We start from the raw sequence: 115,343 nt of genomic DNA, 5'->3' as shown, positions 1-115,343 counted from the left end.
TTAAAACAACAAGAATCAACATTATCTGGAACAGTACGGGTTATATTTCAACCAGCTGAAGAAATAGGGAAGGGTGCAGAAGACATTTTGGCAAGCGGAGTCCTATCAGGTGTTGATGCAATTTTTGGATTGCATAGCTCACCAGATTTAGAAGTAGGCAGTTTAGGAACAAATGTGGGAGCTTTGACTGCAGCAGTTGATCGTTTTGAAGTCGAAATTGCAGGCACTGGAACACATGCGTCATCACCGGAAAAGGGAACAGATCCGATTATTGTTGCAGCTCATATGATTACAGCATTACAAACAATTGTTAGTCGTAATGTTAGTGCATTTGATCAAGTACTCATTAGTGTTACTCACTTGGAAAGTGGTAATACATGGAACGTAATTCCCACTACAGCTTATTTTGAAGGAACTGTGAGGACGCTTAAGGCTGAAACACGTGAGTTCGTCCCTAAAAAAATGCTGCAAATAGTTAAAGGAATGGCTGACTCATTTGGTGCAACTGCCGAGCTAAAATGGTATTGCGGACCGCCAGCAACAAATAACACAGCGAAGTGGACGTCTGTTGCATTAGAAGTAGCAAAAGAACAGGGATATGTTATTAAGGAACTTCCTCAAACCCTAATTGGAGAAGACTTTGCTTATTATCAAGAGCAAATAGAGGGTGCATTTGTTAGTATAGGTACAGGTGTGTCATATTCACTTCATCATCCTAAATTTACAGTAGATGATGCGGCAATTCTACCAAGTGCAAATTATTTTGCGAAACTCGGTAGGCGCGCATTGCTTATTTTAACAGAAAAGTAAAGTCGATTTATGAAACAAGATTAAAATGGTAATGTGCTAATAACCATATATGTGCTATAATATACCTTTATACAATCAAATATTATCTGTTGAAAAGTCTTATTTTCAATTGTATTTTATAATGAATGCAAATAAATTATAGTAATGGAGAGATGAAAGTTGAAATACAAAAAAAAATTTACTCTGATTGTTTTATTTCTAGTATTTTCTATGAACTTAAATGTTTTCGCAGTTAGTAGTAATGACACTACTAGTTTACCAACAATATATGGGAAAGCAGCCATCACTGTAGATGTTGCAACTGGCGAAATAATTTACGCGAAAAATGTTGACAAGCTAACGTACCCAGCAAGTACAACAAAGTTAATGACCGCGCTATTACTCGCTGAGAACAGGGAAAAAACTGATGAAATAAAATATACGCAAAGTGCAAAAATCCAGCCTGCGGATTCATTAAATGTTAATTTTCATCCAATTGGACTTGATGAAACTATGTCAGGTGCTGACGTAATGGATGGACTGTCACTGTTTTCAGCGAATGATCTGGCCTGTATGATTGCAGACGACGTCTCAGGAAATGGTACAAACTTTGAGAAAACGATGAATGATAAGGCAGCCCAATTGAACATGACAGGAACTCATTTTGTAACTCCTAATGGGCTTTCGCGTCCCAATCATTATACTACGCCTTATGATATGAGTATATTGGCTAGAGCTGCATTTTTAAACCCATGGGTAAAAGAATCAATGACTAAAAAGAAAAGTACCATATCAACATCAAAAGGTACAACATTTAAAATTGAAAATAGCAACAAGCTTCTTGGCGTAGATGGTTGTATTGGTGGGAAAACAGGATATACTTCACAAGCCGGAAGATGTCTTGTAGCCTTTTATGAAAGAAATGGTAGAGAAATTATGGGGGTTGTTATGGGATCAGTTATGGATGCCAAAGACACTTATGTTTTCAATGATATGGAAAACATAATTAACTATAGCTATAATTTACAGAAAGAAGTATTACATGCAAATAATTCTGTTATAAGAACTGAAACATTAAAATACAAACCGCTTGGATTCTTTGGTCCAGAGAAAACTATTAGTGTACCATTGGTAGCTAAAGAGGATGTTAGCTATTACAACAACGAAGCAAACAAAAAAGATTTGAAGGAAAATATAAACTTAACCAGTATGTCTGTTTCTAGTCTTAAAGGAAATAAGAGCGTTGGAACTTTGACATTAACTGAAAAAGGGAAGGTCAAAACTTACAAGCTGTATTCAACAGTTTCGAAAGGGTCTTTATTAAAAAACAACATACATATATATATTATGGCTACTGGGATATTTATTTTATTTTTAATTGGAATAGCGGTTATAATAAGAATGATTAATTTAAATAAGAGAAAAAGAAGGAATAATAGATTTAAAAAGAATTTTTAAAATGAAGTGAAGAAAGGGTTGTATTATGGATATTAAATCCATGATAGGGCCTTTTTTTACGTGGATGGCTGATGTATCTGTATTTCAGTAACAGCAAGGCGAAGTGTTCACTCTAAGAATTCAATTAGTAGTAGGAAAAAATAAAAATCCTTATAGAATCCTTATAATTACTTAGTATTATAAAACTATAGTAAACGAAAGGGTGATGAATATGAATAATTACATTTTACAAACAAAAAATCTTTGCAAGACTTTTAAAAAACAGCGTGCAGTAAACAACATTTCGCTGTCCATTGAGAAAAATTCTGTCTATGGATTGCTAGGCCCGAATGGTGCCGGAAAATCAACTCTATTAAAAATGGTTACGGGAATGCTTCATCCAACATCAGGAGAAATAATTTTTGAGGATCATCAGTGGAGCAGGAAGGATCTTTCTAATATAGGAGTTTTGATTGAATCTCCACCTCTTTATGAAAATCTTACGGCCGTTGAAAACCTGAAAGTACGAACTATTCTTTTAGGACTTCCAGATTCCCGTATTAAAGAAGTACTGGAAATTGTGGATTTAACGAATACAGGAAAAAAGCAGGCAGGACAGTTTTCTATGGGAATGAAGCAAAGGCTTGGAATTGCAATTGCACTACTAAATAAACCCAAATTGCTAATTTTGGATGAGCCTACAAATGGCTTGGATCCTCTTGGAATACAAGATTTACGTGAGTTAATACGTTCTTTCCCGTCGCAGGGAATGACAGTGATCCTCTCCAGTCATATATTGTCTGAGGTTGAATTGATTGCAGACCACATCGGCATCATAAGCAATGGGGTACTCGGGTATAACGGCAAAATTAATCCTGGTGAAGATTTGGAGGTGCTTTTCACAGAGGTTGTGAAAAAGAACAGGAAGGAGGATTTATAATGCTTAAATATTTACAGGCTGAAAATTTAAAGTGTAAGAGAACATTTATAAAAAAACTGATTTTTATTGCACCTATGGTTACTTTGCTATTTGCATTTATGTCCGGAAACGGGTTTCAATTCAATAGCTTTAATTGGTGGTACATGATGATTTTGCCGGGATATATTTCAATAATGGCAGTAATGACTAACGAAAAGGAGCAAAAAAAGTTACGCTATAGGGCTGTATTTGGTCTGCCGATTTCTTTAAAAAAGGTGTGGATTTCAAAAGTTTTGGCAAATGGGATTTATATGACTTTCTCATGTATGGTTTTGCTAGTTGGAATTCTTTTAGGAGGTTATCTAATTTCCAATACCGTACCGATTTTTCGCGCATTTGCCGGAGCTGGTTTGATTGCAGTTACATCTTTATGGCAGATTCCACTTTGTATGTTTTTAGCGAAGAAACTGGGAATGCTAGGGACAGTTTTGATAAACGCTGGAGTTGGAGCTGTATTAAATGTTATGGCTGTAAGTACATCAATGTGGTGGATTTGTCCTTATAGTTGGACGTCACGTATTATGTGTTCGGTTGTTGGGAGTTTGCCAAATGGAATGCTAGCGGAAATAGGAGATCCGCTACGAAATCCAGTCGTGATTCCAATTGGAATTATGCTGTCCATTATTCTGTTTGCTTTGCTAATGATTGTTACCGCTAATTGGTTTGAAAAACAGGAGGTTAATTAATATGATTGCTTTAATTAGGTGTATAAAATCGGATTTTTATAAATTAAGACATACTTCTATTCTGTGGATTCATCTACTTATTCCGCTAGCGGGAGCATTCATGTTTTTGGCATATTATAGTTCATCTTCATGGAGCGCATTAAAAAAAATAAGTGGGTATTTGGAGGTCCTAGCAATTGCATTTCCTTTGCTCATAGGAATAATCAGTGGGATAGTAATTGAGCAGGAAGAGCAAGCTGGAAATTTTCAAACACTACTGTGCAGTACAAAATCAAAATGCACCACGTATTTGAGTAAGCTAATTGTGTTACTTTTATTGGGAAGTTTTTCTATTATACTTGCTGTAGGAACATTTGCACTTGGATTCCAAACAATGCCCAATATATTTTACTTGAAAGCCGCAGGAGCATTAGTAATAGGAAATATGTTTCTTTATATCTTGCACGTGTTCATAAGTCTTCAATTTGGAAAAGGAGCTTCCACAGGGCTTGGAGTTTTCGAAAGTCTGGTTTCTGCTCTGATGCTTACTGGTCTTGGAGATAGAGTGTGGCATTTTATTCCATGCGCATGGAGTGTAAGATTTTGCGATAACCTCGTTGTAGAGTGGGGCAAGTATTCTACAAGCGCTTTTGCAGTAGTTGATACGAAGCAAGGAGTATTTATCATGTTATTTACCGTATGTATAGCTTCTGTTGCAAGTTTATTTTGGTTCAAAAGGTGGGAAGGAAGAAAGTCATATGAATAAGGAGGAATTATTATGAAGATAAAAAAAATATTGAGGCCTTTGCTTGCAGTTTTGTTTTGTACATTAGTAATAGGGTATTTTGCAAAAGATACTATAATTAAAAAAGTAAGGACATATGCACTTAAAGATAAAATTGTTTGCAAGGTCAATGCTAAAAATGCTACGCAAATCAGTTATAAGGAAATAACTTATCAAATTTCAAATGTTTCATTGGACCGGTCTAAACTTGGGGGATGGAACGGAATTATTGACAAAGTGGCAGTTCTTGATAAAAATAATTGTATAATTTCGCAAAAGGAAATTGATTTGTCTGCCCAATTAACAATAGAGGATGTAAAAAAGGATCTTCCCCAAAATGCAAAGTTTATTGTATCTTTTCAAAGTGTTTGTTCAATAAAAGGTATAGATAGTAAAGAAGCCATCGCCGTCCAAGTTGATAACAACTTTTACAAAGCGATGCCTGTAGGAAGCGCGTCTACTGATAAAACAGCCATCAAATTATCTCCTGCGGAGTAAAAATAAAAGTGCTTATAATAAGCTTCGCTATGATTTGGAATTTGTGGATAATATAAGTTGATTTGATAATATTTTGACGTTATACTAGTTATAGACAACATACGAGGAGTGAGGAATATGGCAAAAATTCTGGTTATCGATGATGAACCTGATATTCTGGCTTTAATTAAAAATATTCTTCAGAAAGATAATCATTTGGTAACTACGGTTGTGAATCCTGAAAAAATTTTAACTAGTGAATTTTCAAACTTTGATTTGATTTTACTTGATGTCATGATGCCGGGTATGGATGGATTTACTTTTTGTAAGGAGATTCGTGGTATTGTAGACTGTCCTATTATTTTTCTTACAGCAAAAACTATGGAAATAGATATTATGTACGGGTTAGGGCTTGGCGCGGATGATTACATTACAAAACCATTTGGAGTGGGGGAACTAAGAGCCAGAGTAAATGCTTATCTTAGGCGGGAAAACCGTGAAAGGCGAATTACTCTTTGTGTATCCGGGGTGAAGTTTGATTTAGCTGGTAAGGACATTTTAGTGGATGATAAAAAAATTCCTTTTACCAAAAGTGAATATAACATATGCGAATTTCTTGCCAGAAATCAAGGCCAGGTTTTTTCAAAGGACAAAATATACGAAGGTGTTTATGGGTATGATGGAGAAAGTGACAGCTCAGCTATTACGGAGCACGTTAAAAACATACGGGCAAAGATAGCTGTGTTTGAACTGTCACCAATTGAGACGGTATGGGGGATAGGGTACAAATGGAAGTAAAGAAAAAAGCTTTTACGTTAAAGGCGGTCTTTTTTAAGTATCTATTAATTTTAGGAGTTACATTTATTGTTTTCGCAGGAGTATATATGGGAATTTTTAATCTAGGCGTAAGAAATGGTGTGATTCTTATACCGAGTTACTGCGAGGATTTGGCTAGGAGCGCTAAACCATTACTTGCATCTACACCGAAAATCACAGAAAACATGATACCCTATGGATGTAAATTTGCTGTTTTCGATAAAGAATATCAGGTTGTAAAAACAAATTTAGAGGGTCAGGACTTACTTACCGCAACAGAATATGCTAAGGGTACTTACCTTAAAAGTGTAAGCAAAAAGAACTACTATTTCATTGAAAGGGAAGATGGGTTTTGTGTTTTAGAGTACTATGTTCAAATGAGCTACCAATCTGAGTTTTTAAATAAGCATTTACCGGATCCCGAAAAAATCATGATTATAACTTTTGCCGCTTTATATTTTTTCATTATTTTAATCATTACTACTATTTATGCGAAAAACCTAAATAAGCATCTAAGGCCCCTCCTGCAAGCTACTGAAAAAATCAAGGAGCAGGATTTGGACTTTGACATAAAATGTTCAGGAATTAAAGAATTCAATGATGTACTTTTATCAATATCAGACATGAAAACAGAATTAAAAAAATCATTAGAACAGCAATGGAATATAGAACAAGCAAAGAAGGAGCAGATTTCCGCTCTTGCCCATGATCTTAAAACTCCACTAACAATTATCAAAGGAAATGCTGAATTGCTGTCTGATTCAACATTAGATAAGGAGCAACAGGAATATATTGATTATATTTCAACAAATACAAGGCAGATTGATCAGTATATCAAAACACTGATTGATATTTCAAATTCAGAAAAAACTCTTTTTCTACAACTGGAAAGAATAGATTTTGAAAATTTTATTGGCACAATTCAAGAGCAGCTTGAAGCCATTGCAAATACCAAGGGACTTAAAGTTGAGTTTACTAAAACTTATATTCCTAGGTCGATTATGATTGATAAGTTGCTACTTCAACGTGCCATTATGAATGTTATTTCAAATGCGGTGGATTACTCCCCAAGTAACGGAAAAATTTATTTTGAGGTAAAATCCATGGATAATAAAATAAGATTCATTACAACAGACGGTGGAAAGGGTTTTTCAAGCGAGGATATCAAATCAGCCACAAAACAATTTTATATGGGTGATTGTAGCCGCGCATCGAAAAGTCATTATGGGATAGGGATGTACATTACCCAATCATTTGTAAATCTCCATGGGGGGACCCTCCATATGGATAATTCACTTGTAACTGGTGGCGCACAGGTAACAATAGAGATTCCAATTTGTGAATAGGGGATTGGTGATTTTTTTGACAGCAAGTTCAGAATATAATAATTAAAGCTACAGGTCTTTCTAAAGGGAAGGTCATACAGATAAAGAAAGTCCTCAAGCGATTGAAAACCAATCATTTGAGGGCTTTTTTAAATAAGCATAGAATTTTTTTTGTTTCTATTTTACTATAAAGTAGAAAGGGTCTACAAAATTGAACGATATTACAGAGTATTTTAGTTCTCTTTGGTAAGTTGTATACTCTAATCTTAAGAAATCTTAAGGTTTAATTACAATTTTCTTAAACTCCTTCTTGTAATATAAGAAAGCAAGGAATATGCATTTTACTTTGTTGAAAAATTTTAAACGGTTTATCTGCCAACATGATGGAGCAAAAACCATTACAATTTAATATTATATTTATCTTGAAATTTTCGGATATTTTATATTGCAATATACAATTTTATTTATTTTTTTACTTTTATGTATACATTTGTACCCAATATGCCTTATAATTACATGGGAAGTTTTACATAGAGTAGCGTTATACCATAAATTGTAAGAGCGAATATAAATGGAGGCAAGGGAAAGTGGATAATTAAGCAAAACGAATGTATGTGTGTAAACAAAAACATTGAATTATGTTAAATAGAATGTTTAGAGTTATTAATATATTTAGATTATATAATGTACATAATTATTGCTTAGCGAATAGGAAATAAAAGAAAACATAGATTTTTGAAATATAGAGAGGAGGCACATTTATGGACTTTATTGATAAAATCGAAAGTTACAGTACTGGCGATAAAGTAGCTCATATGTATAGGAATAGTAACTTAACCTATAGGGAATTAAAAACAAAATCTGATTCACTTGCTGTAAATATTATAGATTTATTTGGAAAAGATAAAACTCCAATAATAGTTTTTGGACATAAAGATCATTTAATGCTTATCTGTTTTTTAGCTTGTGTAAAAAGTGGACATGCATATATTCCAGTGGATAGCTCAACACCAACTACAAGGCTTAAAGATATTGTATTTATTTCTGGTGCTAAACTAATTATAAACACATCAGATGATTTAATTGATATTCCAGCAGAAACAATATTGAATAAGAGTGAAATAGAAGAACATTTATTACAACATGGGAATAAAATACCAAATATAGGTTATAGAATTAAGGATGAAGAAGTTTATTATATTATATATACTTCAGGAAGTACTGGTAATCCAAAGGGAGTTCAGATAACTAAAAATTGTATTCAAAGCTTCATTGATTGGAGTATGGATTTAACTGATAAAAAAGATAAAATATTTATGAATCAAGCACCTTTTTCTTTTGATTTATCTGTTATGGATACTTATTTATCATTGGTTTCTGGTTCAATACTATATAGTATTGATAAAGAGATGATAGCTAATTTACCTGAGCTTTTTATTGATTTTAAGTCTTCGGGAATTACAACTTGGGTTTCCACTCCGTCCTTCGCAGAAATGTGTTTACAAAGTGAGCAATTTAATGAAAAGTTATTACCCAAATTGAGGCAGTTGTTATTCTGTGGAGAAACACTTTCTAAGGAATGCGTAAGAAAATTATTCGAAAGATTCCCTAAAATTAAAATAATAAATTTCTATGGGCCAACAGAGGCAACAGTAGCAGTAACTGCAATTGAAATAAAGAAAGAAATGCTTTTAAGTAAAGAAAAGCTTCCAGTTGGGTACGTAAAAAAAGACTGTGAAATAATCATAGAAGAAAATACAAATGAAATATTAATAGTAGGTGATAGTGTAAGTATAGGGTACTTTGCTGAGCCTATTTTAACAGAAAAAAATTTTTTTGAAAAAGAAATTTTAGATGTTAAAAAGAGGGGATACAGGACCGGAGATACGGGTTATATAGTTAATGGTCTATTATATTATGAGGGACGAATAGATAATCAAATTAAACTTCATGGTTATAGAGTGGAAATTGAAGATATTGAAAACAATATAAGAATACTTCCTTTCATTAAAAATGCAGTTGTAGTACCTATTAAAGAAAGAGGTAAAATTAAATATTTAGCAACAGCTGTAGTGCTAAATGATAAATATGAAGGAAACATAATTATCTTAGTTAAAAATTCCTTGAAGGATTTACTGCCTTCATATATGATACCTCGCAAAGTAAAGGTAGTAGAAGTTCTACCGATAAATGGAAATGGAAAAATCGACAGAAAAAAGATAATGGAGGAATTTTAAATGCTTCCTTATGGAGATTTTTTGTATTTCTATATAATGATTTTAGTGCTAATTCCAGCAATTGTTGTTGGTTTGCTTGGCAAAAGGATAAAATGGTATGGACTACCGGCTAGCTTATTTATGATGTATTTAATTTTTGGTAAATCAAAACAGCAAATTAAATATTTAATTATATTTTTTATAATGGAATTTTTGTTAATTATTATTTACAGCTTTATAGTGAAAAAGTTTAAACAAAGATGGTTACTTTGGATAATGATATTTATAGGCCTGTCACCTTTAATCTACTCAAAGTTTAGCAATATACTTATACACAGAGAGCTTGGATTTCTAGGGATTTCTTATTTAACTTTCAAAGTTATTCAGATGTTAATACAAATTTTTGATGGGTATATTACCAAAATAAATATTTTTGATCTTGCTTATTTTATGTTATTTTTTCCAACATTAAGTTCTGGACCCATTGACCGCTCACTTAGATTTACTGAGGAAAGCAATAAGGTTATAAAGCCCAGACAATATGTTGAATATTTAGGTGATGGACTATTTAAGATTCTACAGGGAATAGGTTACAAATTCTTAATAGGATATTATATACAACAACATTTTATTAATGTAATATCATTAAGACCACACACTTTAATAAATGCAACTAAATATATGTATTCTTATAGCTTTTATTTGTTTTTCGATTTTGCCGGTTACAGTTTAATTGCAATAGGCGTAAGCTACATAATGGGAATAAAAACGCCTGAAAACTTTAATCTTCCATTTATAAGTAAAGATATAAAAGATTTTTGGAACAGATGGCACATGAGCTTATCTTTTTGGTTTAGAGATTTTATTTATAATAGATTCGTAATGACTGCCATTAAGAAAAAGTGGTTCAAGAGTAGATATACAGCTTCCTACATTGGTTTCATGATAAACATGATAACCATGGGGCTATGGCATGGGATTCAGTTGAATTATGTTGTTTACGGTGCCTTCCATGGGATTTTAATCATAGTTACAGATTATTTTCAGAGAAAAGTACTCTACAAAAAAATCAAAGGAAAGGGTTATTTTAAAATTGCTTCGACTTTTGTAACTTTTAATTTGATATGTTTTAGTTTTTTAATATTTTCAGGATATTTATTTAAATAGAAGGAGGAATTTATATGCAAGAATTAATTTATAGTATATTAGAAGAAATTACTGGTGAGGATTTACATAACGAAAGTGATGTGAATTTATTTGATAGCGGAAGATTGGATTCATTAGGAATTATTGAACTGATTGTAGAATTAGAGGATAAAGCTAAAATCAAACTTGATCCTGCAATTGTTGAAAGAGGAGATATAGAAACACCAAACAAAATTATTGAATACATTCAAACTCTCTCTGAATGTAGAATGTAATGAAAAAGGTCATAGCTTTCGCTTGTTCTATTATTATTAGTATTGGTTTTTTATTTTGTTATCAAAGCTATTATAAAGGTCTTATTTCAAAAAAATATTATGATAAATTCGGAGAAAATTTATCTGCATATAAATTTAAAAGCGTAGCACTTCAAAGCATGGGAGCAAGACAAGGTGATAATCTTTTTATGTTTGGTTCCTCTGAAGTTGTAAAGACTACTGCATATTCTACTCATCCAATTAAAGTTTTTAATGATAAAAAAAATGGTTTCCAAATCAATCTTATAGGACAAGGAGGTTATAAATCCTTAGTACATACTGCTAATTTTGGAGCAATTGGTAAGGAACTTAAGGGGGAAAAAGTGGTTTTCGTACTTTCTCCACAATGGTTTTTAAAGAACGGCATTAATGAAAATGAGTTCGAAGCCAATTCTTCTGAAGCACAGGTATATGGATTTTTGTTTAATAAGGATATTAGTTTAACTACAAAGCAAGAGTTTTCTAAAAGAATAATATCAATTACTGACAAAAAGGCCAATAAACACTTTGATATTATGAGAGACTACTGCTCTCTTTATAGTAATAATGACTTATTAAGTACATCTAAGAGATATTTGATGACTCCTTATTACAGGATAAGATACGAGCAATTAATGTTAAAGGACAATATAAATAGCATTAAATATCTTAAGCCTAAACTTGCAAAATATAATGCGACGCAGCATACAAATATTAACTGGAATGCGGAATTAAAAAAAGCTACGGAGATTGCCGAATCAAAGTCTAATAATAATAAATTTGGTATGGACAATAATGCGTATAAACACGCGATTAGAGGAAATCTTCATGAAATAAAGGGGTCTATGAAGAAGGACTCTTATAAAGTATCTCCAGAATATGAGGATTTTAAATTGTTGCTAGATGTTTGTAAAGAACAAGGAATTAAACCACTATTTCTAAATATTCCTGTAAACGGCGAGTGGTATGACTATGCTGGATTTAATAAAAATGATAGGCTAGCTTATTATAAAAAAATAAACACTATGGTTAATTCCTATGGATTTGAGGTTGCTGATTTTTCAAAATATGAAAATGAAAAGTACTTTCTAATGGATAGTTCCCACTTAGGCTGGAAAGGTTGGGTATATGTTAATGAAGCTATTGATAAATTTTATAACAAAAATGAAAACTAATATAATTTTTATGACAACTATTTATATTATTGTCATTTTAGGCTGTAGTTATGTATTTTTATTTCAGCCAGATGTTAAAATTTCTTATATATATAATCAATTTTAAAGCTAGACAATTATGCATGCAGTACTATCTATATGTAACATTCTAAATAATACAAAAACCCCTCTGTAGCCTCTGTAGCTACAGAGAGGTTTTTTAAAAACATATGGCGTTTACTTTAGCGCGAATTGAAAATGGTGATAATATTAATAAGAATTTTGCATTTTGCATAAATAATATATTCATATTTTTGTTAATAAGAAAAAAGGTTTAAAGTTTTTAAAAAAAAATATTCATTGTATATAACCAATTTGAAGCTACATTATCTAACATAACTTTAAAAACATTACTTTCGGAATATTCTAATTTTTGGGTTTTACGTTTTTCTGTGGTACAATAACTTTGAATTTAACTCATACATATCTATAAAATATTAAATTTACAAAAGAAGGGGAGGATAAAATGATGAACTTTTTACAAGCAATTATCGGAAAGACAAATGATATTCTATGGTCCTATATACTTATTGCACTACTTATTTTTATGGGGCTATATTTTTCTTTTAAAACAAAATTTGTTCAATTTAGATATTTAAAAGAAATGATTTCTCTTTTAACTGAAGGTGTGGGGAAATCTATTTCTAAATCTGATAAAAAGAAAGGTACATCTTCATTTCAAGCATTTTGCATAAGTACTGCTTCTAGAGTTGGAACTGGAAATCTTGCTGGAGTTGCTATTGCTATAGCGCTTGGTGGTCCTGGTGCAATATTTTGGATGTGGCTAATTGCTTTAATAGGCGGTGCTTCTAGCTTTGTTGAAAGCACTCTAGCTCAAATTTATAAAGTTAAAGATAAGCATGGCTATAGGGGCGGGCCTGCATACTATATGGAAAAAGCACTTAATAAAAGATGGATGGGAATTGTTTTTTCTATATTAATTACAGTATGTTTTGGTCTTGTATTTAACTCTGTTCAATCAAACACTATATCACTTGCTTTTCAAGAAGCTTTTGGTGTTAAAACTGTAATTACTGGTTTAATTTTATCAATATCTACAGCAATTATAATTTTTGGTGGAGTTCAAAGAGTGGCTAAGGTTTCAGAGATTATTGTTCCTATAATGGCTGTTGCATACTTGTTAGTAGCTATATTTGTTATTCTTAAAAACATTTCTTCGCTACCATCAGTAATTTCACTTATATTTAGAAGTGCGTTTGGTTTTGAACAAGCTTTAGGCGGTGGTGTAGGTGCGGCAATGATGATGGGAATTAAACGAGGACTTTTCTCAAACGAAGCTGGAATGGGAAGTGCTCCTAATGCGGCAGCAACAGCAGAAGTAACTCACCCTGTAAAACAAGGACTGATTCAAACTTTAGGAGTATTTACAGACACAATTTTAATATGTAGTGCAACAGCATTTATAATATTATTATCTGGAACTTATACAACTAAAGGATTAACTGGAATACAGCTTACGCAAAATGCTTTAAGCTCACAAGTTGGGGCTTGGGGAAGTACCTTTATTGCTGTATGTATATTCTTATTTGCATTTAGCTCAATTGTAGGAAATTACTATTATGGCGAAACAAATATAGAATTTATTAACTCAAATAAAATATATGTTTTATTATATAGAATTACTGTTGTAGGTATGGTTTTTGTTGGCTCTGTAGTAAAGATTCAAATAGTTTGGGATTTAGCGGATTTATTTATGGGCTTAATGGCAATAATTAATTTAATCGCTATATTCCAACTTGGTAAAATTGCTTTTGCAGCATTAAAAGACTACACCTTCCAGAAAAAGCAGGGTAAGAATCCTGTATTCACAAAGAACTCTATTGAAGGATTAAAAAATGTGGAATGTTGGGATGAAGAATAATTTCCTATTTTTTAAAAATCTATGATTTTAACGACATTTCAGCACTGCAGGTGATGATTTAATACCTCTAATCTAAAAGCAAATCAAAAAAACGCAAGTTAACTAACTTGCGTTTTTTTGATTTGCTTTTAATGGTAAACATATTATAAAAAGACTTTATTAAATCTCTAGTTATAACAAATAACCGGAGTATTAACATCAATATTATTATATATCGTCATTGCAAAATCGTCTGATGCATTTATACAACCATGAGAACCATTTGTCAAATATACATTTCCACCAAAGGAGTGTTTCCACGGTGCACCATGTATTCCAATACCATTATTAAATGGCATAAAGCAATTGACAGGTGTATTGTAACCCGGTCCCTTTAAGCTTGTATTTTTTGCTTTATCTTTTAATTTATAAACACCTGGTGGTGTTGCTGTATTTCTGCTTACATCACCAGTAACAACATCTCCATCTACAATAAGAGCACCATTCTTATAAAACCACATATGCTGTTCTGTCAAATTGATCTCCACATAGGTATTCCCGATATCATTTACACCATGAGATACTGCGGTTTGGGCATACTTGGGTTGCTTTGTTATGGTTTGTCCACCTTTTATAGATACAATTAAATCATTGACTTCACCTGTGCGATCAACTAACCATCCATAATCGCCACCGCTAACCTTTGCAGTTGTTCCGAATGATGTAGCAAAATCTCTTTCATTGCCATAGGTATTATAATGATTGGCCAGTTCACTTACATAATCTTTCATTTTATTTTCATCAAATGAAATTGCAAGGTTGTCATTAACTACTAGCCAATTGTGTATTATAGAACCGTCTAAAACTTCCTTACCTCCAGTAAAGGTATAAGTGATTTTTGAAGCTACATATTTATCAAGCAAAATTTTAGTGTTTTTAACTTCTTTGGAACTTGAATTATATTTTGGATTAATGTATTGATTTGTTTTCTCCAAATTTATTGTTGTTTCGCCTTTGAGAATTGCATTTACTACATTTGCATACAAATGCTTGCTATTGATTTTGTTTCCCATAATTTCTTTTACGATCACATAGCCGGTATCTGAATATTTAAAACTAGGATTTTTAGGTTTAATTGCTTTCTTGTTATCAAAACAAGAGAGTTTATCAAAATGTTTTTTTAATAGTTTTTCATCATAGGTCACTATGTCAGGTAGTTCAGAAGCTTTTGAATTAAAAACTTCATAAATCCACGCAAAAGAATTCTGACTGTCTTTTAAAACTTGAATTTTATCCTTTGCATTATATTTAAGTCCAATGTCAGCAGCTTTAAGTTGTTCATTCACACCACTTCGTTCTTGAAGGTTCAGTGTATATGTTTTGCACTTTGATAATAAGGCTTTATCTAATTCATCTACTGTTTTACCAGAAGCATTTATGCCATTAATTACAGAACCAAAATAAAAATGGTTATTAAAATATATTGACATACCTAAATATAGAACAAAGATAATAGAAAAAGAAATTATACTAATGCGAATAGATTTTTTGTGTTTTATTGTTTGTATTTCCATGAGGCACCTCTTTTAATGTAAATTTAGTATTTCATATTAATCATATTCCAATATGTAGGAAATGTAAAGTAACCTTAGCGAATATTTTTACATTCATGTAAAATATTCGTTAATAAAAGCAAAGATTAACGAATTGTGCTCTAACGCCTCACTTAGAGTAGTGGAGGACTTTCCTTCTGAAATGTGCTAAAGTAATTCACTTAAATTTGCAGTTGTAAGATCAATACTGTTATTTTTCATACTAAAAAAGACCCCTTAACTAATTATTTAATGAGACATTAAAATTAGTTGGCGCTCCGTTAATTAAACAATATGAAATTTAAATAGTATCTTTGCAATGATCTACTAGATTAATTATATCACAACAAGTTTTTATTAGCGAGTTATGAAGGAAAAGGAAAAATTGTACTAGACAAAAATTAAAGGAATGCACACGGTTGTGGCATCCCCTTGAATCTTATTATTTATTGTATTTATTTAAAGAGATTTCTTTTGAAAAAGAAAAATCTTTTACCATGCTAAAAGACCATCCTATTACAGCACCAACTAACGATGGAACTACCCAAACAAGACCCTGCTTAAATAAAGGTATAGAACTCAAAAATGACATTTTAAGTCCAACTTGATCTAATGAATCAAATATACTAAAAACAGCAGTAAATAGCATGCTGAAAGAATATACAGAGCTATAACCTTTAAATAGGTTATGGGAGAATGCAAGTACAATAAGTACTATCGCCATAGGATATATGACTGTTAAAACAGGTACAGATATACTTAATAGTTTAGTTAAGCCTACATTTGCAAATAACATACTAAATAGTGTTATTGCAGTAACCCAAATTTTATAGTTAACCTTTGGAACCATCCTTGAGAAGTATTCACTACATGATGTTATAAGACCAACACAAGTTGTAAGGCAAGCAAGTCCAAAAGTTAAACCAAGTATTATAAGACCATTTGCATTAAAAAGGTAAGATACTACATTTGTTAATGTTTGCGCTCCATTTTTTGTAGCACCAAATCTAGTTTGAGCAGCAGCGCCTAGGCATGAAAGCATTAGATATATTACAGTTAAAACAAGACCAGCTATAAGTCCAGCTTTTATTGTATAGGAGCTTAAAGCTTTTTCATCTGTAATTCCTTGTTTCTTTAAAACTAATGCAACAACTATACCAAAATTAAGTGCAGCGATGGCATCCATAGTCATGTATCCATCCAAGAATCCTTTTAACACAGGAAAGCTAGCATAATCTCCAATTGGAGCATTGAAGCTACCAATTGGTTTTACTAAACTACCTATAAATACAATTAATATAAGTATTAAGATAGCAGGGGTTAGTACCTTCCCAAAACGATCCATTAATTTATTAGGATTCATACTTAGCCAAAAAGCTAAACCAAAGAAACACAATGTATATAGAAAAAGAGGTAAAGCTCCACCAATAACTGATGCTGGTAAAAATGGTGCTATGCTTGTTTCAAAAGACAAACTTGCAGCACGAGGTATGCCTAAAAATGGTCCTATTGATAAATATATTAACAATGTGAAAACGAGCGCAAAGGGTTTATTAACTCTGCTAGCTAAATTTTGAAGACCATCAGCTTTTGCAACAACAGCTACAGCCAGGATCGGTAGACCTACTGCAGAGGCAAGGAAGCCAGATAACGAAAATAAAAGATTTGTACCTGACATTTGTCCAAGTACAGGAGGGAAGATTAAGTTTCCAGCTCCAAAAAACATTGAAAATAGCATTAAACTAACTAGCATTAAACTTTTTCTTGATAATTTATTCATAGTAATTCCTCCATAAATATTATTTTTTTTAAATTTTGGTATTATATCGCTAATATCAATGTCGCTATCCACTAAACCACCCCCTTAAAATAAAAAAAGCCCGTCCCTATAAAAGGGACGAGCGAGTATGCACGTGTTACCACCCTAAATCTATTAAAATTATAATGAATAACTTTAATAGCACTTAGCAAGATACCAATCGATATCTGTTCCTTGTAATGGTGGACAACCATTAAACCTTATTATATTTCAGGTTTACTTCTCAGAGATGATTTTCGGATATAGACTGAACGTTGACTCTCACCAAATGTCAACTCTCTTTAGAACAGATACTAAAACGTACTCTTTCTCGTCATCAAATTATAAGTTATATTAAAAAAGAATATATCATATTAAAAAAGAATTGTCAATAAATAAATAATATTACTATTAAAACTGACCCAGTTTTTGACAACAATCTGACTCTTTATAAAGATTGGAAGTAAAGATAATTACTTTTTAAATATTAGTTAATAGGTGTCACTCAAAGGATTGTTTTTAGGGTATAATAGATTAATAAAATAATAAATCATACCTTGAAAATATTTACTATTAATATTAAATTAGAAGGTAGAAGTTAGTTTTTTTATATATAAAAGATGTAAAAAATAAAGAAAAGAAGGTAAAAAATATGAAAAATAATATAAACAAAAACATGGAAATAATGAAAAAAATTATTGAAGAAAAAAAAGCGAAATCTTCAAGTCAAAAGAATGCTAAGAGACCACCAATTTATGGACCACAAAGTCCAGCATCTGGTAATGGTGGAGGATTAGTTGGTAGATAATCTATAAGTATAAAATGGAAATTATCATAATTAACAAGGGGATTTGTTCAAATTCCCTTGTTAATTATTTTTTTTCTCTAATATTAATTTTTAACTTATACCTCCCAATACAAATACGCCCCCTTTTTAGTAGCTGTCTTAAAGTTCATTAAAAGGTTGATTATACATAGGAGTAAAAGTATACTATATAGATAAGAGTAAAATATATTTAGTTGGTGATAATTATGAATATTATAGAAGTGGCAAAGTTAGCTGGTGTATCTAAGTCTACGGTATCTAGGTATTTAAATGATGGATACGTCAGTAGTGAAAATAGATTCAAAATACAAGAGATAATAGAGAGTACAGGATATACGCCTCTTCGTCAGGCTAAAACTCTAAGAACCAAAATAACAAACCTTATTGGCGTTATTGTTCCTAAAATAAGCACAGAAACTGCTTCTAGAGTTGTTGAGGGGATATCAAATGAAGTATCTAAATATGGTTATGATATACTCATTGCAAATGCAAATTTAAGTGTAGACAAGGAAATTGAGTATTTAGAGATATTTAAAAACAATCAAGTAGACGGCATAATATTCATGGCAACAAAATTAACAGAAAAGCATTTAAGGATTATGGCTAGTATAGAATTTCCAATGGTTGTAGTAGCTCAAAAAACTGAAAATTTTCATTGCGTTTATTATGATGATTACAATGCGTCTAAGGACATGGTTAAGCTACTTTTAAACAAAGGGCATACAGAAATAGCATTTATAGGAGTTACTGAAGAAGATATTTCTGTTGGGTTTGAAAGAAAAAGAGGCTATATGGACGCATTAAAAGAATATGGTGTTTCATGTAAACAAGAGTTTTTGAAAAAAGGTGATTTTACTATGGATTCTGGGTATAAATTAGCAGCGGAATTAATGGATCAAACTGAAAAACCAAAAGCAATTTTTGCTGTAACTGATAATATAGCCATAGGAGCAATGCAATACCTCACAGAGATAGGATACAAGATCCCTGAAGATATATCCATTTGTAGTATCGGAGATTCAAAAATATCTAGAGTAGTAACTCCTAAACTTACAACAGCGCATTATTTTTATAAAACAGCTGGAGAAAAAAGTGCAGAAATAATGATGGAGTTGTTAAACAAAAATATAGACTATGTAAAAGAAAATGTAAAAAATATTAAATTAGGCTATAGACTTGAGGTAAGAAATAGTATAAAATGAAAATGTAAACATTTAAGTAGCTTACATTTTTTTATTCGTTATGGGAACGATACCATAAAATTTAAGATCAGTCGTTAATATTGTAGCTCCGCAGGAGAAGATTTAATTAAAACTTATTTTTTTATTCGTTATGGGAACGATACCATTATCATTAAACAATTTATAATTATAAAGGGGGAAGTATTATGAGTAAGGATATGTTATTCAAGAAAACTTCTAGTGAAATATTAGAACTTATAGGTGGAAGGGGAAATATAGACAGTGCAGCGCACTGTGCAACTCGTTTACGGTTGGTTCTAAAAGATGAAAGTCTTATAAAAAAAGATAAAATTGAAAATTTAGAGTTAGTGAAAGGGAGCTTTTTAAATGGGGGACAATACCAAATAATATTAGGTCAGGGTATTGTAAATAAAGTCTATGAACAGTTTGCTTTAGAAGCAAATATAGATGAAGTTAGTACTTCAGATGTAAAAAGAGATGCTATGAAAAAGCTAAACCCAATTCAAAAGATAGCAAGGGTATTATCAAATATATTTGTTCCTATAATTCCTGCAATTGTAGCATCGGGACTATTAATGGGAACATTAGGAGCACTAAAGGCTTTTGGTCTTGAGTCATTGTCCGGGACTTGGTGGTGGTTAATGCTAGATTGGTTTAGTTCATCAGCATTTATATTCCTCCCAATATTGGTAGCATTTAGTTCAGCAAAAGAATTTGGAACTAATTCATATTTAGCGGCTGTTATTGGGGGAATAATGATTCATCCTGAACTTCAAAATGCGTGGACAATAGGTGGCGGGTATAAGTCTATGCGAATATTAGGTGGGATAATAGATATGCCACTAGTAGGATATCAAGGAACTGTCATACCAATTTTACTTGTAATTTGGATTATGAGTCTTATAGAAAAAAGAATTAGAAAAATTGTTCCAGAAGTACTAGATATATTTTTAACCCCATTTTTAACTGTTTTAATAACAGGATTTTTAGCATTATCTATAGTTGGACCTTTTGCAATGGTTATAGGGAAAGGAATAAGCATGTTCTTAACTGTTGCAATTGGTAAATTCGGGTTATTAGCTGGAGTATTATTTGGTGGAACTTATTCAATTATAGTTATGACTGGAATTCACCATAGCTTCCATGCTATTGAACTTTCATTATTAGCCGATACAGGAGCTAATACATTACTTCCTATATGGGCAATGGCAAACTTTTCACAAGGTGGTGCTGCACTAGCTGTATACTTTAAAACAAAGAATGCAAAAACAAAAGCTATAGCATTACCATCTGCTTTAAGTGCTTTTCTTGGAATAACAGAAGCTGCAATATTCGGTGTTAATTTAAAGTTTAGAAAACCATTTTTAGCCGCACTTGCAGGTGGAGCTGTTGCAGGCGCTTATGTAGTATTAACAAAGGTAGCTATGAATGCTATAGGATTAACTGCAATTCCAGGACTTACTATAGTAAAACCTGATTCAATGGTTAATTATATAATTGGATTAATCATAGCATTAGTTGTTTCATTTGGTACAACGTATGTTTTAGGTATAGAAGAATAATAATAAATAAGATATTAAATAAGGAGTTGCTAAATAGTGAAAAAGGTTATTTGTATAGGCGAAGCTTTAATAGATTTTATTCCGTGTGAAAAAGGGATAGCCCTAAAAGAAGTTAATAGCTTTTTAAGAGTTCCAGGAGGAGCCCCCTTAAATGTTGCAGCTACAGTCGCTAAACTTGGTGGTAGGAGCAAAATACTTACAAAACTAGGGAATGATGCATTTGCAGATGTAATAGTAGATGCTGTAAAACCATTAGGAGTAGATGTATCAAGTGTTTTAAGAACCAATTTAGCTAAAACAGCACTAGCCTTTGTTTCGCTAAACGAAAATGGGGAAAGAGATTTTTCATTTTATAGAAATCCAAGTGCGGATATGTTGCTAGATGAAAAAGAAATAAAAGACAGCGATTTTGGGGAAGGAGAAATACTTCATTTTTGCTCCGTTAGTTTAATAGATGCTCCAATCCAAAAGGCTCATAGAAAAGCTATAGAATATTGTAGCGAAAAAAACGGAATTATAAGCTTTGATCCTAATATAAGGTTACCTTTATGGAATAGTGAAGATGAGTGTAGGCAAGCAATATTGGAGTTTTTGCCAGAGGCTCACATATTGAAAATAAGTGATGAGGAACTCCAATTTATAACAGGAATTCAAGATGAAGAGACTGCACTAAGTAGTCTATTTAAAGGTAATGTAGCTATTGTTATTTATACTAAAGGTAGCAGTGGTGCAGAGTTTATTGTAAAAAATAAAAAAGTGTTTTCAAAGGGATTTACTATAAAAGTTGAAGATACTACAGGAGCGGGAGATTCTTTTATAGGCGCATTTTTATATCAAATAGCAAGCATGGATTTATCATTAAAGGATATTTTGGGCTTAGATGAAGACATAATTAAAGAAATGTTAAACTTTTCAAATGCAACAGCAGCCTTCGTAGTTTCTAAAAGAGGGGCTATTGATGCATTGCCTAAAAAAGAACAAGTATATAACATTATGAAGAAGTAGCTAATTATGAAAAGAAAAATTGAATTATTAAATGAAGAAATAGTTGTAGCAATAAATAATGTTAAAGACATAGTAAATGGAGATAAATGGGCATTAAAATATCACATTATGCCTAAAATAGGATGGTTAAATGATCCTAATGGATTGTGCTATTTTAAAGGTGAATATCATGTGTTTTATCAATACTCACCACTCGATGCTAGAGGTGGATTAAAATTTTGGGCACATTATAAATCAAAGAATCTCTTGAGGTGGGATGATTTAGGAATAGCCTTATATCCAGACAGTGAATTTGATCGTGATGGAGTTTATTCGGGATCAGCCTTAGTAGAAGGAGACGAATTATATCTATTTTATACTGGTAATGTAAAAGAAGAAGGTAACCACGATTATGTACTTACTGGTAGGCAGCAAAATGTGATTTGTGTAAAGAGTCTTGACGGAATTAATTTTGGCGAAAAGAAAGTAGTATTAACAAACAAGGATTTTCCTGAAAATTTTACATTACATGTTAGAGACCCTAAGGTTTGGAAGGAAAACAATAATTATTATATGGTATTAGGTGCAAGAGGAAAAGATAATAAAGGTTACGTGCTTTTATATAAATCTAAAGATTTAGTGGATTGGAATCTTCAAAGCACACCAGCGGGAGGATTAGAAGGATTAGGGTACATGTGGGAATGCCCAGATTTTTTCACACTTGAGGAGAAAGATGTTTTGATCATATCACCACAAGGAATTTCTGTAAAAGGGTATTTATATAACAATATATATCAAAGTGGATATGCATTGGGAAGCTTTACTGAAAATAAGAAGAATTTTAATTATGAACAATTTATAGAATTAGATAGAGGGTTTGATTTTTATGCCCCTCAAACTTTTAAGGATAATAAAGGTAGGCGCATAATGATAGCGTGGATGGGGCTTACTGATGTAACTCAGTATAGTAATCCTACTATAAAAAACTTTTGGCAACATGCTTTAACTATGCCTAGAGAGCTTTTTATAGTGAATGAAAAACTTATACAGAGGCCTATTAAAGAAATGGAAGAACTGCGAAAAAATCATATAGCTTTTAAAACCAGCATTAACGGAGAAAAAGTATTTAAAGAATTGAAGGGAGAGATTTTAGAATTAAAACTAGATGTAGAGAAGCTTTCTGGCGATTTTCAATTAATTATGAGAAATGACTGCAAAGTGATATTCAATGAGGATGAACAAATCTTTGAGCTTTCTTTAGGGCAGAGTGGATACGGTAGAGTGAATAGGATAGTCAAATTAGAAAAATTAGAATCAATATGGATATTTTCAGATACATCTTCTATAGAAATATTTATAAATGGGGGACAAGAGGTGTTTACCACAAGATTTTATCAATGCGAGGAAGATGAAGGAGTAAAAGTAACCTGTAATGGAATTGTGTCTATAAATAAATGGGATATTAGGACTTGATTGGGAATGTGTTTATAATAAGCATGAAAAGAAAATAAGTTACTACTTAGGCATAACATATAGTAAATGCCTGAGTAGTAACAATTATAAATACCCCTTATTATAGAGAAGATCTATATATATTTAGTACATTTTGTGCGCCAAGTGGCTTGAAATTTCCAAGTTTTCCTCGTGCAGTAGCTTGCTTGGCCATTTTTTTAATTTCTATTCACCAATTCCACTTAATGTAGAAGTTATCCCTAATTTACCCGCTTAATTATAATAATTCAATATCATCATGTTTAGAAAATTCATCTAAGATATCCTCTACTAGGGCATGTTGTAAGTTTCTATAATTTCTCGCCTTGCAAATAAGCCTTAAGTTTAAACAAACTTTTGCGGGTTTCATAGAAGTATATACTGTATGAGAAAGGTTCTCGTAATAAATAGGAAGAGTTTTTGAGGCTATATTTAGTGAATCTTTTGCTTCTTGCTCAATATCTCCTACTTTATCATTAGCAATAGATAGTAATATGCTTTTAGCTTTTTTCCAATTACTTTTAAGTGTAAGGCTTATTTCAAGTTCATTCCAAGTAAAAGGGAATGAGTTAGATTCATTTATAAGATCTTCAGTGAGAACTTTTATATTTGGTATATGAGTAATTCTTCCAGTGCTTTGCCCGTAGATTTTGTTGTCATTTTCCATAACCTCAATTATGGTAGTATAAAACCAGTCTATAGCTATTACATCACCAAGACTTTCCCCAAGCTTTATTCTATCCCCAAGTTTAAAAGGCTTATGAGTATTAATTATAAGCCAACCTAAAAAACTTGCTACAAGATCACGAAAGGCAAAGGCTAGTCCAGCTGAGAAAAATCCTAAAAATGTGAGTATATACTTAGACTCATACATCCATATTGGTATAATCACTACAGCAGTTAAGATATTTATTGATAGCGAGGATGTTTTTTTATATTTTATTATGTTATTGGAATCAAGATTGGATTTATTAATAAATGAACATATACTTTTTTTTACTAAATAAAATATCATTATTAACATTAAAGTTATAATGATTTTTATCAAAACACCTACGGTTTCAAACTTTAAGCCTAGCTCTAACAAAAATTTAATCACATGATTTCTACTCCTTTATATCAATTTTAACTATATATAGTTAATTACTATAAAGTAAATTGGTGCCTATGTCAATTACAGTGTTAAAAAAGTTGTGAAATTCATTATATAAATTATGAAACGAGATTAAAATGGCAATGGGCTAATAAACATATGTGGTATAATATTGTTTTGTACGCTCAAATATTATCTGTTAAAAACTCATATTTTCAATTGTCTTGTAAAATGCTATACTACAAACTTTATGAAATTGACGAATGACATTATAGTATTGAAAGGAGAATTAATATGGAAATAGAATCAGTTGCTGCTATGGGGGTATATATACTTATTTTACTTTTAATAGGCTATTATTCTTACAGAAAAACAAATGATATTTCAGACTACATGATAGGTGGAAGAGGGCTTGGACCTATGGTAACAGCACTATCTGCTGGTGCAAGCGATATGAGTGGCTGGATGCTAATGGGACTTCCTGGTGCGGTTTATACAAAAGGAATATCTAGCATTTGGCTTGGAATCGGTTTAACAATAGGGGCTTACTTAAATTATCTTCTGCTTGCTCCAAGATTTAGAATTTATACAGAGGTTTCGAATGATTCATTAACTGTTCCAGATTATTTAGAAAACCGCTTCAAAGATAAGTCTAATATGCTTAGACTTGTATCTGGGATAATAATACTTGTGTTCTTTGTGCTATATGTTTCATCTGGAATTGTAGCAGGGGGGAAATTATTTGAAAGTATATTTAACTCTACATATACAGCGGGTGTAGTTGTCACATTATCTGTAGTTGTGCTATATACATATTTTGGAGGGTTTTTAGCAGTAAGTCTTACAGACTTTTTCCAAGGATCCCTGATGTTTGTTGTACTAGTTGTAGTGCCAATTGTAGCATATATGAATATAGGAGTAGATGCTGGTACATTTGTTAATAAGATAAAAGTTATTGACCCAGCTTTATTTGATATGTTTAGAGGAACAAGTGTTGCGACTATTATTGGACTTTTGGCATGGGGACTTGGATACTTCGGACAACCACATATTATTGTTCGCTTTATGGCAATTAAATCTGCAGGGGAATTAAAGTCAGCAAGAAGAATAGGGATTACCTGGATGACCATAGGTCTTTTAGGTGCTGTATCAAGTGGACTTATAGGACTTGTATACTTTACAAAAAACAACATCCCGCTTAAGGATCCAGAAACAGTTTTCCTTCGTCTTGGAGATGTTTTATTCCATCCATTTATTACGGGTATTATATTAGCAGCAGTGCTATCAGCTATTATGAGTACTATTTCTTCTCAACTATTAGTTTGTTCAAGTTCTATAACAAGGGACTTTTATTTAACATTCTTAAACAAAGAGGCATCAGACAAGCAGCAAATGAAGATAGGGAAAATATCTATACTTATAGTTTCAGCTGTTGCCACATTCTTTGCATATTTGCCAAACAAAACTATTCTTAATATAGTTGGGCAAGCATGGGCTGGTTTTGGTTCATCCTTTGGACCTGTTCTTTTACTAAGTCTTTATTGGAAGAGAATGACTAAGTGGGGTGCTCTATCAGGTATGGTTGTAGGAGGCTTAACAGTTATTGTATGGATTGTTTCTGGACTATCTACTTATATGTATGAAATGGTTCCAGGATTTATATTATCGCTCATAGCTGTTATAATTGTTAGCGTTATAACTGAAAAACCGGAAGAGTCTATAAATAAGGAATTTAAAAAAATGGAAGAAATATTAGCAAAGTTTAAGTAAAAATATTGAGTTCTCTTGTATATACATTGAGAGCTCAATATTTTTTTATTTGTTACAGTAAATTTTCGAGTGTAGTATCTTTGAGCAGCTTTTGGATGATTTTTTCTCCCGGAATAGGTCGTCCGCTGTATAGTGTTTTAGCGGCGCTCAATAGCACACGTATATCATATTTTGAGGCATAAATCGGAATTACTTGTTTTTCAAGGTCTAGCAATGCATAAACAGCCATCATCGCCGTACGAACGGAATATTCTATAGTGAATACACAGTCGTCGGCAACTTCAGCAAACTGTCCAAGAAATGCAAGGTTTGTACTGCCTTCAGGGATAACATCAGGACGATCTCCCTTAACACGAGGCATAAACTGACTGGTGACATAAGGCATCATACAAGGAATAACATTTACAGTTTTTAGAATATCGTCAATTTTATCCTTAAGCCCCATGTGATATAATAATTCTGAGACAAGTTCTTCGCCGGTGCAATCACACATTTTTTTCTTGATGTAATCACCGACATTGTCTGGAAATAAGCCATATGCCCATAAAACTAATACATCATCAGGTTGGTTAATAAAGTGAGGCTGCTTAGAGCAGGTCCAGCTCATCAACCAGTTAGAATCCTTTATGGTAACAACACCACCAACGCCAGGATCTCTGTCAGTTAATTTCTTTAGAAATTTGCCCATAAACGGCCCCTTAAAGGTCATTGTAAAGGATTCCCATTTTGTTTTGTCAATGTCATTGCAGAATACCTCTGGGTGACCAAATGAAGGGTCTTTCTTTGCAATGTTCTTCCATAAATTCCAGCAACCGCAGTTTACCTTATCTCTATTTAAAACAGCAGGTGTATACATACTGCCCAAAGTTGAGTTTTCTGTCATTGAACCATTGGTAACGAAAACGAGGTCGCTTGAAGACACTGCAATTCTTTCAGAATTGCCATTACGAAGTAGATGAATACAGATTACGGTCTTTTGCTCACCAACAGTGCTGATATCCAAGTCGGTAACCTGTGTGTGGAGGTCAAAGTTTACATTTTTGTTCTTGAGCCAGGTAATAAGTGGAAGAATCATCGAATCGTACTGGTTATACTGGGTATGCATAATTCCTTTAAGCTGGTTCATACCAGGGATAAGATGCATAAAGCGCTGCATATAGCGTTTCATCTCCACAACACTGTGCCAGTTTTCAAAAGCAAACATGGAGCGCCAGAAATACCACATGTTTGTTTCAAAATAGGAGGGATCAAAAAATTGTTCAATTGTCGTTACGCCAAGTTGCTCCTCAGTGGCAAGAATAAGTTTTGTAATTTGTTTAATATGAATATCGGATAGGCCTAAAGTTGAAAAATCTGCTTTTTCTCCACAGTTATGAATCAAGCGACAGTGAGATTCATTAGGCTCTGCAACATTAAGTTCACGAAATTCATCTAAAACGGTTCTGCTTGGATTATTCAATGAAGGGATAAAGCTATACAGATCCCAGGAGCATTCATGATGTTCCACAAGTTCTCTACCACCACGGATAATATATCCATGTTCGGCATCTCCTGCACCATCCATAGCACCACCCAAAACGTGAGTTTCCTCCATAATAGTAATGTTTTTACCATCCATATGTCCATCGCGGATCAGATAAGCTGCGGCTGCAAGAGAGGCAATACCTCCACCGATTAAATATGCTTTTTTGTTTTCAATACCATCCTTTTTAAGTGAATTGATTCTTTGATAGTTCCCCATGTTACACCATGCCTTTCTTGATTTTTTTATTGATTTGATTTCTAGCATTATCATAGCCTATAATAAAGATTAATAATATTACCAATAAAGTAAATTTGTGCAATGTTACTACAAAACAGTTAAATTGTGTAACAAATTTATTTGCAAACCTAATAGGGAGATTTTCTTTCTGGAATTTTAAGTATAAAAATAAGGGTATAAAAATACAAGGATTGATAGAAAATAATAAAGATATGTAATTACACTGTATTGAGAACTAAGTCAGGTAAATTAAATAATAAATGTAAATAATAAAGGAGGCACAAATTGTTTATGAATACAATTGATGAAATAAAACTTGAAATATATAAAAATGACATGTTATCTGAATTAGGAGTTGAATTGTATAAATTAAATAATAAAGATATTGAGTGTTTAGACGACGCAATATTATTTAGTAATGAGGGAGATAGACTTAAAAAATTATTATAGAAGAATGTGAGGTCGAGTTCTGCAATGGGAAGTTAAGGCAGAGGCGCTTTGGGGAAAATCATACTAATAAGCAAAAACCAGCAGTGTTTTATTTTGACTGCTGGTTTTTGCTGTTTTATTCAAAAAAATAAAAAAAATGTCATATATTATGTTGCGAAATTAGTTGACTATAAAGAATATTCTCTTTATTATATAAGTAGTTATATACATAAAAATACTGTATATACAAATTATAGAGGGGGAGATTATATGAAAAAAGCAATTTCAATCTTAACTGCAATGGCAATGGTGGTTTTAATTAATCCAGCTAATGCAAATGCATCACAAGGAAAGCCGGCAAATTTTGTAAAGGTACAATCATCAGAAAAATTGTCAAAAGACATGAATGGCGTGCATAAATTCTTTAAGGGAAATAAAACCGTAGTTGAAGATTCAGTGAATAAGTTGGAAGAAGTAAAATCAAATGATGATAAATTGGGTTTTAAACATATCAAAACTCAACAAATGGTAAATGATATTCCGGTTTATGGTAATGAATATATCGTTCATTTTAATCAAAAGGGTGAAGTATATGCTGTAAATGGTAAATATGATGCTAACGCAAAAAATGCAAAAATAAATAAAGAACAGTTAATAGGTGAAAACAAAGCTCTTGAAATTGCAAAAACGCAAGTTAAATTTGATAAGCTTGAGGCGGATCCAACTACTAAACTTTACCTATACAATATAAATGATAAATATGTTCCAGTTTATGTTGTTTCATTAAGCTTTCTATCACCAACACCAGGAAATTGGAAGTTCTTTATAAATGCTGAAAATGGAGATATAGTAAAAAAAGGCAATAAAATATCTAAGGTTGCTGCTACAGGAACAGGTTTAGGTGTACTTAATGATTCTAAATCATTAAATCTTGACAAGGTTGATGTACGTAACAAGGTTCAATATCAATTAAGAGATACAACAAGAGGTAAGGGCATAACTACTACTTCAGCGGCTAATACTACTAACAAAATTGGTTCTATCGTCTATTCAACTACAAACGTAATTAATGATAAAGCTGCTGTAGATGCACATTACTATGCAGGAGTTGTATATGATTATTATAAAACTAAATTCAATAGAAATGGTTTTGATGGAAAAGATATGGAAATTAAATCTACAGTTCACTACGCTAAGAACTATGTTAATGCTTTTTGGAATGGAACTCGAATGATTTATGGAGATGGGGATGGTATTGACTCTATTGAATTATCTGGAGCTTTAGATGTAGTGGGTCACGAAATGACACATGCAGTAGATGAAAAAACAGCAAATCTTGATTATGAATTTCAATCTGGAGCATTAAATGAATCTATGTCAGATGCTTTTGGTGCATTTATCGAAAATTATGGACAAGCTGATAAATTTGACTGGTTAATGGGTGAAGATGTTTGGACACCTAAAGTAGAGGGTGATGCATTAAGAGATATATCCAATCCAACTAAATATGGCGATCCAGATAATATGAGTAAATTTGTAGTTACTCCTAATACGCTAGAGGGAGATTGGGGTGGAGTTCATACAAACAGTGGAATTCCAAACAAAGCTTGTTATCTTATAGCTTCTAATGATAACGTAGGGATAGCTAAAGCAGAACAAATTTATTACAGTGCTTTATCTAATTATTTAATTGCAACTTCTAACTTCCACGATGCAAGACTTGCACTTGTTCAATCCGCAACAGATCTTTACGGTGCAGATGGATCAGAAGTTGCTGCGGTAAATGCAGCTTGGGATGCAGTAGGAGTAAAGTAAAGAATGGACTATTTGATGCTGATTGTGATAATTTAATAGATTAGGATTAAAAAAACTAACTCGAATTTTTATTTTTGAGTTAGTTTTTTTAGTTATTAGTTCCAAATCAAATTTGCCCATTCTGGATGATCTATAAATGGATTTCTGTTGTGTTGATAATTCTTATAGATTACATCATTTCTGTGTCTTTCAAAAGCATCAACTGGATCCTGGGCATTCCATTGTAATAAAACAGATAATTTACCTATATAAGGAGCTGTATTATTATTAGTTAATTCGTTTAGCTCTAAATTCACTTCTCCATGCTCTCCTTCATAGCGGACTGCCATATAAAACAGCATCCTAGCGATATCCCCTTTTACGCTATCTCTTGGTTCAAAGGAATCACTATCAGATTTACATAGAGGTGCTTCAGAGTTAGGTGTACCACCCATATCAAAGTCTAAATTCCCTCTTGCGCTGTTTACAGATACATCGGCTGGTCTAAGGTGATGCAAATCTGTTCCAGCTCCTGCGGTAGTTCCAAAATTACCATGTGATTTTGCAAATACATGTTCTCTATTCCAATTATCTACTCCGCCTCCATTTGTAAGCTCTCCTTGAGAACGTCCGGTATAAAGCAAGATCACGTTATTTGCATTGTTTGGGTCTTCATCTGTATTTCTTAATGCATCCCAAACCTGTTTATAAGAAAGCTTAGTATGATTATCAATGATATCATTTAATGTTGATTTAAGACTTATGCCTGTTTTACCAATTGCAGATGCATAGTAGGTATTATCGTATGGTGAAGTAGTACTTGAAGCTGTAGGTTGCCTAGCTAGATGACCTTGTACTGCTTTTAAGGTGTTGTTTTGTGTAGCTGCAAATGATAAGTCAAATAAAAAAGACGAAAGAACAAAGGATAAAATAAGCACAAAACTAATTACGAAGCTTCCTTTTTTGAAAGTTTTCTTATTCGAAATTAACGCCCCCTAATAATAATTTAACATAATTAATAAAATGTATAACTTTCCCCATAGCATCTAAACTTAATTCATATAAAATATCTATATGCTTTTAGGAGATAAATTATTTCATTGATTATTAAATAATATAAATAAACACAAAAGGAATGGCTTATTTCCCTTGCAGAGATTGGAATTGATTCAGATAAGCTGTGTTGATAAAAACTATAAAAAATTGCCCGTCACATCACCAATCTTTTAGAGAGAAAGAATGGAAATGAAACGAACAATCTATGTTAATATAGTTATGGGAGCCAAAGTGGATTTTTCAACGACATTAAAAATGCAAAAAACTCATCTAACACATAACAATAATTTTATATGGTGTGGTCTGAGCCGGTATACTCTTTGTGGTAGCACCATAGACAATAATTAGATTTCGATTTGCAGGGCTATTGCTAAATGATTGCCCATTTTCTAAAACTATCTGAGTAGTTGGGGCAATGTTTAATCTTAAATTATTATCACTACTAACCAACTTATCGTTAAAATAGTCTACTTTCACATTTTGATGTTGTGTATCTCTTGCCATAACAATTGCTCTAAATTGTGGCGGAAAAATGAGAGGAACAGGTGCATTTGCATCATAAAAGCCAGTTACCATATCTCCAGGTGTCACCATTACATGGTCTACAAAGTAAGTAGTTGGCGTCACCACGAAATTAACTAAAGCTCCATATCCGTTTTCTACAGACATTAATTTATAACATCCCACGCCTTCTTCATTTGCCCCTATCCAAAAGTCATTAATCATGGTAATCATACCATGGAAAGGTTGGAATTTTTCCATCTTTATTCCTCGATTCTTTAATTAATATTTTAAAAACATTGGAAACTATTAATATTTCTCAAATCCATTCCGAAAAATCTCCATCTATTTCTATTCCAGCGGAAACCGGATATAGATCTAGGACCAACAAATGTAAGCCATGCCCAGAAGCCTCTTTCTCTCCTTGGCCATATATATACAAATCTATAGAGGCAAGGTCTAATTGCACCTGGGTCTATAGCTAGAGGGGTAGCACCAAATTGTTGTGATTGAGGCTGCGATGGTGTAAAGTTTGGAGGTGCAGAAGACGGTCCACCCTGAGGCCCTTGAGCGAAGGATGTAAAATCATCTATTTGTCTGTATGGATACATTAAAGGGAAATCTTGAGTTTCTAGTTCATAGTTATACGTTGGATTATAAAATCTAATAGTATCTTCATCAATATACATTTAACTAACTCCTTAAAGTATTTACAATACAGTATATGATTACTTATAGGTTTTGTTATTCTTAATTTTAGGGGCTCGTAGTAGAAAAACGAATTGAGTTAAGTGAATTTAATAATAATATATAAAACAATGTAAAATATTGCAAAAAAGTGTGAATGATGTTAATATGAAAAGGATTTATAGAAAATTTTAGGAAATGAAAGATTTGTAAACGATTCCTAGAATATTAATTAATTGGAGGGGGTTCATAATATGAATGGGACAGGGGTTAAAAAACTTACATGGAAAAATCTAGCGCTGATGGCTTTTGTTATGGTATGGGGATTTGGGAATGTTGTTAATAACTTTGCAAATCAAGGGTTAAAAGTTGTTGGATCATGGATAATTATTATTTCATTATATTTTATACCTTATGCATTAATGGTAGGGGAATTAGGTTCTACATTTAAGGACGGAAAAGCAGGAGTTAGTACATGGATAAAATCTACAATGGGTACAAAATTAGCTTACTTAGCAGGTTGGACTTATTGGGTAGTGCATGTACCATATTTAGCACAAAAACCCCAGTCAATTTTAATAGCATTAGGATGGGTAGTAACACAAAATGGAAAATTCATTAATGGTTTTAGCCCATTAGTGTTACAATCAGTAACATTAGTACTATTTTTATTTTTCCTGTGGTTTGCTTCAAGAGGTGTTAATTCATTGAAAAAAATAGGAACCATAGCAGGAACATCAGTATTTGTAATGTCAATGTTATACATAGTGATGATGATTGCAGCACCTTCAATTACAGGAGTGAAAATTGCAACAGCACACATAACATTAAAATCTTTTATTCCGGATTTTAACTTTGCATACTTTACTACAATATCTATGCTGGTGTTTGCGATAGGTGGCTGTGAAAAAATAGCACCTTATGTTAACGATACAAAAGAGCCATCAAAAAATTTCCCAAAGGGAATGATTGTACTTGCAATAATGGTAGCAATGTCAGCATTATTAGGTTCAGTTGCAATGGGAATGATGTTTGATGGAAATAACATTCCAGTAGATTTAAAAATGAATGGACAGTACTACGCATTTAAAACATTGGGTAATTACTATGGCGTAGGAAATTTATTTTTAATTTTATATGCAATTGCGAATATGCTTGCTCAAATTTCTGCATTAGCGTTCTCCATTGATGCTCCTTTAAAAATATTATTTGCAGAAGGAGATAAAAAATATATTCCTGCTAGTCTAATGAAAACAAATAAATATGGAGCTCCAATTAATGGATACAAAATGACTGCTGTTTTAGTTGGAGTTTTAATAATTGTACCAGCCTTAGGTATTGGAGATATGAATACCCTGTACAACTGGTTATTAGATCTAAATTCAATTGTTATGCCAATAAGATATTTGTGGGTATTCTTAGCATACATGGCTTTAAGAGGCTTTGCTAAAAAGAAATTCTCTTCTGAATATAAATTTATAAAAAATGATAAGATAGCATTCATAATAGGTTCATGGTGTTTTGCATTTACTGCATTTGCATGCATTATGGGGATGTTCCCAAAAGTAAAACCAAGCTCATCAGAGTATACTTTCCAACTTGTGCTTAATTTATTAACACCATTTATACTTTTATGCTTAGGATTAATATTGCCTCTAATTGTAAAAATATCAAATAAACGAATTACCATAAATAAAACAAATATTACAAAAAAATCTTAGAATATATCTTAAAATCTAAGGGGAAATAATAAAAATTGACTTAAGCGGATAAAGCCCTAAATTCCATGGGCTAAGGCCGTTTAATTTTTTTTGTAGTCTAATTCCATTACTAAGGGAAATTGACAGTAAACTAAAAAAATGGTAAGATGGGATATTAATAATAATTTTAGATCTAAAGTTGAAAGGAGAATTGTATAATTTTTTTCGAGTACAGGTAATTGTTTGTATTTAAGGAGAAAGTAATCATTGTAATAGCTGAATTACAATTTACCGACAAGTTCTGTTTCTATTTATATGAATATGAAGTTAATATGTACAAAGTAAATCATCTTTAAAAGAAGTACTGATTTATTTATTATAAAAACTATAAAGATTAATTAAGAGGGAGGTTACATAAATCAAAAATTCAACAAAGCATTCAATAGTTATAGGTTTTGCATTATTTGCAATGTTCTTTGGCGCAGGAAACCTAATTTTTCCACCAACATTAGGAAAAGCAGCAGGGAACTCAGTTTTATTATCAATTATAGGCTTTCTTATTACAGGAGTTTGTCTTCCTCTATGTGCAATAATTGCCTGTGCTAAAATTAATGGTACTTTCGAAAAAATGGCAGATAGGGTAGGTCCAATATTTTCTGTGATAGTCTCTATTGCTTTAATTCTTGTAATAGGACCTTTATTCGCAATTCCAAGAACTGCTGCAACAACTTTTGAACTGGGAATACATCCTTTATTTCCATTAATTGGACAAAACATATCGATTATAGCTTTTTTTGCAATAGTGCTTGCATTTGCGCTTAAACCTTCTTCAATAATTGATAATATAGGTAAAATACTTACACCAGCACTTTTATTAATGTTAACTATAATTATAGTTAAAGGAATAATAGATCCTATTGGGCCAACTGTATCTACATCTTACCAAGGTGGATTCTCAAAAGCTTTAATAGAAGGATATCAAACAATGGATGCTATGACTGGTGTTATATTTTCATCAATAATTCTTGCATCTATTAGGGCAAGAGGTTATGAAAGCTCAAAAGATATAATGAGGATAACTATGAAATCGGCTGTAGTGTCTTTAATCGGTTTATCCTTTGTATATACTGGACTTATGTACCTTGGAACTCAAACGACTACTTTGTTCTCAAAAAGTATATCTAGAACTAGTCTGGTTACAGAAATTGTTAGATTAGACCTAGGTAGTATTGGTAGTGTTATACTTAGTTTATGTGTTACTATTGCATGTTTAACGACTGCTATAGGAATACTTTCAGCTGGATCAAAATTCTTTGCTAAACTTTCTAAGGGGAAATTATCTTATAAAAGTATTGCTATTAGTATGGCTTTAGTAAGTGGAGTAATGGCTACAAAGGATGTTGATAGTTTAATTAAATTGGCAGGTCCAGTTTTACAAATTATATATCCAATTGTAATTGTTCTAATAGTTACTACCTTGCTTGGCGATATAGTGAAAAATAATAAGGTAGTTGCTATAACTACCTACACAGTTTTAATAGTAAGTGTTTTAAATACTATAAATGATTTAACAGCAAATAGCATTGGGTTCTTTAAATATGTTCCTTTATCCAATCTAGGATTTGCATGGATTATACCAGCTATACTTGCTTTTGTAATTTCTAACAATTTAGTGAAATTAAATGAAATTACTAAAAATAGAGGATTAGTGGATTAATCCACTAGAATCTTTTAAGTTATAAAGACTACATAAAAACTGGAAGCTTTTGATTCCTATTCATTATTAAAAATCTTATTTCGATACTCCGTAGGTTTTAAACCAGTATTATTTTTAAAGAGTTTATTGAAATAAGTTACGTCTGTAAAACCTATCATTGCTGAAACCTCATAAATTTTATATTGGGGTTGAAGTAATAGTTTTTTAGCCTCATCAATACGTATTTCACTTAAGATATCAATAAAGTTACTACCAGTCTCTTTTTTTATCAGCTTACTAAGGTACCAGGTACTGATATATAAATAGGCTGATACATCTTTTAAGGTTAAGCCCATAGCTACATTCTCCTTCATAAAAGACAGGGCTTTAACTACAAGAAACTTAGAACTTTTTTCATTAGTATTAAGTGATTTATCTTCCATGATTGTAACGTCATCACTTAAATTGTAATTTTCTTTAACTTTTCTTTTCAAATTCTTAAAGATTTCTTCATTTGATTTTACTTTTTTAAGTTCAAGAATAGCTTCTTTAATGGAGAGGATTAATTCCTTAGTATCTGTGGGTTTAAGAAGAAATCTAAAGGCTCCAAGTTTAACAGCTTGTTGGGCATACTCAAAATCTCTAAAGCCAGATAATATTATTATTTTACATTCATGCTTATGTTTTTCTAGTTTAGAGATCATTTCTAAACCATTTAAACCTGGCATCCTAATGTCAGTGAAGACAATGTCAGGTTGCATTGATGAAATCATTTCTAGTCCTTCATCCCCGTCTGAGGCTTCACCTATAACGCTGCACCCTAATGAATTCCAATCAATAACAGTTTTTAGGCCTTCTCTTATGATTTCTTCGTCATCAATTATAAGTACTTTAAACATTTAATATACACTCCCTTTTATATGTCGGCGGGTACTTTAATTGTAACAATCGTACACATACCCTCTTGACTTTCTATTTTTAGTCCGTAATCTTTACCATAAAGTAGTCTAATTCTGCGATGCACATTAATTACGCCTATCTTAGAATTATCCAAGAAATTTTCTGACTCTGGAAATTTATCATCACTCATGTCTTCTATTAGGGCTAGTAATTTGCTTTTTTCAATACCTAACCCGTCATCTGCCACAGTAATAATTAGTTGATTGTTTTCCTTCTTTATTATAATATCTACTGTTCCTCCACCCTTTTTCATTTCAAGTCCATGGTATATTGTGTTTTCAATTATAGGTTGAATTAAAAGCTTAGGAAGCCTGTTATTTAGGGTGTCTTCATCAATATTTAAATTAAATCCTATTTTCTTTCCAAATCGTTTCTGTATTAAGAATTTATAGCTTTGGATATATTCGATTTCTTTATAAACAGGAATAAATTTCTCGTTGCTCCTATTTAGGTTTGCTTCTATAATGTACGAAAAAGCAGAAATCATTTCACTGACCTCATCATCACCGTGAATTTTTGCTTTCCAGTTAATGGACTCAAGTGTATTATATAAAAAATGAGGATTAATTTGAGCTTGCAATGCATTAATTTCAGCTTGCTTCATTACAATTTGCTCTTTATATACTGTATCAATTAGGGTCTTTATGTTTTTCGACATTTTATTAAAGGTACGAAATACGAAACCAAATTCATCCTTGCGATCACTTTCTATTATTACACCCATATTACCATTTTCTATTTCCTTCATTCTTTTTATTAATACCTTCAGTGGATGTATCATTGTATTATATAAGTAATTTATAAGTAATAAGCAAATGGGAAGAGTGGCTATACATAGAATTATACTAAATTTGGCTACCTTTCGTATCTCTTTAAACAATACGTTTCCTGAAATTCCAACAACAAGTTTCCATTTGGTTGGTTTAATTGTGTCATATATCATATATAGAGAGTCACTTTTAGTCTTTATCTCTCCTTCACCTTTGTCTAAATTAGAATTAAGAAAAGATTGTATGGATTTATTAGTATTTACATCAAAACTATCATTTATAAATATTAATTGGCCATCGCTACTATAGAGACCCAAAGTTTGCTTTGAGTTAATCATGGTATTGTTAAATATTTCCATAAAACATTGATTATCTATTTTAAGTGCTAAAAGACCCACTACCTTATTCACATTTAATGAATCGTATATGGATTTTGCTAAGTATATACCATCTATTTTCCCGTTTTTACTTGCTACATACCACACTGGAGAGCCTTTTCCTTTTATGGCTATCTCATTTAACTTATCCATATTAGCGTAACAATCCGTAGTAGCAGCAAAGGCTCTATTTGCTTGAAAAACCTTTCCACTATCAGAGTATTTAATGAGAATTTCGTTTAGCTCATATTTAGCGAAAAGTAAAGATTGTAAATACCGTTGAAAACTGTTTTCATATATAAAATCTAAATTATTAGTATTAATTAAAGTGTTTGTATCAATTATTTTACTATCATAAAAAAGCTGTATAGAGTAAAGGTTAAGCTTATCCATTCTGTCTGAAAGCGAATGGGTTAGTTGTTGGGCCGCACTTTGATAGTCCATTATAGCTTTTTCTTTAATCGTTTTTGAATAATTCACATATCCTAAATAGCCAATAATTATTATAGGATAAAGAATGAATAGAATTGCAATAATAATAAGCTTGGATTTCATAGAATGTTTTGTCATAATAAAAGTCCTTTCATAAGCTGATTTTAATTTTAATATGTTTTCTATAAGTATACCTTATATTAGGCTGAATGAATTCCGGAACTAATTATATATTAAAAAGAAATTATCACAAAAAAGCATTGATTCATATGTGTAAATTACCATATTTTGGAGACAAGCCAAAATAAACAAATAAATACCAATATGGACTGATTTAAGTTTTTGATATGAATGTTATAATATGATTGTAAGTAAGAAGTATCATGTAAACATTTACTTGCTAATTTGAAAAGATTCAATCAGTAAGCACAAAGCTCATAATTTAATATTTTAATAATATTGTAGAAATAAAAATAGGGGGATATCAAAATGAAGAAATCCAAAAAATTGTTTTGTTTGCTCATGACAACTGCTGTTTTAACTTCAGCTTTAGCTGGATGCGGTAGCAAGAATTCAACTACAAGTACAACAGTTGCAGAGGAGACGGAAGTAACAATTAGAGTAGAAACAACTTTTACTGGTGCAGACCCATACACCGAAGTATGGCAACAGGCTATAAAAGATTTCCAAGCTAAAAATCCGAAAATTAAAGTTATAGATGAAGCTACTTCTGCTGCAAGTGAGGCTTTTAAAACAAAAATAAATACTGATTTCGCTTCAGGTAATGAACCAGATGTAACATACGGATTTAATAGCGCATCTGGAAAACCGCTTGTTGATTCCGGTAAGGTAATTTCTTGGGAAGATGAATTAGCTAAAGATGCTACTTGGGCTGCAAACTTTAAGAAATCAGGACTAGATGCTGCAAAGTATAATGGTAAGCTTTATGCACTTCCTTACATTGGTTTTTTTGAAGGAGTATGGATAAATACCGATTTATTTAAGAATAACGGACTTGAGATTCCTAAGACTTATGAAGATATTATAAAGGCTATTCCAGTACTTAATGCAAAGAACATAACCCCAATCGCTTGTTCGTTTGCTGAAGAACCACATTATTTAATTGAGACATTATTACTTTCACAAGGTGGAGCTTCCGGTCATAGTAAATTATTTGATGCGAGTTGGGCTCCAGCACTTGCATTAACTAAAGACCTTTATGATAAAAAAGCATTTACAAAAGATGCCTTAACAATTAAACAAGCTGCTTGTTCTCAGGCTTTTGCTGATAAGAAAGCTGCAATGTTTATTTCAGGTTCTTGGGCAGGTGGAGCATTTCAGGGTATGGAAAATGTTAGTGTAATACCGTTCCCACTAGTACCAGGTGCAAAAGCTAATGCTAATGACATCATTGGTGGTACAGGCACAGGTTGGTATGTAACTAAGGCTCTTAATGATAAGAAAAATGGAGCTGGTATTAAATTTGTTAAGTTTATGACAGAGCCAGAACAACTCGCTAAGTTTGCTGAAAAAGGAGGGGTTCCACTTGAAAATGTACCATCTTCAACTACAGGTGGTGCACTAGCAAAAAATATCGGTGACTTTACGACTAAAGCTACTAGCATGACTGGTCCTGCTGGAGATAATATGAATCAGGAAGCCTTTACAGCTATATGGAAAGGTATGCAATATATAGCTTCTGGAAAGAAGACATCACAACAAGTACTCGATGAGGCACAAAAATTAGTAAAATAGTCAAGACTCAGTAGTAATATCTCTAATTAATAATATTTTTAATTAATAATACACAATGATCAATATATAATAAATTCTATTGATCATTGTGTATTTTAAAATAATGTTTCGGGGAGTAATGAATATGATTTTAAAGGATAAAAAATATGCTTTTTTATTTTTAGCGCCAGCCCTTACTTTAATTACGGTTTTTCTATTCAATCCGCTAATCCAAACATTATATTTTAGTTTAACTGATTGGCATTATTTTTCAATGAAAAAGTCTTTTATTGGTTTAGAAAATTATCGGAGACTTCTACATGACCCAGTAGTTGGGATAGCAATTAAAAACACACTATTATTAATAGTATTATGTATTATATTTGAAATTGGATTCGCTCTACTCCTTGCTATGTTAATGGATGGAGTCAAGAGGGGTTTTAAGATTTATAGGACAGTTTTCTTTTTTCCTGTTGTAGTATCAGGTTCCGCAATAGGACTTTTGTTCTCACTTACATATCAGTATGATGCAGGTCTTTTGAATAACATTTTAGGTGTATTTGGTATGTCAAAGACAATATGGCTAACTGAAAAATCTTCAGCATTACTTTCTATGATGCCGTATATTTGGCAAATGACAGGTTTTTATTTTGTAATATTTATGACCGCACTTACAAAAATACCAAGTGATATATATGAATCAGCATCTTTGGATGGTGCAACGGGATTAACCAAATCAATATATATAACACTTCCACTTATAAGGGATGTAATAATTACAACTATTGCTTTGGTAATTACATCAGCTATAAAGGTTTTTGATATTATATTTACAATAACGCAGGGTGGTCCTATGAATTCAAGTCAGGTTTTGAGCACATATATATATCAAACTACATTCCAATCTATGAATCAAGGCTATGGGTCTGCACTATCTATTCTTATGGTTGTTATAGGAATTGGTTTGACTATTATTACTACATTAATATCAAGGAAAGATCCAATAAGTTATTAGTTGTTATGGAGGGGTGTTAGAGTATGTTAAATTCGAAAGTTTCAAAAGATATTTATATAGAAAAAAAGCATATTAATTCAAAAGTTAAGATGTCGAAGATTATTACACATTTTATATTAATAGCATGGGGTATAACAACCATTGCACCAATAGCATGGGTTATTATGAATAGCTTTAAGAGTTCATCTGAAATAATTTCTAGCGCTCTTAGTTTTCCAACTAAATTTAATTTAGATAACTTCAAATCGCTTGGAAAATATTCTCAAATAGACATTCCTAGGGGGTTTTTTAATAGTCTTGTTATTTCTGGTACTGTTGTTGTATTAGTATTAATTCTTGGAGCAATGGCTGCATTTGTACTAGCAAGATTTAAGTTCTTTTTAAATGGACCAATAATGATACTTTTAGTTGCTAGTATGCTTGTTCCACAGTTTGCAGTTATTATTCCTAATATTAAAATATTGCAGTTTTTTCATTTTAATAACACTTATTTAGCTGTAATAGTACCACATACTGCTGGATTTTTAAATTTTGCTATAATTATGATGACAGGATTTATGAAGTCTCTTCCTGTTGAGCTTGAAGAAGCTGCGATAATAGATGGGTGTAGTATACCAAAAATATTTATGAGAATAATAATCCCATTGTCTACTCCAATACTCGCAACCTCAGGTATAATGATTTTTTTATGGTCTTATAATGATTTACTTCTCCCACTTGTGTATCTTACAGGGGAATTAAGACCTATAAGTGTGCTTTTAACACAAATTTCAAGCCAGTTTAACACGGATTATGGTGCGATGATGGCAGCGCTCACAATAACAATAATTCCAGTGATAGCACTCTATGTAATTTCTCAAAAATATGTAATTAAGGGTATGATGGCTGGTGCTGTTAAGGGATAAGGAAAATCAACCTAACTGAAAGGATTTGATAATATTACTGTGCTTGTACTATAGAAATATCCAGCAATGCTAAGGAGTTATTTAAAGAAGAACTAAATCAAGTTAGTAGTACAATTAAATTATAGTAAAGGGAGAAGATAAAATGAAATATGGATATTTTGATAATGTAAACAGGGAATATGTTATTGAACGCCCTGATGTACCAGTATCTTGGACGAACTATCTTGGGGTAAAGGATATGTGTGCTGTAATTTCTCAAAATGCAGGTGGGTACCTATTCTATAAAAAGCCACAGTACAATAGAATAACTCGTTTTAGACCAAACGGCGTACCACTAGATAGACCTGGCCACTATGTTTACCTTCGTGATGATGAATCTAGCGACTATTGGACAATTTCTTGGCAGCCAGTTGGCAAAGACCTTAAAAAGGCAAATTATAAATGCCGTCATGGGCTATCTTATTCCAAATTTTCCTGCGAATATAGCGATATAATTGCAGAACAGATTTTGTTTATTCCAGTAAACGATGATGTAGAATTATGGGATGTAAAGATAAAGAACAATGGAACAACTCCACGTAAATTAAGTGTGTTTTCTTATGTAGAGTTCTCATTCCAAAATATTGATATGGATAATGAAAACTTCCAGATGAGCTTATACGCATCAGGTTCTAGTTGTGAAGATGGAGTTATAGAAAATGATCTTTTTTATGATAATGGTGAGACAGGTTATCAATACATAGCATCGAGTTTTAAACCAGAGAGCTATGATTGTTTAAGAGATAAATTCTTAGGAAACTACCACACTGAAGATAATCCAATAGCTGTAGAAAAGGGAATTTGTAGTGGGAGCTCAGAACTCGGTGGAAATCACTGTGGTGCTTTACATAAAAAAGTAATCTTAGCTCCAGGAGAAGAAACTAGACTTATATTTATGGTTGGTGTTGGTGCAAGGGCTAAAGGCATGAAAATGAAGGCTAAATATTCAAATGTTGCTACTGTAGATAAAGCATTTGATGAACTTAACGAATACTGGGAAAGGAAATTATCGGCATTCCAGATTAAGACACCAAATGAAGGCATGAATACCATGATAAATACATGGAACCTTTATCAAGCAGAAACGAACGTTGTGTTCTCAAGATTTGCTTCATTTATAGAAGTAGGTGGAAGAACAGGACTTGGATATAGAGATACTGCCCAAGATGTTATGTGTGTTCCTCATACAAATCCTAAAAAGTGCAAACAACGTATAATTGAACTTCTTCGTGCACAGTCGAGCATAGGTTACGGATTACATTTATTCCAACCAGAATGGTTTGATCCAGAGGTTGCTAAAATCTCACCTTCAAAATCACCAACAGTTGTACCAACTCCAAACATGTCAGATGTAGTACATGGATTAAAGGATGCATGCTCAGATGACGCATTATGGCTGATTGCAGCAATATGTGAATATGTACAAGAGACTGGTGAAGCCCAGTTGTTTGATACGATGGTTACTTTTGCTGATGGAGGAGAAGCCACGGTATATGATCACATGAAGAAAATACTTGATTTCTCAAGGTCGCAGGTTGGAGCTACAGGGATATGTAAAGGTCTTAGAGCAGACTGGAATGACTGCTTAAACCTTGTAGGAGGGGAAAGTGCTCTAGTATCTTTCCTGCATTTTTGGGCACTAAACAACTTTGTTGAATGTGCTAACTTCTTAGGTAGAACAGAAGATGTATCGGTATATAGTGCAATAGCGAGTAAAGTTAAAAAAATATGTGAAAATGAGCTTTGGGACGGGGAATGGTATATTCGTGGAATTACATCGGATGGAGAAAAAATAGGAACTCAAAAAGATGAAGAAGGAAAGGTTCACCTTGAGTCAAACACTTGGGCTGTTATTTCTGGTGTAGCGGGCCCAGAAAGGTCTAAGGCTTGTATGGATGCGGTAGATAAATATTTATATTCAGACTTTGGTCTACACTTAACATCACCATCCTATACCAAACCAAATGATGGAATAGGTTTCGTAACTCGTGTATACAAGGGAGTTAAGGAAAATGGAGCTATCTTCAGTCATCCTAATCCTTGGGCTTGGGTTGCTGAATGTATGATTGGACGTGGTGAGAGTGCTATGAAGTTCTACGACGCATTATTACCTTATAATCAAAATGATATGATAGAGACTCGTGAAGCCGAACCATACTCATACTGTCAATTCGTGATGGGAAAAGATCATACAGCTCACGGTAGAGCAAGGCACCCATGGCTTACAGGAAGTGCTGGTTGGGCATACTATGCAGCAACTCACTACATGCTAGGAGTTCGTCTTAACTTTGATGGCATGATTATAGATCCATGTATACCAGGAGATTGGACAGAATTCGAAGTTACTCGTCTATGGCGTGGAGCAACTTATAATATAACCATAAAAAATCCAAATGGAGTACAGAGGGGTATTAAAGAAATAATTTTAAATGGAACGGCAGTGGAAGGTGCTATTAAGCCACAAAAAGCTGGTTCACAAAATATTATAGTTGCTATAATGGGCTAATAAAAGTAAGTATATTAAAATTAGTAAAGGAGTTAAAAATATGATTAAATTTGGTACTGGTGGATGGAGAGCTTTTATAGGCGAAGATTTTACAAAAAAAAATGTACAACTTCTTTCTCAAGCTCTTGCAAACCTTATGAAAAATGAAAAATGTGAGGGCAGTGGTTTTGTAATAGGTTATGATAATAGATTTTTATCTGACAAATCAGCAAAATGGGTTTCAGAAGTAATGGCTGGAAATGGAATAAAGGTTTTTTTAGTAGGAAAATCTGCACCTACCCCTCTAATAATGTTCACTGTGAATTCTTTAGATGCATACTATGGTGCAGCTGTAACAGCAAGCCATAACCCAGCTGATTACAATGGACTCAAAATATTCACCAGGGGTGGAAGAGATGCTAAAGAAGACGTTACAAGAAGTCTTGAAGAAATTATAAACAATATTACTATAGATGATGTTAAGCTTGTTATCTTTGATAAAGGAATAGCAGATGGTTTAATTGAAATTATAGATCCGTTTAATGAATTTATAGATTCAATTATCAGCATGATAGATATAGAGTCTATAAGGAATAGCAAACTAAAGGTAGCTCTTGACCCAATGTTTGGAGTTTCAAAGACTTGCCTTCAAACTATACTTTTAACTGCAAGATGTGAGGTTGAAATAATAAATAATAGACACGATACCTTATTTGGTGGAAGATTACCTTCCCCAAGCACACACACACTACATCGTTTAAAGGATTTAGTAGTTGAAAAAGGATATGATATCGGGATAGGGACAGATGGGGATGCTGATAGACTTGGAATCATAGATGAAAAAGGTAACTTTATTCATCCAAACGATATTCTTTCTGTGTTATATTACTATTTATTAAAGTACAAGGGATGGAAAGGTGGAGCTGTAAGAAACCTTGCAACCACTCACCTCCTAGATAAAATAGCAGCGAGCTTTGGTGAGGAATGCTACGAGGTTCCAGTTGGTTTCAAGAACATAAGCTCAAAAATGGAAGAAAAGAATGCATTAATCGGAGGAGAAAGCAGTGGTGGATTAACTATTCGTGGGCATATTAAGGGAAAAGACGGAATATTTGCTGCTAGCCTTCTAATCGAATTGCTTAGTGTAACAGGAAAAAGCTTATCGGAATTACTTGAAGAAATTCATAAGCAATATGGATACTTCTACATGACTGAATCTGATTATAAATTCAGCATAGAAGACAAGGAACAGATTAGGACAAAACTTTTCGTAAATAAGTTAATCCCAAATTTTGGTTATAAAGTAGAAAAAACAAACTACGAAGATGGCTTAAAGGTATATTTTAGAAATGGTGGCTGGATTATAGCAAGATTCTCTGGCACAGAACCGCTTTTAAGAGTATTTTCTGAAATGGAAAATGAAGCTATGGCCAATGAAATAAGTAATATTATGAGAGAATTCTTAAACTTATAAGCATATTAATATTGCAGCACAGAAGGTGATGATTTAATAAAAGGTGTATTTTATACCTAATTATGGTATAGAATACACCTTTTATTTTTTGATTTAATTAAAAAGTTACCCATAACAAAAGGAATTGTGTTCACAATTTGTTTGCGGCCATTGGTGGTGTCCATGTGTTTCAATTAACTAGTGGACTTGCTGTAATATTACATATATAATAGTATGTGGAATATTTTATTAAAAGGGGGCAACTTATGAGAAATGAAGTTAGTATTAAAAAAATAAGAAGAGAAGCAGAAGAGTCATTCAGAAAAGGTGATTTTTTTTGTTCCGAAGCTATTGTTAGCTCAATAAAAAACAATTTTGAAATTCCAATGCCAGATGAGATGATTGCAATGTCTTCAGGATTTCCTCTTGGAATAGGAAAATCAAAATGTGTTTGCGGTGCTGTATCAGGCGGAGTAATGTGCATAGGTTATTTCTTTGGGAGAACAACAGCTGGAGATCCTAAGGTGCAAAATGCTCTTAAGTTTGCTAATGAATTACAAGAGAGCTTTAAAAATAACCATAAGGTGTTATGTTGTAAAGTCCTTACTCACGGAATGGACATGACTTCTGGAGAACATCAAGCACAATGCATTTCCTTTACTGGGGAAATAGCTGAAAAAGCTGCGCAAATTATAGTTAGAGAGCTCGGCCTTGTAAATATTGATGAATAAGGTGGTAAAAAAATGAAAAGCCTGATAGAAAAAACTCCTGTACCAATTGCAGGGTTAATGTTAGCTTTAGCAGCAACTGGTAATCTATTATTATCTTATGGTGATATATACAGGAACATCTTTGGAGTTGTAGCTTCATTAATATTAGTACTCCTTATATTTAAGATATTTTTTGATACAAAAAGTGTAGTAGAGTCTTTTAAAAACCCAGTTGTTGCCAGCGTAATGATTACTTTTACTATGGGTTTAATGATTTTGGCAACTTACATAGTTCCGTATGCTCATTCAATATCCTTTGGTGTGTGGTCTTTTGGTTTATTACTGCATTGTTTTTTACTAATTTGTTTTACTGCAAAATTTATTTTTAACTTTGATATAAAAAAAGTTTTTCCAAGCTATTTTGTAGTTTATGTTGGTATTGTGGTAGCAAGTATGACTGCACCTACCTATAATTTAATTAGTCTTGGAAAAGGTATTTTCTGGTTTGGCCTTATATCATATTTATTATTGTTGCCTATTGTGATTTATAGGACATTCTTTATTAAGGGAATTCAAGAGCCGGCACTACCAACTATTTCAATATTCGCGGCTCCAGCTAGCTTATGTTTAGCTGGATATTTAGCATGTTTTACAGTGAAAAATAATTTTATATTAGGCTTTTTAGGAGGTCTAGCATTTATAATGTTCTTAGTGGTGATTTTGTATTTACCAAAGCTACTTAAAACTAAATTTTACCCAAGTTATTCTGCTTTTACTTTTCCAATGGTGATAAGCGCAGTTGCTATGAAGCAACTTAATGGGTATCTAGTTAATATTAAAGAACCAATATATATGTTAAAATATTTGGTTAAATTTCAAGAAGTACTAGCTGTTTTAATCGTTATTTATGTTTTAGCAAGATACTTTAAATTTCTTTTTCTTGAGGATAAAATCTCCAAAAATTCTAAAATAGACGAAGCGATCTAAACATATAATAAATAGGACTGTGATTAGATTGGATATAAAGCTAATTATAGTCTTTTTATTACTTATATTGGAAGAAAAAAGCTTAAGAAGCTATTAACAGAAAAGCCTCAAAATGAACAGAATATATATGATAGACAATTTGATAACTGGGCGCCATATTACAAATAATTAAAAGACCAATATTTGCTATACATATCTCTGTATGTTATTATGTTCAGATGATAAAAACTTTTAAACATAATATATTTAAAAATAAAATATTATGTAGGGGGGATGGAGAATTGAACAAAAAAATAATTTCAGCCGTAATGGCACTTGGTGTAATTATAAGCGTTAGTTCTACTAGCGTATATGCAGATTCTGCATCAGATAAGGCAAAAATTCGTCAGGTTCAAACTCAAAGAAACGACCTTGAAAGCAAAGTTGAGATTATGAACAATAAGCGTGAAACAATTATGTCTAATATCGATAGTAATGAAAGCAGTATAGCTATAACACAAAAGAATATTAAGCAAACAAAAATAAATATTGAAAAAGCAGAGGCTGATATCAAAGCAGAACAGATTATTTTTAATAAAAGAATGAGAGTAATGTATATGAATGGGTCATCAAGCTATCTAAACATTATGCTAAACTCAAATGGTATGGATGATTTTATATCCAGAGTAGAAAATATTAAAAGGGTAGTAACATTTGATCAAAAGGTTATGAATAATATGAAAACAAAAGAAGCAGCAATTAATTTAAAGAAGGTAGCGCTAGATTCAGAGAATACAAAGTTGCTATCTTTAAGAGTTGAGAATAAAAAGAATTTAGCGATTTTAACAGAACAAAAATCAGACCAAGATGTATTAGCATTAAAATTGAATGCCCTAGAAAATCAATATGGCGCACAACTTGTAATAGATCAAGCTAATGAAGCAAGACAAGCAACAGAAGAAAAACAAGCATTAATTGATTCAAGAAAAGCTAATAACAAACGGAATGAATCTCCTAAACAAGTTGTAAAAACTCCAGAAATAGCTAGTTATACTTCAGTGCAAACTAAACCTATAGCAATCAAAAATGACTCAAGTGATTTGGACTTGCTATCAAGATTAATAACTGCCGAAGCAGGAGGAGCATCTTATAAAGCTCAAGTTGCTGTAGGCGCTGTAGTTTTAAACAGAGTTAAGAGCAGCAGTTTTCCAAATTCAATCAGTGCTGTTATTAATGAAAAAACAAATGGTTTTTATCAATTTACTCCAATACTAAATGGTAACATTAACAGACCTGCACAGGCAAGTGCTGTTAAGGCTGCAAATGAAGCACTCAGTGGAAATGATCCAACAAATAATGCACTGTTTTTTTATAGTGGTAGTGCACCTAAGGGCTTGACTTTACCACAACCAGTTTCATTAAGAATAGACGATTTAACATTTATTAAAATGCTAAAAGACTGACTATAGAGTATTTTTGATAACTTCGTAACTAAAGATTTAATTTTAATACAATCATATATATTTATTGCTTAGGACTACATAATTATTAATCATCTTAAACTCAAATATGAGTACTGGGATGGTACAGAGAATTATTATGAATAAGGGAGTTCACTTTGTGAACTCCCTTATATATATACAAATATTTAATTTTGAACTAAGTAGAGATTAGTAATTTTTTTAACTAAAGTATTTTTCTTTGTCTTATCACATATCTTAAAGACCTCTTATTTATAAATTGTACTAACCTCTAAAAACTTTAACAACTTAATTTGAAACATTGGACTATCCCCTTTCTATTAGCAATTCTTTTAGTTTATCTAATGAAGGTTAATATCTTTGTGGAATCACTTCCATCTCTTGTACTAATTAAATTCTGTTGTTTTGTTTATAAATTAATAATATCATAGTAATAGATGTTTGTAAACAACTATTTTCAATTAATAATAAATGTTATTTAAGAAGAAATTTCAATGATTGTTAGTGGAGGAGGGATATATAAATAATAATGATGAGTATGAGTAAAAAATATATGCATTTACATCTCCTATATTAATAATACGCTGGTGTGAAAAAATTTGCAAACTAGTGATTTAAGTAGAATATATGTTAGTATTAAAATATCATATGTATATATTAATAGAAAACTAAATGCTTCACAGTATTCTTAAACTGTGGTGCATCCGAAAGAAAATACGTACGTAATATAAAGAAGGAGATAAAAAAATGAAGTTAAATAAGATTCATCATATAGCTATTATTTGCACAAATTATGAAAGATCTAAAGAATTTTACGTTAATGTTTTAGATTTGAAAATCATTAAAGAAACATACAGAAAAGATAGAGAATCATATAAGCTCGACTTAGGTGTTGGAGAGAATTATCAAATAGAATTATTTTCTTTTCCGCAATCACCTAAAAGGGCGAGTTATCCTGAAGCAAGAGGACTAAGGCATCTTGCTTTTGAGGTAGATAACATTGATGAGGCGATAAAAGAACTGGCTGATAAGAATGTAATTGCTGAGCATATTAGAATTGATGAGATTACGGGGAAAAAATTTACTTTTTTTAGTGATCCAGATGATTTACCTATAGAATTATATGAAAAATAGTAGGATAGCATTTTAAAATTGACAACTGTATGTCATAGCATAAATATCTTTGAAGAGCTTTTTTAACTTGCATAATTTCCCAAGGGTCTGGCCCATTACAGAGATAAAACAGACAAGCAGTGTTGCTCAAAAGGCTGTTTGTAGGGTATAATAAATTAGTAAAATAACAAGACCTACCTTGAAAATATTTATCGTGAATATTAATTTAGAAGGTATTAGTTATGAAGTTTTTTTAAGCCGTAAAAAATAAAAAAAAGAGGGTAAAAATATGAAAAATGATATAAACAAAAACATGGAAATAATGAAAAAAATTATTGAAGAAAGAAAAGCAAAATCTTCCACGCAAAAAAATAATAAGAGAGCATCAGTCTATGGATCACAAAGCGCATCATCAGGTAATGGCGGAGGTTTAGTTGGTAAAAATAACAGGGGTCAATGAATAAATTCCCTTGTTATTAATAAAATATATGTAACTCTAAAAGTTTATTTCATAGAGAAATCTAGGGGTAGGCTTTTTTTTATTGATTAGCAACTCTCAAATTCAACTAAATATGATATTATCATTAACTTATGGGCATTATAATATAAAATAATTAGTAAAGGAGATGCTTTTTATGAGTCAAAATAAAACCATAGCTGAAAACAATCAAAATATTATACCTAATAGTGAAAATAGTCTGAGCCAAAATATGAACATGAAACAAAAAGATCAAAGCCTTATGGCTAATAGTTTAGATAGTGAAAATGCTAAAAATGGATATAAGGTTAATGGAAATGCTAGCGTGCAAGCTGCTAATCAAGGAACTAGAAATAAAAACTAGATGAATTAATTTACTTGGAAATCTTAAAATGTGAAAACACAGTAGAGTTATACTTTCTCTACTGTGTTTTTTATATAAATTAACAAGATAGTGAATTAATTAATACAAAAGTTAATTTATTGGTGTACATATTCCTTGTGTAAATTGCGTAATTGCGCCAGTATTAATGTTTACTAAATATAAACATAAGGAATATTCTTGTTCAGGATTAACAGGATCTTTGTAAGATTTTCCTATCGCGTAATAATCATCACCATTATAAATACCTGTTCTCTGGAATCTTTGATTAGTTGTATTAAAAGTTTCGTTAGTATCTAATTTTACTTTTGATTTAACTAAATCCATTGCCTGTAGTTAAATACACAAAGGGGAACAGCACACATATTATTACTACTGGGGTTGGTAAAGCATGCATAGTTATCGCTCCTTTCTCAAAATGTATAAGTTATACTGCTGTTATAGCAATTCTTTCTTTGAGTAAATGTTTATAGATATATTCATAGAAATAAAGAGGATAGCAATTATAGCCACAATCGGCATTAAGTACTGGACCAATATAGGCATTGCAGACAATACCGTAAAATCGAGTTTAATATTGGCTTTTATTAATACAGTCAATAAAAATGGAGTTCCCATGATCAATATCATGAAGAAATACTTTGTTTTTTCAAAGCCAAATTTATATTGTACAGGTGTGTATACGCTAAATAGGATTACTGAAATCAGCAGTGCAATAAGATAGTTGTACGGAGTAAGATATTCAATTTTGACAAATAGCAGTGCTAATACGTTATATGCCACACAGCAATAAGCAAAGATCAATAGGAGAAAAGCATATCTTGCTTTTACAAGACTACTACGGGAGTATGGCGTAGAACACAGCAGAGCTTCAGCTTTAGGGTATTTCATTTCGGCCATCAAAACATATTGATACAACATAAACACCGAAAAAATCACCGATAACAAAAAAGCACTAAGCCCCCAAAATTGGGATGGTTGTATCATCATAAAAAGAGGTATAGCAAATGGAAAAGTAACTAAAAGCAGCAAATATTTTTTTATAAGTAAGATATCTTTTTTAACAAGATGTACCAGCATTATTTTCCCCCTCCTTCGACATAGCCCAGCATAATATCTTCTATGGTAGGTCTTTCAACCAAAATGTCTTTTATGCTTTTTTGAACTTGAGATAATTTATTGGTGATACCAGTAAATCCAAATCCTGTTTCTTGAATATTTAAGAACAATTTTCTGGTTTCAATAGTCAAATCCTTGCTATCACCTTTTACTAATCGATGGGTATCAATCAATGTATCCTTTTCTTCCTCGAATAAAATCTTGCCATTGTTAATAAGAATTATCATATCTGCAACTTTATCAAGATCTGAAGTTATGTGAGTTGAAAAGAAAACGCTCTTGCCACCTTGTTTCATATAATCTGTCAAGATATTCATGAATTGGCTTCGAATTAAGGGGTCAAGTCCACTTGTAGGCTCATCCATAATAAGTAAGTCTGCCTCATGGGAAAGTGCCAAAGTTAATGCGAACTTCATACGCATACCTTTTGAAAGTGTTGAAATCTTTTGGCGTGGATTGAGTGAAAAACGTTCCATATAGGTTTTGTAATCCTGCTCATTCCAACTTGAATACGACGGTGCAATAATGCTTTTCATTTCTTTCATTGTCAATTCATCATAAAAGCAGCCATCATCCAGCACAACGCCAATACGGTTTTTCAACTCATGCCCATGTTTATCCATATCCTTTCCAAAGAATTTGATAGTACCGGCACTTCTCATTACAAGACCAAGAATGGTCTGTATAGTGGTTGTTTTACCAGCCCCGTTAATACCTATAAAACCTGTAATACAATCTTCCTGTAAAGAAAAACTAACATCGGAAAGGGCAAATTTATTATAAGATTTATTTAATCCTGATACTTCTAATACATTGTTCATTGTTCATCCCCCTCATATAAAATATTCATCATTGCATTTAATTCCTCTTTAGAAATTTTTAACGTCTTTGCTGTTTGAATTAAGTCCTGCATTTTTTGTTCAACAATACGCCGTTTAGAGTCACGAAGCAGCTCTAAATTACCAGCAGAAATAAAAGTGCCAATGCCCACCTGACTTGTAATAAATCCCTCTTGCTCTAATTCATTGTAGACACGACGAATAGTAAGAATGCTTACTTTCAAATCAGTGGCAAAATTTCTGATAGATGGAAGTGGATCACCCTCAGACATCTCACCTTTAAAAATAATATCTTTTAGTTGGTCTTTTATTTGTTGGTATAGGGGTATATTGGATATATTTGAAATTAAAATCTTCATATCACCTTATCACCTCCCTAAGTGTATAGTGTGTATTAACTTAATACACACTATACACTTAGGTTGTGTTTTTGTCAACATGTTAGTGGGTACCCGGCTCGCAAAGACTTTTTAGAATTAACGGATATCACGAGAAGCTTTAATATGAAATGATTGAATTTAGTCGTAAAAAATGTTATGCTAACAATGGTAAACTCAGTAGAATGTCTTTACTACATAAAAATAAGTGTAAAATTGCAATTGAAAATACAATATATTGAAGAGCTTATTTTTATAGGCTCTTTTTTAGTGATAAAGAGAGGTAATAATATGATAAAAATTGATAACTTGTCCTACTCATTTCCGCAAAAGGATCTATATAATAATATTTCATTTACATTAGAAGATGGTCAACACTGTGCTTTTATAGGAACAAATGGCAGTGGAAAAAGTACACTGATAGATATAATTATGGATCCAGAAAAATATATGTTCGATGGAAAGCTCGAGATTGACCTAAATTGTAGAATTGGGTATGTAAGTCAATTCTCGCAACAGGGCGAAATGAAAGAAATTACAGTTTTCGAATATATAGGGGAAAAATTTATTAAACTACAAAATGAAATAACATCTATTTGCAGTGAAATGGAAACATCTTCGGATATTGATTCTTTACTAGAAAAGTATCAACAAACTTTAGACGCATTTGATGCAATTAATGGGGATGATTTCGAAAATATCATTAATAAAAACTTAAATCTTGCAAACTTAAGCAAGTATAAAGATCTAATGATATCTGAACTTAGTGGTGGGGAATTCAAGCTTATTCAAGTAATTAAGGAAATGCTAAATAGTCCAGACTTAATGATTATGGATGAACCCGATGTGTTTTTAGACTTTGAAAACCTTAATTCGCTTAAAGATCTAATTAATTCGCACATTGGAACAATGTTAATTATTACGCACAACAGATATATATTGAATCATTGTTTTAATAAAATTCTACACCTTGAAAACATGGAGATCCAAGAGTTTGATGGAAACTATATTGAGTATAACTTCTCATTACTTCAAACTAAAATTGAGTTACAAGAACTAGCTGCTACTGATAATGAAGAACTTGAGAGAAACGAGATCTTAATAAAGAAGTTAAGATTTCTCGCAACTGAGTATAATCAATCTTCTAAAGGGAAAGCTCTAAATGCTAGAGTTAAAATTCAAGAAAGATTAGAAAAAAGTAGAATTAAATCGCCATTTGTAGATATTAAACAACCGAATATCAGTTTAGTTACAGATAATGAAATCGAAGAAACCATTGTTTTAAAAGTTAATGATTACAGTGTTGCCTTTGATGATATGCTTCTAGAAAATGTTAACTTTGAGATTAAATCTACTGATAAAGTAGCTCTTATCGGTTCAAATGGTGCCGGGAAAACGACGTTACTTCGAGAAATATTTAAAAACAATCATGATTCTATTGAGATAAATGAAGATGTTGAAGTGGCTTATTTGTCTCAACTTCAAGGCAAAACACTAAATGAGTCTAATACGATACTTGAAGAGTTCTTAGATGCTGGTTTTAAAACTAATCAAGAGGTTAGAGCATATATTTCTGGTTATGGTTTCGAAGAAGAAGCCATTAATCAAAAGATAGGGGCTTTATCTGGTGGAGAAAAAAATATGCTTCAACTGGCTAAAGTTTCTGCTAGTAAAGCAAACATTTTGCTTCTTGATGAACCGACAAGTCATTTAGACACATATTCACAAATAGCACTGGAAAAAGCCATAGAAAACTATAAAGGTGCGATTCTCATGATTTCCCATGATTTCTATTCTATAGTAAACTGTATGGATTTTGTTTTAATCATAGAAGATAAGACAATTAGAAAAATGAGTATGCGAAAATTTAGAAAGATGATTTATGCTAATCATTTTGACAAAGACTATTTAGAAATTGAACAAAAGAAAAAATTAGTCGAAACAAAAATAGAATTGGCTTTAAAAGATATTGATTTTACGCTTGCAAAAGTTTTATCGCAGGAGTTAGAAGAGCTGATTAAGTTACTCTAAATTTAGCAAAGTTTAAGTGGAAATATTGAGCTCTCTTGTATATACATTGAGAACTCAATATTTTTTATTTTTATAAAAGTGTTTTAGCAAATTGTATATTATCAAGTTTATTTTCTTTCATATAATTTATTGAATCAATTAAAAAAGTTCTGTGATGTTCTATGGTCTTCGATAAAGATTGAATAAATTCAACTATATTTTCTTTGTTATCCTGTTTATTATATAGATAGTTACCAACTAAATAAAATCTAATAAATGAATATCTTACTAAAAGCATAATATATCCATCGAATATTGATTCTGATTCAGAAAATGGAAACATATAGTTATACATAAAATTCACCAAATAATTTTCGAAAATATAGCTATTATTATTCATAAAATTTTCAGTATAATCTTCAAATGCTTTTATGTACATTTCTGAATGTTTACTAATGTCGCCACCTTCATCAAACTTGAATCCAGCTATAATTTGCTTAGTATATTCCTTAAAATAAAGACTATCCACTTCTTTAGATACATTTAAGAAGCCTATCATCTTTTTGAAAAAATCTATCTGAACAATATAACTTAATTGATCTCTTTCATAACCATCACTAACTAAGTTCATATCATATTCCCTAATAAATTTAGGTACATTAGTATACTTATATTTAAGTTCTTCTTCTAATGTTTTTATAAAATCACCTAATATATAAAGTCTTTTACTTAAGTCGAACTTTCTGTTTTGTATTATTTCAACACTTAGATTTCTAATTTCTTTAAAATATTTAAAAGGCGAATTATCATATTCTTTAGAGCTGGTTTCAATATCACCTGATAGTATATGTTTGCCTAAAGTTTCTTCACTTTCTTTAAACCCAATTCCTTCTTCTTTTAGTAAAATAATTCTTGCAGCTTCCGGACAGGCAATATCAAGTGATATTTCATAACATGTATCTACTTTATTAATTATTCTAGGAAAAGATGTGCAAACATTTGAAAGATACTCTTCTCCAATTTTGGAATAAATAATACAATAATTTTCGTCATCTAAAAAAGCACACCTTTTTCCAGTTTTTAATTCTATTTTTCCATAATCTATATCAGGACTTAGGTATTCATCATTATTATGTACATTTTTTTGAATCATTCGCTTCATTTCTTTGTCTTGAACCTTATAATATTGCCTAAAGGTAACCTTATCGATATCTATATCCCATCCAATACAACAGCTATCTGTACATTTTCCACCTATACATTTAAATTCTTTAAGATAGCTCGGATATCTCATTTTTATATTTTTTTCCATTGTATACTTCCTTTGTATATAAATTATTTCAAGTTTTCTGTTTCATATTTATTTTACTATAGTATTTTAAGTCTGTCAGATGTATTTTTATTGCCAAGGGTCTGACCCTGTTGTGGGGACACGCTTTGCTGGACCCACTTACTAATTAAACCATAAACCATTAAGGAAAAGCTACTACATTACTTTAAACTAAGAAATATAGTAGCTTCGTCTACATTCTAAATAACTATTTATTATTTGAGTTTAAGATTTATTTCAACAATTTCCGAGCGGCTACCTATCCTAATTGGAGGTCCCCATGTTCCATAACCTGAAGATACAATAAATTGAGAATTGTTCTTTTTTAAATACCCATAGTCTATTTCAAAAATTCCATTGGTTATAATATTTGCAGGAAATATCTGACCTCTATGGGTGTGACCTGATAGTTGTAAATCAATCCCCTGGTTTTCAGGTTCACTTAAATTTACTGGCTGATGATCCATAAGCAAAAATGGTTTTGTCTTATCTAAGTCCTTTACTAAGGATGACAAATCTTTTCTTTTAATTTTTGTAACACGCTCTAAGGATGGGTCTTGTCTACCTATAACATAAAAGCTATCACTTACCAAAACTGAATTATCACGCAGCACAGTTATACCTGCATTCTCAAAATTTTTAACTACATCATCTACATTACTTCCCATTCCATCATGATTACCAAGGGAGGCATACACTCCATATTTGCTTTTAATTCGCCTAAAGTTATCACGCATGTTTTCTTTTACAAAAGGGTCAATGCTACTATCAATAATGTCTCCAGGTATTAACACAATGTCAGGTTTTAAATCATTGATTTTATTTACCATACCTGTAAGCCTATTATTATCTACCATAATCCCAAGATGAATGTCCGAGACCATAATAACCTTCAAGGTCTCTAGATTACCCGCAACTTTATCAACATTTAGATCATACTTTGTTACTCTTACGCTACGAGCACTCCAAGTACCATATATCATTACACCAAATATAAAGGCAACTACTAGACCCATTACTATTAACGAAACATTAGTATCGCCAGATAAACTTCTTGGGAGAATTATAATTTTTCTATTTATAACTCTTATTAAATCTATTATAGGCAATATTAAAATAAGATAAAACATTATTGCCATCCAATATGATCCTATAATATTTAATTTAGTTGATATTATTGCTGGTATGAAAGAAGGTATAAGCGTTGTTACAATATATGATGATGCTATTATTGAAAACAGTATCCAATATATTTTGGGATTTATACAAGGAATATGGCGAAATAGGTTCTGCCACATCCTTAAACCTATATAATAATTTATGCTTCCATACAAGCAAATAAATAAAATAGCAATAAGTATCATTAATCCATTCATTTTTTTGCTCCTTCATATTGTTTTTTTATTATAAAATTTTATACTATATAAAATTATACCATGATGTTGTGTTTTCGCACAGTCTATTGGTGAGATTGCAAAGATTAATTACCAATAATTCATACTGTAGGGTTAGAAAAACAAATACCATAAATTGGAAATGAAATGTACAAGCTGTGTTGCTATTCTATTCTCAATAGAAATCATTTAAAAAACTGATATATAAATCCTTTATTTTCTGTAAAAAAAATACTATAATTAATAACGATAATATATTAATTATAGCTACAAACAAAAAATACTAAAGACAAACCACTTCAACTATAAATTTACGTAAGGTTTGTCTATAAATTGAGGAGCTTATACATGAGAAGAAAAGATATACTTGAGTTAAAAAGACGTTTTAAAAAAGAGCAATGCACCTTCACTAAAATGTGTGGCTGCTATGTTAATGGAGAAAAACATACTATTTTAAAATTTAGAGAAAGCTTTCTAAATTTAGATGAGGATGAATACTTTAAATATTTAGAAATTGCTAAAAAAGTACTGTCTGGAACTATTGGGAATAATATTTTAGAACTTAACTTTGAAGTTAATGAAGAATTTACAAATGAAAGACAGACTTCACTTATGCAGCTTAAAAACAGTCAATTAAAAGATGATGCTCTTGTAGATAACCTTTATGATTTGATTATAGACAATTATGATTACACTGGTAATTTTTTAATACTCTTTTTTCATGATGCTTATGATGTTGTTAGCAAAACCAGAGATAATATAAAGATAGATGAATCTGAAGAAGTATATGAATATGTGTTATGTGCAATATGTCCAGTTTCACTTTCAGAGCCTGGTCTTAGATACTTTGAAGAAAAAAACGAAATAAAAGCACGTATTAGAGATTGGGTAGTCGAGTCCCCGATTAATGGCTTTGTGTTTCCTGCTTTTATTGATCGTAGCTGCGATGTTAACTCTATTATGTATTATACAAAAAATGCAAAGGATACACATACTGAATTAATGGAAAATGTTCTAGGTTGTCTTTCAAAACAAACGGCTACGGTGCAAAAGGAAACATTCCAATCAATTATTAAAGATTCTTTTAGTTCTGATGAAAATAAAGCTGATAAAATTTTTATGGATATACAAGAAAATCTAAGCACTTTGATAGAAGAATACAATGATTTAAACGATGATGCAGACTGTGAACCTATAAGCTTAACAAAGAAGGATATACAAAAACTTTTAATAGAAAGTGAAGTTCCGCAGGAAATTACTACTGAGATTGAAAACTCCTATGTAGAGAACTTTGGTGATGATATTACTTTAGCAAAGAATTTAATTGACGCAAAGGCTCTTAAGGCAAATGTGCAAAGAAAAAAGGAAGAACGCCTTCACAAACAAGTAGAAATACTTCAAGCTAGACTTGATCAAGTTGAAAAAGAGAATACTATAGATAATGAAACTGACCTGTCTACAGAAGTTAATGATGATAATGTGGTTTTAGAAGAAGCTTTAGAAACTGATTTAGAAGAAACTTTAGAAACTAATTTAGAGAAAGGTCCAGATGCATATTCAGAAGATAGTGATGGGAGCCCTCATTATGATGTTATACTACAAGTAAAACCCGAAAAAGTATCTCAAATAAAATCTCAAATAATTAATGGCCAAAAATGCATAGTTATTCCTATTAATGACAATGAACAAACTACGGTTAATGGTATAGATAATTTAATTTAAAACAACTAACTTTACACCTTTCGACAAGTGACAGTCATCCTTTGTTATTTACACTCAATTTATGTAGTGATACAATATAAGAATAGGAAGGTGAAATATTATGATAGAATGTTTAAAAGATTTCTATGCATTAGATAATATTTTTAATACAAGTAATAATACCAATTATAAATTTGAAAATTTAATTGGGTTGGATAATTATGAATGTATACATCCAGTCAAACAAAGGAAAGTTTATGAAATTGCTAATCTATTATTAAAAGATAATGTTGGTAAGCACATCACTGATATTATAGTGTTTGGTAGTGCCACAACGCTTTTCTGTAGTAGCTTTAGTGATATTGATATAATCGTTTTAGGTGATTTTTCTGAGTTTTATCCAACTGTAGATTTACACGAGTTTGGAGAAATTGATTTATTTGGATATAATAAAAAACTATTCCTTAGTGATATGGAAAATAATAATTTTTATAGGAACGCTTGGGCGAAAGGGGTAAGAATATATGAGCAATTATCTGCATCTTGCTAAGAGTGATTTGAAGTATGCGAATTTTGGTCTTACAAATTGCACAGACGAAGTAGAAATTAATTATGCGGCTTATCATGTAAATCAAGCAATTGAAAAAATAATTAAAGCACTTTTAGAGCTTAATGGGAATGATTTGACTGACAGAAAGTATAAGACACATAATATAAGTTATTTAATTTCGTCTCTTCCTAAAGGGACACAGGTGCCGAATATAATAGTCGAAAGGAAATTTGAAATTATTAGATGGGTATCAGAGCCAAGATATAATGTGAATTTTAGAGAATCTAAAGAGGATATTTTAATTATATATACTGCAGCATTTGAGTGGCTTAATCAAATCATGTTGATGCAGAGTAGATAATGTTTATTTTATTTTTACTGCCTTTCTAGTCTTTAACAAGTTAAAAGGGAATTCAAATTGATATGCTCCCCTTATGGTAGACAGTTAAAATAATAAAACTGTTTACTATAAGGAGGGCTATTTTTTTATGGGAAGAAAATCAACTATATCAGACCAACAAAAAATTAAGGCTGTAACATCATATTTAAATGGAAAAGCTAGTATGTTAAGTTTATGCAACAAACTTCAAGTACATAAGAGTTCTTTTCAAAAATGGGTAATACGATATAAATCAGAAGGTGAAGCTGGGTTAAAACATTCTAGCAAAAATACTTCTTATACTGCCAAAATCAAGATTAACATTGTAAAAGAATATCTTGATGGGCATGGCTCACTGAATGATTTATGCATTAAGTATCATATTTCGTCAAATACAGTTTTATGCAATTGGATAAAGAAGTATAATGGTCATGAAAACATAAAATCTTCTGGAACAGGAGGAAAAATAATCATGACCAAAGGACGCAAAACTTCTTATATTGAACGCATTGAAATCATAAAGTACTGTATTGAAAACAATAACAGTTATAATAAAACTGTTGAAAAATATAAGGTATCTTATCCTCAGATTTATACCTGGATGAAGAAGTATAATCAGTTTGGTATTGAAGGGCTTTTGGACCGACGTGGAAAGCCAAAGGCTGAAGAGTTAATGACAGAAGATGAAAAGCTAAAAGCTCAATACAAGCTTTTAGAAGCACAAAATAGAAGATTACGGATGGAGAATGCTCTTCTAAAAAAAATCCAAGAGATAGAAAGAAGGCGATATTAAGCGAAGCTAGATACGAAGATACTTATCTTGCAATCCAAGAATTATCTAACAAAGATAAATTTCCTATAACTGAGTTGTGCATTATAGGCGGCGTTAGCCATTCTGCATATTATAAATGGCTACACAGAGAAAAAAGTAACCGAGTATTGAAAAACGAAGAATTATTAAAGCTTATTTGTGAGTTATATGAGGAAAAAGACGGTATCTTAGGCTATCGCCAGATGACGATTAAAATCCGTAGAGAATATAATAAAAAAGTTAATTATAAACGAATTTATCGTCTGATGCAGATATTAGGATTAAAATCCGTATGCAGAAAAAAAAGATATAATTATATTAAGTCAACTCCTGAAGTTACTGCAGAAAATATTTTGGATAGAAATTTTAAAGCAGAACAAGTCAATAAAAAATGGCTTACAGATGTAACCGAGTTTAAATATGGGAGAAGTGGACAAAAGGCTTATCTAAGTGCAATATTTGATTTAGGTGATAGAAGTATTGTTTCATATGTCATTGGTCATTCTAATAATAACCAATTGGTTTATCAAACCTTTAATCTTGCTGTTAAAGTATACCCTGATGCTAAACCAATATTTCATAGTGACCGAGGTTTCCAGTATACTTCAAAAATATTTAAAGAAAAACTAAAAAAAGCTGGAATGATACAGAGCATGTCGAGGGTTGGGCATTGTATTGATAATGGTCCAATGGAAGGATTTTGGGGAATCTTAAAAACAGAAATGTATTATCTTCATAAATTTGAAGACTATGAAAGCTTAAAGAAATCGATTGAAGACTATATAGAATATTATAATAATAGACGTTATCAAAAACGTTTAAAGTGCATGACACCAATGGAATATCAGCGATATCTATTAGGTAATGCAGCATAAATAAAGCGCCTACCAAATAATAGACGCCTTACATAAAATCTTTAATTATTTCCACTGTCTACTTGACAGGGGGCAGTTCAAATGAATTCCCTTTTAATATATTCGTATAGTCAATCCACCATGTTATCATCTGCAATAAAATCTACATCAACATTCTTCTCCCTAAGCTTATTAATATAAACCACTGCACACCTAAATGTCTTTTTATTCTTTGGATTTTATTGTCTCACTGAAAAATTCACAGGCTTATTGTAACATTTACAAACTACTATTCAATTTGAAGTCAATATATTTTTCAAAACTAATTACAGTTTTGAATTTACAATGAATTTGTGCGGAAAGCCCACTCCTTAAGGTGTGGGATGGATAGCACTTGTCGATAGGCAATAAAAGAATTATAAAAAAAATAATAAAGGAACAAATATAACACTATAATTAATTATCATTTTTGTATATTGTCCAAGGGATAGGAGAAAATATTATTAATACATAGTGTAGAAGAAGACTTAAATACATAACTAAGGGGATTAAATCATCTCCTGCGGAGCTGAAGTATTAACGACTTCAGAAGGAGATTTATACTTCCACTGAAGTTTTCTGTTTGTTAGGGTATGTAACTCCAGCTTATAGAAGTGGGAGACTTCCTTCTGAAATGTCGTTAAAATTGAAACTTCAACTATAGAAAGTGAGGTGAATATTCAGTGGCAAAAAAAGAAGCTAAACAACGGTTCGTATTGAACCTAAATCTTAAACTTGAAAAATTTGAAGAAAAGATATTGGATAAAAGATTTGAGATTGGAAGGAAGATCTATAATTCAGTTTTAGGTAAAGCTTTAAGTAGGTATAATGAAATGAGCAAGACTAAAAACTGGAGGAAAAATCAATCTGAATTATCAAATATTTATAAAAATAAATTGGACAAGAAAGAATTGAACAAGCTTTGCACTCCGTATTTTGATATTAAAAATGCAATGCTTAAAGAATTTAGGCTAACCGAATATTCACTTCATGAAGATGTAAGATCAACGCAACATACATTTAAACATAATTTAGACAGCTTCACTGCTCAGAAGATTGCATCAAGAGTATGGGAATCTTTAGAAAATAATTTATTTGGCAAAGGTGAACAAGTTCACTTTAAAGGTAGAAACAATCCGTTAAATTCATTAGAAGGTAAATCTAATGGCACTGGAATAAAATATGATATTGAAACAAATACGCTTAAATGGAATGGGTTAAAGATTGAAACAATGCTTAATATAAATAACCAATATGAGATAGATGCTTTAAGGAATAAAATATGTTTCTGTAGAATTAAAAGGAAATTTGTACGAGGGCGTTATAAATATATACTTCAAATAGTTTTGGATGGAGTAGCTCCTACTAAGTTTAACCAAGAGACAGGAGAAATTAGAAATGATATCGGCCTTGGAGATTGCGGAATTGACATAGGCACACAGACAATCGCTTATACTTGTGAATCTGATGTTAAGCTATATGAATTGGCTCCACATGTACAAAATATTGAAAATGAAAAACGTAGAATTCAAAGATATATGGATAGAAGTAAGAGAAAAACTAATCCTAATAATTTCGATGAAAATTGCAGTATAAAAAAAGGTGTTAAATTAGAATGGAAATATTCAAAGAGATACGTAAAAGCTAAGAATAAACTTAAAGATATATATAGGAAACAAAGGGATATAAGAGAACAAGATCATAATATAATGATTAATGAAATAGTAAAAAATTGCAATGTAGTCTATGTTGAAGAAATGAATTTTAAAGGATTGCAAAAACGTGTTAAAAATGCAACTACTAATGATAAGACTGGAAGGATTAACAAGAAAAAGAGATTTGGTAAATCATTAGCAAATAAAGCACCTAGTAAATTTTTAACAATGCTAGAAAATAAGCTAAAATCTAAAGGCGGAAAATACTTTGAAATTAATACGTGGCAAGTGAAAGCTTCACAGTATAACCACTTAAATCAACAATATAGTAAAAAGAAATTATCTCAAAGGTGGAATGATTTTGAATATAATGGCAAACAAATCAAAGTCCAAAGGGATATATATTCGGCATACCTAATTAAAAATGTTAATGATGATTTATGCAGTATAAATTTTGATGCATGTAATAAAGATTTTGAAAAGTTTTTAGTATTGCATAGTAAAGAAATTAAAAGATTGCAAGGATTAGATAATTTAAGTAGTATGGGAGTTTAGAATAAAAAAATGTCTTGAAACGGGCATTATGCTATCGCTAACGGGTTGTTGCAATCCTTGATGGTGAAATTTTTGGGGAAAATAATTAGTGTTAATATCATTCGTGATATTAAAGAAAGTTATTTAGTACCTAAGAACCACATGCTTTTAAGCGTGGGAGTTTCAGAATAAAAGAAGATAGTATAAAAGGGATGAATGTATTAATATTTCTTATCAGCTATGTTATCATTGATATAGATGTTTAGTATTTAGAGAACAATGTTTGCGATAAACAATAACTAAATAAAGGGGAAATGCAATCTTGGTAAAGGATAAATTAAAAGACCATATTATGGAAACTGTTGAAAATCAAATAAAGGATAACAATCCTAAATGTACAACTGAAGTTTTTGGAAAATTAGTAGCTTGTGGATATGCACAAGATATGGCAAAGAAAATGATTGGAGCAGTTTTAGTGGAAGAGCTATATTATGTTTTGAAAAACGAGGAGTTATTTAATGAAGAACGATATAGTGAAAAATTAGATAAGTTACCATTATTAATTAAGAAATTATATTGAATTCATAGAAAATGTATAGTAAAATCAAATTTTGCTATGCATTTTCTAATACAAGCTCCATAATGTATTTGTACAATAGAGGAATCATTTAAAAATATAAATAAGACTAAAGAAGGAGTATAACATATGGTTAGATCAGTTATGAAAGACATATTTTTTCTTAATCAAAAATCAGAACTTGCTACAAAAGCAGATGCTCAGGTGATACAGGATTTGCTTGATACGCTTAAAGCAAATAAAGAAGGCTGTGTAGGAATGGCAGCTAATATGATTGGTGTCAAAAAAAGAATTATTGTGATCAGTATGGGTGATATGAACGTTCCGATGATTAATCCTGTGATAGTGAATAAATCGGGTCAATATGAAACAGAAGAAGGATGTCTTTCACTTATAGGTGTTAGAAAAACTAATAGATTCAAAGAGATAGAAGTAGAGTATTTTGATTCGGGATTTAAGAAGCGAAGGGGAAAATACTCAGGATGGATTGCTCAAATTATTCAACATGAAGTAGACCATTGTAATGGGATAGTCATATAGAAAAAAGGTAAGAGCGCTGTTCAAGGTGCAATCACAGCAATTAAAGAAAAATTCATGATAATTAACCAGTCATAATATAAAAAGCTATAAGTAAAATAAATACACAAACAAAATTGACTGAATTATTGCTATATGATATTCTAACGAAGAATATATATATGTAGTTTTTATAAATATCAAAGCATAAAAGGAGTAAAAATGAAATACGAATATAAAACACTTACTGATATTAGACACAAAGTTTTTACGGCCGTAAGTAAGATGGCCTTTGAAGACAATTTAAAAGATATAGAGAATATTCCATATGAGATCATTCGTGGAGAGGTGGGTAAGTATAGAGAAAGTACATTTCTTGAAAGAGCAATAGTTAGTGAGCGAATCCGTTTGGCAATGGGACTAAATTTAAGACCAAGTGATAAACCAAGATCAATTACGGAGGGATTAGAGGGGGCAACAAAACCTTCAAAATATTATGAACCCCCACTTGTAAATATTATAAAATTTGCTTGTAATTCTTGTCCAACAAATAGCTATGAAGTTACAAATATGTGCCGGGGTTGCCTAGCACACCCTTGTGTAGAAGTTTGTCCTAAAGGCGCAGTTAATATAGCTAATGGGAAAAGTGTTATTGATCAGGAAAAATGTATAAAGTGTGGTTTATGTGCTAAAGTGTGTTCGTATTCAGCAATAATAAAACATGAGCGCCCATGTGCCATGGCATGCGGAGTGGATGCAATATATACGGATGAATATGGCAGAGCATCAATAGATTATGATAAATGTGTTAGCTGTGGAATGTGTTTGGTAAATTGTCCTTTTGGAGCAATATCTGATAAAAGCCAAATATTTCAACTAATTCAGGCAATTAATCAAAACAAAGAAGTAATTGCAATTGTAGCTCCATCATATGTGGGGCAGTTTGGTAGAAATGTTGGATTTAATGATTTTAAAAGAGGGATGATTACAATTGGATTTAAAGATGTTGTTGAAGTTGCGATTGGTGCAGATATTTGTACAATTGATGAGGCAAAAGATTTTATAGAAAATGTACCTGAAAAACTTTCCTTTATGGGTACTTCATGCTGCCCTTCATGGTCTGTTATGGCTAAAAAATTATATCCTGAATATGCTGAAAATATTTCAATGACTTTGACTCCAATGGTTTTTGCTGCTCGACTTGTGAGAGAAAAATATAAAGATGCAATGATTGTTTTTGTTGGGCCATGTAGTGCGAAAAAATTAGAAGCTTCCAGAAAAAGCGTAAAAAGTGAAGTTGATTTTGTAATTACATATGAGGAGTTATCTGGAATGCTTACAGCCAAAGAAGTAGAAATAATTGGTACAGATATGAGCTTGAGTAATGAAGCAACTGGTTCAGGAAGAGGCTTTGCGGTTGCAGGTGGAGTCGCTAAGGCTGTAGCTGATTTGATAAAAAAAGAACATCCAGGGCGAGAAGTGAAGATTAAAGCTGCGAATGGACTGAGAGAATGTAGGGAGATGTGTAATGATGCCGCAAAAGGAAAGTATGATGGATATCTCATTGAAGGAATGGCGTGTCCGGGTGGCTGTGTGGCTGGAGCTGGGTGTATTGTCAAACCTAACATAGCTGGTGCTCAGGTTAAACAAGCGGCTAAAAATTCTGAGCTGAAGATTTCAGATGAGTCCAAATATGCTGACAAACTTTACTTGTTAGATGGAAAAATCTAGAGGAAGAATAGAAAATATTATTTATTTATTTATTTTTGTGCCATTGGAAATAAATATTTATATAATAATGTATATATTCTTAAAAAAAAAGCATTGGACTAAATTTTTTGATTTTTTGTCAGAATTAATTATAGCTAAAGTGTATTAAAATCGTATTTATTATACAGTAAAACCCACAACTATTTAATTAGTTGTGGGTTTTCTTACGTTTTAATTTAGTAAAACAAATTGTGTTCACAATTTGTTTACGTACCCCGGGGGTTTTTATGAAAAGAGTGAATTTGTTATTTATAATCTGAAGGCGTTCCCCATAGTTCTAAACGATTAAAGATAGGATAAACAGAATTAAATTTCACATAAATAGGTGCTTTATCTAAAGAGGGATTTTCTCTAAAAAATTCTCTATCTCCATATCTAAGTGCTTGCAATGCTAGCGGTAATTCTTTTGTGAAAATGCTATTACGTACCGCTGACATTATTGGGTTCTTTTCTTTATCTACCATAACATTAACCATCAGTGCGTACTCACTATTAACCATGATCCATTCTGCCAGCACTTCATCCCTCATGTCAGTGATTTTATCATAATCATACTTTGCTGCAATAGTCAAAAATAATTCTCCGGTAACGTCTGAATGAGTAAGGGTATATTTTCTAGGAATAATTGGGTTTGTTTCACCTGTTCCCATGCCAAAATTAACGTGTAACATTTCCGTGTGGAATTTGCTCAAAGCCTTCCCTCCATAATATAAATACATTATATATATTATGAAGTTAACTGTTGTTATGTTCTTTGTTATGCACTTAAAGCTAAAATACCTATTTAGACTTCACATATATACATTCAAATGCCCACAGAGAACAGACTGATGCTATGGTAGAGAGTGAAATTATGGGAATATATTATGAAGATGTAGAAGATAAAAATGGAAGATTTCCGCTTCTACGCCCAATACTACGACCTCAGAGGTCGTTACATAAACTGTAAGTTTATGTTTGCTTCAGGAGTGTTCCATAGCAGTGTTTGGAGGCATTGGATTTAGCGGCTTAAATGATAAATATAATGCTGTGAACATGCGTTATGGAAAATCTTTTGAGGAATCGGAATCTGCGGAAGAGGCACTGAAAAGAGATATTTCTGAAACTCGTAGATTTGATACCATATATCGAAAATTGCTACAGGCTCTTCCTCATAATAAGGTTATAGTGCTTCCACATATGCAGAAATGGGACTGGAATGCAGACTCACATAATCCGAACTGGATTTACGTAAACGGACATAACCACCATAATTACTTTGATATTAGCAGTAAAAAGGTGGTTTATGCAGATAATCAAATTGGTTATAAAACAGAAACGATAGGACTAAAATACTTCTATATTGATAATGAATATGATATTTTTGCATATTTAGAAGATGGCATTCATGAAATAACAAAGAGTCAGTATTCAGATTTCAATAAGGGCAAGTTGCTACGGAATAGCCTGGAGGATTTACAATATTATTATGCTACTCTTGATATCTATACGGAAAATATTCACCAGCTATTAGACCGATACACGGGTGGGCAGAAGAAAATTTCCGAGTTCGTAAAAGGACTTGGAGGATCTGGAAAGATTCATGGCCGCATAGTGGATGTGAATAAACTGGAAAATTTTGAATTATATTCTTATTGCCACTTGTTTGTTAATCCAATAGATGGAAAGGTCACACCTTACTTTGCTTATGATGTGAAATCCAGAATTATTTACAAGGATTTCAAGGCGTTACTGGAATCACAGGAGTATTGTAAATTGCTGAAAGATAATTACACAAGACATGAAAAGGAACTGAGTTTAAATATGCCTGCCCTACAGTACTCTAGCCAGTTGAAAGAATGGGAAGATGAAAGTTCCATGTATGATGAAGGCAGCTACCTGTATAAGATTTCAAGAATAATTAAAAGCCTGCAGTATGTTGCTGAAAAAAGTATTGTTCGCATATGGAATGAGGAAATGCTAAATTACGATTTTGTTAATCATATCAAGGAGGCAAACAGAATTGAGGATATGATTAACGATACACTCATTGTAGAAATTGATGGTGAGTAGATGGTCGATATGCTCCAGCAGACGTCACAGCAGGAAGAAAGTAGGTCTATAAGTGAGAATATTACATGGGGCAAGAGAAAGAGGTTTGCAGATGGTAAAGTCAGCTTACCATATGGACGGTTTCTTGTAGAAAGTGAAAACTTCCAGTTTTTACTATGACCTCGGAGGTCGTTACATAAACTGGAAGTTTATATTTGCTATATGGTATAGAAATAAGAAACAATTAAAGTATAGATGTAGATACACAGGAGAGTTAATTGTGAAATTGAAAAGATTAGGGTTAGGACACTTATCTTACTAAAACTGAATGCCTTAGGAAGATGAATATCTGAAAGCCGTGTGCGGGAAAACCGCAAGCACGGTTTGATGAGGAGAAGGAGGCGAAAGCCTCTGACTTACTCTACTCGTAGCAATAATTGTAAAGTATTGCTTGCTTTTAGTATTATTATGGTGGTAGCAATCTCAGTCTCAAGCTCCTTCAAAAATTCCCCGGTAGGTTGAACAAAAACCATCAATATTTGTATGTTTATGGTATAATATAACTATAATAAGTGGATGGAGTGTGGGTTAAATGAATTATGTATTGTTTATCAATAAACTTAGATTGCTAAAGGGGTAAAGAAGTGTGTACATTTTGGCAAAGACTAGAGAAATTTCTTTAGGCAACATAAATTATTAACTCTTATATTAGCAATTATTGTTGTAGTAGGATTAACTAAAGCTATGGGTAGTAATGGGAGTACAAGTGGAACTACGACTACAGCTTCAATTACTCCTAAAAAAGATGATATAAATTTTTCCAAAATACTTGTTACTTCAGCTAGTGAAATTGCCACTGTAAATGGTGAGGCAAAAAGTAATGATGGTCAAAAACATACTTTTACCCTTAAAGTATGTTTCTATGATTAAACTAAAAAATTTCTTGGAACAGCTATGGATTCAATAAATGAGTTATAGCCTACGGACACTAAGAGTTTTACAGCAATGGATACTGAAGATTTTAGTAAATCAGATAGTTATAAAGTAGAAGTAGATACTATGGCTGAATCTTCGGCACAAGATAAAGCTTCTGTGCGTACATTCTCAAATTTAGTATCTAAGGGTGAATCAGGAACTACTACCGTAGAGAGTGAAGTTAAGAACACGGATACTAAGGAACATACTTTTACTATAGTGAGTGGTTTTTATGATAAAAACAGCAAACTAATTGATGCTGCTGGTGAAATGAATAAATTTGGAGCGGGGTGCAACTAAGACATATACTGCTATGTCAACAGGCGATTTTAGTAATGTTTCAAAAACTAAAATTTAAGTTGAGACATTAGCAGAATAAGACTAAAAAAGTCAAAGCAAAATATAGGTTTATATATAAGAAGGCATTAACCTTTAACTAATAGCAAAACCAATTGTGGGTACAATTGGTTCATTTCCGCCGGGGATTTTTTTAGCAAAGTGAATTTGCTAATTTTAAAATTTCAATAAATAATTTAATAATTAGTAGTTTGGTGAGGGTGGAAAAGTATGAAAAATATTAAAGAAAATGAATTGTATATTGAAAAATTAAATTTTTCTGTGAGATCGTATAATTGTTTGAAAAGAAACAATATAAATACTGTTAAGGAGTTGTTAGAAGTTCCAGTATATGAGTTGGAAAAATTCAGAAATTTAGGGGCGAAATCATTAGAAGAAATTAATAATGTAATATTAAAATTAAAATCTAGTGATTTTGTTTTTGAAGATAAAGAATTTACTGTGTTGGATATACTTGCTGATAGTGAAAAAAAAATTTCAAAGATATTATTCTATTATGAAAGTGAAGAATATGGCGATGATATTAAAATTAAAGATATGAAGCTGTCGGTAAGATCTCTAAACGCACTTAAACTAAATGGATATCAATATGCATCTCAATTAGTAGAATTAAGGGTGGAGTCACTAAATGAAATAAAGAATCTTGGGGAAAAGTGTAGAAATGAGATAATTGATACTCTAAAATCAGTTGTTCATATAATTTATGATCAAGAAAATATAAAAGAAAACGATGCTATTCAAGAAATTATCAACGTATTGTTAAAAGAGTATGAGCAGAGTTTAGTGGAATATGATAAAAGAACATTAAAATCAATTATATATATGAAAATAAAAACAAGTTCTGTTATTATAGATGTTGTTTGTGTAAGAAGTGAAGAATTAATAAATAATAAAGAGTTTTTGGATATTGTTTATGACAATAATATTCTGAGAGATTTATTGAAAAAGCATATCTTTAGATTTGTAAAGAAGATGGAGGGTTTAATTAATTTACCAGAAATTATGAGGAATATACCAAATCATTTAAAGAATAGTGATATTATAAAAAATATAATAAATGAGTTAATTGAAACAAAAAGAATAGAACAATATGAAGGGAATTATAGAATTTCATATCCGATTCTTAGCGAGTATATAAATTCATTAGAAATTGAAAGAGAAAAAACAATGTTATATGAGCGATTTAGAGGGAAAACGTTAGAAGAAACTGGAATTATACTTAAAGTTACAAGGGAGAGAGTACGCCAATTAGAAAAAAAGGTTGTAAAAAAAATTCCAAGGGTAAGAGAGGATGATTATAAAGAAAGTTTTGAAAAGTATGAGTGGACATCAGAACTGTTTAGATATGCATATAATGAATCTGATTTGGTATATGGATATTTAAAATATAAATATAATAGAGGGAATAAAAGTCCAGAGGATATATTAGAAGATTATGATATTACTATTCAGATTCGTTTAAGAGCAGAAAAAATAATATTCAAGGACTACATAATGGTTGGTAGTTCTTGGATAAAAAAGGACCGGCAAGAGATATTAGAGTATATATTAAGAACTTACTGTAAAGATGAAGTGACATCTCAGGATCTATCTGATTTATATTATATGTTCTTGGAAGATTATAGCTTGCATGAAATAAATAAATTTATGTATCCGAAGAGATATTTTGAAAGTACACTTGCTAATAGTAAAAAGGTATTATGGAAGTACGGTAAGAAGTTACGCAAGTATGATTTTACTGAAATGAATGCACAAAGGATAGTAGATGCTCTTAATCTAAGCCAATTTGAAAATGTAGAATATTCTACTTTGAAATTTTTTAATGATTATATTGAAATTATGGAGGAGTGGGATATTAGGGATGAGTATGAATTACATAATTTAATGAAAAAAGTATTTCTTGATAATAACAATTTCAATATTATATTATCTAGAATGCCTAATATAGAGTTCGGAAAACCAGACAGAGATATGCAAGTGATGGATATATTATTAGAAACTGCTCCAATTGAAAGTTACGAGCTAGCAAAAGCATATGAAAAAGAATATGGAGTAAAAACAGAAACGGCAGTAGCTAATTATTTCAAAAGCATTGATGGATTTTATCATAATGGGTTATATACGATTGATTCTGAAGGCTTGTTAGGCAATGAGTTTATTAGAGTGAAAGAAAAATTAGAAGATGATATTTATCTAATTAAGGATGTTAGAGAAATATACATTAAGTTATTTCCTATGGGGAATCCAAAACTTATTAACCCATATAACCTAAAGAGATTAGGATTTAAAGTAAATACAGGCATAATTTATTCGGATAAATTTACAAATCTTGAACAGTATTTTAGAACCATAATGTTAAATAATGATATTTTTGATGCAACTTTATTGGATTCACGGTTTACATGTTGGCAAGCCTATTATAATTCTTTGCAGATGCTCAAAGGGCAGTTTGAAATAGTGGAGTTTTTGCCAAATGAATTTGTTAATATTAGGAGACTTGAGCAAAAGGGTATTGGTAAAGAAAAACTGCAAGAGTTTATAGATGATGTGTATGAATTTGTTGTTGAAGAATTGTTTACGATTAAATCATTAAGAAAAAAAGGATTTGAACATAGGTTAGACGAGCTAGGATTTGATAATTGGTTCTATAGTGCGTTGTTAAGGTGTGATACACGATTTAAGTATAGAAAAATTGATGGAAATTTTATATTTAGAAAGGGCGCTGATAGAGTAAATTTAAATGATTTGGTAGAGCAGGTTGTATGCAAATACAGAAGTATAGATATTTTCGATTTGATAGAAAATATTAGTAGTGTGTATGGTATTACAATAGAAAGATATAAAATACCCAATATAGCTAAAGAAAAAGAATTGTATTATAATGCAATAATGGAAAAAATTTATATTGATTATGATGAGTATTTTGAGGAGGTATAATATGAATTTAATAAGTGAAGGAATTGAAAAAGGATTCGTTATAAAAACAGATTTATCTAGAAAACTTATAATTGATGGAATTACGGAGAATTATCCAGTATATAAGGTGAAATTAGATTATCTATTTTTTAATAATCAAAATGATCGTATTGCTACATGGATTAGTCAATATAAGGCCGATAATAATGTTACTGAATTGGATATGTCTGATATAAAAGCATACAATGATATCATTCAAGAGTTTATATGTAAAAGTAATCCAGATGCTATTAAAAAGACACAAGCCAATATTGGGCTAGTATATCAACGTGAACCGGGAGTTGTTCTTTTAGATGGAAGAATTATTGATGGGAATAGAAGAGTTACTTGTTTAGGTAATCTAGCAAAGGATGATGCAAGATTTAACTATTTTGAAACAGTAATTCTTCAAATGAATCTTAAAAACAATGCTAAGCAAATCAAAATGCTGGAACTTATGATTCAACATGGAGAAGAAAGCAAAGTAGACTATAACCCTATTGATAGGCTTGTCGGCATTTATAATGATATTATAGAGAATGAACTTTTAACACAAAAAGAATATGCTAGGTATACAAATGTAACTGAGGAAGCATTAATAAAGCAGGTTGAATTAGCAATGCTTTTAGTTGAATTCCTAGAAATGATTAATGCACCGAAACAATTTTATATAGCAAGGGATATGGATTTAAATGGTCCTTTAGTTGAATTACACGGAATTTTAAAGAAAGTTAAAGGCAAAGATGAAAAGGATGAGGTCAAGAGTGCTGTATTTACCAATTTTTTAATTAAACCTCTTGGGGATATGACAAGATTTATTCGTAAAATTAAGACAATTGCTAGTTCAAAATATTTAAGTGAATATTTAGGGGAACAGATGGAAATCGCTGAAAAGGTTATAGACAAGCTACCGGATGTCGGAAAGGTAACAAATAAGGTAATTAATGAAGTTTTCAGAAGTGATGTAGATACCAAGGAAAAACTTAAGAGATCGCTCGAAAAGGCAGTGGAAAAGGCAAAATCTTCAGAAAATAGAAATAGACCGTTGTATACATTAGAAAAAGTAGGAGATTCATTGGAAACAATAGATACTAATATTTTTAGTAAACTTAACGAAGAACAAATATCTGCAATTACAACACAACTTGATAATTTACAAGAATTATTAGATGTAATAAGACTTGCAACTAATGTTTAGAAATCTATCTTTAAATCCAATTTATTCATCATATGATTATGACTTGGTTGAAGAATTTTATAATCCAATGTTTAAAAGTGCAGTTAAATTTGATAGAATTAGTGCGTATTTTTCAGCAAAAACATTGGCATTATATGCAAGAGGACTTGAATGTTTTGTAAGACAAGGGCATAAGTATAGGCTTATTATTTCAGAAGAAATAACTGTTGAAGATTATGAAATAATCAAGCAAGGATATAAACTTAAAGAAAATATAAAAAGTAGCATACTGGATAATTTAAACGAGAAATTATCGTTAGAAGAAGAAAAAAATATATCAAATTTGGCTTATTTAATATCAATAGGAATAGTCGAAATTAAAATTGCATTTGTAAAGCTAGGTATGTTTCATGATAAATGTGGAATTTTTTATGATGAAAATGAAGATGTAGTTTGCTTTAGGGGATCAAACAACGAAACGGCAGCAGCTCTTCATAATAATTATGAAGGATTTACTGTTACTTGTAGTTGGATATTGGATTCTTATGGGTTTTATGAAAAAATAATAACAAAAAGCATAGCTGAATTTAATAAATTGTGGAACAATGAACATGATGAAATCATTGTTTTAGAGGCAGAGGATGTAATTATGAAGGAGATATTAAGACATAATAAAGGTGAAATATTAGTTGAGAAAACATTATTGCAACAAAATTGCGTCATTTTAGATTATGTTAATCGTCTTATATTGAGAATAAATATGGAAGACGATGATTGGATAACTAAAAGTGCATTTTATAAACTTAAATTGAAGCGACACATTGATAGCTTTAACGGGAAGTGTATGTTTTTTAAAGAGACACTGTCTTACATTGATTATCAAAATATTCATAGGATTATAAAGAATAAAGCAGACTCAATAGGTGTAAGATACTTTGCAACAAAGAGGCTATTGGATTATATTGAGGCAAGAAATTTATACATTGATAAGAGAGCAAATTTAGGGGTAGAAATAAAGCGACAGGATGAAAAATTAAGAAGTCGATTTGAAGAGTACTGTAGGATAGTAAATGAAAATATGACTAGAAAATTACGCGAAAAACAGTTATGGGATTCGTTCTTTATGTTTGCTATGAACAAGTCTAGTAATTTCTCTGTACCAGGTTCTGGAAAAACATCATCTGTTTTAGGGTTATATGCCTTTTTAAAGTCAAAAGGGTTAGTTAAAAGAATAGTAATGATTGGTCCTAAGAATGCATTTGGTTCTTGGATTGATGAGTTTAATATTTGTTTTGAAGGCAAGGAAAAATTAAAAGTATTTAATATTCACAATATGATTTATAAAAATACTGCTGATAAGAAACGTGCATTAACATATGATACTGGAAACGTCAATTTGATTTTGTTTAATTATGAATCTTTAGGCACTTATAAAAATGAAATTACTGAACTGATTGATGATAGTACTTTATTAGTATTTGATGAAGTGCATAAAGTAAAAAGAGTAGAGGGAGAAAATCCGGGAACGTATGCAGGACATGCATTAGAAATTTCAAAGGATTCAACATATACGGTTGTTATGACGGGCACACCAATTCCTAATTCATATACAGATTTATATAATATGTTGCATATTTTATATAATGATGAGTATAGGGAATTCTTTGGATTTCCTATACAGATGTTAAAGAATCCATCTGATTTAGAACGAAAGATGATTAATGAAAAGATTCAGCCTTTTTTTTGCAGAACGACAAAGCAGGAGTTAATGGTTCCACAGGCTAATCCGGATGAATTGCTTATAATACAAACTACTAAAGAAGAACAAAAGTTATTCGAAATAATTATATCCAAATATCGAAAAAATAGGTTGGTATTACTCATCCGATTATTACAGCTTGAGTCAAATCCTAAAATGCTACTACAGTCTTTAGATATAAGTGAATTTGAAAATATATTGGATATAACGAATGATATTGATGATATCGATTTTGTTGATTATTCAGCAGAGGTTGAAAGGTTGATAAATTCTATTAAAGTAACCTCAAAGATGAGGTCTTGTATTAAACAGATAAAAAAACTTGTTGCACAGGGTAAAAAAGTAATTACATGGTGTATATTTAAGGATTCTATAAGACGTATGCAATTGCTTTTGGAAGATTGCGGAATTAAAACGCAATGCATATATGGTGAAATAGAATTAAATGATAGAATTTCCATTATTAATAGATTTAAAAAAGGAAATTTTGAAGTTTTAATTACAAATCCGCACACACTTGCAGAATCAGTATCGTTGCATTCTGCTTGTCATGATGCGGTGTATTTTGAGTATAGTTATAATTTAGTGCATTTACTTCAATCTAAAGATCGTATTCATAGATTAGGGTTGCCAGAAAATCAGTATACACAATACTACTATATGCAAGATTTGTTTCAATATGATGGAAAAGAATTTTCAATAGATGAATTAGTATATAATAGGTTAATGGAGAAAGAAAAAATAATGTTGGATGCAATTAGTAATAATGAGTTGGAACGGGTTACTACTTCTGATGAGGATTTGTATTTGATATTTGGTGAGTTGTTTCGCTAGAGGTAATGGTAAATTCACTTCGCTCATATTAAACTAAGTATAACCAAATCTTATAGGGGTCATAGTGCTTGGCATAAAACATAAGATTTATTTTATGCATAAAGCATCTAGGATGAGATACTTATGTGAATGTAGTAAAGGGTTGCTTACGTAGTGGAGTTTTTGATGATAAATACTAAAGTAATTAAATGTAATTGTAAATAATAAGCAGTGGATTTTAAGCATAGTAAAGGGCATTCGATTTTTGGTTGAGTGCTTTTTATTATGGCTAAATTCTAAAATTTTTGAGAATTTTGGGATTAAATGTTATAATTACTTAAATAATAAAAAAATGAAGTATAATAGGAATCAAGTCGTTTCATTCCAATATAGTGTTACCTTCTATATAGTAATAATTATAATCTTTAATAAAAATCTTAAATATTATAAGTAAATTAGACATTAGTAGAATTATTTAAAATAATTTGTTGAAATTATATAGTATTTGATTTTGTTTACAGTAAGAAAATATTAAAGTATCAGGCGATACTAAATTATTTTAAAAAAATATGTATTTATATATTAGAAAAATATAAGGTAGAGGTGTTACAATGGCTTACAATGAAAGTAATAAAGAATCTATTGAGGAGTATGCAAGATTATTATTAGATAAAAACTTATCCAATGTTTTAGGTGCTAATTTTATTCATAGATTCAATAATAAAGCATCAAAGGGGAGATTAGGACAAGTTGTAGAAGAAGAGTATTTTGGATATAAGGTTAATTCTAGAAAGGAAGCTGATTTTAAAGAAGCGGGGATAGAACTTAAGGTTGTACCATTAAAGGAGATAAAACATAAAGAAAAATCTGGTTATTTAAGGGAGAAACAAGGCCTTTCAGCTAAGGAAAGAATTGTTTTATCAATAATAAATTTTATGGAGATTCATAAAGAAAAATGGGATAGTAATTCATTATTTGAAAAATGTGGACAATTATTACTTATGTTTTACCTTAATGAAAAGGACAAACCTATTGAGAAATTAATATTTAAGATAATTAATGTTTGGAGTCCTTCAGAAGAAGATTTTATAGTAATTAAAAAAGATTGGGAAACAATTGTCAATAAAATTAATGATGGAAAGGCTCATGAAATTTCTGAGGGAGATACAATGTACTTAGGAGCATGTACTAAGGGGAGTACAGCAGCAAAAAGTAAAAGACATCAGCCATTTTCAGTAGTATTAGCACCGCAAAGAGCATTTTCATTAAAAAGATCATATGCTGATTCTATTATAGAAGAACTTTTACAAAGGGAAGTATATTTTACAAAAGAAAAGGAAAAAGCTATAAGTGCTACATTTAAAGGTATATCTTTTGATGAAGTTATACTTAATTTATTTAAAGAGTTACAAGAATATTCGCTAGCAAAAATTATTACTAAATATGATATTACAAGAGAAAGAAAAGCTAAAAGTTTTAATAAGCTAATTGTAGATGATATTTGTAAAAAAACTTTTGGCGACAAATTAGGTAACTTAGAAGAATTCAAAAAGGCTAATATTGAAGTTAAAACAATACTTCTTAAACCGAGTGGAATGCCTAAGGAATCTATGTCATTTGAGCAAATAGATTACTGTGATATTAATGCTGAAACATGGGAAGAATCATCTATAAGAGATAAATTCGAGAATAAAAAGCATTTATGGATTATATTTAAAGCCACAAGAAACTTTGAGAAACAATCAGAATTAAGTTTAGATGAAATAGTAGTAGATAAGGTTATGTTTTGGAATATGCCAATAGCAGATTTAGAAGGGAGTATGCACTATGTATGGGAAAATACTGTAGATAAAATATCAGCAGGAGAATATAACAGTTTTATTAAAATAAGTGATAAGAAAATTGCACATATAAGACCAAAAGGAAAAGATAGTAATGATGTTATGTTAACTCCTCAAGGCACATATGAAAGAAAAAAATGTTTTTGGCTAAATGCAAGTTATATAAAAGAACAAATAGAAAAAGAAGGCTAGAAATTAAACTCTAGTCTTCTTTTTCTATAATATTATGCAGAGTTTTAGCCATTAAGGTAACTATATTAACAACTAAAGCGTTACCCATACAGAAATATCTAAATGAATGAGTCATGCCTGTATTGGTCCAATCATCAGGGAATCCATTAATTCTTTCACATTCAATAGGCGTTAACAGACGTAATTTTTTAGTAGTTAAATCTGCTACAACATGGGTACTACGATTTTTGCTTGCTTCGCTAGTAAGCATAGTTCTTGCAGGCTTATCAATAGAATCAGGGAAGGATAAAGCACCCTCTCTAAAAATATATTTATGCCCTGTTTTAGAGGTTCTTTCTATCGCTTTTGCACCTTTCATGAAGTTCCATTTTTCAAAATCGTCTTCTGAAAGAGAGTATTTTTCATCAACTGATTTTTCAAGTAAATTAAATAATGTTAGAGGTGGATCTTTTATTAATTTATTTGGTGTAGTTTGAACTGTGAATATTTTACCACCAAAGCAAACACCTGAGTTTCTAAACTCAAACTCAAAATTATTAGATACATCTAAAATATCTAAAGGATATAAACAATTCATCTCTGTATGAGAAATTTCTCCTTCAGTAAAATCACCAACATTAAATGTTGAGCTAAAGAAGCCCTCAGACTGCAATATAGATTTAACATCTGTTTTTATTTCAAGATAATATTTAGTGCTTTTATGAGCTGCAAATATAAAAGTACGTCTTCTACGCTGTTGTAATCCGTATTCAGCAGCATTTATTACTCTCCACTCAACATAATATCCTAAATTATTTAAGCAAGCGAGTATTATACCAAAATCACGACCACGTTGAGAAGTTGGCGATTTTAAAAGCCTATCAACATTTTCAAGTAAAACAAATGGAGGCGTTTTTTCTTTTAGTATTCTTTCAATTTCCCACCAGAGAACACCTTTTTTGCCATGAATGCCTAAAGCGCCAGTAGAGGCAACTGAGTAATCTTGACAGGGAAATCCGCCTACAAGAACGGAATGTTCAGGTATCATGGCAGTTGGAACCTCAGAAATATCAGTGTTGCTATATTCATTAATTCCACCTTGTTCTTCGAAGTGAGATTTATAACATTCAAAGGCATGTTGAGTTTTTTTATTTGGTTCCCATTGGTTTGCCCACACAGTAATCCAGTCTTCGCAGGCATTTTCAAAGCCCACTCTAAAGCCACCTACACCAGCAAATAATTCACATATAGTTTTATTCACAATATGACCCTCCTTTGTTCAACCTATAAAGTATACTACATTTATAACAGTATGGGAAGATCAAATTGAAAATTTTAAGATGAAAAATAAAAACCCATACAATTATATGGATTTTCAGTAGTTATCTATATTAGAAAAACATATAAAAAATGGATTTAGTAATGTTAGCAATCTTACAGGCAAAAAGACTATGAGTTTAGTTTTTCAAATGGCACCCGGTTATAGAGAAGTTTATAAAAAATATATTATGCTAAGTAAGGGGCTAGCTTTAGGAGATGGAATTTACCAGATGACTCCTAAAAAACTATATGTATTATACGAGATGTGGTGTTATATGAAAATACATCATATCCTCAGTGATTTAGGTTATCAGGTTGAGGAATATGGAATATTAAAGTATAAGGACAATGGGTTCTATCTAACATTATCCCAGGACTCGCAGGCTAAGATGATTTATTCTAATAAAAAGAATAGGTTAGAGCTATGGTATAACAAGTCATAGTCGTCTCCAACAACTAATCAAAGACCAGATACTGTACTTAATATTAGGAATTTAAATAATAAAGATGACAATAGAATTTATATATTCGATGCTAAGTATAGAATAAATATAGGTCCAGTTGAGGATGATATAAATGTAATGCATAGATATAGGGATGCGATAGTATCAAAACTTAATAACGAGGTTCAATTTAAATATGATACCTTTGGGGCTTATGTTATGTTTCCTTATGGAGATGAAGAGAAGTTTAAAGAGCATGTCTTTTATAAGAGTATAAAGAAAATCTCTTTTATAATATTCCAATAGTGAAACTAAAAGAGGTTAGAGATTCGGTTGAGTATTTAGCATCCTATCAATAAAAAAAAATTTAAAGAAGAGGGTGGAGTAAAATATTTTGGCAAGATAAAAGAATGCATAGAATATAAGCGAAAAGATTGTACTGAGATTAAAGTAAGAGCTGGTACTGAAAATGATATATACATAAGAATTAACTTAGAATCTATAAAAAAAGTAGACAACATAGTTCCAATTCAAACAGGAACTAGACTTATAACTTACACAACTTTATATCTCCTGAAAAACGTAGAAAACACCCAGGAGCTAAAAGTAGGAAGCAGCTTAGAACTTGAGGTATATAAAATACTAAAGAAGGTAGCTAAAGAGAAGGATGTTAAAATTAAAAAAATAGATAAAGACAAGGATGCTAAGAAAGATAAAGTGAAAGAGTATACTATAGGGAATGTGACTATAGAAATAGTAGATGGAATTATGATAAAGGTGAATGGTGATAAAACTGATTTAACAGAACGGGCGGAATTCTCCCACCTCTTAGGTGGGAGATGAATAGCCCTTGACGATAGTCAACAAATAACGTAATCTATAATCAGTAGTAAATATACAAAGGGTGTGACACATTGATTTTAGATACTAATAATCATTCAGTATTCTTGCTTAATTATCATTTAGTATTGGTTATAAAGTATAGACGTAAAGTAATAAATGATGAAATATCAAATAGGCTAAAAGAAATATTTGAATATATATGTCCAAAATATAATATGAATTTAGGTGAATGGAATCATGATGAAGACCATATACATCTTCTATTTAGAGGCTCACCGAATACAGATATATCAAAATTTCTAAATGCTTATAAAAGTGCTAGTAGTAGGCTTATAAAAAAAGAGTTCCCATCAATAAGAAACCAATTATGGAAAGAGTATTTTTGGAGTAGAAGTTATTGTCTTATAACAACTGGTGGTGATCCAATAGATATAGTTAGAAAATATATCGAAAATCAAGGCATGAAATGAGGTGAGAAAATGTTAAAAGCATATAAATTCAGACTATATCCAAATAACGAGCAACAAGTATATTTAGCTAAAACATTTGGATGCACTAGATTTGTTTATAATCAAATTTTGGCAGAAAGAAAACTTATATATGAGCAATATAAAGATAACAAAGAGGAACTAAAGAAACAAAAACTTCCAACACCTGCAAAATATAAAAAAGAATTTGAATGGTTAAAAGAAGTTGACAGTTTAGCGTTAGCAAATGCTCAAATGAATTTGCAGAGAGCTTATGCTAATTTCTTTAGGGATAACTCAATTGGATTTCCTAAGTTCAAAAGTAAAAGAAACAATAATAAAGCCTATACAACTAACAATCAAATAAGTAAAAGTATTCCAAATGGAACAGTATTTATTAAAGATAATAAAATAAAAATTCCTAAATTAAAATCTATGATTAATATTAAACAACATAGAGAATTCACTGGATTAATTAAATCATGTACAGTATCACAAGTATCAAGTGGTAAGTATTTTATATCAATATTAGTTGATGCTGAAAATATTCAGTTATCTAAAATAGATACTAAAATAGGCATAGACTTAGGTATCAAAGAATTTGCTATAACAAGTGATGGAAATCTTTTTCATAATCCTAAACACTTAAAAAAATCAGAAAAGAGATTAGCTGAACTTCAAAAAAACTTATCAAGGAAACAAAAGGGTAGTAATAATAGAATAAAATCAAGATTGAAAGTTGCTAAAATCCATGAGAAAATAGCTAATCAAAGAAAAGATTTTCTTCACAAAGTGAGCACTCAATTAATTAACGAAAACCAAGTTATAGTTATTGAGGACTTAAAAGTAAGTAATATGATAAAAAATCATAAATTGGCTAAGAGTATAGCCGATGTTAGTTGGTTTGAATTTAGAAGAATGTTAGAATATAAGGCTGAATGGTATGGTAGAGAAATAATAATAGCACCAGTAAGGTATGCAAGTAGTCAATTATGTTCTAAATGTGGTAATAAATCAAGCCAAACAAAAGATTTATCTTGCAGAACTTATATATGTCCAGTATGTGGAATGATAATGGACAGAGACATAAATGCAAGTAAAAATTTATTAAAACTAGCAATGTAATAAAAGATATATTGACTAGAGAGGCAGGAATTGTCTTATTAGCTTGGATAAACTTATTCCGTTGGGAATATTGACCAAGAAGCTCCCACCTATTAGGTGGTGAGTAGTTCACTTAGTGCTGGGTTTAACGACATAGAATCGAATTCATTTTTTTATGGTGAAAAAATTATAGAAGGTAATAAAATTAACTATTCGCTCTTCCTAATGAAGGCAAGGAAGTATACAAATCATTAATTGGGGTTTAGTGCACAGTTGTAATTCAAAGTGGAGTAACGGTAATATAAAATGAAAAAAAGGTATAGCAAGATTTAATTTTGCTATACCTTTTCTGATAGAAGCTGATTTACAGCTTGTATATTTGATGGAGCCCACTTTAGAGAAAATAAATTTTCTCTATGTAACCATATTAATTCTTAATCAACAGTGTTACATTATCTCACCCTCAAGAATTGAATCAGCTTCATCTTCATTTATAACTTCTTTTGGTTTAATTAAAATATTAGAAATTACAAAAGCTATTAAAGCAGGTATAAGCCATGAGAATCCAACACTTGATAGAGGAATAAATTTAATAAATCCAATGCTATTTGCGTAGATACTATTTATAGTATCTAAAATACTTATAATTAGCGCTGTGTATGTAGTTATAGCAACAGCCGTATTACTCTTCACAATATCTCCAAGCAATGTAATAACTATTAGAACAATTACAATTGGATATAAAATTTGTAAAACAGGCCCTGCCAATGTAATTATACTATCAACGTCTTTCGTAGCTATTAATCCACTTACTACAGCCATAATAACAGCAGCAGTCTTGTAAGATACTTTATTATTTGAAAGATTAGCAAAGAATGTTGCTCCACTTGCGAGTAACCCTATAGCGGTTGTTAAGCATGCAAGAGCAACACATAAACTAAGAATAACTGCACCAACGCTACCTAGGTCTAACTTAACAAGCTCTGTAACTAGCTTAGTTCTAGATATATCTGCGGGGAACAAAGTACTTGTTTGTGTTCCGAGATACATAAGTCCAGCATATACAAAGGTTAAACCCGCTACAGCAACTAGTGCTGATTTTATAGTCATATTCATTATATCTTTTGTATTTTTATAACCTTTTGCTCTAACAGATGAAATAATTATTCCTGCAAATATAACAGAAGCCATAGCATCCATTGTTTGATAACCTTCTATTAAAGCTTTTGAAAATCCACCTTTATAAGATGTAGCTACAACTGGTCCAATAGGATCTATTATTCCTTTAAATATAATTATAGCTAGCATTAATAAAAGTGCGGGGGTAAGTATTTTACCTATATTATCAATTATTGAAGAAGGTTTAAGCACAAACGCAAGTGTTATTGCAAAATACAATATAACTACTATGTTTTGTGGCACAGATGGAAATATTGGATGTATTCCAAGCTCGAAAGTTGATGCAGCGGTTCTTGGAATTGCAAATAACGGACCGATAACAAGAATTAAAGCTACACCAGTTATTATAGCAAATTTTTTACCTACTCTATTGGCCATTTTGTCGTAAGTACCATTAATTTTGGCACAGGCAATTACTCCAGTTAGTGGAAGACCAACGCCTGTAATGAGAAATCCTATTATGGATGCAAAAAATGCGCTTCCTGCAGTTTTTCCTAAGAATGGTGGAAAAATTAGGTTTCCTGCACCGAAAAACATTGCAAATAGTGCAAAACCTATAATCACGGAATGTTTTGTTGAATCTTTCATTTATGCATACCTCCAAATTAATTAATATATGTAATTTAAAAATTAAATTAGTTCTATTATAGCTATTTTTCTTAATAAAGCAAGGAATAATTAACTTTTAGTTTCCGCTAATGCTAAAAAACATACACTTTGAGTACAGTGTATGTTTTTTAGACAAATCAAGGAAATTGATTGTTTAACACCTTTTTTATTAGCGTTATATTATAAATATAGAATTCTTGTACAAAAATATAAATTTAAAGAAAGGATGGAGGATGTGAATATTAGTAAAACAACTCTGAAATATAAAATATAGGGAGGTATCATTAATGAATAGTTTTGTAAAAAATCCAAATGATATTAAAAAATATATTAGTAAACCTACAACTTTTTACGATGCTCAGATGCTCACAGCTTATTGGGAAACAAAGCCAGAGATTATTGCACGTATACTTCCAGCACCTCTAAAGCCTCTTAAAGTACCTTTGGTACATGCTTTTGTAGCTAATTATCCTAGAACAAATTTTTGCCCTCCATACAAGGAAGCAGCTTTATTTATACCAGCAGATTTTAATGGTCGAATTGGAATGTATTGTCTTTCAATGCCTATAAGTGATGGCATGGCTATGGGGCTTGGCAGAGAAATTTATGGTTTTCCAAAGAAGATGGCAGAAATCGAACTTAAGAAAGATGGAGACTCTGTTTACGGAAGTGTATCTCGAAATGGAATAAACTTCTTTAGTGTAAAAGCAAATCTTAATGGAAAATGTAATGCTGAAGATGGACAGAAAATAATTGCTGATAATTATGGAGAGGGATTACCTATATTTAATTTCAAATATTCTAAGTCACCAGATGGCAGTGGATTCGACTTAAGCCCACTACTTATAGAGCAAGGTGCAACTATGGATAATAAAGTGTTTAAAACTGGAGAATTTGAGATGAATCTGAAAGACTCACCACATGACCCTTGGGCAGAATTAGAAGTTGTAAAGATGCTAGGTTGCACTTACACTGTAGGAACTTCAGTACTTTTAAGGGGTAAAGTTTTGGCAGAAGTAGATCCAATTGCGTATTTACCATATTCAAATTCAAAATGGGATTGGTGGGAGGATACTCTATAAAACAGTATAAAAAGGAGGAGTTATATTATGAAAGAGTTTAAAGGTAAGGTAGCAGTTATTACAGGCGCTGCAAATGGAATAGGATTTGCAATAGCTAAGGAATGTGCACGAAGAGAGATTAAAATAGTTATAGCAGATATTGATGGAAGGGACTTAAAAAGAGCGGAAGAACAACTTAAGGCAGAGGGAGCTGAAGTATTAGCTGTTGAAATGGATGTCATGAAATTTGAGGACATGGAGATGCTAGCGAAGATTGCCCTTGAAAAATTTCAACACATAGATTTATTGTTTAATAATGCAGGAGTCGTAGTTGCAGGGCCAGCTTGGTTACTATCTTTAAATGATTGGGAATGGGTTATGAAAGCTAATGTCTGGGGCATTATCCATGGCGAAAAAGTGTTCATTCCAATAATGTTAAAACAGGATACTGAGTGCCATATTGTTAATACTTCTTCTGTAGCTGGGCTTTTGGATTTGAATGGAATGTCAGCTTACCATACTTCGAAATTTGCAGCGGTTGGTCTTTCTGAATCTACCTACTTAGATCTTCAATGCGAAACGGACAAAATAAAAATGTCAGTATTCTGTCCAGGATTTATTCAAACAGACCTTGATAATTGTGAGAGGCACAGACCAAATATTTATAAAAATGATATGAGCCAGCCTTATTATCAAAGTGATTTATATAAAGAAGAAGAGCAAAAGAAACATAAGGTTATCAAAGGCGGTATACCAATTGACACAATTGGGGCAACTATATTCAAGGCAATTGAAGAAGAAAAATTTTATATCTTAACACATGAAGAGTTAAATCCACTTATAGGTCTGAGAGTAAAAAACATGTTTGAAGGTGGAAGTCCATCTATGAATGTAATAAGAGGCGTTAAGTGATTTTAATACAGTATATGATAAAGGATTAGTGAATAAACCAAAAAATAGGAGGCGAAAATGGAACAAAACTATAAAAATATAAATGAATTTTCTAATGGTGATAATTATAAAATAAAAGCTTATCTTGTTGGAGGTGGAATTGCATCCCTTGCTAGTGCTGTTTATTTTATTAGAGATGGACATGTTTCTGGAAAGAATATATCAATATTTGAAGAGTCTAATATAACAGGTGGTAGTCTAGATGCCCAAGGTTCAGCTGAAAATGGGTATGTCTATCGTGGTGGAAGAATGTTCGATGAAGAAGCCTACACCGCCACTTTTGATCTTTTATCAAGCATTCCGTCATTAACTGATTCAGAAAAAACATTATATGATGAATTTGTTGAATTCAATAAGAAATTTAAGTCTAGCGCTAAAGCTAGATTAGTTGGTGAAAATAAAGAGGTAATTGATGTATCTTCTCTTGGATTTAATCAACAGAATAGATTGGATTTAATTAAAATTATGGCTCAATCTGAGGAATCACTTGGAACAAGTAGGGTAAAAGATTGTTTTGGAGATTCATTTTTCAAAAGTAAATTTTGGTTTATGTGGTGCACAACTTTTGCGTTTCAACCATGGCATAGTGCAGTAGAATTTAAGAGATATCTTCATAGATTTATTCATGAGTTGCCTCGTATTAACACTTTATCTGGTGTCCGTCGCACGCCGTACAATCAATATGATTCTATGGTTTTGCCAATAGTTAAATGGCTAAAAGAACAAGGCGTCCACTTTGAAATGAATTGTGAAGTCACTAATCTAGATTTTAAAACTTCTGAAAATGAAAAAACTGTAGAACGTATTCATTATACTAGTAATGGAAAACAAAAAAGTATTCACATTAAAAACGGGGACTATGTTCTTGTAACCATTGGATCTATGACGGCAGGATCAAGCCTTGGATCAATGTCAACTGTACCTAAGGTTGAAGCTAAGAGCTTAGGAGGCTCGTGGAAACTTTGGGAAAATATAGCGAAAAATAGACCTGAGTTTGGTAAGCCATCCGTTTTTGATGATCATATAGATGAATCGCTATGGGAATCATTCACAGTTACTTTTAGAGATCCAACATTTTTCAGATTAATGGAGAATTTTAATGAAAATTCTGTATTTACTTTCAAGGACTCCAATTGGCTTATGTCAGTTGTTTTACCTCATCAACCATATTATAATAATCAACCTGAAAATGTTAATATATGTTGGGGCTATTGCTTGTCTCCAAATAAAAAAGGTAACTATGTGCAAAAAAAGATGTCTGAATGTACTGGTGAAGAGATATTAACAGAATTATGTCGCCATCTTGCTTTGAAAGAAGAAATGCCTTTAATTCTCAAAACATCTACATGTATACCATGTATAATGCCTTTTATAACAAGTCAATTTTTACCTAGAACAATGGGAGATAGGCCTGCGGTTGTACCAATAGGATCAACTAATTTAGCATTTATTGGACAATTCTGTGAAATGCCTGACGATGTTGTTTTTACAGTTGATTACTCGGTTAGATCAGCACAAACAGCAGTTTATTCTCTTCTCAAATTAGATAAAGAGGTTACTCCTATTTACAAGGGCCAATATGATACCCGTGTAGTAATTGATTCAGCTATGACTATGCTAAGGGATGATAATCTCCGTGAATCACTTAGCTCAGTATTGAATATATTTAAGGCTCCCGAAACAAAATAACAAGTCAAAGATGCCTAAGTAGATTAAATAAACTGGTACCTATAGCGAAATAGCTATAGGTACTTTTTATGGACTCAAAGGATATATGAATAGAATGCGAGCATAATATCAAATTTCAACGATTTTTTAGTATTAAAGAAATTAATAATTTCAATATATGCTTGACATAATCAGTAAACTATCGGTATAATAATATAAATTAAGTAATAATAATTAGTAACGAATAATCTTAAAAAAGGAAATTAAGGAGTGTATTTAAATGAATTTAAAAGAAGTTTTTAAAAATAGAAGAGCTATCAATTTTTTTGATGTAAATAAAGGTCTTGAAGAGGGAACACTAAAGGATATAATTAATCTTGCGGTATTAGCTCCATCAGCATTTAACCTTCAACCTTGGGAAATTATAGCAGTGAAATCTAAAGAAGCTAAAGAGAAATTGTATAAACTTTCAAGTAGTCAGCCTAAGATATTAGAGGCTCCAGTGACCCTAATAATTGTAGGTAATAAAACTGGATATGATGAAACAAATCCTACATGGAAGGATATGTTAAAGCTATTTGGTGGTGATAAAGAAAAATTAGCAGGTACACAAGGGTTTGCACATAGTTTATATGGTACATCAGAGGAAAATAAATTAAAGTTCGCTGAGAGTAATGCAGGACTTCTAGCAATGTCTATAATGTATGCAGCTAAGAACCTTGGAGTAGATTCTCATCCAATGAGTGGCATGGATTTTGAGGGTGTGAGAAAAGAATTTGGACTTGATGAGAATAAGACAGTAGTAATGCTAATCTCACTTGGATACTTAGATGAAAGTAAGACACTTTATCCAAGGGCATATAGAAGAGGCTACGATGAGATAGTTAAAGAAGTTTAACGACATTTCAGAAGGAAAGTCTCCTATAGTTTCCTCGGGGTATTGAACATCTGTATTTGGTTATTCAATACCACAAAAACACATCCAATTGTAGTTTTGAAATTCTACAGCTTGGATGTGTTTTGTATTATATATGAACACCTTTCTTTGTAATTTTCTTATTATTTTTCATAATGGCTCTTACAACTTTTATTAATTCCTTCATATATAGACATATAAATAAGTTTAGAATAAAAGAGTTTGAATGAAGGTCCGTGAATATGAGAAGACTATGATAGTATATAATCATATAAGGAATACCCTATATTTTTGTGGATTTTAAGTTCGAAATTGATATTCTTATTAAGTTGTAAAGAGGAATAATAGGATTCAACTTGGAGACTTTAGCATATTTTTCATGTTGAAACAATAGATGAGGTGGTTTAATTGGTTGATTTAGCATTGCTAGGATGTGGAGGGGGAATGCCAATTCCCGAAAGATATTTATCTTCGCTTCTCATAAACTATAAAGGAAGAAAAATACTTATTGACTGCGGAGAAGGTACCCAGGTATCAATGAAAATACTTGGCTGGGGGTTTAAGTCGATAGATGTGATTTGTATAACTCATGGACATGCAGATCACATTGTAGGACTTCCAGGTATTCTTGCAACGATTGGTAACAGTGGTAGAACTGATCCCATTACTATAATTGGGCCTAAAGGTATTACTAATATTGTGAAAGGGCTAAGGGTTGCAGCACCTTACCTTCCTTACGAACTTAATATCTTAGAAAATCCTAAAGAACCCGTGAAAATACAAGCTTCATTAAAATGTATTAATACTTCAGTAGGAGAATTTAATGATTTAATAATTTCAACACTAGAACTTGAGCACTCAACTAATTGTTTGGGTTATAGCCTCTATTTTAATAGAAAACCAAAATTTGATGTAGGAAGTGCAGCTAAAAATGAAATACCAAAGAGATTTTGGAGTAGATTGCAAAAAAATGAGATTATAAATGAACATGATAAAACATATTTTCCAAGCATGGTGATGGGAAAAGAAAGAACAGGGATAAAGATTAGTTTTATAACAGATACAAGGCCAACTCCTAAAATAACAACTTTTATTAAAGGAAGTGACTTGTTCATTTGTGAAGGTACCTATGGTAATGAAAATGATATTGAAAAAGCCATAAGGAACAAACATATGACATTTAGTGAGGCGGCAGAACTTGCTTTAAGTGGAGATGTACAAGAACTTTTATTAACGCATTTTAGCCCTTCAATGATTAATCCGGAAGAGTATAAAGATAGAGCAGAAGGCATTTTTAAAAACACTATTATTGGCTTTGATAGAATTGTACGGAGTATGTCTTTTAAAGATTAGAAAAAATATTTCTTAATGTAACCATTACTTATAGGAGTATTGGCTTTTTTAGCTAGTACTACAAATGACGTAAGTTTTTTTATGGTAGATAAAGAGGTAGTTGTAGCATTTAGCCATGCGTATCAGGATGCGAAATATTGAATTATTTAGACCAATTTGTAGTAATATGAGTATAATCTAGCTAGAGTACCTATGTTGTGAAATTATGCTCTTATTTATGTGATAGAATACTCCTTGTCGTCACAACCGAGTGGCACGATAAGCTAACTGTTAATAACTTTTTAATAAATTTTTCAATGAAAATAAATTAAAAAAATGTTGACAAAACAAGAAATACCTAGTAATATAGTAGAAGTCGTCACATGATGACAAAGCGAATTGGTCTTTGAAAATTAAACAGAGAAATAGGTAAAGATAGCGAAATAATATTTCGTTAAACCAGTTAATTACTTTAGTATAAAGTAAAATTTAGTCGTAAGACTAAAAGTATGTAATGAGCTTGCGAATCAACTTAACAGTTGTCGCAGATTAATCATTTCAACTAAAAAAGTGTAAACTTTTAAATTGAGAGTTTGATCCTGGCTCAGGACGAACGCTGGCGGCGTGCCTAACACATGCAAGTCGAGCGATGAAACCTTTCGGGGTGGATTAGCGGCGGACGGGTGAGTAACACGTGGGTAACCTGCCTCAAAGAGGGGAATAGCCTCCCGAAAGGGAGATTAATACCGCATAATATGTTTTGGTCGCATGATCGAAACATCAAAGGATTTTTCTTCGGAAAATTCCACTTTGAGATGGACCCGCGGCGCATTAGCTAGTTGGTGAGGTAACGGCTCACCAAGGCGACGATGCGTAGCCGACCTGAGAGGGTGATCGGCCACATTGGAACTGAGACACGGTCCAGACTCCTACGGGAGGCAGCAGTGGGGAATATTGCGCAATGGGGGAAACCCTGACGCAGCAACGCCGCGTGAATGATGAAGGCCTTCGGGTTGTAAAGTTCTGTCTTCTGGGACGATAATGACGGTACCAGAGGAGGAAGCCACGGCTAACTACGTGCCAGCAGCCGCGGTAATACGTAGGTGGCAAGCGTTGTCCGGATTTACTGGGCGTAAAGGATGCGTAGGCGGACATTTAAGTCAGATGTGAAATACCCGAGCTTAACTTGGGTGCTGCATTTGAAACTGGGTGTCTAGAGTGCAGGAGAGGTAAGTGGAATTCCTAGTGTAGCGGTGAAATGCGTAGAGATTAGGAAGAACACCAGTGGCGAAGGCGACTTACTGGACTGTAACTGACGCTGAGGCATGAAAGCGTGGGGAGCAAACAGGATTAGATACCCTGGTAGTCCACGCCGTAAACGATGAATACTAGGTGTCGGGGGTCGAACCTCGGTGCCGCCGTTAACACATTAAGTATTCCGCCTGGGGAGTACGATCGCAAGATTAAAACTCAAAGGAATTGACGGGGGCCCGCACAAGCAGCGGAGCATGTGGTTTAATTCGAAGCAACGCGAAGAACCTTACCTAGACTTGACATCCCCTGCATAACCCAGAGATGGGCGAAGTCCTTCGGGACAGGGTGACAGGTGGTGCATGGTTGTCGTCAGCTCGTGTCGTGAGATGTTGGGTTAAGTCCCGCAACGAGCGCAACCCTTATCATTAGTTGCTACCATTAAGTTGAGCACTCTAGTGAGACTGCCCGGGTTAACCGGGAGGAAGGTGGGGATGACGTCAAATCATCATGCCCCTTATGTCTAGGGCTACACACGTGCTACAATGGTGAGTACAAAGAGATGCAAGACCGCAAGGTGGAGCCAAACTCAAAAACTCATCCCAGTTCGGATTGTAGGCTGCAACTCGCCTACATGAAGCCGGAGTTGCTAGTAATCGCGAATCAGCATGTCGCGGTGAATACGTTCCCGGGCCTTGTACACACCGCCCGTCACACCATGAGAGTTGGTAACACCCGAAGTCCGTGAGGTAACCTAACACTTAGGTGTTTATGGAGCCAGCGGCCGAAGGTGGGATTGATGATTGGGGTGAAGTCGTAACAAGGTAGCCGTAGGAGAACCTGCGGCTGGATCACCTCCTTTCTAGGGAGTAGATGTATTGACTTCGGTCGATGCAATAGAAGAATATTAATTTGTTCTTCAAAAATATCTATTGTAATTAATCGTACCTAGTTCTCTGTTTAATTTTGAGAGACTAATTTTATCTAACTCTTAGGAGTTAGATAATGAATAGTTTTTCTTAAAATGTTCTTTGAAAATTGCACAGTGAAAAAAGTTGTTTTAAAAAAATTAAAACTACGCAAGTAGTTTATAAATTAATTTAATACAATTTCGCAAAATTAATATAACCGTCTATGTAAATAGACAGAATCAAGGTCAAGCTACAAAGGGCGCATGGCGAATGCCTTGGCACTAGGAGCCGAAGAAGGACGCGTTAAGCTGCGATAAGCTTTGGGTAGGCGCAAATAGCCTGTGATCCAAAGATTTCCGAATGGGGGAACCCACATAGTAACAACTATGTACTGCATACTGAATAAATAGGTATGCAGAGGTAGACCCGGGGAACTGAAACATCTAAGTACCCGGAGGAAGAGAAAGAAACATCGATTTCCTAAGTAGCGGCGAGCGAAAGGGAAAGAGCCCAAACCCAGGTCTTTGATCTGGGGGTTGAGGATAGATCATAAATACTGCAATTCCTTAATTGAAGATAGCTGGAAAGCTGCTCCGCAGAAGGTAATAGGCCTGTAAATGAAAAGGAAAAACAGTCAGATCTAATCCAGAGTACCACGAGACACGTGAAACCTTGTGGGAAGCTGGGAGGACCACCTCCCAAGGCTAAATACTACCTAGTGACCGATAGTGAAGAAGTACCGTGAGGGAAAGGTGAAAAGAACCCCGGAAGGGGAGTGAAATAGAACCTGAAACCGTGTGCCTACAACCGGTCGAAGCACTTTATATGTGTGACGGCGTGCTTTTTGTAGAACGAGCCAACGAGTTACGATATGTAGCAAGGTTAAGTACTTAAGGTACGGAGCCGAAGGGAAACCAAGTCTGAATAGGGCGCATAGTTGCATGTCGTAGACCCGAAACCGGGTGACCTATCCATGGCCAGGATGAAGCGGAAGTAAAATTCCGTGGAGGTCCGAACCACGTTGGTGTTGAAAAACCATGGGATGAGCTGTGGATAGCGGAGAAATTCCAATCGAACTCGGAGATAGCTGGTTCTCCTCGAAATAGCTTTAGGGCTAGCGTCGATTAATTGAGTAATGGAGGTAGAGCACTGAATGGGCTAGGGGCTGACAACAGTTACTGAACCCTATCAAACTCCGAATGCCATATACTTTTATTTCGGCAGTCAGACTGCGAATGATAAGATCCGTAGTCAAAAGGGAAACAGCCCAGACCATCAGCTAAGGTCCCAAAGTGTAAGTTAAGTGGAAAAGGATGTGGGATTTCTAAGACAACTAGGATGTTGGCTCAGAAGCAGCCACTCATTTAAAGAGTGCGTAATAGCTCACTAGTCAAGAGATCCTGCGCCGAAGATGTCCGGGGCTAAAACTTACCACCGAAGCTATGGGTGTACACAATTGTGTACGCGGTAGAGGAGCTTTCTGTACTGGCTGAAGTCATACCGTAAGGAGTGGTGGACGGTACAGAAGTGAGAATGTTGGCATGAGTAGCGAGAGTTAAGTGAGAATCTTAACGGTCGAAAACCTAAGGTTTCCTGAGGAAGGCTCGTCCTCTCAGGGTTAGTCGGGACCTAAGCCGAGGCCGAAAGGCGTAGGTGATGGACAATCGGTTGATATTCCGATACCACCAATGGACGTTATTAGAAATGGGATGACGCAGGAGGATAAGATGTGCACACTATTGGATGTGTGTCTAAGCATTTAGGCGGAGCAGACAGGCAAATCCGTTTGCTCTTAACGCTGAGATGTGATGGGGAAGGGAATTTATTCCTGAAGTATCTGATTCCACGCTGCCAAGAAAAGTCTCTATCGAGGATATTGGTGCCCGTACCGCAAACCGACACAGGTAGGTGAGGAGAGAATCCTAAGACCATCGGAAGAATTGTTGTTAAGGAACTCGGCAAATTGACCCCGTAACTTCGGGAGAAGGGGTGCCTACGTAAGTAGGTCGCAGAGAATAGGCCCAAGCAACTGTTTAGCAAAAACACAGGTCTCTGCTAAAGCGAAAGCTGATGTATAGGGGCTGACGCCTGCCCGGTGCTGGAAGGTTAAGGGGATTACTTAGCGCAAGCGAAGGTATGAACTTAAGCCCCAGTAAACGGCGGCCGTAACTATAACGGTCCTAAGGTAGCGAAATTCCTTGTCGGGTAAGTTCCGACCCGCACGAATGGCGTAATGATTTGGGCACTGTCTCAACAACACATCCGGCGAAATTGTAGTGCAAGTGAAGATGCTTGCTACCCGCGATTGGACGGAAAGACCCCGTAGAGCTTTACTGTAGCTTAGCATTGAATTTCGGTATTGTCTGTACAGGATAGGTGGGAGACTGAGAAACATGGGCGTCAGCCTGTGTGGAGTCATCCTTGGGATACCACCCTGACAGTACTGAGGTTCTAACTGGAGGCCATGAATCTGGTCACAGGACATTGTTAGGTGGGCAGTTTGACTGGGGCGGTCGCCTCCAAAAAAGTAACGGAGGCGCCCAAAGGTTCCCTCAGCGCGGTTGGAAATCGCGCGAAGAGTGCAAAGGCAGAAGGGAGCCTGACTGCGACACTTACAAGTGGAGCAGGGACGAAAGTCGGGCTTAGTGATCCGGTGGTACCTCGTGGGAGGGCCATCGCTCAACGGATAAAAGCTACCTCGGGGATAACAGGCTGATCTCCCCCAAGAGTCCACATCGACGGGGAGGTTTGGCACCTCGATGTCGGCTCGTCGCATCCTGGGGCTGAAGTAGGTCCCAAGGGTTGGGCTGTTCGCCCATTAAAGCGGCACGCGAGCTGGGTTCAGAACGTCGTGAGACAGTTCGGTCCCTATCCGTCGCGGGCGTAGGAAATTTGAAGGGAGCTGTCCTTAGTACGAGAGGACCGGGATGGACAAACCTCTGGTGCACCAGTTGTCACGCCAGTGGCATCGCTGGGTAGCTATGTTTGGAAGGGATAAACGCTGAAAGCATCTAAGCGTGAAGCCCACCCTGAGATGAGATTTCCCATAACTCGCACGTAAGTGCGGTGTTAGTAAGACTCCTGGAAGACCACCAGGTTGATAGGTTAGAGGTGTAAGCATGGTAACATGTTCAGCTGACTAATACTAATAAGTCGAGGGCTTGACCTAAATAAATAATTAAAAGTAATGCGATATACTTCTTTCGTAAGAAAGAAGCGAGGCTTTGAGCGTGAGCGAAAAGACTAATTCACTGTGCAATTTTCAGAGAATATTTATATTCTCAATCTGGTGATTATGGCATGAAGGTAACACCCGTTCCCATACCGAACACGAAGGTTAAGCTTCAATGCGCCGATGGTACTGCAGGGGTGACCTTGTGGAAGAGTAGGTTGTCGCCAGGTAAGAAAAAAACACTAAGTTTAACTTAGTGTTTTTTATTGTGCGCCCGGCATGGGCGCAATCTAATGGGTGAAAGTCCCTAGCACGGGTTAATAGTGCCAAGTGCATAGCTTAAGACAAGGGTGTCCATCGTGAGATGGAATCTGAAGGAAGTTGGCGGCCAAACTCCGGTCTGACGAACAGAAACTACATATAAGGCATATGCTTGTGGGTAAGTTTGCAATACAAAACGAAGCCCAAAACTATTCGAAACAAGTGGTGTAAATGTAGCAGATAGATGGAGTGAAAGATTGCGTTCTTACCCGGGGAGATCTGATAGGTAAGTTGTGGATATGAATTTAGAAATAACAACCCATACAGTGATGTATGGCTGAACTATCAGAAGTCAGCAGACGTCATAGTACCATGCAAAACGCGTTAGCGTGGGAAGGACTGAACAATAGGAGGTTTTGGAATTTTGAAGGATACGAGAAAATATGATAAAAGCAGACAACTTCATAAAGAAGGCTCTCTACGAGAGAATAGAGTGGAACTCGAAGGTAATGTAGAAGTGCATAGTATTTCCTCTATGTCAGAAGAAGGAAGAAACGATGTGAATGAATATGATAATGGTTTACTCGAGCAGATATTATCGAGAGATAATATGAATAAAGCATATAAAAGAGTAAAAGCCAATAAAGGAAGTCATGGGATTGATGGTTTGACAGTAGATGAACTTCTACATTATCTAAAAGAGCATGGACAAGAATTAAGGCAATCATTATTAGAAAGTAGATATAGACCTCTAGCCGTAAGAAGGGTAGAAATACCAAAACCTGACGGTGGAATTAGGCTACTTGGAATACCTACTGTATTAGATAGAGTTATTCAACAAGCGATATCACAAACTCTAATACCAGTATATGAAAAGAAATTTTCTGATAATAGTTACGGTTTTAGACCTTTAAGAAGTGGAAAACAAGCTGTTGAAAAATGTAGGGGATATATTAATGCTGGACATACATGGACGGTGAATATAGACCTTTCTAAATACTTTGATACGATAAATCATGATAAATTAATAAGGATACTATCGGAAGATATTAAAGATAGTAGAGTAATTTCTCTGATACGAAAGTATCTACAAAGTGGAGTGATGATAAATGGGGTATTTATGAATACAGAAGAAGGAGCACCTCAAGGCGGGCCTTTGTCCCCATTATTAAGTAACGTAATGTTACATGAACTCGATGTAGAACTAACAAAACGAGGACTAAACTTTTGTAGATATGCTGATGATGCGAATATATACGTCAAAAGTGAGAAATCAGCAAATAGAGTAATGAAGAGTATTACGAGATTTATTGAGGAAAAGTTAAAGCTTAGAGTGAATAAAGAAAAGAGTACAGTAGATAGACCTTGGAAACTTAAATTTTTAGGATTTTCATTTTACCGGGCAAAAGGTGAATACAGAATGAGAGTTCCTCAAAAACCTATAATCAAATTCAAAGCAAAGCTAAAAGAATTAACTTCAAGAAGTAATGCGATGAGCATGAAATATAGGTTTATGAAACTTAAGCAAGTGATAGTTGGATGGATAAATTATTTTGCTATTGCAGACATTAAAAGTATTCTTAAAACACTTGATGAATGGTTAAGGCGAAGAATTAGAATGTGTTTTTGGAAACAATGGAAAAAGATTAAAACAAAATATGGGAACCTTGTTAAATTAGGAATACCAAACAATAAAGCTTTGCAATATGCAAATACAAGGAAAGGCTATTGGAGAACATCCAATAGCCCTATATTAAACAAAACATTGACCAATAAATACCTTAAAAATATAGGATTAGTTTCTATATCTGAGACATATTTATTAAAACATTAATTTCTATTGAACCGCCGTGTACCGAACGGTATGCACGGTGGTGTGAGAGGTCGCTAAATAAATTAATTATTTAGCTCCTACTCGATTGGTTAAAATAAATATATCTAATTACATCATAAAATACTTTATCACAATTATTCTAAAGGATACGTATAATATAGTATCAAATATTTAGGAGAAATATTATGAGTAAATATAAAATTGTTAGATATAATCCTGTAGGCCCAACTAATGTATATTCATATTTTGTTAGTAGTAATCCACCTACGTCTTTTAATCCTATTAGTATGTATCCCAGTATTGATAAAACTGCTTTCATAGGCCCTTTCGCGAGCATTATAGGCGATGTAAGAATCGACGCAAAAGTATTAATTGGATGTAATACAACTCTTAGAGCGGATGAAGGAACACCATTTTATATTGGAACTAAAACTAATATTCAAGATGGAGTAATATTACATGGGTTGAAAAACATGAAAGTCTCTGTAAATAAAAAAGAATATTCTATCTATATAGGAAATGAAGTTAGTATTGCTCATGGAGCTTTAGTTCATGGTCCATGTATTATTGGAAATAATACTTTTGTTGGATTTAACGCTATTGTTTTTAATTCTATTGTGGAAGATAGCTGTTACATTGATTTGGCAGCTGTTGTTACAGATGGGGTAAGAATTCCTGCTAATAGATATGTTCCTGCTGGTGCCATAATAAATACTCAAGAAAAAGCCAATGCTCTAGCAATGGTATCACAAAGTAATGAGGATTTCGCTAAAGGAGTAGCTAAATCAAATATCGAACTTTCACAAGCTTATTCTCTACAATTTGGTGATACTAGATGTAGTTGTGGTATTTGCTGTAATAGTGATACTTTTAAGAATTTAGAAAATGAATAATACATAAAAGACACAATAATACAAAACTGTATTGTTGTGTCTTTTATGTATTATTAGCAAAACAAATTATATTCGTAATTTATTAATATCCCCGGGGATCTTCTAAGTGAGCTTATTAGTTTCAACCTAAAATAAACCAATTTACTATTGACAATGGAGTCATTTGGTTATATAGTTAGTTACATAAGTAATTAACCAAGTAAGTGAAGAAGGTGATAATATGAAATTAGATTTTAATAATGAGCTACCTATATATATGCAGATTGCTAAAGCTATTGAGAACAATGTTCTTAAGGGGGTATTTGAGGAAGAAACTGCAATTCCATCTACAACAGAAATATCTGTTAAGTATAAAATAAATCCAGCTACAGTAGCAAAAGGATTTAATCTACTTGTAGATGAAGGCATTATATATAAAAAAAGGGGCGTTGGTATGTTTGTTGTAACTGGAAGTAAAGAAAAGTTAATGAAAAAAAGAAAAGAAAATTTTTATGAAAGCTATATATTAGTCTTAATAGAGGAAGCTAAAAAATTAGATATTTCAAGTACTGATATTATTAAAATGATTGATGGGGGGATTTAATATGGGCACAATAAAGGTTTTAAATGCAAGTAAGAAATATGGGGATACCTTTGCATTAGATAATATTACATTAACATTAGAAGAAAATAAAATTTATGGATTATTAGGAAGAAATGGTGCAGGTAAGACAACTCTTTTAAACGTTATAAACAAAAGAATTTTCTTGAATGAGGGGACTATTTCTATAGATAATAATAGCTCGCCCTCGGATGGAAATGGTCTAGGGAAAATTCATTTTATGACAGAGCAAAACTTATATCCACAGTCTATGAAAGTAAAAGAGCTATTTAATTGGACTAAAGAATTTTATCCAAACTTTGATAGGTCATATGCATTAGAGCTTTGTAAAAAGTTTGAACTAAATATAAATAAAAGGATTAAGGAACTTTCAACTGGGTATTCCTCCATATGTAAAATTATAAATACCATGGCATCAGGTGCCGAAATATTAATGTTCGACGAGCCAGTTTTAGGATTAGATGCTAATCATAGAGAGATGTTTTATAAAGAACTTATGGAAAGTTATATAGAAAATCCTAAGACTATTGTATTATCTACTCATATTATAGAAGAAGTTGCACAATTAATAGAGCGGGTAGTTATTATTAAAGATGGGAAATTAATTAAGGACGAAAGTGTAGAAGAACTATTAAAAGGGTGCTACTGCGTTTCTGGATTAAATAAAAATATAGATGCTTATATTGAAGATAAAAATTGTGTAAGTGTAGATGGAATAGCATCTTTTAAATCAGCTATTATAATAGGAAAAAATGCAGATGATGAAAAAAGGCAACAGAAAAAGCTAGATTTAGAAGTTTCAAAGGTTGAACTACAAAAACTATTTATTAATTTGACTACTGACGGGAGGGTAAAATAATGACAAGTTTTAAACTTGCTAAATACAATATTAAAAGCAGCCTAAAACCAATAATAATTTATTACACTATTTTCATAGGTGCATTAACATGTATAGAAATGACAAACAAATTTTCAAATGGAGGAAGTGGTTATACAAAAGGATTAGAATTTTCATCTGTAGTATTTTTATTTGTGATAGGGTTAAACTTTTTTAAAGAAAATTTTCATTTTGCCCAAGCTAATAATATTACTAGGGTAGATTATTTTAAAGCTGCAGCAATAGCTATTTTATCAATAGGACTCGCTATGTCAATATTGGATGTCATAATAAATAGAGTGTATAATATATTTATGGTAAGTCCAACAATGTATGATATGGTCTATAACGAGTCTTATCGTGTAGGTACAGTATGGATACAAAGCAATAGCATGCAAACACTATTTGGGACAGTTATATTTTTATTTGCTGGTTACATTGTAGCGTTTGCAATAGGATTATTAATAACTATGATATATTATAAGTGTAATAAAATAATGAAAATTTTAGTTTCTTTAATACCTATTACTATATATGGAAGAGCTTCATGCAATAATCCTAACCTTGGAGAAAAGGAAATGATTTTTATTGATAAGATACTTGGGATAAGCACGAGAAACTCTTATATGGCTGTATTAACATTCATATGTTTATTTATAATAACAATGGTTTTTGTTTATTTGCTTGTTAGGAAAGCTGTGGTTAAAAGAGTTTAACAGCATCGAAGCTGATTTAACGACATAGATATTATGGGAGGGCTATTATGAAAGTCACTGATCTAACACATATTATTTGTTCCGACATGCCAGTTTTTCCAGGAACTGAGAAACCGATTTTTGAAAAGTCAAATACTTTGGAAAAGGATGGGTTTCAAGAGGCTAAAATCACTATGCACTCACATACAGGCACACATATAGATGCACCTGCACATATGCTCAGTGATGGTCCTTATTTAAATGATTTAGATATAGAACATTTTATTGGAAATGCTACTATTCTTGATTTTTCAAATAAAAATATGAAACTAATAGATGTTGATAGCCTAAGGTCCTATGAGGAAAAGATAAAAAATGTTGAGTTCATTATAATAAAAACAGGATGGAGTAAATACTGGGGTTATAAAAAATACTTTGAGGATTTTCCTTCTTTAAGTGAAGAATCAGCCAATTGGTTGTCGAAATTTAATTTAAAGGGTATTGGTATTGATGCAATTTCAATTGATGATATAAACTCAACCACATTTGCAGTTCATAAAATATTAATGCCAAAGAACATTATAATTATTGAGAACCTAGTGAATTTAGATTCCATCAGCAGTGAGTATTTTATCTTAAGTATTATGCCACTTAAAAATAAAAATGCTGATGGTTCACCAGTCAGAGCTATTTCCATAGAAGATATGTAACAAAATTAACTTCTATGACTCTACATAACTCAGCTACTTGCTTTGATTTTTTTTGAAAACTTACTCCCCCCTAATAATTTGTTTGAACAATATTTTAAAAACAGTATAATTGTCTTCAAAGAATAGCTGAACATCACTGCCTTTTTTTTCAGCTATTTCTTTTATATTGTAAAGTCCATATCCTCTATTAACCCCTTCTTTAGTAGAAAGACCTCTTTCAAATATTTTTTCTATATTATCAAACTTTACTGTTATTCCGCTATTTTTAACTTCTACAATATTAGAATTTTCTTCTTCACATATATTTAATATAAAGACCTTATCCTTAGTACTATTTATGACAGCTTGAAAAGCATTGTTGTTATTGGCAAGTACTTTTGGAGAAATTTCGGCAAACTATTTTACTGAATTTATCCCAGTATATTTTTACCATTTAACTGCTAGAATATAGATTTTCTGTGCTCCAATCTATAGCTCTTTCCAATCATGTTAAAAAGTTCGCACCTATAAGATATTCTATCTAATACAGCTGTTGTTAATGCTGGGTCTCCTAAAAGTTCTACCCATTCTTCGAATCCTTTGTTAGAAGTTATAATTAGTGATGCCTGTTCATGAAGGGATGATATTAATTGAAAGAACAAATTAGCCTCATCTCTAGTTATAGGAAGATATCCGACCTCATCAATTATAACGAGACTTGAAGAAAGGATTCTATTTAGTTTACCTTTGCTTTTTCTTGATATCTGCTGAGTTTTCAAAACATGCATCAGATTATCCATAGTTACAAAACTTACCTTATAACCTGCCTCAACGGCTTTATAACCCAAGGCAATAGCTGTGTGAGACTTCCCAACGCCCGGTGGGCCTAAAAATATAAGATTATACATCCTATCTATCCATTCCATTTCCATGAGTCTGTTTATTTGTTTCTTTGTTATTGATTTTTGAAATAGAAAATCAAATTCCTCCATTGTCTTTTTAACTGGAAAGCCAGCATATTTAAGTCTTTTTTCTTGTGTTTTCTGATCCTTCAAACCAACCTCATTTTTAAGTATTGATAACAGAAAGTCTTGATAGGAAACATTACCTAACTCGCCTTTTTCAATAATTTTATCTGCATCTACATTTAAATAGTTTAGCTTAAGATTTTTGGCATACTCTTTGATTAATTCTAATTTCTCCATGATTGCTTGTCCTCCTTCAAAGCATCAATATAGTCACTTATACTTCTTACTTCCGGTTTTAACCCTCTATACTTTGATGGTATAGATAACTTATCAATTACAGATTTTTTATCAACTTTTGCAATATCCTGTATCGCAAGATATTCAAGGGTTTCTTTAAACATTCCAGCACTCCACAAGTTTCGTATAACACAATAATTCAATGCTTGTTCTATTAGCGAAGCTTCATATGAATGTACTATATTTAGTATTGATCCAAATTGATCTTTGCAGTATCTTGGTTTTTCACGTTTTATGCCATCTAGTAGCATTTTTGCATTTTCAGTTTTACCGAGAGCAAAAAACAATCTTTCATAAACTTGGTCAATAGAACTGTGAATATCCCGTTCGGGATGAATTATTTTTATAAGTTCACCCTGCCTTGTGCTTACTTGATGACTTGCTATTAATACACCTGTATCAAAATCAACTATATTCATTTTGGAGCCTTTTATCATTAATTTAAGTTCTTTACCTGGGCTATAAGTTCCTTTGGGCACTTGATACCTGTTCTGTTTATACAAAATTACATTGTTTTTTCGTACAGCATAAGTTAAACTAGTATTAGATGAATTTTTTTCAAAGAGTTCAGGTACTGGTAGCAAGTGTTTCTTTTCGAGAGCAAACACTTCTGCCGGTATTTTTTTCGTTATTTCATGTTTTTTACCATTGCCTGTTCTATCTAGCCATTTGAATGAGTCTTCATTAAAGGAATCAACATCTATAAATACTCTGTTTATAGCAAAGTTATATTTTGAGTATTTTACCACAGATTCTATTTTCCCCTTACTTTGAGGATCAAAACCTCTACAAAGCCTAACTTTATATTTCATAGTATTAATATAATTTTGAAAACCTTCGGTATAAATAATGTCTCCAGAATTCTCGGCTACTGCAAGCACACGATCTTGGTCATACACTATTTCAATAGGCATACCACCAAGATATTCAAAAGCTCGATTATGAGCATCAATAAAAGAGGCGGTAGTAAATGGTTTGTCTGTCCAAAGTATGTATTTATACCTTGAATGTGATAAAACCATTGCAAAGCAATACACTTTTACTTTGTTTCCATTTAATCTTTTGAGCCATATTTGACCCATATCAACCTGAGCTTGGTAGCCCATGGGAAGTTCATGTACTTCCTCAAATTGTCTTATTGGCGAAGCCTTAGGCAGATTGTATTCTTTCCTTAAATTACTAATATAAAGCCTTAAAGACCTTTCTTTAAATTTTACATCACCATATCTTTCCTTTATCCAATCAAGTACTTGTGCTGCTGACATATCTCTGAAATCAGTAATCCATTCTAAAATATCATCTTTGTAGATATCAATTTTTTTATGTCTATTCTTCGATTGAATAGTGACTTTAGCATATTCACCAGGATCCATGTCCCAATACTTTTGAACTGTTTTGTAATTTATATTTAGAGCTCTTTCAACCTGTGATTTATTAAATCCAAGTGCTTTATATTGTTTTATTTCACTAAACATATTCCATCCTTTCAATTTTAAATTCCCCCTCTGTAAAATATATCTCTAATTGTATCAGAGAAGGAATTATTATTGTACTTAACTGGAAATTATTCTCCTTTTTTGTTTGCCGAAATATCACCCTTTTAGTTTACCGCTAACAATTGTCCAATAGATTATTTAGCATATCTGAAATTTCATAATCATTTAGACTATTTTCTAGTGTATTATTGGCCACATTAAATAAGAATTTTATATTTAATCTATTCGCTTCACATAATTTATTGTAGATTATAGCTTTAACAATAATATTATATATATATATATAATATCTTCTATAATATTATTTGAATATTTTAGAGACATAATATACTTGTTCAATTCATTTTTAACTTCTTTTTCACTTGTAATTTCTACTATTGCAGTTATGGTGTTTTAAAATTTTTAAAATCATGTTGTTTCCACCTTGTCTCTTCTACTATCTCAAATACCAATTGTTTTCATCGTTCAAAGAAAACTTTGGCCATAATAACATAAAGATAGTCAATTTAATAAAAGTAAGTAATAATATATAACTATTTAAAGTTTAATGAGTAAAATATTGAAGATAGGAGAAGATATATGAATAATAAAAAAGATAAAACTTTAATAAAAGCATGTTAGTTATACTGCGTGAGAAAAAGAATCGATAAGCATTAAGGAGGTCCATATGACTGTTGGCTCTAAGGTAAAGCAAACATTAGCCACTTTAAAAGGTTCTGAAGCTACTTTAAGATTATATTCATTGCAAGAACGAAATAAAGAAGCTAGGGCTATTTATACTGAGGCATTTGAAGAGATAGGTAAAATTAAAATAGATTTGGAAAAAAGAGTAGGCTCTATAGAGTTTCAGGAGCCTCAATACAAAGGTGACTAAGTGAGGTGAAATGATGAGTAATTGGTTAACAATATTATTCAACACGATAATTTTATATTTTTTAACATTGGTTTTAACAAGATTTATGAAAAAAAGAAACTTATTTAAGGTTACGCCTTTTGAGTTTATTTCTTATGTAATTATTGCTCTTATAGTTGCTTTAATTTCATTGGGTATAATTACGAATATTTATTTTGGACTAACTGCACTAGCTGTTTGGGTACTGATGCCTATTATTTTAGATTATTCCTCCATGAAAAGTAAATGGATTTACAATGTAATAAATGGAAAAGAAAGGGTATTAATTAAAAACGGTAAAATTATGGAAGATAATCTAGCTAAAGAAAGGATGACGGGGCAAGAGTTTCTACAAGAATTACGTTCAAAAAAAGCATTTGATTTAGCCGATGTTGAATTTGCTGTTATGGAAACAACAGGAGATATCAATGTTAGTTTAAAAGCTGATAAAAAGCCTGTTACCTCATATGATTTAGGAATAAAAGTTGCGTCTAAGGCTGAATCACAAACAGTTATTTTAGACGGGAATATGTTAAATGAAGGTCTTACCAATATTGGATTGAGTAAAGGGTGGCTTAAGACTGAGTTAGAAAACAAAGGAGTAGCAATTGAGAATGTTTTTATTGGTCAAGTAGATTCTTCAGGAGATTTATATCTGGATCTTTTTGATGATTTGATTCAAGTCCCAAAATCACAAATTAAAGAAATGCTATATGCCAGTATTCAAAAAAGTCAGGCAGACCTTATGTCCTTTGCTTTAGAAACAGAAACTGAAGAAGCAAAATCTATGTACTTAAAAAATGCTGAAAATCTAGAAAAGGTTATGAAAAAAATAAAACCATATTTATTACGTTAGAAGGTGAAATAATGTCTAATATGAAAAAGAAAAAACTAACGCCAACTCAACTGCAATACGGTGAATTGGTGAAAAGCATAGAACCTAAAAGACCTATTTTAAAAAATTGTATTAAAGCATTCCTTGTAGGTGGTATCATATGCACCATTGGTCAATGCTTACAGGTGTTCTTTATCACTTACTTTAATTTTAATGAAAAAACAGCAGTTAGTCCGACTTCAGTAGTTTTAATCTTTGTTTCAGCGTTACTTACTGGACTTGGGATTTACGACCGCATTGGCCAATGGGCTGGAGCTGGATCTGCTGTTCCAATTACAGGTTTTGCTAATTCGATAGCTTCTGCTGCAATTGAGCATAGAAGCGAAGGATATGTACTTGGAGTCGCTGGAAATATGTTTAGGCTTGCTGGAGCAATCATTGTTTATGGAGTTTTTTCTGCTTTTGTGGTTGCTACGATAAAAATCACAATAAAATGGTTGGGAGTGATGTAGATGCTTAAAGGACATCAATCATGGATTTTCAATTCTAAACCTACAATATTAGGTTCTGCGGCAGTTGGTGGTCCTTTTGAAGGTAATGGGGCCTTAGCTGATGACTTTGATATAATTCATGAAGATTTATGGATTGGACAGGATAGTTATGAAAAGGCGGAAAGAGTTCTTCTTGAACATGCTTGTGAAAGAGCGATAAAGAAATCAAGTATAAAAAAAGAAGATATAAATTTTTTTATAAGTGGAGACTTGATGAATCAGATTACTTCCAGTAGTTTTACTGCGCGAACATTAGGGATACCTTTTTTAGGAATTTTTGGCGCTTGTTCTAGTTCCATGGAAGGGTTAGCCATGGCCGCTCAATTGATAGAAAGTAAGTCAGCTAAATATGTTATAGCATCTGCAAGTAGCCATAATGCGGCTGCAGAAAAACAATATAGATATCCTACAGAGTATGGTGGACAAAAACCACCTACTGCCCAATGGACAGTAACGGGGGCTGGAGCTGCGGTGCTTGGCAAAGAAGGATTTGGACCTAAGATTACTTCGACTACAATAGGAAGAGTAATAGATATGGGAATTTCAGATCCATTTAACATGGGGGCAGCTATGGCACCCGCGGCTGTAGATACAATTGAAGCACACTTTAGAGATTTAAATGTTGATGCCTCCTATTATGACCTTATTGCTACTGGTGATTTAGGCAAGGTAGGGCATAAACTCGCTATTAGTTTATTAAAAAGCCATGGTATAGAAATGCCATCAGATATATTTACAGACTGTGGACTTTTAATATATAAAAAGGACCAACCAGTTTTTTCTGGAGGTAGTGGCTGTGGCTGTTCTGCTACTGTAACTTATGGGCATTTTCTTAACCGTATGCGAAGAGGGGAATTAAAGAGAATATTAATAGTTGCAACTGGTGCTCTAATGTCTCCAATATCCTATCAACAAAAGGAAAGCATACCTTGCATTGCTCATGCAGTTTCTATTGAAATGTAAAAAAGAGGTGTGAGTTTATTTATGGAAAAATTTATTTATGCATTTGTAATAGGCGGTCTAATTTGCGTTATTGGACAACTTATAATGGATATTTTAAAGATTACGCCTGCACATACTACGTGTACACTAGTTGTAATTGGAGCAATTTTAGGAGGACTAGGTATATATGATCCTTTAGTAAAACTTGCCGGTGCAGGGGCATTTGTACCTATAAGCAGCTTTGGGAATACTCTAGTAACAGGGGCTCTAATTGATGCTGAAAAAACAGGATTTATAGGGATATTTACTGGCATTTTAAAGACAGGAAGTTCGGGGATTTCTGCTGCGATAGTTTTTGGATTTATTGGCGCTATACTATTTAAACCCAAAGGTTAAATACATATTTGAAGGGAGGTGAAAACTATGACTGTAGGAACTCAAATGCAACAAGCAATTGCAGGAATGCAAAGCGCTTCTGCTACAATGAAGACTTTTTCTCTAGAAACAGAGGATCAACAAGCAAAAAATGATTTTACACAAATCGCAGAGCAACTTGATTCTGCAATGGACATTTTAAAGGGAAGACAGAAATATATTCAAAAACAAGAGCCTCAATATAAATAGTGTTAATTCTTATATTTACAATATAAAAAGAAGTTCTGAACTCAGATTTTGTATTGAAATTAGCCGAATGGTGAAAACATAAAAACTTTAAATTAAATATATTTAGTTTTAGATATTTTTGTGCATAAAATAGCAGTGACTGTTAATATAATTATAAAGAACATATCTACATCCTTAAGGATATTTGTTCCTCATTTAGTCCTCCACATTATTATAAGAAAAGTTATTATCTATAGAGATAATAACTTTTCGTCTTTTATTAAATAAATTTTACTTTCATACCCTTATGGAAAATTGCCTATTTCGACATGAGTATGGTATTCGCATTTTGTTAATGCAAGATTACATAACAAAAGACTGCATTTAATTTAACTGATGTCAGTTTAATCAAATGCAGTCTTAATTGCATAATACAAGAAATAAATTAAATCAATAGTTTTTTTATGTAAGATTTAATTTTATTTGCTATTGCTCAAATGTTTATAGCCAAGCAATATTAATTTTAAACCGCCGTAATATCTTCAGATTCTGGTTTTGACCTATCATGTACGTTCCAAGTAAGAGATAGAAATACAATAGCAAGTACAGCAGAAATCATAAGAAGCATGAATCCCCCATCCCAGTTGTATTTATCTACAATCATTCCTAGTACAATTTCAGCTGCAACTTGCCCACCAAGATATCCAAAGAGTCCTGTAAATCCAGCAGCAGTTCCAGCGGCTTTTTTAGGAACTAGATCTAAGGCACTTACTCCAATAAGCATAACCGGTCCATATATTAAGGCACCTATTAAAGCTAAGGTAATATTTATTGCTAAAATACTTGAAGATTGCCAATAAACGAACACACCAACCGTAACACCTACCATGCAAGCTACGCCTACTGGTGCACGACGACCATGGAATATTTTATCACTGATCCATCCGATGAGTATAGTGCCAGGAATTGCGGCATATTCAAATAAAGAAAATGCAAGCGCTGATTCTTTAATATTAAAACCCTTTACTTCTTGTAAGTATAATGGAGCCCAATTAATGACACCATATCGTACTAAATATACAAACACATTTGCAAGAGCAATAAACCATATATATTTATTATTGAGTACATATTTAAATAGTATTTCTTTTCCAGTCATTTCTTTTTCTCTATTTTCTACTTTTACAGCAGGGTAATCATTTTTATATTCTTCTATAGGAGGAAGTCCTACAGATTGAGGTGTATCTTTTGCAAAAACCATATACAAAGTTCCAATTACGATTGCAATAATACCTGGCAAATAGAAAATTCCTTTCCAGCCTCCGAACATATGAACACCAATAAGAGCAATGGTAGCTATAAATCCACCACCAACATTATGTGCGGTATTCCAAATAGACATTTTAACTCCACGTTCTTTATCAGAAAACCAGTGGGTCATGATTCTTCCACATGGTGGCCAACCCATACCTTGAACCCAACCATTCACAAGCATCAACATAAACATTATTGTAAGACTTGAGGTAATTGGGAAAAATAAATTTGTAATACCAGACAAAATTAAACCAATACCTAAAAAATACCTCGCATTGGATCGATCTGATACGTTACCCATAACAAATTTACTGACACCATAAGCCATTCCTAGCGCAGATGCAACAAAACCAAGTTGTGTTTTTGTAAAGCCCTCTTGAATGAGATACATCTTAGCTAATGAAAAGTTACTTCTAACAAAGTAATAACCCATATAACCAATATATATACTTATAAATACTTGTAAACGATATTTTTTGTAAGCTGGGTCAATTTTTTCTTTTGGTAATCTCTCGATAGGTGCAGCAGGTTTTAAAAAATTAAATAAATTCCACACGTTTTCATCATCCTTTCGTTTTTAATTTTATTAATAATCGGTTACTTGAATTTTATAGAAACACGGTATTACATTTATTAATACCGTGAATTTCCTCCATCTAACTGCCTTGAGTTAATACCACTATGCAGCTCCAATATCCTTAGTTGCTATAATATTTACGCCTGTGTCAAGTACGTTTTCTAGAACCACATCACCTATAGAAATAGGAGCTTTTACTATAACATTTTTTAATGCTCTTACGCAGTCATAAATCAGGTCCTTTGGAATATCTCTCTCAGTTTTAACAGGAAGTATCTCATTTTCTCCACCTGAAACTAAAACAGAGGATGTAACGACTCTTGTTGGATTAGTGCATTCTTTCTTGCCGTAGGTTTCTCCAATCTTACAGGTATTTCCTTTAACGCTAATAACTTCTTTGCCCTCAAGCGCTACCACAAGAGCACAACCTATTGGACAGCCTATGCATGTTAATTCCCTTGTACTCATAGTTAACTACTCCTTTTCTACCTTTATGGTAATCTTTTTACAGTTACTATATTTATCAAAAACTGCTTTAGTTAATTTAACGCTTTCCATTTCGCCTGGTGTAAGAATCTTTTTCTTTAAATGCATTTCGCGCACATCATCAAAATAAACAGATATATAAGCAGATTTATGTACCTCACCAACCCTAAATCTAACATCTATTATGTTATCGATATTTTCAGGATTGATAGTACTTGGTACTGTATACCTAACTCCGTCTGTCGCGAAGATCTCAATACTCTTTCCGGCATGGTAAATTCCTTTTATGTAATCAGAAGCATTTCTACCAGCAGTGTAGCTTTCAGTGGTTACATTATCTACTAAATCATGAACGTGAAGCACATTGCCACAGGTAAATATTCCAGAAATGCTCGTCTGCATGCTTTCATCTACCTCAGGACCCCCAGTAACTCTGGAAAGTTTAACATTAGCTTTTCTAGAAAGTTCATTTTCGGGTAGAAGGCCAACAGATAAAAGTAATGTATCACAAGCAATGTATTCCTCAGTTCCCTTAATTGGTTTTCTATGGTCATCAACTTGAGCTATAGTAACTCCGCAAAGTCTATCATGCCCATGTATATTTGTTATAGTGTGGCTTAATTTTAAAGGAATATTAAAATCGTCTAAGCATTGTACAATATTTCTCTTAAGTCCACTTGAATGAGGCATTAGTTCTACACAAGCCTTTACATTTGCACCTTCGAGGGTCATTCGTCTTGCCATTATAAGTCCGATATCTCCAGAACCAAGTATTACTACTTCTTTTCCTGGCATTAGACCCTCAACATTAACATATTTTTGAGCTGTTCCAGCTGTATAAATACCTGCGCATCTTGCACCTGGTATGTTTAAAGCGCCTCTTGGTCTTTCTCTGCATCCCATTGCAAGTATAATTGCTTTTGCCTGAAGCTCCAATATACCATCTTCTGTATTTACAGCAGTAACTTGTTTACTATCATTTACATCTAGAACCATGGTATTTAGTTTATACTCGATATTAAGTGCAATAACCTTGTCAATAAACCGTTGTGAATACTCAGGACCAGTAAGTTCTTCTTTAAAGGTGTGAAGACCAAAACCATTATGAATACATTGATTGAGAATACCACCTAATTGATTATCTCTTTCTATAATTAAAATGCTGTTTATCCCTTGATCCTTTGCAGAAACTGCAGCTGCAAGGCCTGCTGGACCTCCACCAATTATGATTAAATCATATTCTTGCATATATATTCCTCCAATTTATAAAGATTGTTTATTTTTGCCAGTGAGCAGTATAGAATTTTCGCCTGATTTTGTAATGGCGCATCGTGGTATATTAAGTTCTCTTGAAAGAATATCTACAACTTTTGTTGCACAAAAGCCCGATTGGCATCTCCCCATTCCAGCTCTTGTCCTTCTTTTAACTCCATCAAGTGTTTTTGCTCCAAGAGGTCTTCTTATAGAGTCTATAATTTCACCTTCTGTTACAGTTTCACACCTACAAACAATTGTTCCATATTCAGGTATTTCCTTGATTATTTTTTTTCGCTCATCGTTTGACATTTCTCTAAATTTTCTTGTACCTTTTCGTATAGGGTTGAATTTTACATTTTCCTGCGGTGCTAATTTTTCTGTTACTATATCAGCTACCATTGCAGCAATACTTGGAGCACTAGTTAAACCTGGAGAATCAATTGCTGCTACATTAATAAAGTTCTTAGCGTCTTCTGCTTCCCCAATTATAAAATCATTTCCCTCGCATTTTGATCTATTCCCTGCAAAAGAAGTTATAACCATATTCATAGGAAGTGGCATTTGGATACTTAATTGAGCATTTAAAACGATATCATCGATGCCTTCACGAGTTGTACTAAGATCAGCTTTGTTATCTTGATCTACAGCATTAGGTCCAATTAGAAGGTTACCATCAACAGTAGGGGTAACTAAAACTCCTTTTCCAAGTTTAGTTGGAAGTTGAAAAATAGTTTTTGTAACTAAATCTCCGCAAGCTTTATCAAATAAGACATATTCTCCTAGCTTGGGAAGTATTTTAAATTTATTATTGCTTACCATATTATTAATTTCATCCGAAAATAAACCGGCTGCATTTATTACTACTTTTGTTTCAATGTCGCCTTTATTAGTTTTTATAACGTAACAACTTTGTTTTTTTTCTATATTAAGGACCTCAGTTCCAAATTCAAATTCCACGCCATTGGTGTATGCGTTTTCAGCCATAGCAATAGTCATTTCATATGGGCAAACAATTCCTCCTGTTGGAGCATATAAGGCACCGACACAGCTCAATGTTACATTAGGTTCCATTTCTCTAACTTGATCTCCATCAAGAATAGCTAAATTAGGTACTCCATTTTTTTCGCCTTGTTCTAGTAATTCTTTAAGATCATTCATGTGTTTCTCGTCGAAGCACAGAACCAATGATCCATTCCTCTTAAATGGGAAATCTAATTCCTTTGCAAGCTTTGTATACATTTCATTACCTTTTGCGTTTAATTTTCCCTTAATAGTACTTGGATTAGCATCATACCCTGCATGTACTATTGCACTATTTGCTTTTGTTGTACCAGAAGCAACATCACTAGATTTTTCAATAACACATGTTTTTAAATTATATTTAGATAGTTCTCTTGATACTGAGCATCCAACAATACCAGCGCCAATAATAGTTACGTCAAACATTATCTTACCTCCTAAATGCGAATAAAAAGAGAACCTTAATTAATAGGTATGAAATACCCATACATTAAGGCTCTCTTTTCTCCGCCCTTAATTATTTAATGTTATATTACCATAATAACCAAATTAATGCAAAGCAAAATAATGGATGATGTAGCGAATTCAGTTGTTCTTCCCTCATAAATATTCGTCGGGTAACTTGTTTTTACATTTATGTAAAATACGCTGTTAATTTAAAGTTAGTGATAAAATATGAAAATGCTAGAAAATTTCCTGTTTTTTTCTTGAATTCTTCGTTTAGTTTAGTTATAATCAATTTGGTAGCTAACAGAAAACGTTATCACATCTACAAGATTTGAAAACGTATAACTAGATTATACAAGGGGGATATAACATGAAGAACGAAAAAAAACTAATTGCTCTAGCATGTACACTTACCATAACAGCAGGATTATTCGCAGGATGTAGACAGAAGTCTAAACAGTCTCCTCCAGTAGCAAGTAATACCACAACTGTTTCAACAAAAAATAAAAGCAATAAAATAGTGATTGGACATAGGGGTGCTTCTGGATATTTACCTGAACATACTTTAGAGTCCTATGCTTTAGCTTATGGACTAGGGGCAGATTACATAGAGAGTGATGTTTGTTTATCTAAAGATGGTGTTCCAGTAATAATGCATGATAATATGTTAGATACGACAACAGATGTAGCAAAGCGTTACCCAAATAGAAAACGAAGCGATGGACATTACTATGTAATTGATTTCACGCTAGGAGAAATTAAAACACTTAACGTGCACGAACGTACAAAAGAAGGGTCTAAG

96 protein-coding genes, 3 rRNA genes, 1 pseudogene and 1 other annotated feature (2 of these 101 running past the window's edge) are annotated in these 115,343 nt (G+C 32.3%); of the genes and pseudogenes, 75 read left to right on the top strand and 25 right to left on the bottom strand.

Annotated features, from left to right (window positions below; all coding sequences use genetic code 11):
- The 13 genes from KTC92_RS05795 to KTC92_RS05735 form a co-directional block, all read left to right on the top strand.
- A protein-coding gene (locus KTC92_RS05795) for an amidohydrolase (RefSeq protein WP_220286955.1) crosses the window boundary here: on the top strand, window positions 1–810 show its 3' portion. It extends 360 nt beyond the left edge of the window; the window shows 810 of its 1,170 coding nt (coding positions 361–1,170); its start codon lies off the left edge, out of view; it ends in the stop codon at window positions 808–810.
- Between the two features lie 210 nt (window positions 811–1,020).
- Window positions 1,021–2,247, top strand: coding sequence for a D-alanyl-D-alanine carboxypeptidase family protein (locus KTC92_RS05790; protein ID WP_220286970.1), 1,227 nt, complete (start codon window positions 1,021–1,023; stop codon window positions 2,245–2,247).
- Between the two features lie 211 nt (window positions 2,248–2,458).
- Window positions 2,459–3,166: a lantibiotic protection ABC transporter ATP-binding protein gene (locus KTC92_RS05785; protein ID WP_220286954.1), complete on the top strand. Its 708-nt coding sequence runs from the start codon at window positions 2,459–2,461 to the stop codon at window positions 3,164–3,166.
- Complete coding sequence (locus KTC92_RS05780; protein WP_220286953.1) at window positions 3,166–3,891, top strand: lantibiotic immunity ABC transporter MutE/EpiE family permease subunit; 726 nt, start codon at window positions 3,166–3,168, stop codon at window positions 3,889–3,891. Before KTC92_RS05785 ends, KTC92_RS05780 begins: the two co-directional genes overlap by 1 nt.
- Window position 3,892: 1 nt before the next feature.
- Window positions 3,893–4,636: a lantibiotic immunity ABC transporter MutG family permease subunit gene (locus KTC92_RS05775; protein ID WP_220286952.1), complete on the top strand. Its 744-nt coding sequence runs from the start codon at window positions 3,893–3,895 to the stop codon at window positions 4,634–4,636.
- 12 nt (window positions 4,637–4,648) lie between these two features.
- Entirely contained in the window at window positions 4,649–5,152 is a 504-nt protein-coding gene (locus tag KTC92_RS05770; protein WP_216303016.1) for a NisI/SpaI family lantibiotic immunity lipoprotein, read from the top strand.
- 117 nt (window positions 5,153–5,269) lie between these two features.
- Window positions 5,270–5,929, top strand: coding sequence for a response regulator transcription factor (locus KTC92_RS05765; RefSeq protein ID WP_216303017.1), 660 nt, complete (start codon window positions 5,270–5,272; stop codon window positions 5,927–5,929).
- Window positions 5,920–7,293, top strand: a complete 1,374-nt coding sequence (locus KTC92_RS05760) for a sensor histidine kinase KdpD (protein ID WP_216303018.1) — start codon at window positions 5,920–5,922, stop codon at window positions 7,291–7,293. The genes KTC92_RS05765 and KTC92_RS05760 overlap by 10 nt, the downstream gene beginning before the upstream one ends.
- Window positions 7,294–8,033: 740 nt before the next feature.
- The gene (dltA, locus tag KTC92_RS05755) at window positions 8,034–9,509 is read left to right on the top strand and encodes a D-alanine--poly(phosphoribitol) ligase subunit DltA (protein WP_216303019.1); all 1,476 of its coding nucleotides are present in this window, start codon (window positions 8,034–8,036) and stop codon (window positions 9,507–9,509) included.
- Window positions 9,510–10,655, top strand: a complete 1,146-nt coding sequence (gene dltB, locus KTC92_RS05750; RefSeq protein WP_216303020.1) for a D-alanyl-lipoteichoic acid biosynthesis protein DltB — start codon at window positions 9,510–9,512, stop codon at window positions 10,653–10,655.
- A gap of 14 nt (window positions 10,656–10,669) precedes the next feature.
- A complete protein-coding gene (locus KTC92_RS05745) occupies window positions 10,670–10,909 on the top strand; it encodes a phosphopantetheine-binding protein (RefSeq protein ID WP_220286951.1) in 240 nt (79 codons plus the stop codon).
- Window positions 10,909–12,102: a D-alanyl-lipoteichoic acid biosynthesis protein DltD gene (dltD, locus tag KTC92_RS05740; RefSeq protein ID WP_220286950.1), complete on the top strand. Its 1,194-nt coding sequence runs from the start codon at window positions 10,909–10,911 to the stop codon at window positions 12,100–12,102. The genes KTC92_RS05745 and dltD overlap by 1 nt, the downstream gene beginning before the upstream one ends.
- Before the next feature lie 508 nt (window positions 12,103–12,610).
- On the top strand, window positions 12,611–14,023 hold the full coding sequence (locus tag KTC92_RS05735) for a sodium:alanine symporter family protein (protein WP_216303763.1): 1,413 nt from the start codon (window positions 12,611–12,613) through the stop codon (window positions 14,021–14,023).
- A gap of 167 nt (window positions 14,024–14,190) precedes the next feature.
- On the opposite strand, the gene KTC92_RS05730 is transcribed toward KTC92_RS05735, so the two are convergent.
- Window positions 14,191–15,576 carry a peptidoglycan binding domain-containing protein gene (locus KTC92_RS05730; RefSeq protein WP_220286949.1) on the bottom strand — a complete coding sequence of 462 codons (1,386 nt, stop codon included), beginning with the start codon at window positions 15,574–15,576 and terminating at the stop codon, window positions 14,191–14,193.
- A gap of 460 nt (window positions 15,577–16,036) precedes the next feature.
- Window positions 16,037–17,374, bottom strand: a complete 1,338-nt coding sequence (gene brnQ / locus KTC92_RS05725) for a branched-chain amino acid transport system II carrier protein (RefSeq protein ID WP_220286969.1) — start codon at window positions 17,372–17,374, stop codon at window positions 16,037–16,039.
- Between the two features lie 110 nt (window positions 17,375–17,484).
- Window positions 17,485–17,739 (bottom strand) — a binding site (T-box leader).
- A gap of 305 nt (window positions 17,740–18,044) precedes the next feature.
- Between brnQ (KTC92_RS05725) and KTC92_RS05720 the strand changes: the two genes are divergently transcribed.
- The 5 genes from KTC92_RS05720 to KTC92_RS05700 all read left to right on the top strand — a co-directional run bounded on the left by KTC92_RS05720 (window position 18,045) and on the right by KTC92_RS05700 (window position 23,439).
- Window positions 18,045–18,200 carry a hypothetical protein gene (locus KTC92_RS05720; RefSeq protein WP_165412254.1) on the top strand — a complete coding sequence of 52 codons (156 nt, stop codon included), beginning with the start codon at window positions 18,045–18,047 and terminating at the stop codon, window positions 18,198–18,200.
- 224 nt (window positions 18,201–18,424) lie between these two features.
- On the top strand, window positions 18,425–19,420 hold the full coding sequence (locus tag KTC92_RS05715; RefSeq protein ID WP_258280707.1) for a LacI family DNA-binding transcriptional regulator: 996 nt from the start codon (window positions 18,425–18,427) through the stop codon (window positions 19,418–19,420).
- A 185-nt stretch (window positions 19,421–19,605) separates the two neighbouring features.
- The gene (locus tag KTC92_RS05710; protein ID WP_253198238.1) at window positions 19,606–20,982 is read left to right on the top strand and encodes a sucrose-specific PTS transporter subunit IIBC; all 1,377 of its coding nucleotides are present in this window, start codon (window positions 19,606–19,608) and stop codon (window positions 20,980–20,982) included.
- A 36-nt stretch (window positions 20,983–21,018) separates the two neighbouring features.
- Complete coding sequence (locus KTC92_RS05705) at window positions 21,019–21,987, top strand: carbohydrate kinase (protein WP_220286948.1); 969 nt, start codon at window positions 21,019–21,021, stop codon at window positions 21,985–21,987.
- Between the two features lie 6 nt (window positions 21,988–21,993).
- Entirely contained in the window at window positions 21,994–23,439 is a 1,446-nt protein-coding gene (locus KTC92_RS05700) for a glycoside hydrolase family 32 protein (protein WP_220286947.1), read from the top strand.
- A 256-nt stretch (window positions 23,440–23,695) separates the two neighbouring features.
- Here KTC92_RS05700 and KTC92_RS05695 read toward each other — a convergent pair whose 3' ends face one another.
- A complete protein-coding gene (locus KTC92_RS05695; RefSeq protein ID WP_258280706.1) occupies window positions 23,696–24,556 on the bottom strand; it encodes a mechanosensitive ion channel family protein in 861 nt (286 codons plus the stop codon).
- A 288-nt stretch (window positions 24,557–24,844) separates the two neighbouring features.
- Between KTC92_RS05695 and putP the strand changes: the two genes are divergently transcribed.
- On the top strand, window positions 24,845–26,320 hold the full coding sequence (putP, locus tag KTC92_RS05690; protein WP_216303752.1) for a sodium/proline symporter PutP: 1,476 nt from the start codon (window positions 24,845–24,847) through the stop codon (window positions 26,318–26,320).
- A 52-nt stretch (window positions 26,321–26,372) separates the two neighbouring features.
- Here the strand turns inward: putP and KTC92_RS05685 are convergent, their stop codons facing one another.
- Window positions 26,373–28,115: an oleate hydratase gene (locus tag KTC92_RS05685; protein WP_258280705.1), complete on the bottom strand. Its 1,743-nt coding sequence runs from the start codon at window positions 28,113–28,115 to the stop codon at window positions 26,373–26,375.
- 258 nt (window positions 28,116–28,373) lie between these two features.
- Between KTC92_RS05685 and KTC92_RS05680 the strand changes: the two genes are divergently transcribed.
- Together KTC92_RS05680 and KTC92_RS05675 are read left to right on the top strand one after the other, a co-directional pair.
- Window positions 28,374–28,532, top strand: a complete 159-nt coding sequence (locus KTC92_RS05680; protein ID WP_216303751.1) for a hypothetical protein — start codon at window positions 28,374–28,376, stop codon at window positions 28,530–28,532.
- A 249-nt stretch (window positions 28,533–28,781) separates the two neighbouring features.
- A complete protein-coding gene (locus KTC92_RS05675) occupies window positions 28,782–30,326 on the top strand; it encodes a M4 family metallopeptidase (RefSeq protein WP_216303750.1) in 1,545 nt (514 codons plus the stop codon).
- A 95-nt stretch (window positions 30,327–30,421) separates the two neighbouring features.
- On the opposite strand, the gene KTC92_RS05670 is transcribed toward KTC92_RS05675, so the two are convergent.
- The 3 genes from KTC92_RS05670 to KTC92_RS05660 form a co-directional block, all read right to left on the bottom strand.
- Window positions 30,422–31,243, bottom strand: a complete 822-nt coding sequence (locus KTC92_RS05670) for an endonuclease I family protein (RefSeq protein ID WP_258280704.1) — start codon at window positions 31,241–31,243, stop codon at window positions 30,422–30,424.
- A 388-nt stretch (window positions 31,244–31,631) separates the two neighbouring features.
- Window positions 31,632–32,123: a hypothetical protein gene (locus KTC92_RS05665; protein WP_216303749.1), complete on the bottom strand. Its 492-nt coding sequence runs from the start codon at window positions 32,121–32,123 to the stop codon at window positions 31,632–31,634.
- Between the two features lie 29 nt (window positions 32,124–32,152).
- Window positions 32,153–32,551: a hypothetical protein gene (locus KTC92_RS05660; protein ID WP_253198236.1), complete on the bottom strand. Its 399-nt coding sequence runs from the start codon at window positions 32,549–32,551 to the stop codon at window positions 32,153–32,155.
- A gap of 252 nt (window positions 32,552–32,803) precedes the next feature.
- On the opposite strand from KTC92_RS05660, the gene KTC92_RS05655 reads away from it, so the two are divergent.
- Together KTC92_RS05655 and brnQ (KTC92_RS05650) are read left to right on the top strand one after the other, a co-directional pair.
- A complete protein-coding gene (locus tag KTC92_RS05655; RefSeq protein ID WP_220286946.1) occupies window positions 32,804–34,270 on the top strand; it encodes an amino acid permease in 1,467 nt (488 codons plus the stop codon).
- A 397-nt stretch (window positions 34,271–34,667) separates the two neighbouring features.
- The gene (brnQ, locus tag KTC92_RS05650) at window positions 34,668–35,966 is read left to right on the top strand and encodes a branched-chain amino acid transport system II carrier protein (RefSeq protein WP_258280763.1); all 1,299 of its coding nucleotides are present in this window, start codon (window positions 34,668–34,670) and stop codon (window positions 35,964–35,966) included.
- A gap of 56 nt (window positions 35,967–36,022) precedes the next feature.
- Here brnQ (KTC92_RS05650) and KTC92_RS05645 read toward each other — a convergent pair whose 3' ends face one another.
- Both KTC92_RS05645 and KTC92_RS05640 read right to left on the bottom strand, forming a co-directional pair.
- Window positions 36,023–36,844, bottom strand: coding sequence for a response regulator (locus tag KTC92_RS05645; protein WP_220286945.1), 822 nt, complete (start codon window positions 36,842–36,844; stop codon window positions 36,023–36,025).
- Between the two features lie 17 nt (window positions 36,845–36,861).
- Window positions 36,862–38,622: a sensor histidine kinase gene (locus KTC92_RS05640; protein ID WP_220286944.1), complete on the bottom strand. Its 1,761-nt coding sequence runs from the start codon at window positions 38,620–38,622 to the stop codon at window positions 36,862–36,864.
- Between the two features lie 351 nt (window positions 38,623–38,973).
- On the opposite strand from KTC92_RS05640, the gene KTC92_RS05635 reads away from it, so the two are divergent.
- The 11 genes from KTC92_RS05635 (at window position 38,974) to KTC92_RS05585 (ending at window position 51,227) form a co-directional block, all read left to right on the top strand.
- A complete protein-coding gene (locus KTC92_RS05635) occupies window positions 38,974–40,239 on the top strand; it encodes an ABC transporter substrate-binding protein (protein WP_220286943.1) in 1,266 nt (421 codons plus the stop codon).
- A 124-nt stretch (window positions 40,240–40,363) separates the two neighbouring features.
- A complete protein-coding gene (locus tag KTC92_RS05630) occupies window positions 40,364–41,233 on the top strand; it encodes a carbohydrate ABC transporter permease (RefSeq protein WP_216303743.1) in 870 nt (289 codons plus the stop codon).
- Window positions 41,234–41,256: 23 nt separating this feature from the next.
- Window positions 41,257–42,138, top strand: a complete 882-nt coding sequence (locus tag KTC92_RS05625) for a carbohydrate ABC transporter permease (protein ID WP_165412270.1) — start codon at window positions 41,257–41,259, stop codon at window positions 42,136–42,138.
- A 142-nt stretch (window positions 42,139–42,280) separates the two neighbouring features.
- Window positions 42,281–44,683 carry a GH36-type glycosyl hydrolase domain-containing protein gene (locus KTC92_RS05620; RefSeq protein ID WP_220286942.1) on the top strand — a complete coding sequence of 801 codons (2,403 nt, stop codon included), beginning with the start codon at window positions 42,281–42,283 and terminating at the stop codon, window positions 44,681–44,683.
- Window positions 44,684–44,723: 40 nt separating this feature from the next.
- Window positions 44,724–46,136 (top strand): phosphoglucomutase/phosphomannomutase family protein, encoded by a 1,413-nt coding sequence (locus KTC92_RS05615; protein WP_216303741.1) that lies wholly within the window; start codon window positions 44,724–44,726, stop codon window positions 46,134–46,136.
- 245 nt (window positions 46,137–46,381) lie between these two features.
- A complete protein-coding gene (locus KTC92_RS05610; RefSeq protein ID WP_216303740.1) occupies window positions 46,382–46,846 on the top strand; it encodes a C-GCAxxG-C-C family (seleno)protein in 465 nt (154 codons plus the stop codon).
- A gap of 12 nt (window positions 46,847–46,858) precedes the next feature.
- Window positions 46,859–47,812, top strand: coding sequence for a TDT family transporter (locus tag KTC92_RS05605; RefSeq protein WP_220286941.1), 954 nt, complete (start codon window positions 46,859–46,861; stop codon window positions 47,810–47,812).
- A 281-nt stretch (window positions 47,813–48,093) separates the two neighbouring features.
- Window positions 48,094–49,254, top strand: a complete 1,161-nt coding sequence (locus tag KTC92_RS05600; protein ID WP_258280703.1) for a cell wall hydrolase — start codon at window positions 48,094–48,096, stop codon at window positions 49,252–49,254.
- A gap of 765 nt (window positions 49,255–50,019) precedes the next feature.
- A complete protein-coding gene (locus KTC92_RS05595; protein ID WP_220286940.1) occupies window positions 50,020–50,406 on the top strand; it encodes a VOC family protein in 387 nt (128 codons plus the stop codon).
- A 268-nt stretch (window positions 50,407–50,674) separates the two neighbouring features.
- Entirely contained in the window at window positions 50,675–50,845 is a 171-nt protein-coding gene (locus tag KTC92_RS05590; protein ID WP_220286939.1) for a hypothetical protein, read from the top strand.
- 175 nt (window positions 50,846–51,020) lie between these two features.
- Window positions 51,021–51,227, top strand: coding sequence for a hypothetical protein (locus tag KTC92_RS05585; RefSeq protein ID WP_220286938.1), 207 nt, complete (start codon window positions 51,021–51,023; stop codon window positions 51,225–51,227).
- Between the two features lie 111 nt (window positions 51,228–51,338).
- On the opposite strand, the gene KTC92_RS05580 is transcribed toward KTC92_RS05585, so the two are convergent.
- From KTC92_RS05580 to KTC92_RS05565, 4 genes are all read right to left on the bottom strand, one after another.
- Complete coding sequence (locus KTC92_RS05580) at window positions 51,339–51,572, bottom strand: hypothetical protein (protein ID WP_165412278.1); 234 nt, start codon at window positions 51,570–51,572, stop codon at window positions 51,339–51,341.
- Between the two features lie 111 nt (window positions 51,573–51,683).
- Window positions 51,684–52,325, bottom strand: a complete 642-nt coding sequence (locus KTC92_RS05575) for an ABC-2 transporter permease (protein WP_220286937.1) — start codon at window positions 52,323–52,325, stop codon at window positions 51,684–51,686.
- On the bottom strand, window positions 52,325–53,185 hold the full coding sequence (locus KTC92_RS05570) for an ABC transporter ATP-binding protein (RefSeq protein ID WP_220286936.1): 861 nt from the start codon (window positions 53,183–53,185) through the stop codon (window positions 52,325–52,327). The genes KTC92_RS05575 and KTC92_RS05570 overlap by 1 nt, the downstream gene beginning before the upstream one ends.
- Window positions 53,182–53,562 carry a GntR family transcriptional regulator gene (locus KTC92_RS05565; protein ID WP_165412281.1) on the bottom strand — a complete coding sequence of 127 codons (381 nt, stop codon included), beginning with the start codon at window positions 53,560–53,562 and terminating at the stop codon, window positions 53,182–53,184. Before KTC92_RS05565 ends, KTC92_RS05570 begins: the two co-directional genes overlap by 4 nt.
- Before the next feature lie 309 nt (window positions 53,563–53,871).
- Here KTC92_RS05565 and KTC92_RS05560 point away from each other — a divergent pair, with 309 nt between their 5' ends.
- Window positions 53,872–55,611, top strand: a complete 1,740-nt coding sequence (locus KTC92_RS05560) for an ABC-F family ATP-binding cassette domain-containing protein (protein WP_220286935.1) — start codon at window positions 53,872–53,874, stop codon at window positions 55,609–55,611.
- A 70-nt stretch (window positions 55,612–55,681) separates the two neighbouring features.
- Here KTC92_RS05560 and fliB read toward each other — a convergent pair whose 3' ends face one another.
- On the bottom strand, window positions 55,682–56,902 hold the full coding sequence (fliB, locus tag KTC92_RS05555; RefSeq protein ID WP_216303732.1) for a flagellin lysine-N-methylase: 1,221 nt from the start codon (window positions 56,900–56,902) through the stop codon (window positions 55,682–55,684).
- Between the two features lie 233 nt (window positions 56,903–57,135).
- Complete coding sequence (locus KTC92_RS05550) at window positions 57,136–58,296, bottom strand: metallophosphoesterase (RefSeq protein ID WP_220286934.1); 1,161 nt, start codon at window positions 58,294–58,296, stop codon at window positions 57,136–57,138.
- 366 nt (window positions 58,297–58,662) lie between these two features.
- Here KTC92_RS05550 and KTC92_RS05545 point away from each other — a divergent pair, with 366 nt between their 5' ends.
- The 9 genes from KTC92_RS05545 to KTC92_RS05505 all read left to right on the top strand — a co-directional run bounded on the left by KTC92_RS05545 (window position 58,663) and on the right by KTC92_RS05505 (window position 67,661).
- Window positions 58,663–60,036 (top strand): DUF4317 domain-containing protein, encoded by a 1,374-nt coding sequence (locus tag KTC92_RS05545; protein ID WP_220286933.1) that lies wholly within the window; start codon window positions 58,663–58,665, stop codon window positions 60,034–60,036.
- Window positions 60,037–60,136: 100 nt separating this feature from the next.
- Complete coding sequence (locus KTC92_RS05540) at window positions 60,137–60,565, top strand: hypothetical protein (RefSeq protein ID WP_220286932.1); 429 nt, start codon at window positions 60,137–60,139, stop codon at window positions 60,563–60,565.
- On the top strand, window positions 60,540–60,926 hold the full coding sequence (locus KTC92_RS05535; RefSeq protein ID WP_220286931.1) for a HEPN domain-containing protein: 387 nt from the start codon (window positions 60,540–60,542) through the stop codon (window positions 60,924–60,926). The genes KTC92_RS05540 and KTC92_RS05535 overlap by 26 nt, the downstream gene beginning before the upstream one ends.
- A 127-nt stretch (window positions 60,927–61,053) precedes the next feature.
- On the top strand, window positions 61,054–61,737 hold the full coding sequence (locus KTC92_RS05530) for a helix-turn-helix domain-containing protein (protein ID WP_258280590.1): 684 nt from the start codon (window positions 61,054–61,056) through the stop codon (window positions 61,735–61,737).
- Window positions 61,677–62,630, top strand: a complete 954-nt coding sequence (locus tag KTC92_RS05525; RefSeq protein WP_216304646.1) for an IS3 family transposase — start codon at window positions 61,677–61,679, stop codon at window positions 62,628–62,630. The genes KTC92_RS05530 and KTC92_RS05525 overlap by 61 nt, the downstream gene beginning before the upstream one ends.
- A gap of 701 nt (window positions 62,631–63,331) precedes the next feature.
- Complete coding sequence (locus KTC92_RS05520; protein WP_216304106.1) at window positions 63,332–64,858, top strand: transposase; 1,527 nt, start codon at window positions 63,332–63,334, stop codon at window positions 64,856–64,858.
- 301 nt (window positions 64,859–65,159) lie between these two features.
- The gene (locus KTC92_RS05515; protein ID WP_202881859.1) at window positions 65,160–65,417 is read left to right on the top strand and encodes a hypothetical protein; all 258 of its coding nucleotides are present in this window, start codon (window positions 65,160–65,162) and stop codon (window positions 65,415–65,417) included.
- A 126-nt stretch (window positions 65,418–65,543) separates the two neighbouring features.
- A complete protein-coding gene (locus KTC92_RS05510) occupies window positions 65,544–65,954 on the top strand; it encodes a peptide deformylase (protein ID WP_220287479.1) in 411 nt (136 codons plus the stop codon).
- A gap of 198 nt (window positions 65,955–66,152) precedes the next feature.
- Complete coding sequence (locus tag KTC92_RS05505; protein WP_220287477.1) at window positions 66,153–67,661, top strand: 4Fe-4S dicluster domain-containing protein; 1,509 nt, start codon at window positions 66,153–66,155, stop codon at window positions 67,659–67,661.
- A 284-nt stretch (window positions 67,662–67,945) separates the two neighbouring features.
- On the opposite strand, the gene KTC92_RS05500 is transcribed toward KTC92_RS05505, so the two are convergent.
- A complete protein-coding gene (locus KTC92_RS05500; RefSeq protein WP_258280702.1) occupies window positions 67,946–68,392 on the bottom strand; it encodes a staygreen family protein in 447 nt (148 codons plus the stop codon).
- Between the two features lie 289 nt (window positions 68,393–68,681).
- Between KTC92_RS05500 and KTC92_RS05495 the strand changes: the two genes are divergently transcribed.
- The 7 genes from KTC92_RS05495 (at window position 68,682) to KTC92_RS05460 (ending at window position 79,800) form a co-directional block, all read left to right on the top strand.
- Complete coding sequence (locus KTC92_RS05495; RefSeq protein ID WP_220287476.1) at window positions 68,682–69,752, top strand: hypothetical protein; 1,071 nt, start codon at window positions 68,682–68,684, stop codon at window positions 69,750–69,752.
- A gap of 723 nt (window positions 69,753–70,475) precedes the next feature.
- Entirely contained in the window at window positions 70,476–70,661 is a 186-nt protein-coding gene (locus tag KTC92_RS05490) for a hypothetical protein (protein ID WP_216304101.1), read from the top strand.
- Window positions 70,662–70,736: 75 nt separating this feature from the next.
- Entirely contained in the window at window positions 70,737–71,006 is a 270-nt protein-coding gene (locus KTC92_RS05485; RefSeq protein WP_220287474.1) for a hypothetical protein, read from the top strand.
- Between the two features lie 267 nt (window positions 71,007–71,273).
- The gene (locus KTC92_RS05475; protein WP_220287472.1) at window positions 71,274–74,000 is read left to right on the top strand and encodes a DNA-directed RNA polymerase subunit alpha C-terminal domain-containing protein; all 2,727 of its coding nucleotides are present in this window, start codon (window positions 71,274–71,276) and stop codon (window positions 73,998–74,000) included.
- A gap of 1 nt (window position 74,001) precedes the next feature.
- Window positions 74,002–75,216, top strand: a complete 1,215-nt coding sequence (locus tag KTC92_RS05470; RefSeq protein WP_216304098.1) for a hypothetical protein — start codon at window positions 74,002–74,004, stop codon at window positions 75,214–75,216.
- On the top strand, window positions 75,209–77,788 hold the full coding sequence (locus KTC92_RS05465; protein ID WP_220287470.1) for an SNF2-related protein: 2,580 nt from the start codon (window positions 75,209–75,211) through the stop codon (window positions 77,786–77,788). Before KTC92_RS05470 ends, KTC92_RS05465 begins: the two co-directional genes overlap by 8 nt.
- A 590-nt stretch (window positions 77,789–78,378) precedes the next feature.
- Complete coding sequence (locus KTC92_RS05460; RefSeq protein ID WP_220287468.1) at window positions 78,379–79,800, top strand: Sau3AI family type II restriction endonuclease; 1,422 nt, start codon at window positions 78,379–78,381, stop codon at window positions 79,798–79,800.
- 10 nt (window positions 79,801–79,810) lie between these two features.
- Here KTC92_RS05460 and dcm read toward each other — a convergent pair whose 3' ends face one another.
- A complete protein-coding gene (gene dcm, locus KTC92_RS05455; protein WP_220287466.1) occupies window positions 79,811–81,040 on the bottom strand; it encodes a DNA (cytosine-5-)-methyltransferase in 1,230 nt (409 codons plus the stop codon).
- A gap of 127 nt (window positions 81,041–81,167) precedes the next feature.
- Between dcm and KTC92_RS05450 the strand changes: the two are divergent.
- The 3 genes and pseudogenes from KTC92_RS05450 to tnpB all read left to right on the top strand — a co-directional run bounded on the left by KTC92_RS05450 (window position 81,168) and on the right by tnpB (window position 83,977).
- Window positions 81,168–81,848 (top strand): annotated as a pseudogene (locus tag KTC92_RS05450) (DUF2357 domain-containing protein).
- Window positions 81,849–82,456: 608 nt separating this feature from the next.
- Window positions 82,457–82,855: an IS200/IS605 family transposase gene (tnpA, locus tag KTC92_RS05445; protein WP_220287461.1), complete on the top strand. Its 399-nt coding sequence runs from the start codon at window positions 82,457–82,459 to the stop codon at window positions 82,853–82,855.
- A gap of 9 nt (window positions 82,856–82,864) precedes the next feature.
- Window positions 82,865–83,977, top strand: a complete 1,113-nt coding sequence (tnpB, locus tag KTC92_RS05440) for an IS200/IS605 family element RNA-guided endonuclease TnpB (RefSeq protein ID WP_220287459.1) — start codon at window positions 82,865–82,867, stop codon at window positions 83,975–83,977.
- A 426-nt stretch (window positions 83,978–84,403) separates the two neighbouring features.
- On the opposite strand, the gene brnQ (KTC92_RS05435) is transcribed toward tnpB, so the two are convergent.
- On the bottom strand, window positions 84,404–85,723 hold the full coding sequence (gene brnQ / locus KTC92_RS05435; RefSeq protein WP_220287457.1) for a branched-chain amino acid transport system II carrier protein: 1,320 nt from the start codon (window positions 85,721–85,723) through the stop codon (window positions 84,404–84,406).
- 308 nt (window positions 85,724–86,031) lie between these two features.
- Here brnQ (KTC92_RS05435) and KTC92_RS05430 point away from each other — a divergent pair, with 308 nt between their 5' ends.
- From KTC92_RS05430 to KTC92_RS05365, 14 genes are all read left to right on the top strand, one after another.
- Window positions 86,032–86,826 carry an acetoacetate decarboxylase family protein gene (locus KTC92_RS05430; RefSeq protein ID WP_216304089.1) on the top strand — a complete coding sequence of 265 codons (795 nt, stop codon included), beginning with the start codon at window positions 86,032–86,034 and terminating at the stop codon, window positions 86,824–86,826.
- Window positions 86,827–86,853: 27 nt separating this feature from the next.
- On the top strand, window positions 86,854–87,717 hold the full coding sequence (locus KTC92_RS05425) for an SDR family NAD(P)-dependent oxidoreductase (RefSeq protein ID WP_220287455.1): 864 nt from the start codon (window positions 86,854–86,856) through the stop codon (window positions 87,715–87,717).
- Window positions 87,718–87,774: 57 nt separating this feature from the next.
- Window positions 87,775–89,445, top strand: a complete 1,671-nt coding sequence (locus tag KTC92_RS05420; RefSeq protein WP_220287453.1) for an oleate hydratase — start codon at window positions 87,775–87,777, stop codon at window positions 89,443–89,445.
- Between the two features lie 259 nt (window positions 89,446–89,704).
- The gene (locus KTC92_RS05415; RefSeq protein ID WP_220287451.1) at window positions 89,705–90,322 is read left to right on the top strand and encodes a nitroreductase family protein; all 618 of its coding nucleotides are present in this window, start codon (window positions 89,705–89,707) and stop codon (window positions 90,320–90,322) included.
- A gap of 426 nt (window positions 90,323–90,748) precedes the next feature.
- Window positions 90,749–91,693: a ribonuclease Z gene (locus tag KTC92_RS05410; protein WP_220287449.1), complete on the top strand. Its 945-nt coding sequence runs from the start codon at window positions 90,749–90,751 to the stop codon at window positions 91,691–91,693.
- A gap of 560 nt (window positions 91,694–92,253) precedes the next feature.
- Window positions 92,254–93,785: ribosomal RNA gene (locus tag KTC92_RS05405) — 16S ribosomal RNA — on the top strand.
- A 292-nt stretch (window positions 93,786–94,077) separates the two neighbouring features.
- Window positions 94,078–97,003, top strand: a 23S ribosomal RNA gene (locus tag KTC92_RS05400).
- A 116-nt stretch (window positions 97,004–97,119) separates the two neighbouring features.
- A 5S ribosomal RNA gene (gene rrf / locus KTC92_RS05395) occupies window positions 97,120–97,236 on the top strand.
- Together the 16S, 23S and 5S rRNA genes form the textbook arrangement of a ribosomal RNA operon.
- 455 nt (window positions 97,237–97,691) lie before the next feature.
- A complete protein-coding gene (ltrA, locus tag KTC92_RS05390; protein WP_258280593.1) occupies window positions 97,692–99,101 on the top strand; it encodes a group II intron reverse transcriptase/maturase in 1,410 nt (469 codons plus the stop codon).
- A gap of 185 nt (window positions 99,102–99,286) precedes the next feature.
- On the top strand, window positions 99,287–99,994 hold the full coding sequence (locus KTC92_RS05385; protein WP_216304565.1) for a carbonate dehydratase: 708 nt from the start codon (window positions 99,287–99,289) through the stop codon (window positions 99,992–99,994).
- A 220-nt stretch (window positions 99,995–100,214) separates the two neighbouring features.
- Window positions 100,215–100,577 carry a GntR family transcriptional regulator gene (locus KTC92_RS05380; RefSeq protein WP_216304564.1) on the top strand — a complete coding sequence of 121 codons (363 nt, stop codon included), beginning with the start codon at window positions 100,215–100,217 and terminating at the stop codon, window positions 100,575–100,577.
- Window position 100,578: 1 nt separating this feature from the next.
- Complete coding sequence (locus KTC92_RS05375) at window positions 100,579–101,454, top strand: ABC transporter ATP-binding protein (RefSeq protein ID WP_220287851.1); 876 nt, start codon at window positions 100,579–100,581, stop codon at window positions 101,452–101,454.
- The gene (locus KTC92_RS05370; RefSeq protein ID WP_220287853.1) at window positions 101,454–102,188 is read left to right on the top strand and encodes a hypothetical protein; all 735 of its coding nucleotides are present in this window, start codon (window positions 101,454–101,456) and stop codon (window positions 102,186–102,188) included. The genes KTC92_RS05375 and KTC92_RS05370 overlap by 1 nt, the downstream gene beginning before the upstream one ends.
- A gap of 47 nt (window positions 102,189–102,235) precedes the next feature.
- The gene (locus KTC92_RS05365; RefSeq protein WP_220287855.1) at window positions 102,236–102,877 is read left to right on the top strand and encodes a cyclase family protein; all 642 of its coding nucleotides are present in this window, start codon (window positions 102,236–102,238) and stop codon (window positions 102,875–102,877) included.
- 60 nt (window positions 102,878–102,937) lie between these two features.
- Here KTC92_RS05365 and KTC92_RS18635 read toward each other — a convergent pair whose 3' ends face one another.
- From KTC92_RS18635 to istA, 3 genes are read right to left on the bottom strand one after another with little or no spacing between them, the layout of a single operon-like run.
- Complete coding sequence (locus tag KTC92_RS18635; RefSeq protein WP_220287856.1) at window positions 102,938–103,264, bottom strand: GHKL domain-containing protein; 327 nt, start codon at window positions 103,262–103,264, stop codon at window positions 102,938–102,940.
- Window positions 103,265–103,317: 53 nt separating this feature from the next.
- Entirely contained in the window at window positions 103,318–104,061 is a 744-nt protein-coding gene (gene istB / locus KTC92_RS05360) for an IS21-like element helper ATPase IstB (protein ID WP_258280588.1), read from the bottom strand.
- Complete coding sequence (gene istA, locus KTC92_RS05355; protein WP_258280587.1) at window positions 104,049–105,611, bottom strand: IS21 family transposase; 1,563 nt, start codon at window positions 105,609–105,611, stop codon at window positions 104,049–104,051. Before istA ends, istB begins: the two co-directional genes overlap by 13 nt.
- 673 nt (window positions 105,612–106,284) lie before the next feature.
- Here istA and KTC92_RS05350 point away from each other — a divergent pair.
- The 6 genes from KTC92_RS05350 to KTC92_RS05325 are packed head-to-tail and all read left to right on the top strand — an operon-like array spanning window position 106,285 to window position 109,461.
- On the top strand, window positions 106,285–106,491 hold the full coding sequence (locus tag KTC92_RS05350; protein WP_216304559.1) for a DUF1657 domain-containing protein: 207 nt from the start codon (window positions 106,285–106,287) through the stop codon (window positions 106,489–106,491).
- A 13-nt stretch (window positions 106,492–106,504) separates the two neighbouring features.
- The gene (locus KTC92_RS05345) at window positions 106,505–107,365 is read left to right on the top strand and encodes a DUF421 domain-containing protein (protein WP_220287836.1); all 861 of its coding nucleotides are present in this window, start codon (window positions 106,505–106,507) and stop codon (window positions 107,363–107,365) included.
- An 11-nt stretch (window positions 107,366–107,376) separates the two neighbouring features.
- Window positions 107,377–107,856: a stage V sporulation protein AC gene (gene spoVAC / locus KTC92_RS05340; protein WP_165414806.1), complete on the top strand. Its 480-nt coding sequence runs from the start codon at window positions 107,377–107,379 to the stop codon at window positions 107,854–107,856.
- A complete protein-coding gene (gene spoVAD, locus KTC92_RS05335) occupies window positions 107,857–108,858 on the top strand; it encodes a stage V sporulation protein AD (protein WP_220287833.1) in 1,002 nt (333 codons plus the stop codon).
- A 21-nt stretch (window positions 108,859–108,879) separates the two neighbouring features.
- The gene (gene spoVAE, locus KTC92_RS05330) at window positions 108,880–109,233 is read left to right on the top strand and encodes a stage V sporulation protein AE (protein WP_220287831.1); all 354 of its coding nucleotides are present in this window, start codon (window positions 108,880–108,882) and stop codon (window positions 109,231–109,233) included.
- A gap of 27 nt (window positions 109,234–109,260) precedes the next feature.
- On the top strand, window positions 109,261–109,461 hold the full coding sequence (locus KTC92_RS05325) for a DUF1657 domain-containing protein (RefSeq protein WP_165414803.1): 201 nt from the start codon (window positions 109,261–109,263) through the stop codon (window positions 109,459–109,461).
- A 502-nt stretch (window positions 109,462–109,963) separates the two neighbouring features.
- Here the strand turns inward: KTC92_RS05325 and glpT are convergent.
- The 4 genes from glpT to KTC92_RS05305 all read right to left on the bottom strand — a co-directional run bounded on the left by glpT (window position 109,964) and on the right by KTC92_RS05305 (window position 114,520).
- Window positions 109,964–111,310, bottom strand: coding sequence for a glycerol-3-phosphate transporter (gene glpT / locus KTC92_RS05320; protein WP_216304554.1), 1,347 nt, complete (start codon window positions 111,308–111,310; stop codon window positions 109,964–109,966).
- A 123-nt stretch (window positions 111,311–111,433) separates the two neighbouring features.
- Window positions 111,434–111,799, bottom strand: a complete 366-nt coding sequence (locus KTC92_RS05315; RefSeq protein WP_220287838.1) for a DUF1667 domain-containing protein — start codon at window positions 111,797–111,799, stop codon at window positions 111,434–111,436.
- A 6-nt stretch (window positions 111,800–111,805) separates the two neighbouring features.
- Complete coding sequence (locus KTC92_RS05310; protein ID WP_258280701.1) at window positions 111,806–113,065, bottom strand: NAD(P)/FAD-dependent oxidoreductase; 1,260 nt, start codon at window positions 113,063–113,065, stop codon at window positions 111,806–111,808.
- Between the two features lie 15 nt (window positions 113,066–113,080).
- Entirely contained in the window at window positions 113,081–114,520 is a 1,440-nt protein-coding gene (locus tag KTC92_RS05305) for an NAD(P)/FAD-dependent oxidoreductase (RefSeq protein WP_258280700.1), read from the bottom strand.
- A 391-nt stretch (window positions 114,521–114,911) separates the two neighbouring features.
- On the opposite strand from KTC92_RS05305, the gene glpQ reads away from it, so the two are divergent.
- Window positions 114,912–115,343 carry the 5' end (the start) of a glycerophosphodiester phosphodiesterase gene (gene glpQ / locus KTC92_RS05300; RefSeq protein WP_165414443.1) on the top strand. The gene runs 663 nt beyond the window's last position, so 432 of the gene's 1,095 nt are visible here — the first part of the coding sequence; its start codon is at window positions 114,912–114,914; the stop codon falls past the right edge of the window.

Origin of the sequence: Clostridium sp. CM027 (assembly GCF_024730565.1) — a bacterium.
GTDB lineage: Bacteria > Bacillota > Clostridia > Clostridiales > Clostridiaceae > Clostridium_AD > Clostridium_AD estertheticum_B.
Note: the sequence above shows the minus strand (reverse complement) of the source record. Positions and strands in the feature narration are given on the sequence as shown.

Coding starts and splice junctions, on each gene's coding strand:
- KTC92_RS05790 (WP_220286970.1), top strand. CDS start 1,021: ATGAACTTAAATGTTTTCGCAGTTAGTAGTAATGACACTACTAGTTTA.
- KTC92_RS05785 (WP_220286954.1), top strand. CDS start 2,459: ATGAATAATTACATTTTACAAACAAAAAATCTTTGCAAGACTTTTAAA.
- KTC92_RS05780 (WP_220286953.1), top strand. CDS start 3,166: ATGCTTAAATATTTACAGGCTGAAAATTTAAAGTGTAAGAGAACATTT.
- KTC92_RS05775 (WP_220286952.1), top strand. CDS start 3,893: ATGATTGCTTTAATTAGGTGTATAAAATCGGATTTTTATAAATTAAGA.
- KTC92_RS05770 (WP_216303016.1), top strand. CDS start 4,649: ATGAAGATAAAAAAAATATTGAGGCCTTTGCTTGCAGTTTTGTTTTGT.
- KTC92_RS05765 (WP_216303017.1), top strand. CDS start 5,270: ATGGCAAAAATTCTGGTTATCGATGATGAACCTGATATTCTGGCTTTA.
- KTC92_RS05760 (WP_216303018.1), top strand. CDS start 5,920: ATGGAAGTAAAGAAAAAAGCTTTTACGTTAAAGGCGGTCTTTTTTAAG.
- dltA (WP_216303019.1), top strand. CDS start 8,034: ATGGACTTTATTGATAAAATCGAAAGTTACAGTACTGGCGATAAAGTA.
- dltB (WP_216303020.1), top strand. CDS start 9,510: ATGCTTCCTTATGGAGATTTTTTGTATTTCTATATAATGATTTTAGTG.
- KTC92_RS05745 (WP_220286951.1), top strand. CDS start 10,670: ATGCAAGAATTAATTTATAGTATATTAGAAGAAATTACTGGTGAGGAT.
- dltD (WP_220286950.1), top strand. CDS start 10,909: ATGAAAAAGGTCATAGCTTTCGCTTGTTCTATTATTATTAGTATTGGT.
- KTC92_RS05735 (WP_216303763.1), top strand. CDS start 12,611: ATGAACTTTTTACAAGCAATTATCGGAAAGACAAATGATATTCTATGG.
- KTC92_RS05730 (WP_220286949.1), bottom strand. CDS start 15,576: ATGGAAATACAAACAATAAAACACAAAAAATCTATTCGCATTAGTATA.
- brnQ (WP_220286969.1), bottom strand. CDS start 17,374: ATGAATAAATTATCAAGAAAAAGTTTAATGCTAGTTAGTTTAATGCTA.
- KTC92_RS05720 (WP_165412254.1), top strand. CDS start 18,045: ATGAAAAATAATATAAACAAAAACATGGAAATAATGAAAAAAATTATT.
- KTC92_RS05715 (WP_258280707.1), top strand. CDS start 18,425: ATGAATATTATAGAAGTGGCAAAGTTAGCTGGTGTATCTAAGTCTACG.
- KTC92_RS05710 (WP_253198238.1), top strand. CDS start 19,606: ATGAGTAAGGATATGTTATTCAAGAAAACTTCTAGTGAAATATTAGAA.
- KTC92_RS05700 (WP_220286947.1), top strand. CDS start 21,994: ATGAAAAGAAAAATTGAATTATTAAATGAAGAAATAGTTGTAGCAATA.
- putP (WP_216303752.1), top strand. CDS start 24,845: ATGGAAATAGAATCAGTTGCTGCTATGGGGGTATATATACTTATTTTA.
- KTC92_RS05685 (WP_258280705.1), bottom strand. CDS start 28,115: ATGATAATGCTAGAAATCAAATCAATAAAAAAATCAAGAAAGGCATGG.
- KTC92_RS05680 (WP_216303751.1), top strand. CDS start 28,374: ATGAATACAATTGATGAAATAAAACTTGAAATATATAAAAATGACATG.
- KTC92_RS05675 (WP_216303750.1), top strand. CDS start 28,782: ATGAAAAAAGCAATTTCAATCTTAACTGCAATGGCAATGGTGGTTTTA.
- KTC92_RS05665 (WP_216303749.1), bottom strand. CDS start 32,123: ATGGAAAAATTCCAACCTTTCCATGGTATGATTACCATGATTAATGAC.
- KTC92_RS05660 (WP_253198236.1), bottom strand. CDS start 32,551: ATGTATATTGATGAAGATACTATTAGATTTTATAATCCAACGTATAAC.
- KTC92_RS05655 (WP_220286946.1), top strand. CDS start 32,804: ATGAATGGGACAGGGGTTAAAAAACTTACATGGAAAAATCTAGCGCTG.
- KTC92_RS05645 (WP_220286945.1), bottom strand. CDS start 36,844: ATGTTTAAAGTACTTATAATTGATGACGAAGAAATCATAAGAGAAGGC.
- KTC92_RS05640 (WP_220286944.1), bottom strand. CDS start 38,622: ATGACAAAACATTCTATGAAATCCAAGCTTATTATTATTGCAATTCTA.
- KTC92_RS05635 (WP_220286943.1), top strand. CDS start 38,974: ATGAAGAAATCCAAAAAATTGTTTTGTTTGCTCATGACAACTGCTGTT.
- KTC92_RS05630 (WP_216303743.1), top strand. CDS start 40,364: ATGATTTTAAAGGATAAAAAATATGCTTTTTTATTTTTAGCGCCAGCC.
- KTC92_RS05625 (WP_165412270.1), top strand. CDS start 41,257: ATGTTAAATTCGAAAGTTTCAAAAGATATTTATATAGAAAAAAAGCAT.
- KTC92_RS05620 (WP_220286942.1), top strand. CDS start 42,281: ATGAAATATGGATATTTTGATAATGTAAACAGGGAATATGTTATTGAA.
- KTC92_RS05615 (WP_216303741.1), top strand. CDS start 44,724: ATGATTAAATTTGGTACTGGTGGATGGAGAGCTTTTATAGGCGAAGAT.
- KTC92_RS05610 (WP_216303740.1), top strand. CDS start 46,382: ATGAGAAATGAAGTTAGTATTAAAAAAATAAGAAGAGAAGCAGAAGAG.
- KTC92_RS05605 (WP_220286941.1), top strand. CDS start 46,859: ATGAAAAGCCTGATAGAAAAAACTCCTGTACCAATTGCAGGGTTAATG.
- KTC92_RS05595 (WP_220286940.1), top strand. CDS start 50,020: ATGAAGTTAAATAAGATTCATCATATAGCTATTATTTGCACAAATTAT.
- KTC92_RS05590 (WP_220286939.1), top strand. CDS start 50,675: ATGAAAAATGATATAAACAAAAACATGGAAATAATGAAAAAAATTATT.
- KTC92_RS05585 (WP_220286938.1), top strand. CDS start 51,021: ATGAGTCAAAATAAAACCATAGCTGAAAACAATCAAAATATTATACCT.
- KTC92_RS05580 (WP_165412278.1), bottom strand. CDS start 51,572: ATGGATTTAGTTAAATCAAAAGTAAAATTAGATACTAACGAAACTTTT.
- KTC92_RS05575 (WP_220286937.1), bottom strand. CDS start 52,325: ATGCTGGTACATCTTGTTAAAAAAGATATCTTACTTATAAAAAAATAT.
- KTC92_RS05570 (WP_220286936.1), bottom strand. CDS start 53,185: ATGAACAATGTATTAGAAGTATCAGGATTAAATAAATCTTATAATAAA.
- KTC92_RS05565 (WP_165412281.1), bottom strand. CDS start 53,562: ATGAAGATTTTAATTTCAAATATATCCAATATACCCCTATACCAACAA.
- KTC92_RS05560 (WP_220286935.1), top strand. CDS start 53,872: ATGATAAAAATTGATAACTTGTCCTACTCATTTCCGCAAAAGGATCTA.
- fliB (WP_216303732.1), bottom strand. CDS start 56,902: ATGGAAAAAAATATAAAAATGAGATATCCGAGCTATCTTAAAGAATTT.
- KTC92_RS05550 (WP_220286934.1), bottom strand. CDS start 58,296: ATGAATGGATTAATGATACTTATTGCTATTTTATTTATTTGCTTGTAT.
- KTC92_RS05545 (WP_220286933.1), top strand. CDS start 58,663: ATGAGAAGAAAAGATATACTTGAGTTAAAAAGACGTTTTAAAAAAGAG.
- KTC92_RS05540 (WP_220286932.1), top strand. CDS start 60,137: ATGATAGAATGTTTAAAAGATTTCTATGCATTAGATAATATTTTTAAT.
- KTC92_RS05535 (WP_220286931.1), top strand. CDS start 60,540: ATGAGCAATTATCTGCATCTTGCTAAGAGTGATTTGAAGTATGCGAAT.
- KTC92_RS05530 (WP_258280590.1), top strand. CDS start 61,054: ATGGGAAGAAAATCAACTATATCAGACCAACAAAAAATTAAGGCTGTA.
- KTC92_RS05510 (WP_220287479.1), top strand. CDS start 65,544: ATGGTTAGATCAGTTATGAAAGACATATTTTTTCTTAATCAAAAATCA.
- KTC92_RS05505 (WP_220287477.1), top strand. CDS start 66,153: ATGAAATACGAATATAAAACACTTACTGATATTAGACACAAAGTTTTT.
- KTC92_RS05490 (WP_216304101.1), top strand. CDS start 70,476: ATGGGTAGTAATGGGAGTACAAGTGGAACTACGACTACAGCTTCAATT.
- KTC92_RS05485 (WP_220287474.1), top strand. CDS start 70,737: ATGGATACTGAAGATTTTAGTAAATCAGATAGTTATAAAGTAGAAGTA.
- KTC92_RS05475 (WP_220287472.1), top strand. CDS start 71,274: ATGAAAAATATTAAAGAAAATGAATTGTATATTGAAAAATTAAATTTT.
- KTC92_RS05470 (WP_216304098.1), top strand. CDS start 74,002: ATGAATTTAATAAGTGAAGGAATTGAAAAAGGATTCGTTATAAAAACA.
- KTC92_RS05465 (WP_220287470.1), top strand. CDS start 75,209: ATGTTTAGAAATCTATCTTTAAATCCAATTTATTCATCATATGATTAT.
- KTC92_RS05460 (WP_220287468.1), top strand. CDS start 78,379: ATGGCTTACAATGAAAGTAATAAAGAATCTATTGAGGAGTATGCAAGA.
- tnpB (WP_220287459.1), top strand. CDS start 82,865: ATGTTAAAAGCATATAAATTCAGACTATATCCAAATAACGAGCAACAA.
- brnQ (WP_220287457.1), bottom strand. CDS start 85,723: ATGAAAGATTCAACAAAACATTCCGTGATTATAGGTTTTGCACTATTT.
- KTC92_RS05430 (WP_216304089.1), top strand. CDS start 86,032: ATGAATAGTTTTGTAAAAAATCCAAATGATATTAAAAAATATATTAGT.
- KTC92_RS05425 (WP_220287455.1), top strand. CDS start 86,854: ATGAAAGAGTTTAAAGGTAAGGTAGCAGTTATTACAGGCGCTGCAAAT.
- KTC92_RS05420 (WP_220287453.1), top strand. CDS start 87,775: ATGGAACAAAACTATAAAAATATAAATGAATTTTCTAATGGTGATAAT.
- KTC92_RS05415 (WP_220287451.1), top strand. CDS start 89,705: ATGAATTTAAAAGAAGTTTTTAAAAATAGAAGAGCTATCAATTTTTTT.
- KTC92_RS05385 (WP_216304565.1), top strand. CDS start 99,287: ATGAGTAAATATAAAATTGTTAGATATAATCCTGTAGGCCCAACTAAT.
- KTC92_RS05380 (WP_216304564.1), top strand. CDS start 100,215: ATGAAATTAGATTTTAATAATGAGCTACCTATATATATGCAGATTGCT.
- KTC92_RS05375 (WP_220287851.1), top strand. CDS start 100,579: ATGGGCACAATAAAGGTTTTAAATGCAAGTAAGAAATATGGGGATACC.
- KTC92_RS05370 (WP_220287853.1), top strand. CDS start 101,454: ATGACAAGTTTTAAACTTGCTAAATACAATATTAAAAGCAGCCTAAAA.
- KTC92_RS05365 (WP_220287855.1), top strand. CDS start 102,236: ATGAAAGTCACTGATCTAACACATATTATTTGTTCCGACATGCCAGTT.
- istB (WP_258280588.1), bottom strand. CDS start 104,061: ATGGAGAAATTAGAATTAATCAAAGAGTATGCCAAAAATCTTAAGCTA.
- KTC92_RS05350 (WP_216304559.1), top strand. CDS start 106,285: ATGACTGTTGGCTCTAAGGTAAAGCAAACATTAGCCACTTTAAAAGGT.
- KTC92_RS05345 (WP_220287836.1), top strand. CDS start 106,505: ATGAGTAATTGGTTAACAATATTATTCAACACGATAATTTTATATTTT.
- spoVAC (WP_165414806.1), top strand. CDS start 107,377: ATGTCTAATATGAAAAAGAAAAAACTAACGCCAACTCAACTGCAATAC.
- spoVAD (WP_220287833.1), top strand. CDS start 107,857: ATGCTTAAAGGACATCAATCATGGATTTTCAATTCTAAACCTACAATA.
- spoVAE (WP_220287831.1), top strand. CDS start 108,880: ATGGAAAAATTTATTTATGCATTTGTAATAGGCGGTCTAATTTGCGTT.
- KTC92_RS05325 (WP_165414803.1), top strand. CDS start 109,261: ATGACTGTAGGAACTCAAATGCAACAAGCAATTGCAGGAATGCAAAGC.
- KTC92_RS05315 (WP_220287838.1), bottom strand. CDS start 111,799: ATGAGTACAAGGGAATTAACATGCATAGGCTGTCCAATAGGTTGTGCT.
- KTC92_RS05310 (WP_258280701.1), bottom strand. CDS start 113,065: ATGCAAGAATATGATTTAATCATAATTGGTGGAGGTCCAGCAGGCCTT.
- KTC92_RS05305 (WP_258280700.1), bottom strand. CDS start 114,520: ATGTTTGACGTAACTATTATTGGCGCTGGTATTGTTGGATGCTCAGTA.